Raw genomic sequence first — 115,343 nt, 5'->3', positions numbered from 1 at the left:
ACGGCATGCCCGGGAATTGATTGCGGATTTGGCCGATATAGCTGTCAGCCGTTAATGTTTTACTCAGCCAATTAATTACCGGTTTGGTGATTGCCGCCGCGTTAAAACGATCGGTTAAGCCAATGGCGTAAGCTGCGGCAATACCTCCAGCAGAGCCACCTGCAATAAATAAGTTTGCTTCATCAATAAATCCTTTGGCTATCATGGCATCAACCGCCGAATTATGATCGGCAAAATCTTCTTTTGAGCTATATTTTCCATCGAGTAATAAGGCAAAGTCTTTACCGTAACTGGTTGAGCCTCGGTAATTTACATACACCACCACATATCCTTCACTAGCGTATCGTTGTAGCTCAGCTGTAAAACTGGGTCCGTAGGCAAGGTGTGGGCCACCGTGAATTTCAAGCAATAAAGGGTACTTTTTGGTTTTGTCGAAATCAGGCGGGGTAATGTACCAACCTTGAATATTTTCATTATCAAATGATGACTTAACGTTTAACTCATGGACCTCGCCCAATTGTTTGTGCCCGAGTAAGTCTTCATTTAAAGCGGTTAAGGTTTTGCTTTTTCCTTTGTATAAGTAGGCTAAATCAGCTGGGCGTTGACTACTGCCTTGGGTATAGGCAATTGCTCCATTTTTAGCGAGACTGAAACTACCACTGATATACGGACGACCGATTGAAGTGCCTGATAGTGAATCAACGAGGTCGGTTACTTTGCCTTTGAATGATAATTTTGCCAGTTTGCGCTTACCAAAGTCGTCATATTGAATCACAAAATCACCTTTACCTGACCATTTGTAATCAGCAACGGAGCGGTCAAAGTTATTACTGACATGGGCAATTTTATTACTACTTTTAGTAATGACATTAAGCGTTGAATTTATATAAGGAACAGGTGCATTATCACGGGCAATAAAAGCAATTTGTTTGCCATTTGCTGAGTAAGTCGGGCTAGACTCTCGCCCTGGCAATTGAGTTAACTGGGTATAAGCACCTTGGTTTATATCAACTTCATATAAATCAGATTCAGTAGTGCGGTACTCCCAATCTGCATGTTGATCTGATGAAAAAGCAATTTTGCTATCATTAGGAGACCACGCAAGTGGCCCATAATGCTGGAAATTCCCAGTCGTTAACTGCCGCGCTGTGCCGCCATTAGCGGGTACAACAAATACATGACGATAGGCTGGCTCTAAAAAGCCTGAACCATCCGCTTGATAGCGCGCTTTTTCATAAACCTTTACAGGGTCTGACCAAGATGCTCCTTTTGGTTTTTTAGGTAATTTTACTGACTTCACAAAGTCTGTTTTACCGGCAGCTACATTCATGGTAAATGCGATATTGTTAGCATTATTAGACCAGCTTAAACTGCGAATTGACTTAGGGAGCTGCGTTAATAACGCTAATTTGTCTTGTTCTAACCAATAAACATAAAGTTGATTACTGCCGCTTCGATTAGAAGTAAACGCGATTTTTTTAGAATCAGGTGACCAAGTCGGTTGCCCGTAATTGTGTTCGTCAGCGAGTAGTGGGTAATGCTGATTTTGTTTTACATCGTACAGCCAAATACTGCGTTTTGCAGAATCTTTCATGATGTCATAACCACTTCTTAGATAAATGATTTTCTTACCATCAGGGCTTATTTGTGGATTGTTCACATACTCTAGCTGGAAAATATCTTCGGCAGTGAAGGTGTCATTTGCGTAAAGGTTTACACTGTAGGATGCACATAGCAGCGCCGAGCTTAACGTTAGTAATGCATTTAATTTCATAGTTTTTCATTTTTGTATAATAAAACACCATCCTATGACGCCCCAATTTTTTGGACAAGATAATTGAGATTAATCAGCACGCCATTAAGTTAAATGGCAATACACTAATGGGATTATTTTGGAGTGAAGGGGTGAGTGTTTACTTAAATTAGGAGAATCATATTTGCTTGAAAAAATGCCGCTGAATCGCGGCATTTTTATCAATAAACGTTCTTAGCGCTTGATTATTTGATGGCTTTTTTCACTTCGCGCCAGTCAATAATCTTAAAGTTTTGTGGTTGTAGCGGCATGCGGTTGTAGCCGTCTTGCACTATAAGCATGCCTTCAGGGTAGCCCGGTAAAGCCGTTGCTGTAACGGTTAAGCCGTCTGTTTCACCTGCGCCATCAATGCCTTTATCTAGGTTAGCAATAACATTAAACTTACCTGCAAAGCTTAGGCTAGGCTGTGTATCACCTGAGATTTTGTAAAGCACATAGCTATTATCGCCTTGGCTTGATACCACTAAATAGCGCTCATCATCGCCATGATAAATTTCCATGCCTTCAACATCTGCCACCAGCTGCTCATTAACACTTTGTAGCTTTACTGCTTTGTTACCAGAGGTAGGCTCTGCGCCGATATACCAAATACCTGCATCTTCTTCGCCTGCAAATAGTTGGCCTAGTTTATCATCAGCACTACAGCCTTCAGGTTGGCTTGGTAGGGTAAACTCTCTAACCAGTTCACCGCTTAGGTTATCTTGCTCACCCGTGAGTTTATATTGCTGGAATAAACCTGATTTATCATTAACAAACACGTAATGGCCAGAATCAGACGAATACATACACATACCGTAAATCTCAGGTAGGTTAGTCGCGATTTCTGTTACATGGTTTACTTGGTTTTCTCCATCAACAGTAAATACGCTAATGCTATTAAGCGTACGGTTGCTGGCTGTGATCCAAGTATTGGTCTGGTTGTTTATACCTTGATGTTGACGCACATCAACGTTATTTAAACGCCCTATATTGAGTGATTGTACTTTGTTACCAGCAAGATCATAAACCATCAAGCCACGGCGTTTATCTGTGCCTAAAATTAAGCTGTTTTTAGCGTCTTGCTCATTTATCCAAATTGCCGGGTCATCCGCTGCATCACCAAACGCTGCAACTGGTGTTGTTTGTGCGCTGGCATGAAGGTGAGTCATGGTAACTTTGCTGTTTGAGGCTGTAGTTTGCGCAGTGAAGTTAACGTTTGCTTGAATATAGGCACCTGTTTCATCATCAATTAAAACCAGCTGCGCTTGATTGTCATTAATAAAGCTCGCTGCAACAGACTCAATAGTGTGTTCACCTGACAGTGACCATTGGCTAAGCGTGTCTGTTTGGGCTTGGTAGGCATAAACCATACTATCGTCAGTGGCGCTGAGCCATAAAGTACCGTCTTGTGATACCGATAAAGCTCCAATTTCAGTTTTTAATTCGCCGTATGGCTGTACTAAAGCCACAGGTTGCTTATTGGCATCTGATTCTGCATCAGCATTGATAGCCCACACTCCGAGCTCTGCTTCACCCACATACAGAGTTTTGGTGTCATCATTAACAGCACAGCCTGAAGCCTCAGTGACCGCAGAGAACTCACGTACTGCGATATTTTTAGCTTGGTTAGTGGCTAAATCATAAATAACAGTTTCGCTGATCAGGCCTCGAACATCCGGCACAAACGCTGATACAGTCTCGGTATTGCTGTTTTTAAATAAACACACTGCATCAGGCTGGGCTTGAGGCGGACTAATACGAGTGAGTTCATTTAGCTGCCAAGTTTGGCCATTTTTTATAAGCTTAAAAATGGCTACGTTGTCTTGGCTTTTATCAAGACTGGCGAGTAAAAATTGCTGCGCTGATAATTGTTTTAGTGAAATTGACTCAAAGTTACCGGCTAACAGCACACTGCTTTTCTCGTTATCGGCAAATAATAAGCCTTGGCTTTCGCTCGCCATTAGCCATTGATTATTACCAAGCGCTGCTGCTTGTGAACCTTGCATGTTTTGTTGTGGGCCAAATAACTTAGCCTCAACAGCCGGCTTTGCTATTTCTGTCGTGTTTTGCGTATCGTCATTACTTGTACAACCGCCAAGCGCAGTTACAAGCACAGCACTTGTTAGTACCGCTGAAATTGTATTTAGTTTAAAGTTCATTCTTTTATCCTTTACTTATCTATGTGCTTTTCAGTGCTAAAACGTACTTCACCAAGGTGATTAATCGCGCTTACACTGAGAGTTTCGCCATTGATAGAGACACTTAAAAAACCAGGTGTTGCTTCTGCGTAGCGGGTAAATTCACGCTGTTTTACAAACCGTGCTTCACTGCCACCACCAGAGACAAAGTGAGCCACCTTGCTATTTTTTGGTTGATTGTATTGCAAGTCGTGCTCGTGCCCTGCGATATAAGCGTGCACGTTATGACGCTCCAAAATAGGTTCTAAAATGTCGCGAAGCCCTTGGTTGCGGCCAAAGCGTTTGCCGCTTGAGTAAAGTGGGTGATGGCCTACCACAATTTTCCATTTTGCTTTACTGCCAGCAAGTTGGGTTTCAAGCCAAGTAAGCTGGGTTTTATAGCCTTGTCCTTGGGTTGAACGGTATTTATCACGGTCTTTATATTCAGGCTGAATCGGATTGGTATCTAAAAAAACCATTAACACTTGCTCATTGTTTTCAAGCGCAAATGTTTTACTGTAGTACCTTGCAGGTAACTGCCAGCGCTGGCTTTTTTCTGTGTAGTCAATTTGTGCTTGGGCATTGCCCAAGTAATCGTGATTACCTAACACAACATACCAATCTTCAAATGTGTGCGGGCCATGGTAAATATCTTCATAAGCCGATTGCCAAAGAGGATCATTCACACTTGCCACCCCGTTAGGGTAAAAGTTATCACCGGTCGAGACGATAAAATCGGCATCAGTTTGGTACATGGCTATTTCTAGCTGATGAGCCACTTCTTTTTGATAAAAGTGGCCATTGTGTCCCCAATCACCAATAACCATAAAGTTAAGGCTGTTGGGCAGCGTAGTTAACTTAGCTATTTTTTGTTGTTGATAAAGCGCATCTTTATAAATAATGGGCTCGTCTGCACTAAGCGCTGATGAGCTCAGTAGCGCGGCCATTATGAAAGACAATTTAAACATGTTCTAACTCCAAAAAAGCACGTAATAGCAAGCCATTACGTGCCTAAAATGATTATGCCTGCTATTAAAATGCGTAACGCAACATTAGTTGAATCACTGGGCCTGCTTCTTCAGATTCAAGCTCGTATTCATCAAAGTCACGATTGTTTTGATCATTAAGCGAGTCAAACTTGTTGAAGACTTCATCTTTACTGGCATCAAGTAAGTTTGAACCAACTAGGCGAAGGGTTACGTCATCCCAGCGCTTTTCAACGAAAAGCTCTAAATCAGCACCGTAAGAGGTGGTAACTTCTTCACCCACAAAGCGTCCGTATGCATCACCTTGGTTACGGTAAGTTGCACCAAATGATGCACGCAGTGTTGGTAAATCGTGGATAAAACCTACGTTATAAACATAATCGGATTGGTCGTTAAATTTACGCTTGCCAAAACTGTCTTCAACTTCACTGTCGAGCCAAGAGTAGTTTAAGAAGATACCTGTGTTAGGCATGTTCAATGCGCTCAGTGGTGTTGATAAATCAAACTCAATACCTTGTACTGTGCCGTCGCCGGTATTTTGTGGTTGCAGTACAAATGTGCCTTCACCTTCAGAGCCTTCAACACCGGTACTGGCAATTTCAATAAGGTCGCTAACATCGCGATAGAACAGGTTTACACCAACAACACCACTTTTACCTAAACGGTATTCGTAACCTAAATCGATACCCCAAGAAGATTCTGGCTTAAGGTTTGGGTTACCTAAAAAGTCATTATCGGCGAGCTCTTCTTCAAGTAAGGCCGGTGTCATGTAGTCAAAGTCAGGGCGACGTAAGCTACGTGCAACAGAGGCGCTTACTCGGCCGTTATCACTGACGCTATAACGAAAGTGAGCTGACGGTAAGAAAAAGTCATAATCATTCTCGGCAGTTACGCCCTCGTTGGTATCGGTAATGCTTGAGTCAGTTGACTCCCAGCGCACACCCATCTCCCACGAGAACACATCCGCTTCGTGCTTGATTAGCGCAAATAAATCAAAACGGTCTTCTTCAAGCGTATTAACACCGCCGTCTACTGCTTCAAATTCGTTATTAAATTGCGCTAACGACATTGGCGTCTGGCTAAATTGATCCCAGCCAGTAAGTGTTTGCTCACTTTCATCTTCAGCTTCAAAAATTGCTGTGTCACGCTCTTTACCTTGCACAAAAGCACCAAACTGAACTTCTTTTGAATCACCTACCAGCAAGCTGTGCTGCCATTGTAAAGACCACTCTTTATCATCAATATCAACGGTTTCTTCAGCTTCTTCAAACACCATAGGAAGTTCTGAGGTATCAAGTTCAACTTCTTGCTCGTAAACAGATTCTTCAAAGCTGGCATAGCCTACTTTAAATTTGCTGGTGCCGCCCAGTAGGGGTAATTCATAGCCAGAATTAATGTTGTAGTTGGTTTGATCAATAAACGAAACGTTTGCGTTATCTGACAGTAAATTGCCGCCTTCAACGACAGAGCCAGAGGTTGCAGTGGGGTCGTCGTATTCAAAAGAGCGTTCGTCTTCAGTACGGTCGGTATCAACCCACATGGCGCTAATATCAAACTTGCCGCCGTTATCAAATACCTTTTCAAAGCTGGCATTTAAAGAGGTGTCATCGCCATCACGGGTATCAGATTGATCTTCGCGGTTATCAAAATCGTCTGTTGCGTAATTAGGGTTATTTTCAGGGCTATCGCCATAACGTCTGCTTGATTTTTGTTTTGGGTTATAACGACCTTGTAAATTAGCGCCTAATAGTAAACGGCCACCTGCAAACTCAGTACCGTAAACGCCCGCAAAGCTTTCTTTTAGTTCGCCGTCATCATAACGTAAACCACCAGCGCGAATGTAACCGCCGTCTAAGCTGTAGCCATCGCGAAGTACAATGTTGAGTGTTCCCGCAATTGCATCGGCAGAGCGGTTGGCACTTGATGAACGAATTATTTCTACACGCTCAATTAATTCTGCTGGAATACGGTCTACAAAGAATGAACGGTCAGCACCAGCGCCCGGTACTTCTTCGCCATTGATAAGTACTTTTGTGTAAGCTGGGCTTAAACCGCGCATACGTGCGCCGTCAGATTCCAATACGTCAGATAAAAAAGTAACACTAGGAACACGCTTTAATGCATCACCCGCGGTGAGTGGTTCAAAGCGTTGAAAGTACTCTTGTGAATACTCAAGCGTTGGCGCTAGTTCTTGCGAGCGGTTGCGATAACCAATCTCACCATAGACCACTAGCTCTTCAGAGACCTTTACTTCAGGTTCTCTTGGCGATGTTTGTTCTTCTGCATTCACGCTAACACTAAATTGGCTCAGTGCTAATGCCGCTACAACAGCATTTAACTTAAATTGTTTCATTGATTTGCTCCGGTTGTCCTTGGTTTGGTGAGCAAACTAAAAAAAGTTAATGACGCTAATGTGACAGTTTTACAGTTAATACCTAACAAAACCCCAACTTAGAGCTTTTTAAAGAGATAGTTGAGCTGTTTAAACATGGCTCCAGAGCACTAGAAATGGTTATTACTAAGTTAAATACCTATAAATTTTAATCTCAATGTCATATCAATGAGCCAAAATGACCCTGACGAATAAAGCATGACTGCGCTAGCATGCAGACCAACATAGACTAAAGAAGCCACCCTAATGCGATATAACCTATTTACCAGCCATGCAAAATTAACCAACACTATCATTTTATTATTGGTTATTGCTGTAGCAATATGCGCTTACTTTGGCGAACTTAAGCAATGGCAAGAAATTGCGTGGCTCGATATTGTTGGTGAGGGCGGTATTGTGTTGATGACCCTCAGCTGGATAGTTGCATTACTTATTTCACGCCCGCCAGGCAAAGTAACCACCTTATTGGTGCTAGGTTTGGGTTTGTTTATGTTCTCAGCCACGCTCGATTTACTCGATGAGTGGTTAAAGCAACCTTCACAGTTATGGCTCACCTGGTTTGAATCACTGCCAGCGCCGTTTGGTATGTCGCTTACCAGCGTGGGGCTTTATTATTGGCATCAAGAACAGTTTGTTTTAAATCGCCAATTGCGTCGTCGTGAAGCGCATTTAAGAGAGCATGACAAAGTCTGCCCTGTAACAGGGTTATACCGAGTTAACTACTTACATTCACTTATGCAGCAACGACAAACAGAGCAGCAAGCCGCCACTTTAGGTGTTATTGATATTCGTGACTTTGCAAAGTTTAATGCGCAGTTTGGTTTTAGTGAAGGTGATAGATTATTGCGAGAAATCAGTGATTTATTAGTAATGAACTGCCGGTTAAACGATGTGCTATGTCGCTATGCCGGTGATTGCTTTATTGTGCTTATGCCGGGTACCAGCCAAAGCCAAGCCAAAGAGTTATTAGCGCAAATGAAAGCGGCGCTTAATCATTGTGCGTTTAAAGTCGCAAAAAGCAAAGGTGCCCAGTTTCAGCATATTTTAACTGCCACAATGACAATGGATTTAGCGCAAGATCCAGTGCAGCAAACCAGCCAGTTACATCAACAATTACAACAACAAAAGGCGCTCGTAGGTGCAGCAGTATATTAGCCTAGACGATAAATACCTCAGCGCCGAGGGAATTATCACTGCGCTGGTGGAGCTTGCTCAAGGACGAGGGATCCCGTTGCATAAGTTGCTGCGTGGTACAGGTATTTTTGAGCAAGATTTATATGACCTATCACAGCGTTTTAGTTTATCGCAGCTATTGGCTTTAATTAGCCAGTTTAAAACCTTAATGAAAAGTAACGACAGTAGCTTTTTACTGGGTCATCAACTGGTTAATGATTTTAGCCCAGCAATGCAAAGTGTCCGTTTAAGCCCGACCCTTGGTGCTGCGCTAAAACAATTGCAACATATTCGCGCCACATTAGCCCCTTTATTTTTTACTCGTAAGCATATTTTCCAAAATGACTTCTATCTGTACTTGCAGCCAAGTATCGGTATTGACGAATCGCTAAAAAATTATTGTTTTGAAATATACAGCGCTGCGTTAATGAGCTTACTAAAAAGAATGAGCGATCACTACCCGCACTGTTATTTTGACTTTACCTGTAAACGCCCGCGGCATATTCAAGAGTATGAGCAGCATCTAGGTTTGCGGGTACGGTTTGAACAACCCTATACTCGTTGGCACTTTGATAAACAACTGCTTAAGTGCCCAAACCCAGAGTCGAGCACATTGCGCTGGCAGCAGCGCATAGCGCAAAGTGAGTTACATAAGAATGTATCACAGTCTTTTGTTGAGGCTGTTTGCCAGTGCATTTACCGTGATAAAAACAACAGCCTTGCTAACAGTGCTGAGCATTTTGCCATGAGCTCTGCTACGTTTAAACGTAAGTTAAAACAACACGGTGTCAGTTATTCGCAATTACAAGATGAGCAAAATAAACTTAAAGCACTGCATTTACTTGGTGTGTGCCAGCAAGGCAATGAACAAGTCGCGATGCGATTAGCATTTTATGATATTCCTAATTTTCGCCGCGCTTTTAAGCGTTGGACCGGCATTACGCCGAGTCAGTTAAAAATATAATAGCCAATTTTAGCCACCCTAAGTTAGACTCATGTTATTACAATCTTTTATCGAGTTTTAATATGATTGAGTATCCTGTTGATCAACTCCCTCAGCTTATTGATGAGCTATTACAGTGCGACACCACAGCACGAAAAAACAAATTATTAGCAGATGCTAAAGAAAAACTCTCCACCGAGCATTTATCGTTATTATTCGAAGCCTTGCCAAAAGAGCAGCGCTTGGAAGTCTGGGAGTTACTTGATGAAGACACCCAACACGAAATATTTATCAACCTAGGTGGCGATAGTTGTCGTTGGCTATTACAAACCTTAGATGAAACCCAAGGTTTTAAATTATTAGACGAAGTAAGCGTTGCTGAGTTACTTGAACTGGAAGAGTTTATTCCCGAACGGTTTATTGCATACGCTCGCCAGCAACTCGATGAAGTACAAACCAAGCAATATGAATTAGCACAGCAATTTGATCCTGAGCAATTGGGTCACTGGCTTGATTTTGATGCTTTAAAAGTATCAGAAAAGCTCACCGTAGGTGGCGCACAAAAGATTTTACATAAAGGATTACCGCAATTTACCGAGGTCATTTATTTAGTTAGCCGTAAAGGTAGTTTAATTGGTGAAGTGAGCGTAAACGCGTTATTTAAAGCGGATGACGCAGATTCATTATTAGATTATGCCAACTTAGATGTAGCTTCACTGCACGCAGACGATGACTTATACGAAGCAGCAGAAGTCGTGATCCACAGTGAAAAAATGGCCATGCCGGTGGTCAATGCTGACAATAAACTACTTGGCCGATTAAAAGTATCTTCAGCCTACGAGTTACGCCAAGAAGTGACCGACGAAGCAGCGGCTAAAGCAGGTGGTTTACGTGAGGATGAAGACTTGTTCTCAAGTGTTGCAAAGTCAGCGAAAAACCGCGGTATTTGGTTAGGTATTAACTTAGCAACAGCCTTTTTAGCATCGTGGTTTATTGGCTTGTTTGGTGCCACTATTGAGCAAGTTGTAGCCCTTGCGGTATTAATGCCAGTGGTTGCCTCAATGGGTGGTATAGCGGGTAGTCAAACACTTACCGTAATCGTGCGTGGTTTGGCACTAGGGCAGGTGACCGATTCAAACCGCAAAGCGTTACTGAAAAAAGAGTTACGGGTAGGGGCTGTTAATGGTTGTGTATGGGCCATCGTGATAGGTGTGCTGACTAACCTTTGGTTTAATGACGTTATGCTTAGTATCACTATTACGGTCGCGATACTTTTAAATTTGGTGGCAGCATCATTGTCTGGAGTTATTATTCCGTCAATTTTAGACAAAATGAAAATAGATCCTGCGTTATCGGGGTCGGTTATTTTAACCACGGTTACTGATATTGTGGGTTTTGTTACCTTCTTAGGTTTAGGTAGTTTGCTATTACTTTAATGTATTAAAGTGAATAAAGGTAATGGCCTGTAAAAATTAATATGATATTAAATGATTTGATAAAGCAGTCATTTACATCGAAAATCATGTTTTTCTACTATTTTTGAAAAATTAGCTCTACAGCTTTGTTAACATACGATTAATTCATGTTATTGTAGGAATAATTATACACAGGCACAAAATGTAATGACTAAAGCATACCTTTATTTGCCATTATTTTATTTTTTTATATGTAAAGTTGCATTTGCTTCTGAGCACTTTAGCGATCATGAACAATATTGCTTAACCTTATCTACCGATAATTGTATTGAGCACATTGAAACCGCATTAGAAAGTGAGCCGCAATTTACTAAATCCTGGTATAAGCTTAAATCGCTTCAAATTGATTACCTATACGACACCTTAAATTTTGATGAAATTATCGTTCAAGTTGAGCCATTAATTGATTTAGAATCAACTCCAACGGTATTCAAAACCCAGCTATATTTTTATTACGCCAAAGCAATTTCACGCACAGACAAAGAACAAGCCATAATTTATGCTAACAAGGCCATTGCGAAGCTCGAAAATATGTATAGTGCGTTTGAAAACCCCTTTAGATTGCTTGAGCTTGCAAATTTACATTATGTTTTTGGTGATAAGGAACGCTCGTATAACTTGCTTTTGAATATTGGTAGCCGGTTTGCAAAAAGCAGAGACCCTATTTTTCATTTTGAACTTAATGCCAATAAAGCCAATGTGTTTCATAGCTGGGGAAATTTAGAAAAAGCACTTAAGTTTCGGTTACTAGCACTGGACGCAATTATTAATACCGATCATAAAAGTAAAATAACGTTGGCAATCGGCAATGTTGCCCGTACTCACCAATTACTAGCGAATTATGATTCAGCAATAAAATACTATGGTGACTCGTTTGCATACATGCAATACCCCAAAAACACAGGTACTCATGCGGTTTATACACTAAGAAGTGCTGAGGCGCATTGGCAAAGTAAACGCCACGATAAAGCGGCAGCTATGTTGAATGAGGTAGATAAAACGCAACTTAAACAAGGGCATTTGAATCTCTACATGAAACTAAAAAAAGACTTAAACTAACCAAAAAGCCCACTGCACTTCTTTAAATTAATAAAAAACACCTCTTACACTTTGTTCTTATAGTGTAAGAGGTGTTTTCTCAATTTATTTAAAATCTAGAGTGTTTGCGTTTTTATTAAATGACAAAAACCGTATCAAGCACTGGTAATGACTTTATTTCTACCGTCTGTTTTTGCTCTGTAAAGTGCGGTGTCTGCAGCGCAGACTAATGCTTCACTGGTGCGGTATTGATTATTAAATTCGCACGCAATACCTTGGCTCACACTAATTTTTACACCAGGTGGTAGGCCAATATCATTAAATGTCATTGCATTTATTTGTTGCTGAATACTCTTAGCAACCACGTTAGCACTTTCGCGGTTGCAACGCGGTAATATAATAGCAAACTCTTCACCGCCGTATCGCGCTGCTAAACAATCTCGAGAAGGCGTACAATTTGATATAACCTTGGCTATTTTTTGTAGGCATTTATCGCCTTTAATATGGCCATAAGTGTCGTTAAACTTTTTAAAGTGGTCTACATCGATGAGTATACAGCTCAAAGCTTGTTTACTTTGAATGCTGTCAGCCCAATATTTTTTTAATGACTCATCGAGCGTTAGTCTATTCGCTAAGCCTGTTAAATGATCGGTGGAAGCTTGTATTTTCAATTTATTATACATTGCTTTATGTGAGCTAAGATCGTGTAATACACACACATATAATTTTTGTGCACTGGATATACTATTTGGCATGCTTGACAGTGATAAGTCTGCTTCAATAATACTGCCATCGGCTTTATTTATTTTTACTTCGTTGGGGCCAAAGTTAAGTCGCGTGTCTTTTATGTCTAACCAGTTTAATAATGTATACATGTATTTGTCGCGATCAGTATTATATAAAAAGTCCAGTATACTTTTACCAATCAACCCTTGTTGTGAGTCCCCCAATAACTGAGCAGCTACCGGGTTAACAAACTCAAAACTACCGTGCTGATCAATCACAAAAATGCCTTCGGCAGTGCCATTAAATAATTCGATTAAGGCGCCAAATTGCAGATGAGAAAGTGAAGAACAAAGGCTACTGCCGACTTGATCTTTTTGTGCATGTGTAGACAACATTTGGCTGTTATTATTAGTTTGGTTAGACACGTTAATTCCTTTACGCTTTGCTATACGTTTTTGGTGTCTACTAATTTATGAAAAAAACAGCAAATATACCTTCTGGTAACCTTCTGGTTTTAAGTTGTTGATTTTAATGTTTTTATAAATAGTTCACAGGTTCTTAAAAAAGCTGTGAACTGTATAAACTTAGTGAGTACTAGCGCCTTAATTAAACCTCCTCTTCATTTTCCACTTGAGGATCACGGCTTTTATAGCTCTTTCCGTTGCACTCTACAATGAAAATCATACACACTACACCAGTATTTTTATCTGTATCAGCAATATGTATTGACTGGCCGTTCTCAATCAAAGAGAAACTAAAATCTTGAGCGCAGTCACCTTTAACATTTGTAAACCTTGCCTCTGTAAATGCAAAACCTTGCTCAATTGTTGCATCATCTAACGTGTAAATACCTAGGCTGTTTCTTTCGTTAACTGTTCCACCGCCAGATACTTTTTGACCATTTTTATAATAAGTAAATACGGCTTCATTATTACTATCTAGTTTAATGCTTACCGTAAAGTTATAGATTTTATTCTCGCTCATGTTACTTCCTTTTTAATGTGGTTTATAATGTGAAATCACTAATTCCTAAATCAATAAGTTTGTCTTTTAGTGTGTCTAGTTTACTTGCTTTATTTAAACAGCTGTATGCCTGAATGAGAGGGTAAATTTTATTTATACTTTTACTGTTATGATTTCTTTCATTGCTCGTGTTTATAATTTTATTGCATGCTGCCAGTTTCTCAAGTTTATTGCTAGCAAGTTTTGCTTTTATTATATTTATTTTTACAAAGTTTAAATAGTTTTCAGCTTTGCTGATGTCATTAATTTTCTCTTTAAAATCGGAGCTATTTTCAAGCTTGGCTAAAAGCTCTTTCGCTTCTTCAAAATATTTACGATTAATAAAGTAGTGAACTAGGCTAAGTTGGATGTTGATAATACTTGTGTTTGAAAACCCCTGCTGATTGACATAACCTATAATTTCTTCGAGTCTGTTACTCGTTTTGTTGTTTTCTAATAGCATCAACTGATATGCAAGAGACCGATAGTATTTTCGTATGAAGTTTTTATTTTCTGGATCTTGAGTTATTGCTTGCTCTATTGCATCCGTTGCTTTCACTGCTTTTAAATAGGCGCTATTTTTTTGAGGGAAGTAACTTAAAAGATAGCTTTGTTGCATGTAAGTATTAGTTAATAAGTTTAGTAAGCTAGCATCCTCAGGCTTTATAGCTAATAAGGTATTTAGCTGAGCTATTGCTTGGTCAAGCATATTAAATGCTGCGTTAAAATCACCTAAATTTTCTTCTGCTTTAGCAAGCCAGCTGATGGTGTCGGCTTTATCGCGCAATAAGTTTTTATTGTTTGGCTTTAGTTCAAGGGCTTTGTTTTTAAGGGCGAGTGACTTTGTAAACCGTTGCTTCGCGGCAGTGTAGTTAAATTGCTTTAAATACAATGACCCTAATGAATTATGTGAATATGACAGCTCCATAATGGAGTTAAAGTCATTCTGTGCTAACGAATACATGGTTTCACTATAAGCGTGGTATTTTTTAAATAATGGCTCAGTGGCCGCGTAGTCACTGTTATCATAATTAAGTTGACCCAACCAAAAGGCATTAGCCCCTGCAAGCGTGAGTAGCTCTATGTTGTTTGGTTGGGTTTTTAATAAGGCCTCAAGACGAGTGCGGGCGTTTTCAAAGGCGGTAAAGGCTTCGTCTGTTTTACCGCGGGAATAGGCCACTTCTCCCATGGCCTCAAGGGTTTGTGCATATTGAAAGCGGTTGTTAAAGTCAGCTTGGTTATCGGTGAAATTAAATAATGAGTCGTTATGCTGTTGGTTAGTAAAATATTCCAGCGCTTTATTACTTATACCATCGAGTAAGTCCATGCGTTTTACGCTACGTAGTTTGTCAGCAAATTCACCTACCATAAAGCCGAGCAAACTTTCTGCTTCTAGTCGTTTTTGCTGGGCTACTTGCTCAGCGTGATAGCTGCGTACACTCATCGTAATGGCAATGACACTGATAACAAAAAACACCGCAGTGGTTAATTGTAGTAAGCGTTTATTACGTTTTGCTTTTTTGTTTGAGGCTTTAAGTAGAGCAGCTTCAGAGTTTGCTATTTTAAACAGTGGGCTATTAGCAATACTTTGCGCTTCTTGCAGTGGTTTACCTTGAGCTAATAAAAAGTCAGGGTGCTTTTGCTCGTTTAGCCAGCGCTCAGCAGCGTGTTGCAATCGGCTTTTTATGGCAAGGCTTTCTTGGTGTTCACTTATCCAATCAATAGCGCGCTGCCAATGACGCAGTAATGCTTCGTGGGCTAGGCTAAAGCAGGCTTGCTCATTTTTAAGGTGTGATACAAATAAGCGGCTGTCGACCATCGCTTGTACTAATTGGGTTTGCGCTGGGTTACTTAGCTCATCCCAACGTGCAGCGCGGCTGGTGAGGGTTTCACCATCGGCATTTAAGGTAATTAATCTTGATAATATTAACCCTAGCTCAGCTTGTTGTGGTTTGGGTAATTGCGTAAATACTTGTTCGGCTTTTTGACCTATTGCGCCTTCAATACCGCCTAAGGCTTGGTAGTGTGAAACCAATAACTCATCATTTTCACTGCGTTGTAAATAGAGTTGCTGCAAGGTGTATTGCAACATTGGCAGGGCGTCAGGGTTATTAATGGTGTCGTTACAGAGTATTTCATCCAGCGGTGTTTGGTGCTCAGGATCAAGCTGCCATTTAAGGCCAGCAGCTAAAGCTGGAAGGCGGATCATCTGTTTTAGCTCAGCGCGTGTGGGCGCGAGTAAATCAAAATGAGCCCCATTTGCTTTGCCTGCCATTAAGCTTGATTGGCTTACAATGTGTGGATAGAAGTCATTTCGACAGGCACTAAATATAATCATGCAATCGCTGCTAGCAAACAACTCTATAAGAGTGAGAAATTGACTGCGTTCTTGCTCGCTAAATAACGCCGATGACAGCAATACTTCAAGGCGGTCAATAAACAAAAATAAGTAAGGTTTTAAGTGGTTTGTTTTTTGTTTTAATGCGTGTTTACATTGCTCAATAACTTGCTCTGGTGACGTTATTAATAATTCGCACAACGCATCTGCACTAATATCATTGAGCACAGGGGCATCGTTAACTTCTAAATCTAGTAAAGTCGAAGCTAAATCGAGCAGAAGTCGGCCTTTATTAATATCGGCAAAGTCGAGCTGACAGTATGATTCAACCCGAAAACCATCGTAGCCCACTTCGCTTAGCAATGCAGGCAAGACACCGGCGTTGACTAATGAAGACTTGCCAGAGCCACTTGAGCCAAGCAATAAACAAAACGAACGGCCATAACTTATTTGCGCAGACGTACGCTGTAGTAATGTGGCGATTTGTTTGGTGCGACCAAAAAATACAGTGGCTTGCTCAGGCGAAAAAGCACTTAAACCAACAAATGGTGAGTCGCCTTGCCAAGGGGTGTTACTTGCTTTTTGTTCGTCATCAAGCACAAAGCGAATAGGAGCAATAACGCGATAACCTCGTTTACGAATGGTTTCAATAAACTGAGGACTGCTTGCTTTATCATCAAAGGCTTTACGTAATTGGGTGATAATTTTATGCAGCGGGTTATCGCCTACGTCTACGTTTTGCCAACAGTGGCTAATAATTTCATCGCTAGTAAGTAGCTCACCTTGTTTTTCACATAGCAATAATAGAACGTCCATCGCTTTGGGCTCTAGTTGCTTGACCTTTTCACCTAAACGAAGGGTATTTGTAGCTGGGGTAACTTGCCAGTCACCAACAAAAAAAATAGGGGAACTCATGTATCACTCATTATTATTAGAAACACTATTAGCGTTGATAACTCTATCATGCACTGAGTATTTTGGTTAATACAATACTATGAGATTAACAGCAAGTGAGCGGCTGCTATTACAACTAAAAAAATAGTGAAAAGTCATGTTTTATACTCTTTAAGTAAAGCTTGCTTGACTATTTGCTTGTTCTGTCTATTATTAAGTCAAGTTAACTTTACTTCTAAGGCGGAAAACATGAAAAAGTCAGCACTTACATTTGAACAGCGCAATAAAAAAAATAACCTTAACCTTGCTAAATGGACGTCGGCGTGGGTAATTACACTCGCGATTGCTTCATTTGGCCCACATATTTTATGGCAAGAAGATGCGCTTTTTAGCGTGGTAGCGATTGCTATTAATGTGGTTGTAGGAATAATGATGATCATGGCAAATAAGCGCCAAATTAAAGGAATGGACGAGCTGCAACAGCGGTTACACTTAAATGCCATGGCGATTACGTTAGGCGCAAGCTTAGTTTTTGGTTTGGCTTATTCTGTGGTGCAATCGAGTGGGTTGCTGCAATTTAAGGAAGATATTTCACATTTAGTATTGTTTATGGGGCTGACTTATTTGATCAGTGTACTAGTGATGAATAAGCAATTAAATGATGGAGATGAAGAATGAAAAACCGCTTGAAAGTCTTGCGAGCAGAGCATAACTACACTCAAGCGAAACTCGCCGAATTATTAGATGTGTCGCGCCAAACAATTAATGCGATAGAGAAAGGTAAGTTTGATCCTAGCTTGCCTTTAGCATTCAAAGCCGCTCGTTTATTTAATTTAACAATTGAGGACATCTTTCAAGATGAATAATAAACTACACTTAGTTGATCCTAATTAGCATAATTAAGGTATTGTTGTGATTGTGTATATTTATCGAATAGTACGGAGCAGTTAGATGAAGAAGTTAAGTAGCGTGGTGTGTCTGTTAGCCATTTTATTAGTGGTGTTGCCTGGGCCTTTGTATAAATGGCAGTTAATTGAGTTAGGGACTGCATTTACCGGGATCCGCTATGGTGTGTTTGCTGCAATGGCAGGGGCTGTGCTACTTGTGATTCAAGCTGGCTTTTTTCGAAAGCAAACCAATTGGGCTGTGTTTGGCGTAAGCTGTGTGTTTGCGGCAGTGGCAATTGCTATGCCTCTAAGCATTATGAATAAAGCGAAAAGTGTACCACCAATACATGATATTTCTACCGATGTAATAACACCGCCGGAATTTATTGCTATTGCACCGTTACGCGCTGATGCGCCAAACCCTGTTGAATATGCAGGTGCAGAAACAGCAGCACAACAGTTAAAAGCCTACCCTGAGCTTGCCACACTTAATTATAAAGAAAACACCAAGCATGTGATTCGTGTTTCTATCGATACTGTAAAAAGTTTAGGCTGGGAACTTGTTAATGCTGACGTTGATCAAGGTATTATTGAAGCTACTGATACAACAACGTGGTTTGGCTTTAAAGATGATGTAGTGATAAGAGTCGTTGCACATGGTGACTCAAGTGCGTTAGATATTCGCAGTAAGTCACGCGTAGGCAAAAGCGATTTGGGTAAAAATGCTGAGCGCATTAATCAATTTATTGAACTATTGAACAAAGAGCTTACTGCTAAGTAGATATACTCATTTGCATGCTGCCCTTAGGTAGCATGCGGTTTAATTACAAAAAGGGTGCGACAATTTGTCGCGTGTTCACATTAATAAACACGCTATATACTTTGAGCACCTTAAACCTGTTGTAATTAAAGAATAAAATGAGCAGCAAATTATCACTTTCTAACTCTCACTACCCACTCACTCCTTTAGCACTGTGTATCGCAAGTTTACTTACTCCCTCAGCCTTTGCTGATGATTCAATTGAGCACATTGAAGTGCAGGGCCAACACTTAAATTCACACGCTAATTTAGGCACTGCAGATCAGCTTTTAAATGACTTAGGTGTCGATTTTTCAGCTGCGGGTGGTGTGTCTAACTTACCAATTTTAAATGGAATGATGGGCGATAGAGTCAAAGTGTTAGTGGATGGTGCAGATTTAACTGCTGCGTGTGGTAATCAAATGAACCCGCCTTTGTCTTATATTTCAGCTAACCAGATTACGTCATACCAAGTGGTGGCGGGTGTATCACCCGTAAGTGCGGGCGGTGATAATATTGCAGGTGTTATTCATGTTAATTCTATTGCTCCTCAATATAGTGAAAGCGAAGAAATTAACTGGCATTCAGGGTATGCCTCGGCACAGTATCGCAGTAGCAACAACGCAAAAGCGATTGGACTTGGTGCACGGCTGGCCAGTAATACCTTTAGTTTAAATTATCAAGGCTCTTTTGAAGATGCCAAAAGCTATGAAGATGGTAACGGCGATTTGGTACTAGATACGCTTTATAGAGTGCAAAACCACGCACTCACAGCCGCACTACGTGATAAAAAACAACAGGTTGTTGTGAAGCTAACGCATCAAAAAATACCCTTTCAGGGTTTTCCTAATCAATATATGGATATGACCGATAACACCAGTTATGGCGTTATCGCCCAATATAAACGCACCATCGATAGTGGGGATTTTCAAGCACAAGTGAATTTTAATGATGTGCAGCATGAGATGGGTTTTTTCACCGATGAAAAAACAGGCATGATGCCAATGAATACCGATGCGCAAGATATGAGTTACCAACTTAATTGGCGCTTGGACCTTAATGCCGACAGCACATTGTTATTAGGCCAAGAATATTATGGTTACCGTATTGATGATTGGTGGCCTGCGGTTGAAGGCTCTATGATGATGGGGCCAAACGAATACGTCAATATTAATGACGGCGAGCGTGACCGCTTCACTGGATTTGTAGAGCTGCAACATCAACTTAATAAAAGGTGGTGGGTGTCAGCAGGTGCGCGTATTGAGCATGTTAAAACAAATGCAGGAGAGGTTCAGCCATACAGTAATATGAGTATGAGCGATGACATGGATCCGATGTCAGGTATGAGTGATATGTCGGATATGGGGGGAATGCATGGTATGAACATGACTGATCCAAACCAAGAGGCCGCTAAAACCTTTAATGCCATGGACAGGGCGCGCAGTGACACACTTGTTGATGCCAGCTTATTGTTGCGCTATCAATACAGTGATAATGACGAATTACAACTTGGCCTTGCGCGTAAAAATCGTGCGCCTAATTTATATGAGCGTTATAGCTGGGGTGTAAGTACCATGGCCGCAAGCATGATAGGCTGGTTTGGTGACGGTAACGGTTACATTGGCAACCCAGATCTAGACGCAGAGACTGCACATACTATCAGTGCGCGTTATACTAAATCAGCGCATGACGACACGTGGCAAGTCAGTGCAAATGCATGGTATACCCAAGTAAATGATTATATTGATGTAACCGTTGTAGGCACTACGCAGCGCATGAATATGGCATCCACTGAACGCAATAAACTACAATTTACCAATATGGATGCCACGCTCTATGGTGCGAAGCTTGAAGGTGCAGTACGCATAAGCGACACTAAGCGTGCAGGCACATGGGACTTAACAGGCGCTATTACCGCAACACGCGGTGAGAGAGATGCCTCTAATGAGCCGCTTTATCAAATTATGCCATTAAACAGTAAATTCTCGCTAGCGCAAACCATAGGTAAATGGCAAAACTCACTCACGTGGCAATGGGTCGACAGTAAAACTCGCGTGGATCCACTGCGCCTAGAAAACCAAACCGATAGCTACCATTTGCTTAACATAGAAACAAAGGCAACTTGGGATAACTTAACGGCTAAATTTGCGATTACTAACTTACTTGATGAGTATTATCAACAGCCATTAGGCGGAGTGAGTATTGCAGAATTTAAAGGCGACATGAGCAAAGGTTTTAATCAGTTAGCAGGGCAGGGACGTTCTGTTAATCTTGGAATTAGTTACGCGTTTTAAGTATAAAAGGCACGATAATCAGTTATCGTGCCTTTTATATATGAGCTTTCAATGCAACTTTAGCGAGTACTAAGCATTAATAAAGTTAATTGACAGCAGATACAGTAAACGTTTTTTCATACAATGTGGCTTGGTTTGATCCCATAATAGTTAACTGCCATTTTCCCGGTACGGATGTTTCATCCAATGTGCGCACCGTTGACCATTCTGAAAATGGATTACCCCATAGTGTTTGGTAATAAACGTACTCGTTTTGGTTTGGGTCATCAGGGGTGAAGTACCATTTAGTGAATACCACTAACCCATCTCTTCTTGAGTCGAGTCCCTTTCTATCAAGCGTAAACTCAACACCAAAGCGCTGCTTACTATCCAGTTTATAAACAAAGTTATCGAGTTTTGATAGCTGTTCAACTTCAGAGCGGCCATTGTATTTATCTGATAAAACGAGTTGGAATAAACCAGACCTTTCAATGCTAATTTCAGTTGTATCAAAATCGAGGCCAAACACCGTTTTTAAGGTTGTTTGCAGTGTGCGTAGTTCAGTATCAGAATACTCACCCTCAAGCATCATAATTGCGAGTAGCTCACGTATATCTTCACGTGTATTAGTGTCAACTTTATCGCCGTAAGTGTTTAATAAGGAAAAACATTTATTAATGTCTTTGGTTTCATCGTTAGCAATACAGTGAATCATGGCTAATTTAAACGCATTGATAACACTTTGTTCTTCATCAAACACCGCTTTAAAGTGTTTGGCAGCTTTTGCATAATCAGGCGTAACAAGTTGGCTAACGCTATAGATAAACCCTAAACGTTCTTGTGCATTGATATAGCCTAAATTTGCAGAGCGGGTGTAATAGTCAATGGCTTTATTTATGTCGATTGCTGTATTTTGACCGCGATGATAATAACTCCCCACGTTAAACGTTGCGCGGTCATGATCAAAATCGGCAGCAAGTTTATAATAGTTAAAGCTTTTATCTTTTAATGATGTATCTACACGACTACTGTTAAAGGTATCAGCAAGCAAAATGTGATCGTGCTTTAAGGCTTCTCTTTCTGACTCAGTGTTGCTTTTTACGACTTCTTTTAGCTTGAGTTTTCGCTGTAAAAAATCAGAAACTAGCGCGATTTCTACTTGATCATAGTACCAGTTGTTATGGCCGTGGCCTGAGTATTTAAAAAAGGCTTTTTCAACATCATGACCTAATTTATTTAAGACATAGTAAAAGCGGTTGCTTTGTTCAAAGCCAGAAGTGTCATCTTGTTTACCCGCGATGATAAGGATGGGCGCTTTTAATGACTTAGCTTGGTATACCGGAGAAATATTTTGCAGGTCTTGGCTGTATTCACCCACAGTACGGGTAACAAATTCACGGTAGTCTTCTGTGAGCGCGTAATTACTTGCATTGTAAAGAAGGGGTAGATCATAAATACCAAAACCGGCTATTACGCACTCATAAATATCAGGGTGCTTAATAGCAAGCATAACGGCAGAGTAGCCACCATAACTTGAACCTATAGAACAGGTATGTTTATAGTCATTTTGGCTACGGACATGTGCAACAGCCGCTGAGATATCTTGTTCTATAAGGTTGCCAAATTGACCGACACCGCTTTCTAAAAAGTCTTTACCAAAGCCTGCTGAACCACGAAAGTTAACCTGTAAAATTGAAAAACCACGGGATGCTAAGTATTGTACCTCAGGGTTAAACTCATCACTTTCTCGCACACCGATTGGTCCACCATGGGGCATGACTAACAATACTTTTTTATCATCTTGATTCGGTGTTGTTAAGTACCCTTCAAGCGAGGTGCCGTCATGGGCTTCGAAGTTAAAAAATGTCGTTTTAGCGTATTGAACATTTTCCATCTTAGAGATGGAAAACAGCAGTTCGAGTTTATTGTTTTGGGCATTATACAAATAATACTTGCCAGGCTCAGTTGCAGAATGATTAAACAGTAGATTTAGGGTGCCATCTAACGAGCTACTCATCCAAAAAAACTGCTCACCTTCCAGTGCATTTGCAATACTGTTATGTAAGTTTGAATATTCATCTTCAAAGTAGTGGGTGGTGTATTTGCCATGCTGTATATACGATGCTGAAACCAGTTTACCTTTACTATTGAGTTCAGCTGATTGGATATCGTATTTGGGGTGGGCATAGAGTGTGCCCGTGATAGTTTGGGTGCGTATATCAAATGTGCTTACTTGGCTTTTATCTGAGTTTTTATTCGTGATCACCGCAACGGAGTGTTGATTGATAAACCCGATTGGTAAAAATTGGTAGTCAGCATCAGTAATCGTAAAGAAAGGAAGCCACTTTTCGGTGCCTAGTGTTTTATAAAAAAACGCTAAGCTTTCGGTTTCTAAATCCAGTTTTACAGTAAACAGTTGTTGTTTGTGATCATCGTAAAAGTACGTGTCAGCCCCTTTTAAACCAGCTTCTACAGGGGAGTATACGGCAAAATCATTACTATAAAGGCTTTCAATGGGCACTTTATAGAGTGATGTTTCCCCCTTGGTTTCTTTAGCAAATAGAATGTGTTTCGTGTCATTTATAAGTCGGCTAACTAAATAACCTTTTGCTTCTACTCTTTTTTGAATGAGGGGGGGCTTACTGTCACCTTCGCCTTCAGTGATGTTAGCAATAAGGTTGAAGTCTTTTTTCTTATGGTTATTAATTCTCAGCAATACATGATTGTTATCAAGCCATTCGTAATTATAAAATCGAGACTTTTCTTCTAGTTGTAACATGCTATGCACTTTCAACGTGTGTGTATCGATAATGTTCAGGTTGGTCGTTTTATCTGCTTGTAACTCAATAAAGCTGATCCAGCGCCCATCAGGCGATAAGGAAACTTGGCTTTTATTGGGCGAGTACATTAAATTTTCACTGGAAAATATTTCAGCATGGAGAGGGCAAATAAAGAAAAGTAAAATGAGTAGTTTTTTCATTACTTAATCTCCCGCTTTGCTAGTGTTTGCTCGATAAAAGGGAAAAATAAGTCTTCGCCTGGCCCGCCATAGTTTAACGACCGCCCAGCTAATATTGTGGGATAATTGCTTTCAACAAACTCAATGGCTTGTGAGCTTTTATTTTCTAAGACAATCTGTGAAGCGGTATACCAAAAACCACGGGTCGTGATATTTAAGTGGCCCACATAATTGATTTTGTTGGCGGCAAGGGTAAATTGCCATTGTTCTTTCTCATCATCAAGATCAAGGTAGGAATAGTTATTTAAATTGATGCGAGAAATTGTATATTCCCCAAGCGGGAGATTGGCTAAAATGTAGTTGCTACCGCTGCGAATATCTTGTGCGGTTAGTATGAATGACTTAGGGCCGTCGACATAAATTGCTTTCAAGTCTCTATTGGTTTCAATACCAATAAGTAAGTAGCCTTCATCGATTTTGCTGAGTGTGTCTTTATCTGCTTTTATATTGTCTATTTTAGATGCGCATGCAGTTAGCAATAACATCCCACAGAATAGTAAAATCCGTTTCATTTACTCGTACCTTATTTTTATTATTGCTAACTAAGATACTCAAAATAAAGCGGTTTGTTAAGTGTTTAATATACTGTTTATAACAATAATTTAACTTTAAGACTGTTGTTCATCTTCAAGCGCTAACTTTTCACGATCAGCTTTTGACACATAGGCAGGTTTATTACTTTTATGTAATTTAGCGTTTGCGCGCTTATCTTTCTTTTGAAATTTAGTAACGATTTTCTTTCTGCGGTTCATTTTTGGCTGCTGCTAATGCTTAAAATTGGTGGCGTAGTATACAGCGTTATTGTATTTATAAGCTAATTAAATATCTCACTGAGTGAAATAATAACTTCGTCGGTACAACGCTGGCTTAATGTGTCTCTACAGCGTTACAATTGCGGTGTCTTCTTTCCCTTTCATTTTATAGGAATTTGCTTTGAAAAAGTTTGCTTTAGCGAGTCTTGCATTAATGGCCGCAAGTAGCCATGCGAATATTGACCAAATTAGTCAGGATGCTGCAAAGTACGCAGTAGAAACCTATCAAGACACCCAAATTCATACCTTGGCTAATTTAGTTTCTTACCCAACGGTTAATAAAGAAGGGGTTTCAACATTAACAAACCCTGATTTTATTGGCTTTAAAGCGTTATTAAAAATGAAAGCGGCTGCACTTGGCTTTGACTACCAAGACTTAGGGCACACAGTGCTAATAGGCATGGGTGAACAAAACGATAAAGTAACCATTGTAACTCATGGTGACGTGCAACCGGCTGATGCGAGTAAGTGGCAACAAAGCCCGTTTAAAATAGACAGCACCTCAGAGCCGGGTAAATTAATCGCACGTGGAACAGAGGATGACAAAGGCGCTATAGCTACAGCACTTTATGCAATGAAAGCTATAAAAGATCAAAATATTGAGCTTGAGAACCGTATAGAGTTAATGGTTTATTTAGCCGAAGAGTCGGATTGGGAACCGCTTGAAGAGTTTATGAAAACTTATCAGCAACCTAAATACGCGGTCACCATTGATGCATCCTATCCTGTGGTTGTCGCTGAAAAAGGCTGGAGTTTAGTTGCGCCCACCTTTACAGGTACATCACCTCAATCAGGTGTATATGTGAGTGACCTAAAAGGTGGCGCATTTGTTAGCCAAATTCCAGAGGATGCCAGTGTTGTGTTACATAACGCAACCGATGCAGATATTGAAACCCTTAATACTAATATTGCTACACTCAAGGATGTTAAAGTAGCGGTTACTGAGGTTAATCAAGGCATTAAAGTATCAGTAAAAGGCACGTCAGCGCATTCATCTGAGCCTGAGGCTGGGTTTAATGCCATTGCTCACTTGGCAGAGGTATTTAAAGGTATCGAGCTTGAGAACAACAGTGACGGTCAAGCCATAGAGTTTATCAACCAGCTTATTGGCCTTGATTTATATGGTAATAACTTTGGCGAAATTGCGTATAGCCATGACTTTATGGGCCCGATGACGGTCTCACCAACATTATTAAAACGCGATGGTAATGATATTACTTTATCTGTAAATATGCGCCGCCCTGTTGGTAAAGATGAAGCGAAATTGCAACAGCAAATAGATAAAGCTCTGGCAAATTGGCAAGCGAGTAATCAAGTGCAATTAAAGAACACTGATATCGTGATAGGTACACCAATGTTGCTTGATAGCGCGCCGCATGCTCAAGCATTACTAGATATATTTAAACATTTTACCGGTGACGAAGATGCAGGCTTTGTATCAATTGGTGGCGGTACGAACGCGAAGTTATTTGAAAATGCCGTATCGTTTGGCCCATCTATGCCAGGTAAAAAATACACAGGCCATTCAGAGCATGAGTTCATTACGGTTGAGCAGCTTAAGTTAAACCTCAAAATGTATACCGCGATGATGATCAGGTTGGGCAATATGTAATTTACTTAAACTCTCAATAATAAATCTATCGCTAGCTACTATTTTTAAAGCGAATTGCATTGAGCACATTAGTACACCTCTTAACCAAAGAGCTGGTTAAGAGGTGAAAAAGCCTAAAGAGGCAAATGTTTTTTGAGATTGATTATTTAAAGTTCAATTTAAAGTCTAGCTGAGTAGATAGCCCTTCTTGCTTAACGGGTTTTCCTGCTACTGTTTTAGGGCTATATGTCCATTTACCCAAAGCCTCTAGCGAGGTCTCTGCAAAACCTTTATGTGAACACTCAATAATCTCTGTATCAGCCACTGCGCCTTCTTCATCAACTGAAAATCTTAGTTGGCACCAACCTTCAACCCCAAAACGCGCTAATTCAATAGGATACTTAGGATGGATCCTAATAATAGGCTGTGCATCTTTTGAGTTGTCTGGCGAATCTGCGAAGACAGGAAGGACAAACATACTCATTATAATAATTAACAAAAACTTCATTTTAAGCTCCATTTAATCGGTTAACAAAGTTTAACTTTGTTAACATACCATACTAAATAATTGCGTTTATAAGTAGAGTTGAGCTGTGAAAAGTTATAAACCATGCCTATAACATTAAAGTTATCGCTTATGTATTAGGTTTTTTAAATAGGCTGTGCAGTAAAGCAGGAAGACCCAAATAATTGAGGCAACAACCATTTAATGAAAGTTTATCCATCTTTAGAATGCAACAAATGTATAAACTTTGAATTAAAATTTACAAGGTGGATTTTCAATTATCGTTTGAGAAGTCACTTGGCCAAATAAGGCTTGTGTATTGTCGTCACCAGGCAGTGTATCGGCAAACGCTAATAAGTCAGCAGGCTCACTTGTAATTGTTTCATATAAAACGAGTGAAGTGAGTAGTTTACCGAGCTGTTTTGCATGGTTTCCATCTGAGCTATGAACGTCTAATCCCGGAGACAGCTTTAACGCTTTATTCCACGTTAATCCAACAGGAGCAACGCAACTGTATTGATTTTCAGCAATGCCAGTGTGAATACCATGCACGTAAACGGCATCATCCGGCCTATTTTTAAGTGGGTGCTCTGGGAAAAGAATTGGTGTGGCTCCTATCGCTTTAGCACGCTTAATCCAAGTAACTGTCGCATCAATAGGGTATAAAACAGAGTGGCTTTGAGAGTATTTTTGCCCTTGTAAAATAACATGTGTCCATTGGTTATTTTGCAGTGTTTCAATAATGCTGGTGTTGTTCACTATACTATCGAGAAATGCTCCCCCACGAGTTTCAATATTTACGGTTTTATCGGCATCTGCATGAGTAAATATTTTAGTTAGTAAAACCTCAATGCCCGCGACATGACTGTTACCTAATATTAAAATGTTATAAACCTCTGACTCTTGATTGTTGGGAATAGCTAAATTGTCCGTTGATTGGTCAGTTTGAACAGGGGGAGTGGTAACTGGTGTTGCGCTTTGTGATGTGTTTGTTGAGCCTCCGCCACCACATGCAATTAGCATGAGCACTACAGCATAAATCATAAAATTTTTGTTCATCATTCCCTCGTATTTATTGGTCTCAAGTGCAAAATAGGACTTAATTTGAGTTGGTCACCTTGTATGCACTTTTATTTAGTATAAAAAGCACACAATATATACAAGGGTAACCACTTTCTATAAATAAAAGGTACAACAACCCATCTTTATGTCAATGGAATGTTTTTTTTGAATAGACTATTTTAAGCATGGTGTGTATACCCAAGCCACCTCAAGATGCAGAATTCAGCGTTTCACAGGGGCTTAATATCAAGGCGTTACTTTGCAAGAATGGCCATCCCTTTTAAGAAGTAACAACGCTGAGAGTAAGTTCCTGTGAAACGCCCAACGGGTTGGTTTAAAAGCGATTTATACTGCGTTATTAATTTTAACAATAGAACCACTATTATTTGCAATCAATGCCTTGCCTAAATCGCTTTTAATTCCAACTGAAACTCGCATCTTGAGGTGGTTTGGGTATAGGAGTATGGGTTACAAGTGAGTGAGAACGAATATAACTTAGTCGTTTAAGGTGGTTAACTAGTATTTGCTAATAGAGAAGGTTGTTCTTATAAATTTCTTAACAATTGTGCCGTAAAATGGTAAAAAGATTTTATAAGGATAATAAATATAAAAACTGGATAGCAGTCATAATGGAATTTTTAAATTTAGCGCTTACCTTTCCCACGGCTATTTTTACAGCCTTTCTTTTAGTTGTCGTACTTTTTTGGCTAATAACCTTACTCGGTTTTGCTGATATTGATATGTTTGAGGCAGATATTGATATAGATGCCGACGCTGCGCAAAGCTCAAGTATGCCGTCATGGTTTAATATGGGTTTTGGTGGTGTGCCAATCACAGTATCGATGAGTTTAATTGTCATGATCAGCTGGCTTGTGAGTATATATGCCCATAAGTTTTTTGCTTATATGCTAGGAGATGGCGTCTTATTTTATGTTTCGGGTTTAATAATGGTCGTTATTTGCATGGTAGTGAGCATGCCAGTTGCAGCGATTATTTCAAAACCACTGCAACGCTTTTTTACCAGTGCAGAAACATCATCAAGTGCCGACTTACTCGGTTTAGAATGCATTGTAGTTACAGGAAAAGTGACCCCCACATTTGGTCAGGCTCGCGTGCAGTTTCAGGGAACTGAGCAACTCATTCAAGTTCGCAGCAGCGATGATGAACAATTTACCTCAGGTGACACAGCCGTGTTGCTTGAACACCTCAAAGAGCAACACTGTTACACCATAACGAGCAAGCCGTGGTAATCGGCTTAGTAATGCTTGTAACTTATAAAAATCGGTAATCACGTTAGGACATAACATGGAATTTTTAGATAACCTCATCCCTATACTTACGTTTGTAGGTATAGCAATAGCGATCGTTTTTGCTATCTTGCTTATTGTCGGCAAGTTTTATCGTAAAGTTGAGCAAGGGCAAGCGCTGATCATTAACAAAATGAAAAACGAGCCAGATGTCACCACAACGGGTGGCATTGTGTATCCGGTGATCCATAAAATGGAAATCATGGATATTTCGACCAAGCGCATGGTGCTTGAACGCAAAGACAAAGGCGGCTTAATTTGTAAAGACAATATCCGTGCTGACATTGCCATTACTTTCTACATTCGTGTAAATGAAAACAAAGAAGACATTTTACGTGTTGCAAAACATGTGGGTTGTGCCCGTGCATCAGAGCACGACACACTGCAAGAACTGTTTGAGGCTAAATTTTCTGAAGCACTTAAAACCGTTGGTAAACGTATGGATTTTGTTGAGTTATTTACTCATCGAAATGAATTTCGTGACAACATAAAAGAAGTGATAGGCCAAGACTTATCTGGTTATACTCTTGAAGATGTTGCGATTGATTACCTTGAGCAAACTTCAATAGATAAATTAGATTCACAAAATATTTTAGATGCTGAAGGTATTCGTCGCATTACTGAAATGACGGCTTTGCAAAATGTATCGACCAACCAATTAAAGTGTGATGAGCGCGCTAAAATTGAGATTCAAAACCAAGAGGCCACCGAGAAAACACTCGAAATTGAGCGTCAAAAGCAAGATGCCATGTCACGTCAAGTGCGTGAAATTGAAACTGTTAAAGCCCGTGAATTTGCAGAAGCTGAAAAAGTGCGCCAAGAAGAGCGCCTCAAATCAGAGCAAGCACGTTTACAAGCCGATGAAGCAATTGGAATCGCCGAACAAAACAAGCAACGTGAACTTGATATAGCAGAGCAAAACCGTTTACGTGTGCTCGGTATTGAAGAAGAAAAGGTATCGCGCTCGCGTGAAATTGAAGTGATCGAGCGTGAAAGAGAAACCGAAATTTTACGCATCAATAAAGAAAAGGCCTTAGAGGTTGAGCGTAAAGAAATTGCTGATGTAGTGCGCGACCGTGTGATTGTTGAAAAATCAGTGGCCGAAGAAGAAGAACGTATTAAAGATGTACAAGTATTGGCTGGTGCGGAACGTGAAAAAGAAGCAATCATTATTCGTGCTAAAGCCGAAGCTGAAGAAGCACTGGTAAAAGATATTGAAGCGGCCAAAGCGCAAGAGCAAGCGGCAGAGTACAAAGCCCGTGAGCTTGAAACAATGGCTAATGCTGAACTGAGAATTGCAAACCAACAGGCTGAGTCTAAAAAGATTTTAGCGCAAGCACAGCAAGTTGAAACCGCTGCTATTGGCCTTGCAGAAGCTGACGTAATTAAAGCGAAGGCAGAGGCAAATGCAATACAAGGTGAAACAGATGCGCGTGTACTGCAACAAAAACTTGAAGCGCAAGCACAAGGTGACCGTGAAATTGGCTTAACACAAGCTCAAGTTCAATCCGCGATGGCTGATGCAAACGAAAAACAAGGTGAAGTAGAAGCAATTAACCTTGAGCGTAAAATGCGAGCAGAGGCAAAAGGCCTTGAAGAGAAGCTACAAGCGCTTAATGCAATGGATCAAGATGCCCGTGATTACGAAAGCTTTACCCTGCAACTAAACCAACAAAAAGAGCTAGTACTAGCTAAAATTTCGGCAAGTAAAGACATTGCTGAGCATCAAGCTCATATTATGGCAAAAGCATTGGGTGATGCTGATATTAATATCATGGGCGGTGACGGCCAGTTCTTTAACCAGTTTATGAGTGCAATCAGTTTAGGTAAATCAATTGACGGCCTCGTTGATGAAAGCCAAACAGTGCAAACGGTGTTTAAAGATCACTTAAACGGCGACCGTAATTTAATAGAAGACCTAAAAGGTGTATTAGCTGGGGCAAATGGCTCAGCTGAAACACTCAAGAACTTTAACATGAGTAAATTACTTAAGCAGTTAAGTAATACAACGGCAGCTGAAAAAAGCCAATTACTGAGCATGTTAGGTGGTAATTTAGGTGGCGGCTTAGATGATAAAATTAAACTAGATCCCAAAGACTAGTTTTGCCAATGCTAAGAGCCGTAACAGCAAATGTTGCGGCTTGCTTTTATTAAATATCAGGAAAGGTTTTCATGACGGACGTAACTCAACAAGCGCTAGAGCAAGGCTCGTACGATTTAATTAAGCGCCGCTTATCTAATTTTGGCACTGATTTAAAAACCCAAATAGACACAGTAAATAAGCAACGTATTGAAGAGTTTGGCAGCACAGAGTTACAAGTCAAAGGGCGCGTACGCGTTCGTACTGAACAAAACTGCACCCCCCGCGATATTGTTATTGTGGGTGATAAAGTTATTTTTGCTTATAACGTACAGTTAGGGTTAAAAAAAGAAACCGCAATTAGTGATGTGTTTAGCGTACAAAAGTTGGTTGAACAAGATGACCACTTCGAAATAGAACCTTACCCTGATACCACACGATTTTTAACCGACAGCCGTTTTATCCGCGATTTTGAAGAGCTGTATACCTATTACAAACAAACCAGCCTACAGCACTTATATCAGCAAAATGGCAAGCTGTTTGCGTTATTCCAAATTGGTGACAAGTTATCTGATGTGCGCGTGTTTCGCTGGGAAATTCACCCAGATAACACCATTAATTACATTGATAACCGCGGTGAGCGAGATATTCAACACGCTCATGACTACGATTTTGAATGGCTCAATACGGATCGCAACGATCACATTGAAGGGCGTTTTGCCCACATAAACATTGCCGACCAACTGTTTGTTGAAACCACTGGCGGCACACTCACCATAAAAATTGAAAACAGCACAGACACAGGCGAAGGCATTTACCAAGAAGCGGTGGATGATAAAAATCAATCCCTTGCTGACAGTGATGTTGATTATGCGCTGGTGGGGGATTTGATACTCCTTAAAATACTGCCATACCGAGAAAAAGCATGGCGTTATTTTATTTATAACACCCGTACGCAACAGGTTATGCGCCAAGATGCTATTGGCAGTGCATGTGTTACTTTACCTGAAGATCACGGGATTATTTTTCCCGGTGGTTATTATTTACAGTCAGGCCAAGCGCGCTCTTTTGAAGAACAAATAGATGATTTAGAGTTTCATCGTCATGTTAAATCACCGAACGGTGAAGACGTTTTGTATGTGTTTTACGAACCAAGTGAAGGACGCTATGCGCTGTTTGCCTACAACATTATTGATAAAAACCTACAAAACCCGATTTACTGCCACGGCTACGCTATTTACAACGATGGTTTAACACTGACCTTTAAAGCAGATAAAGACGAAGCGGAGCGCGTACACCCAATACAAATTTGGCAAAGCCCGTTTGTCTCCAGTGAGTTTGCCGCTAATACGCCGCCTTTAACCAGTTTTTTTGGCAAAATAGGCAACCCTGATTTAGTTCGCGGTATTTCTGATTTATACAGTGTGTGCAAAGCCATTAGCGAGCAAAGCCCAAGCCTTAATCATTATGAAGATATGATAGCGCTGAGCCGTAACATTTTTGACCGCTACCATTGGCTTAACGAGAGCGAATTTGCAGAGATTGCAACAAGCTTGCACAGTATTTTTGAAACCGCCGAGCAAGTGCTTGACGAGTTTGAAAAAGTCACTGAAATTCAAAATAAAGCAAAACAATCACTGGTCGATATTAATAAGCAGTACACAGAGGTCACCCGTGATGTACGCCCAGACAGCTTTAAAGCCGCGCCCGAGTTTGTGCAAGCTATTGATGCACTCAAAATATTAAAAGGGCAAATAATTAGCCTTGAAGATATTAAGTACATTGATCTCGACGCCCTCAACAATCTACAAAAGCAAGTGGATGAAAAGCTCAGCGAAGTAAGCCAAGCTACAGCAGCATTTTTACAGCAAGACAGTGCCTTGCAACCTTACCATGATAAATTAGGCGAGCTTGAAGCACTGAGCACAAAAAGCGAAAGTGTCAGCGAGCTCAAAACCTATATTGCAGCACTGGATGAGCAAAGTGTAGAGCTTGATTTGCTTAACCACACCATGCTTGATTTAGATATTGATGACAGCCGCGTGCGCACGCAAATATTAGAAGATATTAGCGCTGTGTATGCACTGGTTAATCGCGCAAAAGCCAGTATTGAAATACGCCAAAAAAGCTTAGGCAGTGTTGAGGCAAAAGCGGAGTTTGCAGCACGGTTTAAGCTGTTTTCGCAAAGCATTACCAACGCCCTTAATAACGCAAAAACCCCCGAAGCCTGTGACGACCAATTATCAAGGCTACTTATCCAGCTTGAAGAGCTTGAGTCTCAATTTAGTGAGTTTGATGAATACCTAAGCGAAATTATTGCCAAGCGTGATGACGTTTACGAAAGCTTTGAAGCACACAAACAAAGCCTGATTGATGCCCGCCAGCGCCGCGCTCTTAATTTAGCCAATGCTGCAGAGCGTATTTTACAAGGTGTAAATCGCCGCGCTCAAAGCTTTACTGAGCTTGATAAACTCAATACCTACTTTGCCGCCGATCCGATGATCAGCAAGCTACGCGCATTAACCGACGAGCTTAAAGAATTAGGCGATGAAATACGCGCTGATGATATTCAATCTAAACTCAAAGCGAGTAAAGATCAGGGCATACGTTCACTGCGTGACAAGCAAGATATTTACACCGATGGCGGTAATACGGTCAGCATTGGTAAGCATGCATTTAGTGTAAACAAGCAACTGCTTGATTTAACGCTGTTGCCGCGTAATGAGCAATTAATGCTGCACCTAACAGGCACTGATTATTTTGAAGCCATTGAAGATGAGCAAAGCCTTGCCACACTTGAGCAAAGTAAGCATTTATGGCAACAAGCCCTAGTATCTGAGAATGACGCAGTTTATCGCGGTGAGTACCTTGCGGCGCAGCTATTATTGGCATGTGAAAATAGCGAACACTCGCTTACTTTTGGCCAGTTACACGATGCGCAAACGGATGGTAGCTTGTTAAGTTTAGTACAAAAATTTGCTGAACCACGCTACCAAGAGGGTTATGAAAAGGGCATACATGATCACGATGCCTGCGCTATTTTAAGCACCTTACTGACACAAAAAAGTACCCTAGATTTACTTATTTACCCTGCCAGTTGCCGTATCATTGCGCAGTTATTTAGTGCGCAATTAAGTACAGAGCAGTTAAGCAATTTTTATCATCAGGCAAGTAATGCCATATTGATGGATAAACACTTTACAGCAACACAATTTATCACCAATTTAACTGATCAAATAAGTAAGCAAGTCAGTCATTTCTTGCCGCAAGTTGCATTACTTTGCCAGCGCTTCACTGATTTTTCATGCGATTTAACCGCCGGTTATTTGATCCAACAATTAGCGCAACAAAAAGCACCAGATAAGTTTAGCTTTGTAGTGTCGCAACAGGCTAAAAAGCTTGCAGAACAGTTTACTAGTGAGGCAAAGGTAAAAGGCTTTAGTGGCGAATTAGAAAGCGCGCGCAAAAATGTAAACAGCACCGATGAGCGTGCTTTGCTGTATTTAAGTTGGTTAAACGCGTATTGCTTACATTATCCAGAGATAAGCTCTGTTGTGCAGGCTGAAGCCGCTAATTATTTACATTTAAGTGCCAGTACAGGGCTAACTTACCAAGTGCTAGATGTAACCCCAGCAACGCACGTTGAAAACCTTATGGGGCAACATAAGCGGGTAAAAGAGCAGGTTCTTAATCTTGATTACGCTGAATTTTATGCTCGTACACGGGACTATATCACCGAGCAAGTGCCTGCATTTGAGCAATATCACCGCCTGCGTACTGACATACTTGCAGAGCAAAAAGAGCGCCTACAACTCGATGAATTTAAAGCCCGGCCTTTAAGTTCATTTGTGCGTAATCAGCTTATTAATAAAGTGTACTTCCCAATTATTGGAGATAACTTAGCTAAACAAATTGGCTCTGCGGGTAAAAATAAACGCAGTGATTTAATGGGCATGTTATTGCTTATATCACCACCCGGCTACGGTAAAACAACGCTAGTTGAATACGTGGCAAATCGACTGGGGCTGACCTTTGTAAAAGTAAACTGCCCATCAATAGGCCACGACCAAGTCTCACTTGACCCAGCGCAAGCGATTAATGCAACCGCAGAAAAAGAGATTGCTAAAATCAACCAAAGCTTTGAAATGGGCAATAACGTGATGCTCTATTTGGATGATATACAGCACACTAATCCTGAGTTTTTACAAAAGTTTATTTCATTGTGTGATGGTTCACGCCGTATCGATGGGGTGTGGAACGGTAAAAGTAAAACCTACGATTTACGCGGTAAAAAGTTTGCTGTGGTTATGGCGGGTAACCCGTACACGGAATCTGGCGAGAGTTTTAAAATACCCGACATGTTAGCCAACCGCGCCGATATATATAACTTAGGTGATACCTTAGCAGGGTGCGAACAAGAGTTTGCTATGAGCTTTATTGAAAATGCGCTGACCTCAAACTCAGTACTTGCGCCGCTTGCTAATCGCAATATGGAAGATTTATACAAGCTTGTACGTATTTGCGAGGGCGAAGACATCTCATTAAATGAGCTTGAACATGGTTACTCTCAAGCGGAGGCAAACGAAATTAAAGCGGTGTTAACCCGTTTAATGACCATTCGTAACACAGTACTAAAAGTAAACGCTCAGTACATCGCTTCAGCTGCACAAGATAACAACTACCGCACTGAGCCGCCTTTTAAACTGCAAGGTAGCTACCGCAATATGAACAAAATGGCAGAGAAGGTTGTCGCTGCCATGAACGATGAAGAGCTTGAAAACTTAATTCGCGATCACTATCGCGGCGAGGCGCAAACTCTCAGTAAAGGCTCAGAAGAAAACTTACTTAAATTAGGTGAACTGCGCGGTACACTCAGTGATGAAGAGCAGCAGCGCTTTGCACAAATCAAACAAGACTTTGTGCGATTAAATAAGCTTGATGGCGCAGGCAGCCCCGTAATGATGGCAGTTGAGCAAATGAGTTACTTGCATGAATCACTGCAAAGTATTGCCAGCAAATTGAGCAAAACTAACCTCAGTCACGATTACAGCGAATTATTGCAAACACTTGGGCTCAATGTGCAAGGGACAGATAACAACCATGCGATACAAGCGCTTGCTCAAGCTGTTGAAAGCGGCCTTGGGCAAACACCGTACAAAGACGTGCTTAAACAGCTAGCAGACAACACGGCTGAAAATAACACCCAAGCACAACTAAATGCGTTAGTTAAAGCAACAACTGAAAATAATACTAATGACACGTTAAATACTTTAGCTGCACAGCTAGGTGAAAGTATTGGTTCAATAAACAATAAAAGTGAATTAACAGCGCTAACGAAAGGCATTGCTGCAAATAACACGAATCAAACATTAGCTATGCTGGGGCAGCAGTTAGCAGAATATTTAGCCCCTTTAGATAATAAAGAGCAGCTGCAAACCTTGATAGAGACCATAGCGAGTAATAATACATCTTCGCATATTGATGCACTAAGTGAGCAGCTCCAACACTGTATTAAAAATAATAATATGCAACACGGTGTGCAACAGCTTATTGCTGCGTTAAATAGCCAAACCGAGCAATTAAATACTAAAGCCGAGCTTGCAGAGCTTACCCAAGCGATAACCAACACTAACCCTAATACAGCTATTTTAGCATTACAGCAGGCGATACTTGCTGGTAGTGAGGTACAAATACAAACACTGAGTGAGCAATTGCTTAGCGCATTGACTACACTGGATCACAGTGAAAAATTAGCTCAGATATTAACTGCGCTAAAAAGTACTAATAGCAACGAGCAAACTCAGCACTTAGTAAGTCAGTTTCTGAGTGAATTAAAGACTGCGAATAATCGTGATGTGCTTGAGCTTATCGCACAGCAAAACGTAGATAATACGCAACAAAACGCTTTGCAACACAGCGAACAAAAACAAGCCTTAGAGGCATTGATAAGTGCAATAAAAAATCAGCCTAGGCAAGTGGTTACGCAGGTAAGTGAAAAAGATCAGCAAGATGGTTCTATGCCAACACTGTTATAAAAAACATCAGTTGTTTGTGAATTTAAAGGAGAAAAAGAAATGGAAATCAACGCACCAGAATTATATGACTCAATGGGCGAGGCAAAAATTGCCGCTATTTACGTTAACGATGGACAGGAAGTTATCACTAATCAAGCATTGTTTGATGTAGAGCTTGAAAAAGCCGTGTTAGAGGTTGTGACACCACAAGCAGGCGTTATTCATAACTTTAAAGCTAAAGTAGGTGACATTGTAAGCTCAGAACAAGTCATTATGCATCTACGCGAAAAACGCCACGGCGAGCACACCGCAGATAAAAAATTACCGATGGAAGAAGAGCTCGCATTATTAAGAGAAGAAAACGAGCGACTCAAAAAACTGCTAGCACAGCAGCAACTAACAGCAGCGGGTTAATTTTCATTGGGCAACCACCAGCGCTCATAACGTATAAGTCTCACTTGCCAATAAGCCATGAGTGGATAGTGGATTAATATTATTTGAGGTCGAAATTTGACCCGCAGGTTTATAGTTTCGATTGTGTATTTATCGTTTTTTATGTCCACCTCCCAAGTTAAAATGTGGGGAAGGTACTCTTTGATAAAATGGTTATATTTGGAAAGTCACTATGAAGTATCTCTTTATTGCGCTTTTAACTTTTAGCTTTTCAAGCCTTGCTTGTATGCCTTCGGTGAATATAGATATTGCAGAAGTACTTGTGGAAGTGCCAAATCCAGTTTTTGAAGAAGGAACGGTTATTAATGCGAAGACAGGAAAGGTTACTGCTAAGATATCTTTTAACAAAAAAGGGAAAGTTGTTAAAATTGAAAATTTGGTTTTGACGCCTTCTTCTTTGCCTTTAGCGCCAATTGAAGAAGCTCTAAATTCATCAAAACGACACTTTTCCTCCCAGGAGGCTACATCACATGATATTACAATTGATTTTCCAATTGAGTTTAGAGAGAAAATAAAATTCCGTTTTAATTTAAGCCCGCCAATTATTGAGAAATAGAATATTTTAAATATAAAAACACATCAAAAATAACGTCAAATGCTTGCCTAGCGTTTATTTTTTGCTTTATTTTAGCCAAGTATTACCCGTAATGCTAAGGGCGTTTAGTCTATGTGGAGTTTGAGTACATAATAAAAAATCAGAGTGTTACATTGGTACTTTGATGTTACAGTATGACCTCATTGGTGATACGACTTTTTCGATAAATAACGTCTTTAATTTGGGGGAAAGATGGTAACGAAAATTAGTTTTCATTCCTTAGTATAAACCACAATTCTAGTCCCCTTAATGCAGTATTAGGTTTAAATTATGCTCAGTATTTTACTTATGATAGGTGCTATACAATTCGGCGAGGTAAAAGCTTGCAGTGATCCTTCTATAACGGCATTAGATACCTTCCAAACTAAAGTGGAGTATTTAGGTAAGACATCACAACTTTTTGCCGAAGACCGTTTAAAAGTTAGAGCCTCATTGCCGTCTGCTTGCTCGTATGTAAATTCAGAATCTGAAGTTAAATTTGATGTTACAAGTGAAGGTCAGATTACGAATTATAAAGTTTTGTTTGAACAACCTGTAAGAATTCATTCCCGTGTAATCAAAAGGGCAATACTAAAGACCCCAGTTAATAAAAGTGCGTGGGGCACAAGCGGAAATAGGGTAAGGGTTATGTATGTTCAATACAAAAATAAAACCGAACAAACGCATCAAAACTGATCCCGTAAGGAAAAGCCAGGGTTCGCCCAGCAATCAGTTGTGTTTTTAAAATCAGCTAGCTAATGGAGCTAACTTAGCACATCAACAAAAGTACCTTGAAAAGGTATATTTTCATTTGAATACGTGTAAAATTCCTTTCGGTAAATTTTAGGTGGCTTTATATAATCACCTTATCTCAATCTCATAACTTAATGGAAAGTCATTCATGTGGAAGTATCTAGTTTTATTGTTTTTACTAACAGGGTGTGCAGTACAGTATGAGGTTCCAACCTCTGGCGATACTGCAAATGTTAGAATTGGTACGCGTGTTGGCAATGACCACACATGGGTCTATGGGTACAGTAATGCACAGTGTGATGATAAAAAAACGTGGTTAAGATTAATTGGTGAGCCAATGGCGTCGTGGGCTGAATCTTCTAAGCGATTAGGTATGCCTTTGTGGGATTACCCAAATGGGGCTGCCCATGAGATTTTAGTTCCTGCTAATAAAGCGCAATTTATTATGGCCGTTCAAAATCACTACACATTTAAATGTGGTACTTTCATTTCGCATACATTTGATAAAAATAAAGATTATGAAATTATTATTGGCGACCAACATCGCTGCTCAGCAAGTATTTATGAAATAGTACCCACGTCAGAACAAGCCGCAGATTTTAAAAGGGCGCTAATAAAAACAGTGAGCATGGTTGATGGTGTATCCCAAGCATGTAAGGATAAGTTTTAATATAAGCTTACTGTAGCAAAAAATTTTAAGCTAGTAATATCAGCCCGTAATGATACTAAATCATTTTGAGGGATTAAACCTGACGCTAACGGCGTTCAAAACTTTTGATTTACGACTGCATGGATGCAGGAGCAATTGACGAGAACAACTAAGTAACGTAATTTTTGCCTTGTTATCTACGAGGTTTTTTTACCTCAAAATTGACTCATTAATTAAGCGAATTGGTATAAGTAGCGTATTTGCCTAGGCATTAAAAAGCCAAGCAAAATAGCTTGGCTTAAAATAATTAATAGTTAACTAATGTATTAATTTAACTGTGTAGACAGTGATATCTCAGCATTCATCAGTTTTGAGATAGGGCAACCCTCTTTGGTTTGTACGCACAGTTCGTCAAACTTCAATTGCGAAATACCCTCAATTTTAGCCTCAACATTAAGCGCAATGTGGCTCACTTCAAAGCCATCATCAACCTCATCTAGGCTAACGGTTGCGGTAGTTTTGATGTCATCGGCTATATAATCCGCTTCAGTGAGTGCCAGTGATAACGCCATGCTGTAACAGGCACTGTGGGCTGCTGCAACCAGCTCCTCTGGGTTAGTGCCTGATCTTCCTTCAAAGCGAGTGTTGAACCCATATGGCTGGCTCTCAAGTGCACCACTTTCGCTACTTATTGAACCCTTACCTGATTTAATATCCCCAGACCAATTGGCTGATGCTGATTTTTTAATCGTCATAATGTCTCCTTGGGTTTGTTGTGTAAAGTTTGCAATAACATTGCAAGCTCTTCATGCTTATACCGACTAATCGGTATTAACACGATACTCGAGTAGGGTTTTGCAATATTAACACCAAGGTTTATTTTGCGTTTCGCCGGCACCGCTCTGAACAGTAAATTACGTTTTCCCAGTCTCGTTGCCATTTTTTGCGCCAGGTAAAATCACGTTTGCAGACGGGGCAGGTTTTTTGCGGTAAATGTAATTTCTTATGCGCCATGTTTACGCTTCTTTTAGTGTTTTTTGGTCGCGGTGTAATGCTTACATGAGCTTTTAGGTAACGGTAACTCTACTGCCATTATCTATTTTTAAGTATCAATAATGGCAGTATAATTTTGCTAAATTAAGATATTACTTCTCTGCAGAGTATGGATCTTCGGCTAATAAATAGGCTCTTAAATCAGCTTTTTGCGGCTGTGCATTCAACCATTCCCTGAGTTCTTTTGCTTTTTCATAAGTTTCATTGCTAAATTTATCAGCATATATGTCACTAAAGTTTTGTTTGGTACTTTGCTCGCGAATTTGGTTTTGCCATTGTTGTGTTACTACTGCGTTCAGTGTACCAGCTAAGCCTTCTTCTTTTAGTAATTCCCACTCACCCGCATCTAACCAGATACCACCTACCGGTGCGCTGTAATCTATACGGTGGTCAGTTGATGATGAAATACGAAATTTCCGCATAATGACACCTGATACCGGGCAAATTAATGCTTTTTTAGTGTCTGTAGCGTCGGCTTCGAATGAGATGTTTTCAGCAAACGCAAAGTTTGGATTACGTTCTTTCCAAGCTGCAAAGTCTTCGATTAGTATCCAGTGGCCATTACAGTGCGTGCATGTATGCGAACGAAATTGACCTTCAATAAAACTAGGTTTAAGTAACCCTTTACCACAACTTGTACAATTCATAGTGTCCCTTAATTTATATTGTAACTTGAAGAGCTTATATGCTTAAAATTATTATAAGCAGCTAAAAAGCATCTCATAATTTAGTTTTTATTTGCGTTCAAGTTTGATTGCGACAACGGCCGCACTAAGAAGTTTTATGTTACCGTATTTTAAGAGGTGATAACAAAGCTTTGTTATGTTTAGTCAACTAGTTGAATTTAAAATAAGCCGGCTTGTTTTATTACACCGCTGCGAGCAATAAATTACGTTGTCCCAGTCCCGTTGCCATTTTTTGCGCCAGGTAAAGTCACGGTTGCAAACGGGGCAGGTTTTTTGCGGTAAATGTAATTTCTTATGCGCCATTGTTACGCTTCTTTTTAGTGTTTTTTGGTCGCGGTGTAATGCTTACATGAGCTTTGAGTATCGCTGGGATGGCCTGTTGTACATCGCGCCGTTCACGGTATTGCCACAGCCTATCGCGCGCTTCTTTTGAGGCTTTTGTTAAATCCACCATAGGTTCAGGGTAGTCTTCGCCTATTTTAAAGTCGTTAAATAATGCTTCCATGGGCGTTTGTTGCCATGGTTCATGTAAGTATTCTATGGGCAGTTTTTCAAGTTCTGGGCACCACTTTTTTATAAACTCTCCGTTAGGGTCTTGATCTTCAGACTGCTTGATCGGATTGTAATGGCGAATGGTGTTGATACCGGTTACTGAGGCTTGCATTTGAATTTGCGGATAGTGAATGCCTGGCTCAAAGTCTAAAAAGTAATTAGCTAAGGGGAAGCTTGCTTGCTGCCAGCTAATGTTTAAGTGGTGGGTCACAAAGCTTACTAACATGGCGCGCATTCTAAAATTAATGTAACCGGTGTGTTTTAAGCAGCGCATGCAGGCGTCAATAATCGGCACACCTGTTTGCCCCTGAGCCCAACGCTTTATATCGCCAGCAACTTTATCGTCATCGCGGTAGGGAAACTGATGATACCCTGCGTTAAGCGCTTTAAACTCCATTGAACATTCGCTTTCAAACTTTTGCATAAAATGGCAATGCCAATGTAAGCGCGAAACAAACGCCGCTAGTGGGCGCTTCCAGCCTCGTTTGTCAGGGTGTTTTGAGTCATATGCGTCAATTGCTTTTTGGTACACTTGCCTAAGGCTAATATTGCCCCACGCTAAGTAAGGCGAGAGCCTTGAGCAATGGGTTTGGCTTAAACTGGGGCTTGAAATGCCTTTTTGATAGCCTTTGCCTCTACTTTCAAAAAAGCTTTGCATGACTTGCTGCGCTTCCAACGCACCGCCTATTTGAAAGTGCGGGTTTTGCTTTGTGTAGGCATCGGGTAATGCAGGGGCTTGGTAATCGTTTAATGCCACCGCATTGACGTTTTTCCAGTTTGGAATAGCGATGGGGCTGTGCATGTATTGATGCCAATGTTCGTTCCAGCCTTTACGGCTTTTAGCCCCGCGTATAACCCCTCCGGTAGGAAATTCAAGCCAGTTTATTGCATGGTGTTTACACCATTTTTTCACTGCTTTGTCGCGATCAAATGTATTATTTAAGCCAATTTCTTGATGGCTCACTAAGCTAACAATTTCAAACTGGTTGTTTAATGAATCGAGTAGCTCATCCATTGGACTGTTAAACAGATAAACGCGGGCATTAAAGCGCGCGAGTTGTTTATTCATTTCAACTAACGATTGATAAACAAAACGCCAATGACGCTCGTTATAATGAGAATCATCAAGGAGCAGCGGCTCAAAATTATACATAAGCAGGGTCGGCAGTGCGCTGTCAAACGCGTACTTAAGTGGCTGATGATCAGATAAACGTAAATCTCGTTTAAACCAGACTATATTAACCTTTTCGCGCATTATTAACTGCTTAATGGCCAATCTGCAGCATCGGCTGAGTCTATGCTATACACATCATCACCCCGCCAGCGCTTAATAAAGGTATTTTCAGGATCATAGGTGTTAGTTTGTTTAACTAAATTAAAATGCCTGCCAGAGCGAGGATCAGCGCCAACCCCAGCAAGGTATTGCCAGTTGCCCCAGTTCGCTGCTACATCGTAATCAATAAGTTGTTGCTCAAAGTAAGCCGCACCAAAACGCCAATCTAATTTGAGCTCGTTGACTAAACAGCTGGCAACAAGTTGGCGTCCGCGATTAGACATATAGCCCGTTTGATTAAGCTGTTTCATACACGCATTAACAATTGGGTAGGGGGTTGTGCCCATGCACCATTGTTTAAAGCGACCTGAATAAAAACTGGTGAGTGGTTTGTTTGCGCTTATGCCGCTAAATGCAAATAATTGATGATCATAGCGCACACTATAAAGCTGAAAGTATTCACGCCAAAGTAGCTCAAAGTAAATCCAGTAAGTTGAATCGTTCGCGCCGTGTTGTTGCTCATACTCTTGCAGTGCGTGCATGATTTGTCGCACCGACACATTACCGTTGGCAAGCCAAGACGAGAACTTAGTTGAATTTGCCATGCCATCAAGGGCATTGCGTGTCAGTTTGTATTCGCTTGGAGCTGAACTTGAAAAGTACTGTTCAACGTGGTGCTGAGCGGCCACTTCGCCTGCATCAAACTCACAGTTGACCTGTTCAACCTTAGGTAAAGATTTAGGCCAAGGTACTGGGGCAATTAATGGCGCAGGGAAATGGCTCGGTCTCTGAACAGGCGATTTTATCGAGAGGTTTGATGATTCTACCTTTTTACGAAATTTACTGAATGTTGAAGGCAATTCACTTAGTTCAAAGGGCAGTTGATGCATGTCATACAAGGTAAATGTATTACTTTGTTTAAGTGTAATCTCGCTGTATTTATCAGTAATTGCAGTGAGGGATTGCCGTTCGTATAAGCCAATTTGGTCGCTGCAGTAAATTACTCGAGTATTGTGATGAGAGTAATAATGATCAATCACGTCCAGCGGCGCTTGAAAGTAAACCACCAAGTGTTGGCCACGTGCATTCAGCTGACTGTTTAATTGGTGCAGCGATTTAACCAAAAACGCCCATCGTTGCTCGCCCAATGTTTGGCAGTTAAAACGGTTGCTTTTAAACCACTCAGGGTCAATACAATAAATAAAGCTAATTGATGAGCTTTGCTCGCATGCACGCCGTAGTAGCGCGTTGTCAGATAACCGTAGGTCATGAGTGAACCAATATACAGAGTGTGTCATATAATAAACTTGCCATTGGGGTTTTATTAATCCATTTTGTTTCAATACGTGACAAACGGTAAACGCGTTTAATACGTGTGACTTTTTATTTTTATCAACATTAAAGCGAGCGATACGTGTTTGTAGATTTAACTCAACCCCTCGAAAAACTAACTATCTATAGTCAATTAGTCGGCGGCATTACGCCAAGGCCGATTGCGTGGGTAAGTACGCTTAGTAGTGATGGAGTGGCAAATATTGCGCCTTATTCATTTTTTACTGTAGCAAGCGTTAACCCTCCGGTATTGAGTGTTACGCAGGTTAATCCCAGAGCAATGCGCAACAAAGACACCCTTAGCAATCTACTCGACACCAAAGAGTGCGTTGTGAATATTGTCAGTGAACAGCAAGTGGAGCAAATGAACCAAAGCTGTGTAAACTACTCACCTGAAGTCAGTGAATTTGATGCGGCACTTATTGAATCAATAGCAAGTCGGCTGGTTAAACCCGTCAGTGTAAAAGCATCAAAAGTTCGCTATGAATGCACCCTCCGCGAGGTGATTACAGTCAGTGAGCAATCTGCTGGTGGGAAAATGATGTTACTTGATGTTGTTGGGGTTTATATTGACGATGAAGCACTGGTTGATGGTTATATTGACTCAGGAGCTTTAAAGAGCGTAGGTAAACTGGGCGGAGATGAGTTTACTAAAACAACGGACATGTTTAGTTTAAAGCGGCCAACTTTATAACGCTGACATCAAGCTTAAGAGGAATAATGCTTTTCAAAATGTTAAGCGAATCAGTGTTAACGTGCACTGGCAGATTGGATTAACAGTCGCTACCTGATAGTCGCAAAAGTGTCATTTCCGAACGTTCGTAACGCCGTTAACTTGATGGTTTTGTCAGCAATACATTGCACACGCTTCATATAGCCATTCTTAGTTAAAACTTGAGAGCCCGATGGGTAACTATTAATAAGCAGATCACCACTTGCTAGTTGCCATGATGATTCGGGCATACCAACTAAGCTATATAGCTTTTCAATTTCAAAATCCGAGTTGATAAAATGAATATCACCATAATTCCATGATAAATGGGATAAGCCTGATGTAACAACTAAACCGAAAGGCATTTCAAAAATATCTTTGACATTCATACGTTGGATGAGAGTGACCTTATCGTTTTCATCAATTAAAAGTAACTCACCACCGAACTCACCATTATTACTACCTGTGATGGCTTTTTTCCCCAAGTTTATAACTACATGTGGCTGTATTATTTGATGTTCAATAGCCGTTTTTTGATCCGAGTAAGGTGAGCTTCTAGGAAAAGATTTTTTGTACTTACCAGTCGCTCTATCCAAAAGTTCCAGCTTCCACATTATTTGTTTTGAATCATTTTGGGCAGTTTCAAAAAATTCTTTTACGCCAACTTCCGTAACCTCGCTTTTAACAGTGCCTTTAAATACTGTCTTATTTGGATATTTAGTAGTTTCATAAGAACCGCAATTTATCTTTTCGAAGATATTCGCAAATGAATTGAAAGATAATAGGAGTGCAATAATGGTAAAGTATTTCAAAATTTTTCCTTGTATTGCTAAAATTTTAGTATTTATGCGACATGCTGTTTGTGCTGTAGTGTCGCTTTTTGGACTGAGGCGCTACCTGCTCGGTGTGGCAGTGTGGGTGTTTTTTATGCTATCGACTATACCTATATAAAGGCTTTTTACTGCCTAACTGATAGCTAGCCAATTCCATTGGCGTGTCTATCGTATCTAAGCTATCCCTGCGTTACTCCGCGTTTATTATGTCCCTAATTAAACCTAATATTTAATTGTTAAGCAATGATATTTTAACCACGCACAGTCGTTATTAGCCTGAGCAGTTAAGCAGGTTAACTCATTGATTTGATGCTGCCTATGGCTGCTAACTCGTTCGCGCTATTTCGTTTGTCGCGACAGTTAAATTCAGCACACGCCTAAATCGTAAGATATTCAATTTATTCGTTAAAAGTGCCCGGTCTGATATGCGCGCCGACCTGTTAAATCTGTCGTATAGCAATAATCGCTATACGACAGGTAAGTTGTTCTTAAGCTTAGTATGCTTGTTTTTAATTAATAACAGTTTTAATCGTGCTAGTGCCATCTTCGTCGGTAAATTTAAACACGAAGTCTTTTTTTGCATCATTATTAATATCGAGCAGTAGGATGTCGTGATTTTTTTCAGGTAATTTATGCTTTATTTTCTTGCGCTTGGCGCTCAATAAATCGGTGGTTTCACCATAATAGACTGACAGCGTTTTACTGCCGCTTTTATAGATGGCATCAAGCTTGTTATCACCATTTATATCACCGAGCAGTAATGGCTTGAGTGATGAGTTGTTAGACATTGAAAGTGGCATTTCTACTTCAAAATCGGCATTTGGGTCTTCACTGAATTGACCGCTTGTGAGTTGTTTATGCACAGAGAACTCTACATCTACCTCTGTATCACCACCGCCCATTGCCATTGATGCAATGGTGCCAAGACCAAAATCGATATTAAATAGCTGTAAATCCATCAGGCCATCGTTATCAAAATCTTCATCAAACTTTATATCGCCTATCATACTGGTTTTAGGTAGTTTGAACGCTTTTTGTGCAAAGCCGCCAGCGGCTAACCCCATGTGAAGTTGACGGTGAACGGTTGCACTCATTGCATCCATACCATCAACGTCGGGTACTCTTTTGGTAATAAGATCAACAAAACCGTCGTTATTTATATCAAGCAGTGATTCAATTTCGAGAGTTTCGCCATCCGGTGTTTTGCCAAGTTGCATGTTGAAGTCTAAATATGAGGTGTTTTGTGCAAAACCAGTTTCATTGGCCAATAATACTTGGGCGTTCTTTTCGTTTGAAAATACTAAGTCAGTCAGGCCATCTTGGTTTAAATCGATGACCTGTGGGGCAATACTTATATCAATATCTAATTTAAATCGGCTGGATCTAAAGTCACCCTTAAATTGAGCTTGTTTAGTGAAAGTATGCGCGTTAAATTTTCCTTGTTTGTCCTGAATGTACAAGGTATTTGTTTCAATATCTGGCAAAAGAATATCGCTTAAACCATCTTTGTTGGCATCAATTATAAAGTTCACTTTGGTAAATTTATCACTGTCTAAGCGGTTTAAAACGGACTCATATTTAAATAATAATACGCTCTTATCTTTTTCACTAAGGTAGACTCCATCTGTGGTCAAGATTAATGCTTGAGGGTGTTGTTTGTTGGCAAGTATCGCCGTGTCAAAGCCCAAAGAGTGTTGTGGCAGTGTGAGCATATAATTAAGATTATTTGCTAAATCTACTTGCGCCAACTGTTGTAACTCATCGTTGTAGGCAAATGCCATTGAGGTATCTGTGGTTATTAATTCATTGTTTGTTTTAATAGCAAGTTGTTGGCTTGCAAGTACAAGCGGTGATGCTAAGAGGATTGACGTGGCTAAAAATGTTTTGAGCATATTTAATTCCATTTAATTTTAATCGTTAGTAATTTTTGTAAATGTATTATTAACAGATAAGCTGATTTTACAATCTTAGTTTTGTAAGCAAGTGTAATATATTACATTCGAGCTTCAGTTAAATGTGTGAAAAATGAATATGTAGAAGTCCCCATTATGGCTATGGTAAAGTTGCTGTTACAACGATAATTTAAATGGACTTTCTATGAAGTTTGTACTTCCTGCTTTGTTATTACTACTAAGCTTTATAGCGTTAGCTGGCCAAAAAACAGCATTGCCTGTTGAGTCGTTTGCATCGCTCAAAGCCTTTAGCCAATTGAAGCTTTCCCCCAATGGCGAAAACCTTGCTTTTGTTCGTAACGTCAATGGTGAATTGGTGTTAATGGTTTATGACCGTAAAAAGAAAGATTTCAAAACAATCATTCGCTCTGATAATCACACTATTTTCTTTGATTGGTACACTTGGGCTAACGATGAGGTTTTATTACTAGGAGCGCGTTACATAAAGCGTGAGTTTGGCGGGCCAAAGTACTCTTCTACACGCATGTATGCCTACAATATAAAAGAGAAAGAAAACGTAAGGCTTGCTATAAAGCCTAACTCTAATCGTGATGAGCGCCAGCCTCAGTTTGGCGATCAAGTAATTAGTTTTTTACCCGAACGAAAAGACACTATTTTAGTTCAGGGTGATTACGATATAGCAAACACGCCTGCGGTGTATGAGCTTAATTTAAATACCTTCCGCAAGAAAAAAGTGCAGCGCGCTCGAAGCCAAGTAACCAGCTGGATTGCTGATAGACAAGGCAATGTGCGCATTGCAATGAAAATGGATGAAGATCAATTTGAATATATTTTATATACCGAAAACAGAGCAAAGCGTAAAACGTTATTTAGTTTTAGCGCATTTAGTAAAGAGAGTGTGAGTATTTTAGGGTTTGATAAAAACCCTAACGTTATTTATTACACTGCGCTGAAAGATGGCCGTGACGCTTTGTATAAAATGGATTTAACCACCAATAAAAAAGAGTTAATTTTTAGTGATGATAATTACGACTTTGATGGCTCTATTTTCTATTCGTCACTGACGAATAATGTGGCTGGATTTACCCATTCTCAACTTGAGGATGGTGTACGCTATTGGGATGAAGACTTAAATAAACTGCACAGCTCTCTTCGCTCAGTGTTACCCAGCGAAAAATTTGATTTGGATATTATCGATACCAGTCATGATCAGCGCCAATATGTCATTTACTTAACTGGTGATGAAAGTGCCGGCACTTACATGTTAGGTAACCGCGATAGTGGCGAGCTGGTGGTATTTGCCAATGCCTATCCAGATATTGATAGCACTGTTTACACTGATAAAAAACACATTAGTTACAAAGCCAGAGATGGATTGACGATTGAGGGCTACTTAAGCTTACCTGTGGGTTATAAAGCGGGAGATAAGTTGCCGACCATCGTGTTTCCGCATGGTGGGCCTATGGCGCGTGATTATGCCGGGTTTGATTACTGGACAGCACTGTTAACTTACAATGGATATGCTGTGTTGCAACCTAATTTTAGAGGCTCAAGTGGTTATGGGCATGACTTTATGATGGCCTCAGTGCAAGGATTTGGTAAAGAAATGCAAGACGACCTTCAAGATGCCGCGCTTTGGTTGGTAGACGAAGGGATTGCTGATAAAGACAAAATTTGTATCGGTGGCGCAAGTTATGGTGGTTATGCAGCATTGATGGCAGTCGTTAAGCACCCTGAAACATTTAAATGCGCAGCAAGTTTTGCGGGTGTCACAGATTTGGAATACCTTGTTTCAAAAGCACGCTATTTCACTAATAAAGAAATTGTGCGCAAGCAATTTGGTACCGACGATGATGAGCTGGAAAGATATTCCCCTGTTAATTTTGCAAAACAGATAAATCGCCCAGTGCTATTGTTGCATGGCTCAGATGACAACATCGTTTCTGTGTATCATAGCCGTGAAATGGAAGACGAGCTCAGTGATGAAGGGAAAGACGTGACCTACATTGAACTTGAAGATGGCGATCACTATTTGTCACACCAGCCTTACCGAATTAAAACATTGCAGGCGTTTCTAGATTTTTTTGATAAACACTTAAAAAATTAGCATAAAGGCGACCTCGGTCGCCTTTTTCATTAGTAAGCTAATTCAGCATGGCTTTATTATTAGTTCTAGGCATTCGGTAAGCGCCAGGCACTAATGGCCCCTGCTAAACCAAGCAGGCTGTAGAATAAAATTAGTTCAGCGGTTGATAAATAAGCATTGAGCAGGCCTACGCTACCCAAGATTAATAACACTAGCCCGATCACCGTATTGCTTACAGCAACATAGTCGGTACGTTTGTTACCTTGTGCCATATCAACCAAGTAAGTTTTACGGCCAAGCCTGACACCTTGATGAGCAACCGTCAGGAAAAAGTAACACAGGGGTAATAGCCAAAACTCATCTAACATCGATGGGCTAAAATGAGCGATGGCGTACACTAAAAATCCGTTTAACGTGACTAAAAGGGCAGCAAACACCAACACCCGTTGACTGGATAAGTCACTTAGCCTTCCCCAAATAGGTGCCGAAACTAGGCTTGCAAGCCCCGATAAAGCCATAAAAGTGGCAAGCAATGAAAAGTCGAATGCTTGTTCGCTGGCCAGTACGATATAAAAGGGCGCGCTCAAAGCTGAGCAAAGCAGCAATGCGCGAGTAAAAACAAAATGAGCAAATTGTTTATCTTCATACAATATTGTTAATTTAGATAAAGCATGTACTAACCCATTTTTAGCGCCTTCAGTTGCACCTGCATACTCTTTAATTTGACTATACGATAGCGCGGCAAATAACCACATAACAACAGCGAGCATAAGGGCAATGTACACGCCATTTTCAAACCCTAAAGTTTGTAAATACCATAAGCCAAGGCCAAAAGTAAGAGTCGCAAAGCCTGCAAAACTGGCTGCAAGGCCACTTATATTGCCTCTTTGCTGTTTTGGGATCACCTTACCGAGTACATCTTTAGAGGCAATTGAATTAAAGCCACGAGCAAGGCTAAATACTATAAGGCAGGCAATAATTGCGTATCCTGCAGCATTCCCAGTTAAGGTTAAAGCACTGATGAGCATAGCAACAATACAAAGCGCTTGAACAAGTGCACCAGCAACCCAGACCCACTTTCTGACTTTGCATTGCCTAATTAAGTTGGCAATGGCAAGTTGCGGCAGCATGGAGCCAGATTCTCTTATTGGCACAAGCCAAGCGATAAAGCTGCTAGGTACATTTAAACTTTGTAATAGCCAAGGCAGCGTGACTTTAGGGTTGAGTAAAGCGTCAGCAAACTTACTAAACAACTGACTGACCAAGAGTGTAATAAAGTTGCCAGGTACAACTTTACAGGCATTTTCGTCAATGGCTTTACATGCTCTGGCGTCTTCGGTGTTACTGAGTCTTTGGTAAACTTCTTCTTTACTGAGCTTTTTCATACAAAATTTTATTTACGCAATATGAAATGAATAGGGCGATTTAGCAGTAAAGATGATTTTAAAAATCATCTTTACTGTGGCGCTCTGCAAGCTGGTTTTCATCAGGGCCCCAAGTACGGTTTACGCGAATGCCTCGTTTTACTGCTGGGCGGCGCTCTATTTGTTTAGCCCAGCGAAGTACGTGAGTATATGACTCAACCTCTAAAAATTCGGCTGCATCGTATAAATTACCTAATACTAAGTTGCCATACCAAGGCCAGATAGCAATATCCGCAATTGAGTATTCACTGCCTGCCATGTAGTCGTGATCGCTTAAGTGACGATTTAGCACATCTAGTTGGCGCTTCACTTCCATTGTAAAGCGGTCAATTGGGTATTGCATTTTATAAGGTGCATACGCATAGAAGTGACCGAACCCACCCCCTAAATACGGTGCAGATCCCATTTGCCAAAATAACCAGTTGCGACATTCTGTTTTACTCGTGTGGTCGTGAGGTACAAGCACATCAAACTTTTCAGCTAAGTATTGTAAAATTGCACCTGACTCAAAAACGCGCGTAACAGGAGAGGTACTGTGGTCCATCAATGCTGGTATTTTAGAGTTAGGGTTAGCGCTGACGAAGCCAGATGAGAATTGATCACCATCACCTATCTTTATTAAATAAGCGTCGTACTCAGCCTCATTAAAGCCACGCTCTAGAAGTTCTTCGAGCATTATTGTTACTTTTTGGCCGTTAGGAGTGGCTAACGAGTATAGTTGCAAAGGGTGTTCACCTATGGGTAAATCTTGCTGGTGAGTTGCGCCAGCAACCGGGCGGTTTGTTTTAGCCCACTCGCCACCATTGTTTGCATCCCATTGCCATACTTGAGGCGGGGTATATTCGTTATCACTCATAAGAATCCTTAATCGTTGCTAATAAATTTTAGGTATTAGTTCTATTACGCGTTACTTATCCTAAATGATCAACTTGACCAAATAAAGCAGAGTTAAAGTAACCAGCACATGATTTAGCTTTAAGTTTAGATAACAAAGTTATTTAATCTACATCGGATTAACATGAGTAAAACAAGCTGTTGTCACGTAAATACATGTTATTAAGATGCAAAAACTTCGTCTTGAGTATTCAGGTTACGACTGTAATAAATCAGTATTGCACTTTGATGTTGTCCATTTAGAATTAAATTTTGATTTTTCAACTAGTAGGCGTTTATTATCCGTTGTAATTTAATACAACGGGGCAGTGTATCTGTGCAAATCAGCGAAGATGTATCAAGTGATATTACTCACAACCAGCTGAAAGTGGCAACGTTCAATTTATTTAATTACCTTGAGCCACCTAATGCTTTTTATGAGTTTGAGCGAATTTATACTGCACAGCAATGGGCTAAAAAACAATGTTGGATTACTGATTATTTAAAGCAATACCAACCTGATGTAATTGGTTTTCAAGAGGTGTTTAGTATTGAATCACTCAAAACCCTTTTATACGAAGCGGGTTATACCTATTTTGCTACAGTGGATGAACCGCAGATAATTGATGATTTTATTTATAAACGGCCGGTTGTTGCCATTGCCTCCCGTTACCCTATTATCCAGACGTGTGGCGTGCAATATGACGATGCACTTTTACCTACATTGGGCTTAAATGCTGATTTTAAATACAGCCGTAAAGTGCTTCGTGCAACCATTGATTTACCACACTTAGGTGAAACTGATTGCTATGTGGTTCATTTAAAATCGAAACGTTCAACCATCGACATTGCAGAGAATAATGATGTTACGCCAGAAAAACGTATTATTGAGCATTTACGTGCACAAATTGTAGGAGGCTGGGGAGCAACGGTGCAACGTGGCAGCGAAGCTACATTGTTAATGTCAGAAATAATCACTCGACGGGAGAGTTCACAAAATCCAGTTATTTTAATGGGGGATTTTAATAATAGCCTTACTGATGGCGTGTTGAGTAATTTACTGACTAACAGTTTACGGTTTGCATCAGTCATTGACTCAAAAGCTTTTCTTGCAAAATACTGTCTTTATGATGCATGGGATTTGTATGTTAACTCTTTGACTAATAATGCTTTAGTTCAAGTAGGTGATTCTAGGGTTGATGAATCGCAACCAACACGCACACCCACACACTATTTTGGCGCAAACAGCTCGGTGCTCGATTATGTTTTATTATCATGCGAATTTGATGCAAGCTACGATGATAGTTTTTATGACGTCGCAGCATACAATACATACGATAGGCATTTAATAAATCCAGATTTCGATATTGATGATCAAAGCACTGATCATGCTGTTGTGATGGTTACTTTTGCTCTAAGAAGCTAGTTGGAATGACATTAATGGCGCCCATGGTTTAGTAGAGACGTTCTCTTTATTTTATAAAACCTTAATTGAGCGCCTTTAAACCCTAGCCTCCAGCGATTTTGACCTTAAACTTTAAGGCTTCTAAAATGGCTTTTAGTTTTTCACGGTCATCACCTTGCACTTCAATCACACCATCTTTGACAGCACCGCCTTGACCCATTTTACTTTTGATGGTTTTCGCTAACTTTTTAAGGTCATGTTGTTCATTATCAATACCAACCACGAGCATAACGCCTTTGCCTTTACGGCCTTTGGTTTGACGCTCGATACGTAAAGCACCGTCTTTAAATACCTTAGAGGCAATTTCTTTACTTTCTTTAGGTTGGTTAATACGACCTGTTTCTGTTGAATAAACGAGATTGTTATCACTCATGCTAAACCTGTTATGAAAAAATAGACATCTATGACGTGTATGATAACAAATTTCAGCTAACCTGCTTTTATTTTTGGCGTATATGGACGTATAGGTTTATATTAACAATTAGAACGGATTACGTTTTCAATATGGAGTAAACAATGAGTTTAAGTAAAGCACTATCGAGTGACGGAAAAATATTAACAATTCAAATAAAAGGTAAATTCGATTTTAATTTAGTGCAATTGTTTCGCCAAGCCTATGCTGACATTGGTAATAGCACCGCTAAAGTGGTGATTGATTTACGCGAAACAGATTATATGGATAGTTCGGCTTTAGGTATGCTATTGAATATGAAAAAAACATTGGGTAGTTCTGTAGACTCAATCCGTATTAGTAACTGCCAACCACAATTAAAGAAAATATTACAAATATCACGGTTTGATAAAAAGTTTGATATTGACTAATGCGCATCCTCGTTGTTGATGATCAAAAGCTTAATCGGGATTTGCTCAAGATCATGCTTGAGCAACAACATTATGATGTAGTAACAGCTTGTAATGGTATTGAAGCACTTGAGGTGCTCGATAGTAGCCCAGTTGATATCGTGCTATTAGATGTAATCATGCCAGAAATGGATGGCTACGAAACAGCCCCCAAAATAAAGCAGCGCAGCAAAGATGTATACCTTCCTATAATATTCATTACTTCTTTAGATGATAAAAAAAGCTTTGAGCGTTGTTTGGCAGTCGGCGGTGATGACTTCATTCATAAACCTTTTGATAAAACAACTTTAACAGCAAAAATAAAAGCCCACAGTAGAACTCGCCAGCTCAGCCTTGAAGCACAAAAACAAAATAGATTATTGGAATACCACAATAATCAAACAGAGCGTGAACACGATATAGTTGAGCACATTTTTAATAATGCGCTTGAAAACCAACATGACTTTCCCGATAACATCGATTTTCATTTATCGCCTGCTTCTATGTTTAATGGGGATGTGTTCTTAGTTGCGCAAAGTCCAATTGGTAGCTTGTATTGTATGTTGGGAGACTTTACCGGGCATGGGCTCGCGGCTGCTGTTGGAGCTTTGCCAACCTCTAAAGTGTTTTACACTATGGTTAATAAAGGGATGGTGGTCAGCGATATAGCTAATGAGATAAATACATTATTGGTTAAATTGCTGCCAGGTAATATGTTTTGTGCCGCCACTATTATTGAACTTAGCAGCTCTGGGAAAAGTGTTTCTGCTTGGTTGGGTGGGTTACCTGATGCCTATGTGATAAATCAACAAGGTAAAGTGCTTAAAACCTTAGAGTCACAACATATGGCGCTGGGTATCTTAGAAACGTATGAGTTTGAACGTGAGCTCATTCATTTTGAAGTAGACAGCACGATGAGAGTTGTATTAGCCACAGATGGAATTATTGAAACAACAAATGATCAAGAAGAGTATTTTGGTGAGCAGCGCTTTATAGACTTACTGGCCGAGAAACCGTGTATTTCTTGCGATGACATTATTCACCATGTCACTCATTTTGCGCAAGGTGAAAAGCAACAAGATGATTTAAGTATTGTGTTATTTAATTGTCTGCAAGTACCTCAACAAGAAGGCGAGCAAGAAAGTTATTCACCGCTTCCATTTAACATGTCGTTAAGTCTGAATTCGACGCAAATAAAAAACACTGATCCGGTTCTTGAAATCGTAGATGTATTAACTCGAATAAGCGGCTTGAGAGCACATCGCTCAGATATTTTTTTGCTTTTGTCTGAGGCCTACAATAATGCGGTTGATCATGGATTACTCGGCTTAGATTCTGATATAAAAAACCAAGAAGATGGCTTTTTAGAGTTTTACCAACAACGCGAAGCAGCTCTAAACAGTTTGCAAGGTGCGATGATCATCGTAGATATGCGCTATTGCCCGAAAAGCTTATGTCTTTATTTTACTATTTGTGATTCGGGAAATGGCCATAAAAGTACTTCTGACGACGGATTGAGCTTATCGAGAGAACATGGTCGTGGTATTTCTTTACTAGAAGAAATAGCAGAGCAGGTGACTTATAACGCCTCCGGAAACCAAATAGAAATGTGTTATAAACTAACTTAGGTACAAAGCTGGCCTACAAATAAACGGCATGTTACTATTTTGCTTTATTTGGATGTTTGGACGGCTAGATGGTTTCTTCTTATTTATCTCATGCACAACTTAATGTGCCGCAACAGTTAGTGTCTTTGGAGCTTGCAAAGCTAGAAGACTTTTTGGTTACTAGCCAACCTCCTGCCGTTCGCTGGCAGTATCAAATACCTGAACTTGGCGAAGGTGGGGCATGTAGTTTATTTGGTCACCTACAGGATGAACCATTTAAGCTAACCGATTATCTAGCTGAAGATACTCAAACTGAGCAAAGACTGGCCCAGTTACAAGGCATAGTTGATTACGTGGTTGAGAAAACGGGTGTTGACTGGTTCGGAATATATCAAAATACTCAAACCGAAGAGGGAGCGCAATTACTTAAACTTGCTTATTTTGGCGCGCCCAGCCGGCCACTTTTTCCGTTAACAGAGCAATTTGCCAGTGGTAGTAATAATGTGCAAGTTGCTATGAGTAGTAAAGGGCGGGTGATAAATAACGTTGAACAGTTTTTAGCTAGCGGTGGTGAATATTACACATGTGATCCTAAAGTGAAATCAGAAGCCTGTTTACCGCTTTTTGACGCGCAAAATAATTGTGTAGGGATTGTCGATGGTGAAGCGTTTAACAATGATTTTTTCACTGAGCAAACACTAGCACTATTAATTGCATGCTGTATTAAAATTCCTCACTTTTTAGTGTAAATAACACTAGTCATTCTAGTGACCTTTTATGTTAAGCTAAGTGCAACAGCTAACCCCTAAATAACGATAAGAGATAGTCAATGTTCTCAGTACTAAAACCATTACCAACAGATCCTATTCTTGGCCTTATGGCGGCCTATAAGCAAGATACTAACCCAAATAAGATTGACTTAGGGGTTGGTGTTTATAAAGACGAGCAAGGTAATACACCAGTATTAACGGCCGTCAAAAAAGCAGAAGCATTTCGTTTAGAAAATGAGACGAGTAAATCGTACATTGGTTTGGCTGGCAACTTAGATTACTGCCAAAAAATGGAAAGCCTTTTATTAGGCGAGCACCAAGCACTACTTGCAAATCGCGTACGTACAGCGCAAGCGCCAGGTGGAACCGGTGCATTACGTGTTGCTGCTGAATTTGTTGCACGTTGTAACCCTGAAGCAACTATTTGGGTTACTAACCCTACTTGGGCTAATCATATTAGTTTATTTGAAGCTGCAGGTTTGACTGTAAAAGAATACCCTTACTACGATTACGAAAATAAAGACTTACTGTTTAATGAAATGATGGATACGCTTAAGCAAGTACCAAAAGGTGATGTGGTACTTGTGCATGCTTGCTGTCATAACCCAAGTGGTATGGACTTAAACGAAGCGCAATGGAAAGCTGTTGCAGAACTTGCGAAAGAAGTAGGCTTTACGCCACTTGTTGATATTGCATACCAAGGTTTTGGTGCAAGTCTTGAGCAAGATGCAAATGGCTTACGTATTTTGGCTGATGCAGTAGATGAGTTGATTATCTGTTCTTCATGTTCTAAAAACTTTGGTTTATACCGTGAGCGTATTGGCGCATGTTCAATTATCGCTAAAGATAGCAAATCTGCTGATATCTCAAACTCAGTTATGCTAAGTGTTGTTCGTAGCATTTACTCAATGCCGCCAGCGCACGGTGCAGACATTGTTAATACTATCTTAGGTAGCACTGAGCTTATTCAAGAGTGGCACAGCGAGCTAGATGAAATGCGTAACCGCATTAATGGTCTTCGTACGTTGATCAAAGACAGCTTAGCGGCAAAAGATATTGCACAAGACTTCTCATTTATTGACCGTCAGAATGGTATGTTCTCATTCTTAGGTATTAATAAAGAGCAAATAGACCGCTTACAAAAAGAGTATGGTATTTATATCGTTGGCTCTAGCCGTGTTAACGTTGCAGGCATTAGCCAAGCAAATATTGACTACTTTGCTAACGCTGTGGCTGACGTTTGTAAGTAATACCATGTAGGTAATACAATAAAAAAACCGCACTTCATAATATGAAGTGCGGTTTTTTTATCTATACCCAAGCGACCTCAAGATGCGAGTGTCGTTGGAATTAAAATCAATAACGCAGTATAAATCGCTTTTAAACCAACCCGTAGAGCGTTTCACAAAGACTTAGTCCCATCGTTGTTCCTTCTTCAAAGGGACTGCCATGCTTGCAAAGTAACGCTTTGATATTCAGCCCCTGTGAAATGCTGAATTCTGCCTCTAGATAGTGTTTGGGTATAATAAATTATGCGTCGATTAAATCTTCAACACCTACAATCAACCAAGGTGAATCATCGCTAGTTGCCCGCTCTAAATGCCAAATCTCTAAAATTGCATGCTCTTCTTTATCGCCTAAATCACGATACTTACCTTTAAAGCGAACACTTACTTGCCACTTTTGTGCGTCAGTGTAAGCGCGTACGAGCTCTGCATCAATAAACATAACTTCTGTTGCTACGCTCTCAATCGCTTCACGTTCAGCTTTAAACTCTTCAACAAGCTCTGGACTTAGGTATTCAGCCATTGTGCTAAAGTCAGCATTGTTCCATGCTGTTTGTAGGGTGTGGTAATGGTTACGAGCACCTTGAAGAAAGCCACTAGTGTCAAAGTTAGGTGGAAGGTTAAATGGTACATTGTTTGTTTGGGCAAAGCCTGTTGAGCTGACTTGAGCAGCCGTGTTTTGCTTCATTTGTGGAGCATTTTGCCCTGCGTGAGCATGAGCCAGAGTCGGAGAATTTTTACGGCGTATAAAACCTATTACTATTTTAAAAATAATAAACGCAATCGCTGCAAGTAATAACATTTCAAATAGTTGCATACCTTCAAAGTCACCGCCTAGCATCGCGGCAATCAAACCGCCCGCTAATAACCCACCAAAAATACCGGCCATGATCCCTTTTTTGTTTGATTTAGGTTTTGTGGCGGGGGCAATTGTCTTAGTATCGGTTTGTTGTTTTTGTGCTGTTTGTTGAGTTTCTGGGGTTTTACCACGTTTTTTACTACCAAACTTTTTACGTGCTTCTACATCAAAGCTTGTAGTAAATAACAGTGTCAGTAAAGACAAAATAACAATCAGGTTTTTCATGAATATCCTCAAAAAATTTAGAAAGCAGATTCTAAATCAGTTCATTGATTGGATAAATAGGTACAAGAAGAAACGGTATATAAATTAAACGGATAGCGTGCGTTTGTTGATATTTAATACATTTGTAGAGTGATAAATGCGCTACTGCTACTTTAACAAAAGCGGCAGTAGCAGATGAAGTTGGGTGTAAGGTTACTTAATGTAACCAACGGATGGCATTATTCACGCGGTTTGTATATTGGTCAACAGGCGCACCCAGGCTGGCTACTAAAATTGTATCGGCATCAGGGCCACGATCGATGCGACCAGCGAAGCGTTGATCACTAAAATCATTTTCGCCAATACCAAAGGGTTGCTCACGTGAAGGCACAATAAATACCGTCATTGGCCCGTGCTCTGACTCAAATACTAAGTGTAAACCACGTTGTCCTTTGAAGTCACAAAACATTAAGTAAGTCACTTTACCGGGTAACTCATCTAGTTTTCCACCAAGCTCAGCAAACTTTTCGTTTACTGTTTGCAAGCTTATTTCGGTACTTTTTTCTAATGAGCCAATTTCATGGTATATGTGTGTCAGTGCATGTTCTCCTGCACCATACGCGACGTTATGTTCGTTACTGGTAAAGAAGAAGGCACCAATAGCAACAAATAATGATGCCGCCATAGCCAGTGGAGCACCACCAAGTTTAAACCGTGATTGTGCGTTAATAACATTATCTGCAGCGGCTACATTTTCGTGGGTTACGTTGTCAGGCGCGCTGTGCTCATCATTATACTCAGGCGTATTAGCTAAAATACGATCAGCAAGTCCTTCAGGCACAGGAATATCCAATGCTTGAGTTAATGAATCATCAAGTTCTTGCATTTGCTCGATGAACTGTTGATGTTCAGGATCTTGTTTTGCAAAATCAGCAATATCCTGATCCTCGTTATGAGGTTGTGCGATTACTCGGCGACGAAACTCGAGATCATCCATTATTTTGATGCCCCTTTAAGTTGTTCATCATCACGGCTTAATGCCTCTTTCAGTTGGTTTCTGGCACGGAAGAGGCGAGTCATAACCGTGTTTTTATTTAAATCTAATATATTAGCTATTTCTTCTCCTGAGCAGCCCATTACCACTTGAAGAAGTAATGGCTCTTTATATTCATCAGGTAGCTTAGCTATTTGACGTTGAACGATTGTTTGTTCTACTTCATCATCTAGCGTTACGCTTTTTTCATCGACCAGCGTATCGTTTTCTACATCGCTGTAATCAAATTGTTTTCGTTCAAAACGTCGTGCATTCTCTCGACGTAAAATCGTTAATAGCCATGGCTTAGCTGCTTTTTGATCTAATAATGAGTCAAGCGCACGCCAAGCACGTAAAAACGTTTCTTGAACAAGGTCTTCAGCAATATTAGGGTCGCGACATAACCAGTAGGCAAAGCGATATAATTCGCTATGATAAACGTGAACAAGTTTTTCATAGCGTGCTTTTTTCTCTGTCATATCAACTAAGACCTGACTTTTAGAATTATTATTTCCCGGCATAATTACTTTTTTAAATTAAGGGATAGTTAGCTTGCATATTTACTATGCAAGCTGTTGAGTATACTAATAAAGTCCTTTTAAGATATTTTTTTGGTTATTTTTTGCTGAGTGAGTATGTAGCTCTAACGCTTTGATTATCACACTTAGGTCAACTGTTTCATTATTTGAACTATAGAGCGCTGCTCTTAGTTTAGCAATTTGCTCACTAAGTTGCTGATCATTTACTTGATGAATTAAAGCATCAATAGCGTTATTTGGTTGCTTTGTCACCTTTATAGCGTATCGATTAAGTGCCTGATGAAACGCAGATAGATCATTGTCTTTGCTCTTGGTTTTTAACTCACTCAGTGAAGGAGCTGCCACTGTTGATACATGCTGCGGGAGTGTAGCTGGTTTGTGAGCGGTTTTGTTACGCCACCAAAGTAACAATGTGATTAGCCACAGCAAGTAACCAATAACACAAACAATGATTAGCCATAGTGGAGTCGAACTCACTGTAACTGTGCTGACATTGGTTGGTTTTTCGTTTAACTGTGCTGTGCTCTCAGTTTGTTGTGGTATTGCAGGAACTGCAGTAGGCGAATGGTTGCTTGCTGTAACAGTAATTGTGCGTGCAGGTAAAGTTGCGTAACTAATCCGCTTAATTTTAGTGTTATACCAAGGTACGCTAACTTCAGGCAAAGTATAGGTGCCCGGTGTTTGCGGCAACAATGCATAAGATGCTGTTTGTTGGGAAATAACACGGCCATCACGTACGAGGTGATTGTTTTCTTTTTCATCTGGGTAGCTACGTATCCCTTGCACTTCGGCCAGTTCAATATCAGGGAGCTGCTCTTTAGTTATACCCAGTGCGGTAAGTGTTAAAGTGCGTGTGATTGGAGTGCCGACTTCAACAGTATCGCTATCAGGCTGCCATTGTTCATCTAAATTAACTAATTCACTTGGTAACCAGGCACCTTGGTAGTCACTTGGAATAGGCTTAATCTCAACCGTGGTACTGTCACCCATCGCTGAGACTTCTAACTGGCGATAGTTTTGACGGATACGACCTTGAAAAACCGGTGCATCTATCGTGTAAACACCACTTTTTTGGGGTTGAACTAAGTACTCTCGAGTAATTACCAAATAGCGCTTACCATCAACCAACTCATATTCTTCTTGCTGTTTACCTATTTGACTTAACTGTGCGTCTGGCATGCTTGGCGCAGTTAAATTACCATCGAGTAATTCTTTCGCAAGGTAGAGTTTAACGGTATATAAACCAGCTTCTTGCACAAACAAAGAATCTGATGAAATTGATGACTTTATAAAAATATCATTGTTTTGTTCAGTTTCTTTACTTCGCTCGGCTACTTTTAATGCGATAGGCTGGGAGTTGATCCCTGCGACATTAAACGAAGGGATCGTGTAATTGCCAGCATCACGGGTCATAAGCTTAACAGACCAATTAGTTTGCTTTGAGATACTGCCATTAACAATATTTGTTCGTGTACTCACGCTCATTGGGCCAACAACGAAGTCTTTTAGCAGCGCTGAAGTGTCGGGCTGATCGTTCTTTATTGTGTCATCAGCACTGATCGTGAGCATAAAAAATTCACCTGCTAGAACAGGGTTTTTATCAACACTGGCTTGTAGTTGGGTCATAGCCCACAGGGGCATAGCGCTGATAAGCAATAAACAGCAAAATAATCGCATTACCATGATTTTTCGACTCCTTGTGGACGACGTTGATAGTTTCGTTTTTGTGCTTCTAATTGCATTTTGTTACGTAACAAAATAGCAGGATCGTCGGGTACTTTACGCAGCAATTGGTTTAGTTGCTGGGCTTTTTCTTTTTCTTCGTTTGTCAGCTGAGCGCTTTGGGCCTGCATTGCCTGTTGCTTTGCAGCTTCTTCAGCCTGTTTTTGTTGCTCTGGGCTCAGTTGCGGTTGAGCTTGCTCATTTTGTTCAGGCTGCTCTTCATTAGGTGTTTGTTGTGAATCATTTGATTCACTTTGCTGTGCTTGCTCAGGCTCGGCTTGCATGTCAGGTTTATTTTGCTCATCACTTTGCCCAGCAGAAGGTTCACCGTCTTTTGACTTATCTTGCTCGTCAGATTGCTCGCCTTGTTTATCGTTTTGTTGTGATTGTGAATCTTGCTTGGATTGTTCACCTTGCTGTGATTCGTCTTGATTTTGCTGATCTTGACCTTGCTCGTTTTGCTGCTGTTGATTATCGCCTTGATCACCATCCTGTGAATCTTGGTTTTGTTGTTGCTGGTTTTTTAACTGCTCTACTAAAGCTTGATTTTCTTTCGCCTTGGCAAAATCGGGTTGTAATACTTGCGCTTGTTTATAGGCTTCAACCGCTTCATCTAATTTGCCTGCTTTAGCCAAAGCATTACCATAGTTATATAGGCCTGTTGCGCTGCTATCTTGGCTAAATGCGCCTAATGCGCCCTCAAAGTTACCTTGCTGATACAATGCAGCCCCTTTAAGTTGGTTTGAATCAGCAGCGGTTGCTGCTTGTTCGTATTCGCCTTGCTGATAGGCTTCTAATGCACGTTGGTCTTGGTTTTTAAATAAGCTGGGAAGCTCAACGGCATATACGGTGTCTGTTGGCAGAAAACTGAGCAATGCAAATACGCCTACCAGAGCACTCTTTCTGAATATCCAAAGCATCATGGGTAGCAACATAACAAGCCCATAAATGCCCGCATCGATTCGCCAAAGCGCTTTGCTTTGTTTCTCATCTTTTAGGGTTTCAGTATTAGCACTGGGAGCAAATACTGAAATATCACGATCGCTTGGTTGATAAAGCGCGAACTTACCGCCGCTATTATTAGCAATACTAGACAACCGAGCAACGTTAAGCGTAGGGACAACAATCTGCCCATAGTTGTCTTTAATAAAGCCACCTTCAGGTAACTTTATTGGCGCGCCTTGCTCTGTGCCGACACCGTAAACGTTTAACCGATAGCGATTAGCTGCGGTAAATTGATTAATGTCAGATTGCTCATTTTGCTCAATACCATCGGTTATTAAAATGATATCGCCTTCTAAATAACCTGCTTGGGTCAATAACTCTTTTGCTTCATCTAAGCCTGCCAGCACGTTTGAACCTTTATCAGGCATGATATCAGGGCTTAGACTCGGGATTAGATTTTCAAGGGTGGTTGCGTCATTGGTAAGTGGTGAAATAGTGTAAGCAGTGCCTGCATAAGCGACGAGTGCCGTGTCACCTTCTTTAAATAATTCCACCATATCAAGGGCCTTAAAACGCGCTTGAACAAGCCTATTAGGAGTAATGTCGGTACTGTACATAGATAACGACATATCCATCACAATCACGCGGGCGTTTTTACTTTGAAATACAGGCACCTGCTTTTCTTCAAAGCTTGGCCCTGCGCTGAAAATCACAGCTAAAATACAAAATAGCGCAACGAACCACATAGGCTGCTCTGTGGTTTGGTTTTTTTTGTTCATCACAAACTGAGCTAGGTGAGGAGCTATTAACTCACCTTGGCCAGTTTTTTTATGTTTAATTAATGCCACCATAAAGATTGCAGCAACAGGAATTAGTAGCCATAAAACAGTGGGGCGAATAAATTCAAAGTCCATTAGACCTCCTGCCTAAAAGCGCGGCCAGTGATCAGCATAATGCGAAGGCTGATAATCAATAACGCGACTAATAATGGTATATAAAAGAGTGAATTCTGTGGTCTAAAAGTTTGTTCATCAGCGCTAATGGGCTCGAGTTTATCGAGCTCTTGGTAAATTTGTTGCAGGCCTGCCACATCTTTGGCACGAAAGTACAATCCACCAGTCTGCTCTGCAATGCGTGTAAGTAAACCCTCATCTAAGCTGCTACCACTGCTTCCCATATTAAATAAACTAAAGCCACGGGGATTATCGGAGCCAACGCCAATGGTGTAGACTTTTATCCCTTCTTCGCGTGCTAGTAGCAGTGCTTCGTCAGGGTCTAAGTTCCCGGCGGTGTTTTGGCCGTCGGTCAGTAGTACAACAATTCGGTTACTTTCGTCTTTATTAGCAAAGCGTTTAACAGATAGACCTAACGCATCACCAATGGCCGTTGCGCGACCAACTAAACCAATTTGCGCCTCGGATAGCATTTGGCTCACGGTTTTAACATCTCGCGTAAGAGGGGTTTGTAAAAAGGCGGTATCACCAAATAAAATAAGCCCTAATCTATCACCTTGTCGTTGCTCTATAAACTCACTTAATACAGCTTTAACCATGGTTAAGCGGTCTACATATTGACCTTGGTAAGCCATATCTTGCTCTTTCATTGAGCCTGACAAATCCACCGCGAGCATAATGTCACGCCCTTCATTCGGCAAGGTGATTGGATCATCAAGCCATGTTGGATTTGCAACGGCGCAGACTAAAAGTGCCCAAATCAGCCATTCAGTAAGGCTAATACCACGGGCATGCTTTACAGCTCCTTGGCTTGTTAAGTTATGTTTTGCAAAACCAGGTATACGCAATCGAGCCTGAGACTCATCTGTAGCAGGTTGTAAAAATCGAATTAAAAAAGGCAGTGGTAACAAAAGGAACAGCCATGGCAAAGTAAACTCAAACATTTAGCGACTCCTTTAGCTTAAACTGTTTAATACCCGCTTTTAATTTCACTGCTAATTCAGGCTGTGCAGTATTTGCTTGATATAAAGTCAATATTTCTTGTTCACTAAATTGCTGTTCGGTGAGTTTATTTAATGTCTTACACCAGTTTTTGGTTGATGAACTTGCATGTTCAGCACTGTAATAATGTAAAACAAGGCGTTTTATCAGTATATGTAACGCCGCACTGTCGTTTGACATAGTATCACTTTGTGCAATGGCGTAACGTTTTGCTTTTTTAAACTGGCTGTTACGGTATAACTTTATTACTAATAAAATAGCGGCTACTACTGTAACTGCGATAATAACCCACCAAATAGGGGCGAGTGGCCACCAAGCAACTTGGTCTGGCACAATGACATCGTGAAGGCCATCTAAAGGAGATGCTTGCATATTACTTTCTCACTAATTGCAGCTCGAGTGGGGAGGCTGCATCAAATGATATTAAATTTAAGCCTGACTTAGTCAGTCTATCCATTCGTGTTGTAAAGGCCAGCTCAGCTGTTTTTGCAAAGCTATCGCGAAAGCCTTTGTCCATTAATGGCAACGCAAATTCGCTGCCATTGGCACTTACTGTTACTGTTTGTTTAAATGCTGGAAGTTGATGTTCAAACGGATCGCTAATGTGGCAACCAATCAGCTCACAATGGCGACTCAGTATTTCAAGTTGCTTAAAGCTGGCATCGTCTAATGCGCTAAAATCTGAAATTAAATAAACTAGGCTGCCGGGTTTTGCTAAATGGTTAAGACGTTTTAAATTATCGCTAAAGTTACTTTTTGCTGGTTGATCAATATGAGTAAGTGCTTGTTGGTGGCTATCACATAGGTTATGACATAGCTTTAATACTGCTTTTTCACGGGCGCTAGGTTTTAGCTCTAGATGCCCGTGCTGATTAAACACAATGCCGCCAATACGGTCGCCACGTTGGCAAGCTGACCACGCAACTAACGCACTAATATGCGCAGCTTGTATTGATTTTAATAATAACTTTGAGCCAAACAGCATTGAGTTAGAAAAATCAGTAAAAACAAATACCGGTCGCTCTTTTTCTTCTTGAAACAGCTTAGTGTGGGTTTCGCCAGTACGTGCCGTAACTCGCCAATCAATTGAGCGAATATCATCACCTTGTTGATAATGGCGTACCTCGGCAAATTCCATACCGCGGCCTTTATGCGGTGCAAGGTATTGCCCCGCTAGGCTGTTCTTAATTTTTACTTTTGGTGCAAGCTCTAACAGCCGAGCCTTCGCTTTGTAATACATTAGCTCTTTTAGCGCTAAATTTACGCCATGGCTATGGCTGGTTTTGAGCCAGTTTTGATTATCTAATTCACTTTGCATAATTTAGGGTACGGCAACGAGTTCTAAAATACGGCTGATCACTTGATCTTTTGTTACGCCATCAGCTTGAGCTTCATAACTTAAAATAATACGGTGACGTAATACATTATGTAATACAGCTTGAATATCATCAGGTGCTACAAAGTCACGGCTATGCAGCCAAGCATGTGCGCGCGCACATTTATCAAGAGCAATTGTTGCACGTGGGCTTGCGCCATATTCAATCCAGCGCCCTAGTTGTTCATCAAGCTGCGCACCTTCACGGGTCGCAATAATTAATTGTACTAAATATTGCTCAAGGGGCTCAGCAAGGTATAGCCCTAAAATTTCTTTACGGGCGGCAAATAAATCAGCTTGGCTTATTTGTTGTGCTGGCACTTGGTGTTCGCTTAATGCCTCACCACGGGTAAGACGTAAAATATCACGCTCATGCTCAGCTCCAGGGTAGTTAATGCTTAAGTGTAATAAAAAGCGATCTAGTTGGGCTTCTGGCAACGGGTATGTGCCTTCTTGCTCTAGCGGGTTTTGTGTTGCCATCACCATAAACAAATCAGATAGTGGGTAGGTATTTTTGCCTACGGTAACTTGGCGTTCAGCCATGGCTTCTAATAATGCTGATTGTACTTTTGCTGGTGCACGGTTTATTTCGTCAGCTAATATTAGGTTATGAAACAATGGGCCTTTCTCGAACACAAACTCACTGGTTTGTTGACGATAAATATCGGTACCGGTTACATCGGCTGGCAATAAGTCTGGGGTAAATTGTACGCGTTGAAATGAGCCTTCAACACCTTTTGCTAATGCATTAACGGCACGCGTTTTTGCCAATCCTGGTGGGCCCTCTACTAATAGGTGGCCATCGGCTAAAATGGCAATTAGCAATGCTTGAGTTAATTCTGGCTGACCAATAATTTGGCTATCTAAGTAAGTTTTTAGTTGTGAAAAAGCGTTAGCGGCCATAATAAAAAGAGTATCCTCGTTAGCACGGGTTTAAAAAAGCTTAATAAGTAATATGGGCTAGGATGTCATAACCCAAGTGTTAGACTGTCATTTTCAAAATAGTTCGTTATTTTTTAACGATTTTTACCCTAACATATAAATAAAGGATAATTTTGTAAACAGCTCAAAAAAAGCCTATGGTTGGTAACTAATTATACTATTTTCAAATTCTCTATTGGCTTTAGTACACGGGTTGTTTAGAATCGAGGAAAATAAACAGGTCAGACCTGTCAGCGGGAGAGCATAAATGTCTGAGCAAAACATACTTAAAACAGCAAAGGGCGATCGTATCGCCATCGTTAGTGGCTTACGTACACCGTTCGCAAAACAAGCAACTGCATTTCACCACGTTCCAGCTTTGGATATGGGTAAGCTAGTAGTTAATGAAATGCTAGAGCGATTAAATTTTGATAAGTCAGAAATTGATCAACTTGTATTTGGCCAGGTTGTTCAAATGCCTGAAGCGCCAAACATTGCCCGCGAAATTGTATTAGGTACTGGTATGCCGGTATCTGTTGATGCTTATTCAGTATCACGTGCTTGTGCGACTAGTTTTCAGGCTATTGCGAATGTTGCTGAGTCAATTATGGCAGGCTCTGTACAAGTTGGTGTTGCTGGTGGTGCTGATTCTTCATCAGTATTACCGATTGGGGTTAGCAAAAAACTAGCTGGCAGCTTAGTTGATTTAAACAAAGCACGTACTTTCAGCCAGCGCTTAAAAATATTCTCAAAACTGCGTTTAAAAGATTTAATGCCAGTACCGCCAGCGGTAGCCGAATACTCAACGGGCCTTTCAATGGGCCAAACTGCTGAGCAAATGGCGAAAACCCATAATATTAGCCGTGCTGATCAGGATGCGTTGGCGCATCGTTCACATAGCCTTGCCAGCCAATCATGGGCTGAGGGTAAATTAGCTGACGAAGTAATGACAGCGCATTTGCCACCGTATAAAAGCTTTATCGAACAAGACAACAATATTCGCCACAACTCAACAGTTGAAGGTTATGCTAAATTAAAACCAGCATTTGACCGTCAACACGGTTCAGTAACCGCAGCAAACTCTACACCATTAACCGATGGTGCAGCAGCTGTATTGATGATGAGCGAAAGCAAAGCAAAAGCGTTAGGCTACAATATCTTGGGTTATGTACGTAGCTTTGCTTTTTCAGCTATTGGTGTGCATGAAGACATGCTAATGGGACCAGCCCATTCAACACCTATCGCCCTTGATAGAGCGGGTATTACACTGGCAGACCTTGATTTAATTGAAATGCATGAAGCATTTGCAGCGCAAACACTCGCTAACATGAAAATGTTTGCCTCAGACAAGTTTGCGCAAGAAAAACTTGGCCGCAGTAAAGCCATTGGTGAAATTAACATGGATAAGTTTAACGTGATGGGCGGATCGCTTGCATATGGGCACCCATTTGCAGCAACCGGCGCACGACTTATCACTCAAAGCTTACACGAACTTAACCGCCGTGGCGGTGGTTTAGCCCTAACTACAGCCTGTGCGGCGGGTGGTTTAGGTGCAGCCTTTGTATTGGAGAGTGCGTAATGACAGATTCAGTATTTAGTTTAGAAATTGAAGACGGCTTAGCCGTTGTTACTATTGATGTGCCGGGTGAAAAAATGAACACCCTGCGCGATACCTTTGCCGATGATTTAAAAGCATTGCTTGATGATGCGAAGCAACAAGCAGTAAAAGGTATGGTATTTATCAGCGGTAAAAGCGATAACTTTATTGCCGGTGCTGATGTAAAAATGCTCGATAACGTTGAAAAACGCGAAGATGCACTGGCAATCAGCGAGCTGTGCCATCGCGCCTTTTTTGATATGAAAAAGCTACCCTTCCCAACGGTCAGTGCTATACATGGTGCGGCATTAGGTGGTGGTTTAGAGTTTGCCCTAGCGTGTGATTATCGTGTGTGTTCAAACAGCGATATTACTAAATTAGGCCTGCCTGAAGTACAACTTGGTTTATTACCAGGTGGCGGTGGCACACAACGTTTACCAAAATTAGTTGGCCTGCAAAAAGCGCTTGAGTGGATGCTAACTGGTAAGCAGGTTCGCGCTAAACAAGCTAAAAAAGCGGGTTTAGCTGATGACTGTGTACCACAGACAGTTTTACTACGTGTGGCGAAAGAATTTGCTTTAAAAGGCAAAGCAAAAGCGCCAAAACCAAAGCTTGACCGTATTAGCCAATTGCTTGAGTCAAACCCATTTGGCCGTAATATCATCTTTAAGAAAGCCCAAGAAAACGTACTGAAGAAAACTGGCGGCCATTACCCAGCACCGTTGGCAATCATCAAAGCGGTGCGTGCAAGTGTTGAGCTTGATGAATTAAAAGCCTACAAAACAGAAGCCGAAGGTTTTGCTACCTTGGTAATGAGTGATGAGTCAAAATCACTGCGTGGGATCTTTTTTGCGACTACTGAAATGAAAAAAGAGTGGCGCAACGATGATGCCCCAGCCATTGAAAAAGCCGCTGTATTAGGCGGTGGTTTAATGGGCGCGGGCATTACCCATGTGAGTGCTGTAAAAGCGGGTGTGCCAGTACGTATTAAAGATGTAGCAGAGCAGGGCATTAGTAATGCCATGAACTATAGCTACAAAATTTTAGATAAAAAGCAAAAGCGCCGTATTTTATCTAAAGCTGATTTACAGCAAACCATGAGCAAAATAACCAGTACGACCAATTACAGTGGTTTTAAGCATATTGATATTGTTATTGAAGCGGTATTTGAAGATTTAAGTTTAAAGCAAGGTATGGTCGCTGATGTAGAGCGTGAGTGCCAAGACAACACTATTTTTGCCAGTAACACGTCGTCGCTACCTATTTCACAAATAGCAGCACAAGCAGCGCGTCCTGAAAATGTGATTGGCTTACATTATTTCTCACCAGTTGAAAAAATGCCATTGGTAGAGATAATCCCACATGAAGGTACGTCAGAAGAAACCATTGCTCGAGTAGTAAACTTTGCCCGTAAGCAAGGTAAAACACCGATTGTTGTTAAAGACATGGCAGGGTTTTATGTAAACCGTATTTTAGCGCCTTATGTAAACGAAGCAGCTAATTTACTGCTAGCGGGTGAGCCAATTGATAAAATTGATGCTGCACTTGTTGAGTTTGGTTTCCCTGTTGGGCCGTTGGCGTTATTGGATGAAGTGGGTATTGATATCGGCTCTAAAATAGCCCCAATTCTTGAAAAAGAATTGGGTGAACGTTTTAAAGCCCCTGATGCATTTAGCCGTTTAATTGATGCAAAACGTTTAGGCCGTAAAACAGGCCGTGGTTTTTATATCTACGATAAAAAAGCCAAAAAAGTGGATGAGTCAATTTACGAGTTATTAGGTGTAAGCCCATCGCCGCGCTTAAATAAAAGCGAAATCGCAAAGCGTTGTGTAGCCCAAATGCTTAATGAAGCAGTGCGTTGTTTAGATGATGGCATTATTGCAAGCCCTCGTGACGGCGACATTGGTGCTATTTTTGGTATTGGCTTCCCACCATTCTTAGGCGGCCCATTCAGTTACATGGATAAACTGGGCGCGAGTAAAGTGAGCTCAGAAATGGCGACGTTTGCTAACTACAACCCTGTATTCACACCATGTGATACATTGGTTGATATGACAGATAAAGGCGCGAGTTTTTATCAGATTAAGCCTGCGACCTCAGTAAATGAAGAGCAAAACGTAACGGAAGATACAGCAGTTGAAGAAGTGGTTGTTGAAGACGTTGAAATGGCTGAAACACCTAAGACTGAAGAGGTAGAAACAGACGAAAAGCCAAAAGACGAAAAAACGTCTTAGGGTTATTTATCTAAAGAAAAAACGCACCTGAGGTGCGTTTTTTTATGTTTAAAATACAGATGAGGTGATTGAGACGACATATCAAAATAGAAAATTGCACTGAGGTTTACACTCAGCACAATACTCGTTTTTACAGGTGGACTTCGATAGCTTTTCGGTCTTTTTCTGGCATATTAGAAACAACCAGATCAAAAGAATTGTCTATCATTCGTTCAATTTCACCCTTTGGAATTGAACCATCAAGAATAACAGTATTCCATAACCGTTTATTCATATGGTAGCCAGGTATCACTGAAGGAAAAATATCACGTAAAGCTTGTGCCTCATCCGGGTCGCATTTTAAGTTCATCCACCAAACAGGGTTGCCATCTTCATCTGTTTGTCCTTCATTACCAACGGATAATGTGGCAAACATTTTATGATTTACTTTGTATACGTCAACTTCTTGGCCAAAAGGTTGGGTAACCATAACCAAGGGTTTTTTAGTTAAATACTCATGTGCTGTGTGTTGATCCATGATCCAGTCCTTGAAGTCATTTTAAGATAAATTAACAATAGCAGCTTTTTCTTAGTTTAGTCATGAAAAAGCGATTAATAGGTATAATTTATTATAAACAACAAAAGCAAAGGGTTTAAGACGTATTTATTGTTGCAGAAAAATAACTTCGTGGTATGTTTCTGTGGATTAATAAATTATAGGAATACACCAATGCCTAAGGCAAGTGAAGTTAAAAAGGGTACTGCTATTGAGTTCAATAACCGCGTATTAGTGGTTAAAGATATTACTCGTTCAGTGCCTCAGGGACGTGCTGGCGGGAGCTTATATCGTATGCGTTTGTATGATGTAGTAACTGGCGGTAAAGTTGACGAAACATTCAAAGATAGCGATATGCTTAAATTGGCAGATTTAATTCGTCGTGAATCTATGTTTTCTTACATTGACGGTGACGAGTATGTGTTTATGGATAACGAAGACTACACACCGTACAATTTAAATAAAGACGCAATCAGTGAAGAAATTTTATTCGTAAATGAAGAAACTCAAGGTGTTCACGTTATCGTTATTGATGGTGCACCCGTAGGTTTAGATTTACCATCAAGCGTTGAGTTGGTTGTGGAAGAAACAGATCCTTCAATTAAGGGCGCGTCTGCGAGTGCTCGCTCAAAGCCTGCAAAATTATCAACAGGTTTGACAATTCAAGTACCAGAGCATATTTCTACGGGCGATCGCATTCGTATTAATACTGCAGAGCAAAAGTTTATGGGTCGTGCTGATAAATAAATTAGCCGTTCGATAAATGTTTAAAAAGCCGACTCAATGTCGGTTTTTTAGTTTTAAAAATACCCGTTATTTATGAACTGTACTTTTAATCAGCGAAGGGATTGGGTAAACTGCGCGCTCACTTATTGACCACCGCTAAGAGGCCGCTTTGTATTTTCTGATCAGTATCGTGTTTATCGCCATAATGTATTTAGACGTGAATAAAAAAGGCATGCCTGTTAAACGTTGGGTTGTACTGGCAGGGTTACTAGGGCCCATAGCATGGTATCTGTTTAACGTTCACTATCGTAGAGCCTTACTTCGCACTGTTGGCGCTAATGCGTGTGTATGGCGGCCTTAAGCTTGATGAATTAAACTCGGTTGTGAGTCGCTGTACTGCTTTTTCAAAAATGCAGTGAACTCAGTTTTCGATAGTGGTTTTGAGTAATGATAGCCTTGCATAGTTTCACAGTTAAGTTGCTCTAAAATCGTTATTTGTTTGGCTTGTTCTACCCCTTCAGCAACAACATGCAAGTCAAGGTTGTGAGCGATTGTGACGATTGAATCAACCATATTGCGACCACGCTCTGTTTCCATATCATCAATAAAAGCTTTATCTACTTTTAACGTGTTAAGAGGGAATTGCTTTAAGTAAGCTAACGAAGAATACCCAGTACCAAAATCATCCATTGCTAAATGAATACCTCGTGCACTTAAAGAGCGCATAATTGAAATGGCGTCTTGTGGGTCATCCATTACCGTACCTTCCGTTATTTCAAGTTCTAAGAAATACGAAGGAAGCTCATTTTTTTGCAAAATGATATCAATACGCGTGGTTAAATCAGGCAAACTAAATTGTTTTGCAGAGAGGTTAACCGCCACTCGGCCATTAAATAAGCCAGCGTCGAGCCACTCCTTTACATCTCGACAGGCTTTGTTTAGTACAACTTCACCAATTTCAATTATTTGTCCGGTTTCTTCTGCGATGGGTATGAAAACGCCAGGGCTAATAATGCCTTTTTTAGGCGTAATAAAACGAACAAGTGCTTCCATACCGGTAAATTTACCTGTGCGTATATTCATTTTAGGTTGGTAATACACTTCAAAGTGATCTTCTTTTAAACCAAAACGCATCAGGTTTTCGATTTGTAAGCGTTTTACAGCTTGGCGATTCATGGTGTCATTAAAGAATAAGTAGCTATTGCCTTTCTTTTTAGCATGATACATCGCGGTATCAGCATTTTTGAGGAGTAGTTCAGGGGTGTTGCCATCCTCAGGGTAAAGCACAATGCCTAAGCTTGATGTGATAACTAATTCGTGTCCTGCCATTTTAAAAGGCGTAGCGATGGCCGCTAAAAACTGTTTAGCCATACGTGTGATGGTGTGAATATCGTTAGTTCCTGACATCACCAATGCAAACTCATCACCGCCTAATCGGTAAAATACATCTTTCTCTCGAGTTAGTTTGTTTAATCGCATTGCTAGCTTGGCGAGCAGACTGTCACCTAATTGGTGCCCTAATGAATCATTTATTTTCTTAAAGTTGTCTAAGTCAAAGACCAGTAAAGCATGATGGTCATCTTTTTTAGCTAACTTTTTGAGGTCAGTAAAAAATAAGTTTCGATTGGGCAGGCCCGTTGTTCGGTCTCTATTTGATAAGTTATGTAGTTGAGATTCAGCTTTTTTGCGCTCTGTTAAATCAGAATACACAACAACGTAGTTGCAAACTTGGTTGTACTCATTTTTAATTTCGTCGATAGAAATCTCAAATGGCAGCATTTTGCGCTCACTGTTACGTAATTTTACTTCTTGTTGCCAGTGCTCAGTGCGTCTTACTGTATCTTTTATTTCTTCTATATAGCTATCTTCATAGCCCACAAGAGAGAATGATTTATTCAGATAATGCTCTCGAGTGCCGCCAAATTGACTTAAAAAACTGGGGTTTAGATCTACAAGATTAAAATTTCTATCATAGATTGCTAGCGCATCAGTGAGTGATTCTACACATTTAGCGAATAAGTTAAGGCGTGCTTCTGTGGACTTTAAGCGAGTAATATCGCGAACTGTTCCCGTCATTCTTAAGGGTTTTAAGTTGGCGTCTTTTTCAATTATTTTTCCGCGGTCGAGCACCCAACGCCATCGGTCAAAGCTATCTTTTATACGATAGCTGGCTTCAAAAAAGGCGCTTTGTTCGGCAAAGTGTTGTTTTAAAAGTAGCTCTACACTGGGTAAGTCATTTGGGTGGATGAGTGATTTATTGGGAGGGAAATTTTTCTGCGTGTCACTGTTCATCATATATTTGTCGTTTATTCGCAGCATTTCTCCCGTTTTAACGTTCCAATCCCAAAGCGTATCACCACTGCCTTCAACAGTACTTTTTAAACGGTGTTCTGAAAGTCGCAATTGTTTACGTGAGCGGCGTAGTCTGTGTATGGTAAATAGCAGGTACGGCAAAACCAGTGCAACAAATGCACTGGGTATATAAAGTTGTAAGGTTTTTTGATCAAACATTTGATCGGTATTAGCTAGAGCACTAAAGCTTAAAGCAAAGCTTACAAGTAATGTTAGGTTGAGCGTTATTTTTATTATCATTATGCACTTCTTTTATTTGCACCTGATAATCTAATTGAACGCCTTGGTTGTGTCAAAGGGAATGCGAGGAAACTGAATCTTTTGCAAGTTTCTTGGCCTTAGGATGACTTAGTAGTTCATATCTTGCGCGATCATCGTTAAAGGTTTCGCGCATATACGCTTTAATTTCATCTATCGTGAGTGCTTCCAGTGCGCTTAGCAGTTTTTTCTGCATATTAAATGTATGATCTTGATTCCCTATTGCCAACCACAAACGCTGTGAACGAAGCCGTAAATTTTTGTCTTTTTCAGCAATATGCGTTTTGAGGCCGTGCTTTTGAAGTTGCCATTGTTCTTCGTCCAGCTGGTTTAGATTTTCAACAGCACCAGTTATAAAATCATTATGGCGCTCAAGCAAAGTATAGGGGCAATACTCTGGTGATTGCACATAAAATGCAATGCCAGCACGTGTATTAAAAGGTGCATACCCCGCGCCAACGAGATAGCCTAATTGTTGCTTCGTACGTAGCTCATTAAAGTAATCTTGATTGATGAGATGATTTAGCGCCATCATTTTTATTTTTTCATCTACATCATCACTCATTGCTTGATAATAAATGACCATTGCATTGTCGCTGCAGTTTAATTCAAGCTCTACACGAGTCACTTTATCTAGTAAGCACAATGGACGGGTTAAATCTTCAATTGTTGCTGACTTAGCAAGGTGGTTAGCAACTTCTTTTTGAAACTCAATCGCATCATTTTCTTGCCAGTTTCCGTGTAAAAATGATTCTACATGGAGCGCATTAAAAAACTCTTTTCTAAAGCCGTTGAATTGATGAAAGCTAGTATCTTTAAGTGCATTAGCAAGCTGGTCTGGCTGCGGGTTCCACGGCATCACTTTAGCCCCTAATACACTAAAAAGCTCACCTACAGGCTTATTATGATTGCTATTTCGCCAATGGCGCACTAATTGCTTTTTATACTCTGCAAAGCGCTTAGCACATATATCAACGTTAAATAGCGCATCTAGTAGTTCATCGACTAAGGTTAGCTGACTAGAAGATAAACCGGCAGTATGAAGCGTTAAACCACCTTGGTGTGATGTTAAATGATAGCTGAGCCCTGCTAATTCAGCAGGATAAAACTGTTCAGCTACGCTATCCATAAATAAGTCTGCGAATAAGCGAGTAAGTGCAATGTGCTTAATATCTTTTACTGCAAAATCAGAGTCCATCGCCAAATAAAAATGACCTTTGGCAACCCTAAACGTGTTGTCTTGCTTGAACCAAAAATCAAATCCCGGCTCTTTTACCAATAAAGTGGGTTGTGTTTTAGGGTACTCTACATCTAACAAGGTCACGTCTTTTGTTAAATAAGGGTTTGCTGTGGGTAATAGCATTTGTGGCAAAGGCGTATTAATTTCAGCCAGTGCATCAAGCCAGCAGTTTGATAGTTCTTCAACACGGTATGGAGTATGGTACCACTTTGTTTTATGCTCAGGCTCTACATCTGGGTGAATCAGTACTAAGCGCATGTTACGTGGGGTAAGCCATTGCATCGCCATATCATGTGCACGCTCATTAAACCCCTCCATCAAATAATCGCCTTGCACGTAATTAGCTTCATCGTAGTGCTGCATATTAATACTTAAGTTACTGACCCAATCTATTAATCGCGCTTTTTCTTGATTATCAAAAGCAATTTTCAGTAAGTTTTTCTTATCTTGATAAAGTCTAGGAAGCTTGTCAGTATTTTGATTGATAAGACAAATATACTCGAAGACCATTTCAACAATGTCTTCATAGTATTCAATACCCTCATCGGTCAACGCCATACTAATATTAAAGTCTTTAAAGTTACTGCCATTTATACCGCCACCGGCAGATAATGCATTGATCCAACCTTGTTCTTTTAAAATAGAGTAAAGCGAGCCTTCCCCTTCATAGCCAAGTAAATGGGCAATAAAGCTCACCGTTTTATGGCGATAAAATTCGTCTATGTTCGGCATAGCAAAACTCACAATCAACTTTTGCATATGCTTATGTGGCTCAATGTGCAGTACTTTACAAAGATCTTGTTGACGATAGAGGTCAGCTTCAATAGTGGGCTTTTCTTTGCCAGTGCCTTTTATGTCACAAAATAATTCAGTAACCCAATGCTCCATGGTGGCGATATCAGCATCAGAACACAGCACTAAACTCATCCATTGTGCTTGGTAATAGGTGTTAAAGAACTGACGTAACTCATCGCTAATACATGTTTGACGATCGGCCAATGTTTGCTGGTTGCCAACTGAAAATTTAGCGAATGGGTGATCTGGGTTTACGGTTTCTTTGTGGGCTTGGTAAATCCGACGGCTATCATCTTTTATTTTTAATTTGAACTCAGCATCTATAGCGTTGCGCTCTTTTTCTGTTTCAGTGGGACTTAATAAAGGCGCAATAAAAAAGCGGCTAAATTGTTCAAGTGCATGTTCAAATTCTTGGTTGTTTATATCAAAGAAATAGCAGGTATGTTCAGTCCCAGTCCATGCATTGGTATTACCGCCTGCTTGAGAAACAAAGTTACTAAAACGGTTAGACTCTGGATATTGGTCAGTGCCTAAAAAAAGCATGTGTTCTAAAAAGTGAGCAAGGCCTTGTCTATCAAGTGGATCATCAAAATGGCCCGCATTGACAGCCATAGATGCAGCCGCCTTCGTTGAGTCTTTATCTTGCACCAACAATACTTTTAGACCATTGTCCAGTGTTAGGGCGTGGTATGTTCTGTTATCATTGCGGCTGATATTCAAATGATGCTCCTGAAACGTCGCGTTTACCTATTTTCAATATGTGATATCTTCAGAGATTTTTTACAATGCTTTTAATTCTGAATATCAAGCGAGATAGATGTTACTTTGTTTTAATATAGCGGACAAATTGGCAAACTGGCTACTGTTTTATATTCTTTAATCGGTTGATTTTTTATGAAAACAATTCTAATAATGCGCCACGGCGAAGCTACACCGATGCAAGCTGACGACACAAGCAGAAACCTGACGTTAGTTGGCCAGCAACAAGCCGAAAAAATGGGCATATGGTTGCACGCAACTCATAAACCAACGGCCCTGTTAGTTAGCCCTTATGTTCGTGCTCAACAAACTGCGCAAGGTGTTAAAAAAAACAACGCGTTTACGTTTGAACAAACATGTAGCGACATAACCCCCGATGGCAACCCTCAAATTGCCGCAGATTACCTCGAAACATTAATTGCTATGCACCCTAAGTGTGACACATGGTTGATTGTGGCCCATATGCCTATAGTGAGTTATTTAGTTGATCAGCTAAGCCCTGGAAATATGCCAATTTTTAACACAGGTGGGGTTGCTGTTATTAGCTATGACGATACGACTCAAAAGAGCCACTATGTGAGTATTCACGCACCTGCTAACATAATTATTTAGATGTATTAAGGTGAATGCTTCAGCCTTAAAATGCATTAATTAATTTCAATTTAAAAAATGACCTATCAGGCCTATTTTTTGCTAAATTAACGCAAACTAATTGATAGAGAGTGATAATGACTATTGAACGTATTCAAACCAGTGCGCGTATGAGTCGCATTGTTAAACATAACGGCACAGTGTACTTATGTGGGCAAGTGTGTGCAGATGCAGAGCAAGGTATTAAAGAGCAAACACAAACAATGCTGGATAAAGTAGAAGCGCTGCTAGATGAAGCTGGAAGCTCTAAAGAGCACATGCTTAGTGCGACTATTTATGTAAAGAGTATGGAATACTTTGCTGATATGAATGCAGTATGGGATGCATGGGTACCTGAGGGGCATGCGCCAGCGCGTGCGTGTGTGGAAGCTAAAATGGCTCGAGAGGCATTGTTAGTGGAAGTATCAGTCGTCGCTGCAATTAAATAATCCCTTATAGCGGCTTGATAGAAAAAGTATAAACTCAACAGGTCGCTTAATAAACTTGCAGTAGATTAAAACTTAACTCTCAGGATACACAATGAGTGCAAATCCAGTCTTATTAATAACCGGCGCCAGCCGAGGGATAGGGGCTGCAACCGCAATTTATTTTGCCCGCCACGGCTACGATATCTGCCTAAACTATAAAACAAATGATAAACAAGCTAAAAAAGTAGCGCAAGAGATTCAGAGTCTGGGTGTGAAGGTTGCGATGCTGCAAGCTGATGTATCTAAAGAAGCTGAAGTAGTTGCTATGTTTTATAAGATAGATGAGCTATTTGGTAAGGTCGATGTTCTTATTAATAACGTGGGTATTTTAAAGCCACAAATGCGCTTACTTGATATGGATGCTGCACGGATCAACGAGGTTTTGAGTACTAATGTAACCAGTGCTTTTTTATGCTCTCGCGAGGCGGTTAAACGTATGAATGCAGGTGGCAGTATTGTTAATATTTCATCAGCTGCATCACGCACAGGCTCTCCAAACGAATATATTGACTATGCAGCATCAAAAGGAGCCATGGATACTTTAACGATTGGCCTTGCTAAAGAGGTTGCGAAGCAAAATATTCGTGTGAACGGCGTGCGGCCCGGACTTATTTATACTGACATGCACCGTGATGGCGGAGAAGCTAATCGGGTAGATAGGCTCAAACAAAAGCTACCTTTAGAACGTGGTGGAAAGCCCGAGGAAGTGGCCGCTGCCATTTATTTTTTAGCCTCTGAGCAAGCCTCTTTTACAACCGGAAGTTTTATTGATGTTGCGGGCGGGCTATGAAGCTACAGTAATACAGCTAACCAAAAGGTAAAACTAAATACACTTAATACGGTTGAGATAACCACAGTACTTGCCAGCGTAGCTTGATGCTGTTTTATTTGGCAAGCAATCAAATATGCATTTACGCCCAAAGGGGATGCGCTTAGTAATACCAGCACATTCAACAAAGCAGGCTCGAGTTGAAATACTGTTTTTCCAACTAACAATACTAGGCTGGGCAAAATGAATAGCTTTAGTATTGAAGCAATAATGGCACCACGCCAATTTTCAGCAACTTTATAAAATGCTAAATTAGCCCCAAGCACAAACAAAGCACATGGTAGTGCGGGTTGCCCAAGTAATAATAACCCAGATTTAACATCGTCAAACAAAGCAAAACCACTTAAATTAACGGCGATTCCACAGCTAATACTTAACACAACTGGGTTTAGTAGCATGTTTTTGGTGAATTTTGGCCATGAAAACGCCGTGTTATTTCCTTTTGCGCTAATCAAAAATGTTAATGTAAAAAGTAGCGCGCTATGAAAGGTGATTATCATAAACACAATCCCCATCATTTGCTCACCAAGAGCGGCTATAATAATAGGTAAACCGACTAGCACGGTGTTTGAGTAACTACTGCCTAAAGCAAAAACGCTGTTTCGCTCGTAGCCGCGATTTTTAGATAAATAAAAGCGGTCAATTACAAGAGCGAATGAAAAAATAAATAACACGGGGATATAAAAACTTAAAAACCCATTTAAACTAACGCTCCCCTGTAAATTAGCGTTCGACATATTTAGAAATAAAAATGCTGGGACACTAATGTAAAAGGTAAATTTACTTAGCCCAGCAACATGGGATTCAGATAAAAAAGTACTGCGGCTAGATAGGTACCCACATAAAACAATAAAGACCAATGGAAAAATAATCGAAAAAATATGCACTTTATTTTGGCCTTTAACAGCAAATGTTTACCAAGGGTTAACGCCTGAACTCATCGCTTTGTGGTAGATTAATTAGTATTAATACCGCGCCTTTACCACCGTACTCAAGTGGTGCTTGGTGCATTGCAATCACATCAGGGTGCTGAACTAAATACTGTGGTACTTTGTGTCTAAGTATATGCCCACCAATGCCATGAACTACACAGGCGCAATAATAATGCTTTTTCTTGCACTCATGAATTAAGGCTGCCAGTTCATCTTTTGCAATTTCTTTATTTAGACCGTGCAAGTCTAGGGTTAAATCAGGAATAAAATCTCCACGGCGCAACTGTTTAGCTAAAAAACGGTCTTGGCCATCTTGCACATAATTTACCGTACCGTTTGTATCTATATCTGGAACGTATTCGTCCGAGAAGAAAAATTCTGACTGTTGTTGCTTTTTTTGCTGGGCAAATTGCTTCGCTTGTGACACTTTAGGTTTATTAGCAAAACGGTGAGTGTCTTGTTTAAAAACACGCGCACCAGAAATGCTTTGACGAAATAAGTCTATATCGTCAGTGCTAATTGGGCTGTTTGAGTGAGAATCTTTTTTCATTGCCGCAGTCTAAACAAAAAAATGCTAAAAATCGAGTAAATAGCGTTACAATAGGGCAATCATGGGGCCTTAATTGTGCCTCGATTGAGTTAATATTTTGAAAGTATAAGCAGGCAGATAACACACATGAGCGAATTACTAATAGAAGAAGCAACCTTAGATGAAGCTGTTGCAGAACTTTCAACATTACACGATTGGTTACGTTGGACAACAAGCCAATTTGCCAGCAGTGGTATTTTCTTTGGTCACGGGACTGATAATGCATGGGATGAAGCGGTTAGCTTATTACTTCCAGCGCTGAGCTTACCTGTTGATGCGCCAAAAGAATTGATGCATGCAAGGTTAACCAGTACTGAAAAAAATCGGTTGGCAGGGTTAATTTCAGACCGAATTAATGATTTCACACCAGTGCCTTACTTAACCAATATTGCCTGGTTTGCCAATATGCCATTTTATGTAGATGAGCGTGTATTGATCCCTCGTTCGCCATTTGCAGAACTAATTAATAATCGTTTTACGCCATGGTTAGAGCAGCCAGAATCAGTAGGGCGAATTTTAGATTTATGTACCGGCTCTGGTTGTATTGCAATTGCGTTGGCGCAAGCATTTGACACTGCCCAAGTCGATGCGGTTGATATTTCGTATGAAGCACTTGAAGTGGCAGATATCAATATTACTGATTACATGCTAAACGACCGTGTATTACCAATTCAATCAGATGTATTTAGTGGTGTTCCTGGGCAAAAATACGATCTCATTGTAGCTAACCCACCGTATGTTGACGCCGAGGATATGGCTGACTTACCACGTGAATTCCATCATGAGCCAGAACTTGGCCTTGCATCAGGGCATGATGGCTTAGACGTTACTCGCACAATTTTAAGTGAAGCAGCGGAGCATCTAACTGATAACGGTTTGTTATTTGTCGAAGTAGGTAACTCTATGGTACACATGGATGCACTTTATCCTGGTGCACCGTTTGAATGGATTGAATTCGAACAAGGCGGCCTAGGTGTGTTTGTGATCAGTAAAAAACAATTGGTTGATTACTTTGTTGACTGAATAGGCAAGATTTAAAGCCGAGCCTTAGGCTCGGTTCTCAGTAGTCATTAGGAATGAGGAAAACAATGGCAGGTAATAGCATAGGACAACTGTTTAAAGTGTCCACCTTTGGTGAAAGCCATGGCGTCGCGTTAGGCGGCGTTGTGGATGGTACGCCCGCAGGTCTTGAAATCACAGAGGCCGATTTACAAATAGATTTGGACCGTCGTAAGCCGGGGCAAAGTCGTTATACCACCCAGCGCCGAGAAGATGATCAAATTAAGATTCTTTCAGGTGTATTTGAAGGTAAAACCACAGGAACCAGCATTGGTTTACTGATTGAAAATACCGATCAGCGCTCAAAAGATTACGGTAAAATTAAAGACGTTTTTCGTCCTGGCCACGGTGATTACACTTATTGGCACAAATACGGTCTGCGCGATTATCGTGGTGGCGGTCGTTCATCGGCACGTGAAACTGCAATTCGTGTGGCTGCTGGCAGTATTGCTAAAAAATACTTAAAGCAATTTCATGGTATTGAAGTGCGAGCATGTCTAAGTCAGCTTGGTCCGATTAAAGCTGAGAATTATGATTGGGATGAAGTAGAAAACAACCTGTTCTTCTTTCCTGACGCCAGCAAAATTGAAGCATTAGACGAGTACATGCGTGACCTTAAAAAGCAAGGTGATTCAGTCGGCGCTAAAGTCAAAGTAGTTGCTAAAAACGTACCTGTTGGGTTAGGTGAGCCGGTTTTTGATAGACTTGATGCAGAGCTTGCACATTCACTCATGAGCATCAATGCCGTTAAGGGCGTTGAGGTTGGAGATGGCTTCGATGTGGTTGAACAAAAAGGCTCTGAGCACCGTGATGAACTAACACCTGAAGGTTTCACATCAAATCACGCAGGTGGTGTTTTGGCAGGTATATCTACTGGGCAAGACATTATTGCTTCAATAGCGCTTAAACCAACCTCAAGTATTACGATACCGGGTAACAGTATTAATACTGAAAACGAAGCTGTTGAGATGATAACTAAAGGTCGTCACGACCCTTGTGTTGGTATTCGTGCAATCCCGATAGCAGAAGCAATGATGGCGATTACGTTAATGGATCATTTACTGCGCCAGCGCGGTCAAAATCCTCATGTTAACCATGAGCATGGGCCAATTAACGGCACTATTTAATTAATATTAAGATGTAAAAACCACCCGCAATGGGTGGTTTTTTTGTGCTGTTAGGTTTTGTTTTATTTACCTGGGAATTGATGTATGTGAACATCGCGTTGTGGGAAAGGAATTGTGATATTTTCTTTATCAAAAGCAATTTTAACACGTTCGAATAAACCAAAATAAACAGGCCAATAGTTCTCGGAGTCAACCCATGCCCAAACTAGCATACCAATGTGGCTATCGCCGTGTTGGCTTACATGTACAACGGGCTGCTTTGCATCGTCTTTTAGCACAAGTTCGTACTCATTTAATACACCCATTAATACTTCTCTTGCTCTGAGTACGTCATCGTCATAGCTTATACCAAATTCGATGTCGATACGGCGTGTTGGCTCTGAAAACTTATTTTTAACACAGCCGTTAGACAGCGTACCATTTGGAATAATAATCTTCTCATTATCGTATGTAAGCAGTACCGTGACGAATATTTGGATTTCAGTGACTTTACCCATGTAGCCTTGTGCTTCAATGACGTCGCCTACTTTAAATGGTTTAAAAAATAGAATAAGTACACCACCTGCAAAATTAGCGAGGCTGCCTTGTAAAGCCATACCAATCGCTAAACCTGCGGCACCGAGCATGGCAATAAATGATGTGGTTTCTATGCCTATCATTGATGCCACTGAGATCAATAACAGCACCTTTAAAATAACGGAAATAAATGACACTAAAAAGTGGGTCAGTCCGGCTTCCAGTTTTACACGATTCATTGAAGTTTCGGTCATAGTTGAAACTCGGCCAATAAACCACCAACCTATTATTAATACAAATATGGCCAGAAGAAACTTGGGTCCATAAAGCATAATCATCTCTATGGCTTGGTTATAGATCCTTTCAATTGAAATATCTTCCATTTAACTCTCCGTTAAGTATGCATTAGCGTTTAGATAATAGCTTAGTATTGATAACTTAAAGGATAAATAACAGCAGAAAATTCAGAAATGTAAGTATAAAAGTGAGCAACGAGTGTTGCTCACGTAGGTTGTTTAGGTATTTCGCTTATTTGTTTGAATACGTACTAATTTGATCATGTTTTCTTTTACTTCAACCACTTCAATAGGATAGCCAGAGATACGTAAACTTAAGTTAGCATCAGGGATATCTTCTAGGTATTCAATTATTAAGCCGCTGAGTGTTTTAGGTCCATCCAAAGGAAATTCCCACTCCATTTCTTTATTAAGATCGCGCACATTGGCACCACCATCAACTAAAAATGAGCCATCTTCCTGAGGCACTACTTCTTCACTTGGAGTACGTGTTTGGGTTGTCGTAAAGTCACCAACAACTTCTTCAAGAATATCTTCAAGTGTTACTAAACCTTGTATATCGCCATATTCATCAACTACCAAGCCAATCCGCTCTTTTGATTGCTGGAACTTAAACAACTGAGTATTTAGCGATGTACCTTCTGGAATAAAATATATCTCACGTACAGCACGCAACAGTGATGGCTTATCGAATTGTTCTTTAGTTAACAGGCGTAATGCATCACGTGAATGTATAAAGCCTACAGCGTCGTCTATTTGGTCACGATATAAAAGTACGCGGGTATGCTGAGCATGGGTGAGTTGCTTGCTTATTAGTTTCCAGTCATCATTGATATCAATCGCAACTATTTCGTTGCGCGGGATCATAATATCTTCAACGGTGACTTGTTCTAAATCTAAAATAGAGGTTAGCATGCTTTGGTGACGAGCAGGAATAAGCGCGCCAGATTCGTTTAGTACTGTTTTTAATTCTTCTTTACTCATGCTGTGCTCATCTATTTGCGCAGCACTAATGCCAAACAAGCGTAACATACCGTTAGTCATCCAATTAACAACAACAACAAACGGGAACAGAATTTTAAGTAACCCCTTTAGCACTATAGAGCTTGGAAAAGCGACTTTTTCAGGGTAGAGAGCAGCCAGAGTTTTTGGCGTAACTTCTGCAAAAATAAGTACCACAAGGGTAAGTACACCTGTAGCAATAGCAATACCTAAATCACCGTACAAGCGAATACCAATGATAGTCGCAACCTGAGCGGCAGCGATATTAACGAGGTTATTACCAATTAGGATCAAGCCGATGAGTCTGTCAGGACGGCTCAAGAGCTTATTAACGCGTTTGGCAGCGCGGTGGTTTTCTTTAGCAAGGTGGCGCAGACGAATTCTGTTTATTGACATAATGCCCGTTTCAGAGCCAGAAAAGTATGCAGAACATAAAATTAGAATACCGAGTATTATAAATAAAACACTCGTCGATATGCTGTCCAAAGAAGGATCCTTTTATTATAAATCAGTGCGTATTAAGCGGTAGTGAGCAGCCTGAGTCAAGTTAAAACTTATTCAGAATTACTTCTTGTATAAAACGGCTACCAAAATAGGCGAGCGTTAAGATAAATGCCGCGACCATTATTGCCAATACAATTGGTTTGCCACGCCAGCCTTTAACTATATGCCCAATAGTCACAATAGCAAATATGGCCCATGCAACTAATGATAAAATAGTCTTATGAATAAATTCACTATCAAACATACCATCTAAAAATACAAATCCAGATAGCAAGGCAGCTGTAAGTAGGCTAGTTCCTAACGTAAGCAAGTGATAAAGTTGGCGTTCAACCACCATCAATGGAGGTAAATGGCTATGTACAATAGCTAAGTCTTTGCGTTTTAATCGTTTATCAATAAAGTAAAATTGTACGCCATATAATGTGGCAATAATAAGAACGCAGTAAGCAAGGAGTGACAACGAGATATGCGTTACTAAGGCAATTTCTACATCAATACTTTGCAACAAAATATGATGAGGAATAAAAAGGCTAGAAAACGTTAGAATAGCTGCAAATCCGTATACAACAGGCAGTAAAAGTGTTGCAGGAAACTTGAGCGACACAGTTGTCACCGATACAACAATGACCCAGCATGTCAGCAATGCAACGTTTACAATACTGAGATCTTGGCCATCAGCCCTAAATACCGAATTAACTAACAATAACATGTGGGCTAAAATCGCAACTGTACTGAGTACAATAGTGAGTTTTTGGCTTGGACCTTGTTGATGGAACAAACGAGACAACACATGCGAAGTCGCTAATACGTAAAATAAACTGGCAATAATAGTTAAACTAATAATCAGCATAATGCTTTGGCCACTCAATCTGAGTCAAATAATCCTTGTTAAGTTAGTCCCATTGTATTTTATAGTAAGGAAAAAACCTAGGCTTTGTAAAAAGAAACTCAAACTGCATACTTGAATACTGTATTGTGCGCCTAGATTTACGGTATACTGTTTTTAATTAAAATTTAAATTAATACTGATAAGCATGAATTTTGGCTCATAGCTTGAGCTGTATAATTCACATGCTATTGGTATCATGTTTTATCGGACCCTTTATATGTTTGAGAATCTCCAAGAACGATTAGGTAAAACCTTAAAAAATATTAGCGGCCGCGGGCGCTTAACTGAAGACAATATAAAAGACACGCTGCGTGAAGTACGCATGGCTTTTTTAGAGGCTGACGTTGCGTTACCTGTTGTTCGTGAGTTTGTAAAACAAGTAAAAGAACGTGCAGTTGGTGTTGAAGTCACCAAAAGCTTAAGCCCAGGCCAAGTTTTCGTAAAAATAGTACGAGAAGAACTTGAAAAAGCCATGGGTGAAGCGAATGAAGAGCTAAGCCTTAACGCGCAACCGCCAGCGGTCGTAATGATGGCAGGCTTACAAGGTGCAGGTAAAACCACCAGTGTTGGTAAGCTGGCGAAGTTTTTAAAAGAGCGCAAGAAAAAGTCTGTGCTGGTAGTGAGTGCCGATGTGTACCGTCCTGCGGCGATTAAACAGCTTGAAACCTTAGCGACTGAAGTTGATGTAGATTTTTTCCCAAGTGATATTTCTCAAAAACCAGTCGATATTGCCAATGCGGCAATTTCTCATGCAAAAAAGAAATTCATTGATGTGGTATTAGTCGATACCGCGGGTCGTTTGCATGTTGATAATGACATGATGGATGAAATTAAAGCGCTACACAGTGCAATTAACCCAATTGAGACTTTATTCGTTGTTGATGCGATGACAGGTCAAGATGCGGCTAATACTGCTAAAGCATTTGATGAAGCATTACCGCTGACAGGTGTGATCTTAACCAAAACAGATGGTGATGCACGTGGTGGTGCTGCTTTATCTATTCGCCATATTACCGGTAAGCCAATTAAGTTTATGGGTGTGGGCGAGCGCACTGATGCACTTGAGCCTTTCCATCCTGACCGTATCGCGTCACGTATTTTAGGGATGGGTGACGTACTTTCATTAATCGAAGAAGTCGAAATGAAAGTCGATAAGGAACAAGCAGCCAAGGTTGCTGAAAAAGTATTTAAGGGCAACGGCTTTACCTTGGATGATTTTGCAGAGCAATTAAAGCAGATGAAAAACATGGGTGGCATGATGTCGATGCTTGATAAGCTACCGGGTATGTCAAACTTACCTGACGCTGTAAAAGGCCAAATGGGTGATAAAACCTTTATTCAAATGGAAGCAATCATTAGCTCAATGACCAAACAAGAGCGTGCGCGTCCAGAAATCATCAAAGGCTCGCGTAAAAAACGTATTGCTGCGGGTTCTGGTACGCAAGTACAAGAAATAAATAAACTACTAAAACAGTTTACCCAAATGCAAAAAATGATGAAAAAGATGAAAGGTAAAGGCGGCATGCAAAAAATGATGCGCGGTATGAAAGGCATGATGCCACCGGGTATGATGGGCGGCGGCGGACCTAAATTTTAATATCGCAATCAATTTTGTATATTAAACAGTCAAAATAATTTTAAAAAGAGGCAAAACGCCTCTTTTTTTGTGGATAATTTATGCATTCAATTGCTTACGATACCTTATTTGACGCACAGATCAGTGTTTAATCTACTTAACTGGGATTTTAGATCACTTCTTACTTGCATTGTTGCTAAAAACTCGTACAATTCCCCAGCTCCCCATACTGGGGAGTAAATCTTATTAATGAAAACAGTCAATCTATTTAGAGGACGGTATGGTAACTATTCGTTTGCAACGTGGTGGCGCTAAAAAACGCCCTTTCTATCAAATTGTGGTTGCGGATAGCCGTTTCTCGCGTGACGGTCGCTTCATCGAGAAAGTAGGTTTCTTTAACCCAATTGCTTCAGGTCAGGAAGAAAAAGTTCGTCTAGATTTATCTCGTGTTGATCACTGGGTAGGTCAAGGCGCAGGTCTTTCAGATCGTGTAGCTAAGTTAGTTAAAGACGCTCGTAAAGCGGCTTAATAGGCGTAAGTGTAACCATGAGTCAAGAGAACACCTCATCAATAATTGTCGTAGGAAAGCTCGGTGCCCCGTATGGTATAAAGGGCTGGCTTAAGGTACATTCATTTACTGATGATCCCCAAGGGATCTTCGATTTCAGCCCGTGGTTGATAGGGCAGCAAGGTAAATGGCAATCCTTAGAAGTGGTCGACTGGCGTCGCCACAACAAAGGCTTTATCGCTAAGTTTGCGCAAGTAAACGACAGAGACCAAGCAATGGCTTATACCAATGTTGAAATCTCTGTGGATTCAGCGCAGCTACCAGAATTACCGCAAGGTGAATTCTATTGGCGAGATCTCATTGGCATGTCGGTTGTAACTGATAAAGGTTATAACTTAGGCACTGTTGATGACCTGATGGAGACAGGCTCAAATGACGTATTAGTTGTGAAAGCAAATAATAAAGATGCATTTGGCCAAGCTGAGCGTTTAATTCCATTTTTAACTGATTCAGTTATTAAAGAAGTTAAACACGAAGCGAGAGAAATTACCGTAGACTGGGATCCTGGCTTTTAATGAGTCAAACTAGTTCGTTGTGGGTAGGGGTTATCAGCCTTTTCCCGGACATGTTTGATGCCATTACACAGCAAGGTGTAACAGGTCGCGCAGTAAAAAGTGGTTTAATCGACTTTAACTGCTGGAATCCGCGAGACTATGCAACTGATAAGCATAGAACCGTTGATGACCGTCCTTACGGGGGCGGACCCGGTATGTTAATGATGGTTGAACCATTGAAACAAGCCATTCTTGACGCAAAAAAAGCGGCAGGTGATGGTGCAAAAGTAATTTATATGTCCCCGCAAGGGCGCAAATTAGATCAGCAAGGGGCGAGCGAACTCGCAAACTCCGAAAAGCTGATTTTGATTGCCGGTCGCTATGAAGGTATAGACGAGAGAATAATAGAGTCATACGTTGACGAAGAATGGTCAATTGGTGATTTTATTTTGAGTGGTGGTGAACTACCTGCCATGACATTAATCGACGCAGTAGCGCGTTTAGTGCCAGGCGTGTTAGGACATAACCAGTCAGCAGAGCAAGATTCATTTTCGGATGGCTTGCTAGATTGTCCTCACTATACACGGCCAGAAACATTGGACGACAAACAGGTTCCTGCTGTATTACTCAGTGGAAACCACCAAGAGATAGCTAAATGGCGGCAAATGCAGTCACTAGGCAGAACTTGGCTACGACGTCCTGACTTGTTGCATAACCTAGCTCTGACTGAGGAGCAAGCGGTATTACTCGCAAAATTTCAGCAAGAGTACCAAAAAGCTTGTGGCTAGAAGACAGTTACACCTAGGAAAGTGAGAAACATAATGGCAAAAGTAAACCAAAATATTATTAAAGCGCTTGAAAATGAGCAGCTTAAAACAGACGTACCAGCATTCGGCCCTGGTGATACAGTAGTTGTACAGGTACGTGTAAAAGAAGGTGCTAAAGAGCGTCTACAGGCCTTTGAAGGTGTTGTAATCGCTAAGCGTAATCGTGGTCTTCACTCAGCATTCACAGTTCGTAAAATCTCGAGCGGTGAAGGTGTTGAGCGTGTATTCCAAACGCACAGCCCTCTTATCGATAGCGTAGCAGTTAAGCGTCGCGGTGCAGTTCGCCGTGCTAAGCTTTACTATCTACGTGAGCGTTCTGGTAAATCTGCACGTATTAGAGAAAAACTTAACTAATACGCGCTGTTTATCAACGCAGATAAAACAGGTTGTAGCCCTCGGGTTACAACCTGTTTTGGTTTCTAAGGGCGCTAATTTTCAACAGTGGCTTTTCACATACCTCTTCCTTACTGCATTTAACGATGAGCTTCGTTATACTTAACCTGCAACTATTAACTTCTTTTCCCTCTTTATTAAAAATGATGACCCAATGACCGATATGACAGTGGTTACCCACGATGGTAACTTTCATGCTGATGATGTATTCAGTATTGCAGTACTTAAAACTATTTTCCCAACACTAACGCTAGTTAGAACACGAGACAAACAACTCATTAGCCAAGCTAATATTGTCATTGATGTAGGTAACGAGTATGACCCTGATACAGGGCGTTTTGATCACCATCAACGTGGTGGTGCGGGTGCTCGAAAAAATGGGATTCCTTTTTCATCGTTTGGACTAGTGTGGAAAAAATATGGGCTGCAGCTTTGCCAAGGTAAGCAGGATGTCGCCGACTCGGTAGATGCTGGGTTAGTATCAACAATTGACGCAATAGATTGCGGCTATGTTGAAGGGGTTGAGCAAGGTATAAGCTTGAGTCAGACAATCTCGATGTTTAATCCTACATGGCAAGAAGGCGGGAATTTTGATGAGTGCTTTAATGAAGCAGTAGCATTTGCGCAGCGTTTATTAACGCGCTTTATTGCTAGTGCCAGTGGTAGCGCAGACGCTAAAAAAATAGTCGCGAAAGCAATTGCTGATGCAGATGATCCCCGTGTAATTGTTCTTAAACAATATACACCGTGGAAAAAAACGGTTCACAGTCTGTCAGATCAAGCTTTATATATGATTTACCCATCTCATTCGGGTAAGTGGATCATCCAAACTGTGCCAGTAGAGCCTGGCTCATTTGAAGATAGGAAGCCGTTACCCAAAGAGTGGGCTGGTTTATCAGGCGAAGAACTTCAAACTGTCACAGGGATTGAGGATGCTAATTTTTGCCATAATGGGTTATTCATCGCGGGTACTGACTCATTTACAAGCGTAATGAATATGGCGTCTCTTGCGCTGAAAAACTAAGTACCGATATATATCCAAATCACCTCAAGATACAGAACTCAGCGTTTAGGGGCCTAATATCAAGGCATTACTTTGCAAGAATGGTGGCTTAGGTATAAGGCCGCGCTGAGTCATTTGTGCGGCTTATTCCTTATTGCTTTTTCAAGCATTTATGTACCAAACTTTCTTTGTTTTCGCTTTTAACGACTGAGCGATCCTGTTAGTATTTATCGTATTGATTAGTTTACTTTAATGTAATTTTAAGTTTACATTTTGGCGTTTTGTAGGTGGTGGAATACGTGGCAGAAAAAGAAGAGTTAAATCAGCTTAGAGCAGAGATTGATGAGTGCGATGCGCAATTAGTTGCTCTACTTGCTCGTCGCAATAAAATTACCGGGCGCATCGGTGCTATCAAACAGCAAACCGGTGCACCTCTACACGCCCCAGAACGTGAAGCAACTCTCCTCGCCGCACGACGCCAAGAAGCAATAAACCAAGGCGTCAACCCCGAGCTCGTTGAAGACATCCTTAGACGCATGATGCGTGAAGCTTATCAAAATCAGCAAGCCAAACTAGCGTGCGCTGCACCTGAGTTATCACCCATTGTTATTGTCGGGGGAGCAGGTGCAATGGGCCAGCTGTTTGCAAATCAATTTAAACGCTCCGGCTATGAAGTAAAAATACTTGATAAATCGCAACAGCACCAAGCAAATGAAATACTAAAGGGGGCGAAGTTGGTGATGGTAAGTGTGCCTATTAACGCACTCGAGTCCGTAGTCAACTCGTTACCTAAGTTGGATAATGATTGTTTGCTAGTTGATATAACATCCGTAAAGCAATCACCATTAAAGGTATTGAAAAAAGCACACAGTGGGCCTGTAGTCGGTTTGCACCCGATGTTTGGACCGGATATCTCACATTGGGTAAAACAGACCGTTGTGGTATGTGAAGGGCGTAATCATGAAGTTGCTCGAGGGCTTTTATCTCAGTTGCAAGTATGGGGCTGTCAGCTTGTTGAGCTCGATGCGAAAAAGCACGATGAAGCAATGCAAATTATCCAAGTAATGCGTCACTTAACTACGTTTGTGTATGGTCAGTTTTTAGCGAAACAAGGGCATACTCTAGAAGAGCTTAGGAGTTGTTCATCACCAATTTATCAATTGGAGCTGATGATGGTAGGGCGTTTATTTGCGCAATCGCCAGAGCTTTATTCAGATATTATGCTTGCCCAGTTTGATAATGTTGAACAGTTGCTCGCGCAATACCAAGATACTTTTGCAACTACCCTGGATAAACTAAGGGCCGGCGATAAAGACGCACTTATAGCTGCATTTGGTGAAGCAAAGGCGTATTTTTCAGACTCTACAGCCCACTTTTTAACGCAAAGTCGAAGTTTATTAAATAAAGCAAATGATGCAAAGGTACTTGATTAAATCACGTTTTAAAAAAGGGCCTCGAGGCCCTTTTTTTGTTTTAGCCATCAACGCTCACTGCTTGAAGTGATTCACTTTGGTAGCAGCCTAAAACACGAACATATTGCGTGTGCTGTTTAAGTTGTTCTAAAGCATTTTGTACGTGACCGTCTACTAAGTTTGCTTCTAAATCAACATAGAACACTTCTTCCCAAGGGTTACCTGGTACAGGGCGTGACTCTAACTTCACTAGATTAATGTTGTGCTCTTTGAAAATCATCAGCGCATCTGCCAGTGAACCCGCTTGTTGCTTAGTCGCCATAATTAAACTGGTTTTAGTTGGGATCTGCTTTGAGACTTGTAACGGTTGGCGTGCAACAACAATAAAGCGGCTGTGGTTTTCTTGCTGATTAGCAAGTCCTGATTTCAGTACCTCTAGTCCAACGTGCTTGCCAGCTTGTGCTGAACCAATGGCTGCACTGTTTGGCGTTTCAAGCGCAGATTGAAGTGCGCTCGATGTTGAGTCACACGTCTCATGTTGTATCTCGCCTAGCCCTTGTAAAAAGCGGCTACATTGTGCGAAAGGCTGAGGATGGGCGAAAATTTTACTTAATTGACTCAGTTCGGTATCAGGAGAGGCCAATAAGCAATGCTCTACACTGTGAGTGACTTCGCCAACAATAGAAACTTGCGCGTGCTGGAGTAAATCAAACACTTCATTGATACTACCAGAGCTGGTATTTTCGATTGGGAGCAAACCGAAATCCGCTTGGCCGCTTTCAACTTTCCCTGTTATTTGTTCGAAACTAATGCAACCGAGTTCTACTAACTTACCTGGGCGGCGGCTAAAGTATTTATGGCATGCCAGTTGACTGTATGTTCCTTGGCCTCCAAGGTAGGCCACGCGATGAGTTTCATTCATTGCACCAGGATTTAGGTTTTTTTGCAGCATTGCTTGCTGATTTAACACTGAGTCTTCCAAAATAGTTTGAAAAACATTATTAACATAATAGGCATCTAATCCGAGTGATTTACCATAGCCTATCAGTTTCTCGAGCAAGGCTTGCTCTCTTGCCTCATCACGGATTGGTTTATTGTTTGCTATTTTATATTCTACAACGCCATGGCTAATACGACGTCGCTTGGCAAGTAATACAAGCAGGTCTGAATCAATTTCATTGATGTCATGTCTGAGTGTGTTTAATACATCATTTGTCATTTGGGTTCCTCATTCCAAAAGCTACCAATAGGGTAGTAAAAACAAAAAAGCCTCCCAGTTGGGAGGCTTTTGCTATTCGGTTGATTAAATCTCGCAAACAGGTAAGCCTCTTTCATCTAATAAAGAAAAAGAAGCTAATAAACGTAAATGTGAAACGCGAGAAATGTATATTCATTCCTTAAATGTATGTAGACTGATCATTAAAGTCAACACTCTATTGTGTTTAATAACGCTTTCGTACTGCTTTATTCTCAGATTTAAGTTTTTTTGTGAATATTTACAAAAAATTTATAAATCTAAATAGGGATCTGGTATATTTCTGAGTGTAGATTCAAATAATAACAATTATTAATAAATAAGGTTGGATTGTGGTGTATAGACGCCCACCATCACGTTTTGGTGTTAACTCATTAAGTATGAAACTTTCGCTGCTTATATCAGCGATTTGTTTAATTGCTGGTATTTGTGCAGCTGCATTGATGCTCAAATCTGAAGAAAAACAGCTGGTATTTGAAGAGCATGAAGTATTAAAGCTTTCAAGTAATCGGTTAAATCAGCAATTTAATAATTTAGTGAAAACTAAAATTAATATTGCCGAGCAAGCAAATAGAGTTGTAATCAATCAGCTTTTTTATAGCTCGTCACAGTTGGCAGATAACCAAGATGCGGTGTTAAGTTTTGAAGCTGATGGCAGTATTCGTAGCTCTTCTAACGATGGCTTTTCCGCCGCGTTTTTACCTCAAAAAAATTACTCACCATTTTATAAAAAATTACTTCATGACTCTGAGTCGCTTTGGAAAATACTTTCACCTACGCTTATCGAAGACTTCTCAAACTTCTATTTAATCACCAAAGATAACTTTATCCGCATTGCACCATCAAATTGGGCGTTAAGTGTTGCCGGTGATCATCAATTCACTAAAGACAGTAATTTTAACTACGCACAAGAAGCGCAAAACCCCACACGCGAAGCGGTCTGGTCTAATGTATATTACGATGAGATTTCGCATAAATGGGTCATCAGCATTCTTGTGCCTATTTATATTAATAATGAATTTCTCGGTGTGACTGGGAGTGATTTAGTGTTAGATACGTTGATCTCTCAACTCCCTATTGGTGATAACGATCAGCACCTCTTTGTGTTTGACGGCCAAGGTCAATTGCTTGCACACCCTAAGTTGACTAAAAATAAGTACGAAGACTACGGACAACGCGGCAAGCGGCTAAATAGTAACGATTTTGTTAATGCAGACTTGCAAGAGCTTATTAGCCAAACAATTAAAATGAAGTTACCAAAAAATGCGGATTCTTTTATTCAAGATGGTGAAACGCACATCATAAATATCCGTAAAGTAGAGCATTTAGATTGGTATATCGGAATATATAAGAAACGTTCTTCGGCATTATCTGCGTTACAAGAGCTAAAGGTGAAGTTTTTTGGGCTGTTTATTCTATACGCCATTCTTGTTGCTTTATTGCTTCATCAAGCACTGTATCAGCTGGTGCTCAGACGTATACATTCATTAGTTCATGCAGTAACCAGCTTTGGTAAAGGTCATTTGCAAATCGAATTTCCGAAAGAAAATAAAGATGAAATAGGCACGCTTAATGGTTCTTTCCGTGACATGGCCGTTGAAATTCGTAAGCTTATTGATGGTCTAAATCAGCGCATTACGGAAAAAGAAATTGCAGAAAAAGCCGCAAATCGACTTTCTAAGGCTGTATCCTTTTCTGGTACAGGGGTTGTGATCACCGATCATAATTTTGTGATTGAATACGTAAACCCGAAGATGCTGGAAATGTCCGGTTTTGAGGAAAGCCACTTTTTGAATTCAGCCTTGCTGAGTATTGTGGCTGAAGAAATGGCGATATTAGTCGATGATATTGATATTGATCTTCGTAGCCGTAATTACTGGCGGGGTGATACCTTAATTCAAGGACTAAACAAACCACCAATTTGGGTATCTTTGAGTATTTCACCTATACGTGAAGACAGTGGAGAGATCACTAGTTACGTTGCATCTGCGCAAGATATTTCGTTTGTTAAAGAAAGCCAAAGAAAAATGGAACAACTGGCTTACTTTGATACTTTAACCGGGCTGGCAAACCGTACATTTTTTAGAATGCAGTTACGTAAATCTATGGCGCTTGCTGAGCGTGGTCATTATGCATTTGCATTGTTTTATTTTGATTTAGATGAATTCAAACGTATTAATGACACATTAGGGCATGATGCGGGTGATCAACTTCTGGTTGAAGTAGCTAATAGATTGAAGAAACGCCTGCGTGCTGAAGATACTATATCGCGATTGGGCGGTGATGAGTTTGCCGTATTGCTCAGTGGGATTGAACACCAAGATCATGCAACAGAAGTGGCTAACACGATTCAAAAAACCCTCAACGAACCTATTATGTTGGGCAACAATGAAGTGATCATCAGTGCCAGTATTGGTATTACTATGGCGCCGTATGATAGCCAAGAAGAAGACCAATTACTGAAACATGCAGATTTAGCCATGTATGAAGCTAAAGCAAAAGGACGCAACACTTACCACTTTTATAGCCAAGAGTTAGATGCAGCTGCAAATGAGCGTTTATTTATTGAAAATGAATTACGTAGTGCTATTAAAGAACGTCAGTTTGTTTTGTATTATCAGCCACAAGTTGATTGCAGAACAAATCAAGTGGTTGGCTACGAAGCTCTGATACGCTGGTTCCATCCAACAGAAGGTATGATCCCACCGACCAAGTTTATTCCTATTGCAGAGGCAACAGGTTTGATTGTTGAGCTTGGTGCTTGGGTACTTGAGGAGTCGTTTGAATTTGCAGCAAGGCTTGCAGCACAAGGTCGTGAAAATAACATTTCGATCAATTTATCGGCTCGTCAGTTTAAAGACTCTAAACTAGTGCCTTTGCTGGCATCGATGATTCAAAAAACGAATGTAGCTGCAAAGAGCTTACATTTAGAATTAACAGAAAGCATGTTAATGGGGAATGTTGAGGCTGCAATAACACAGTTACACCAGTTAAAAGATCTGGGCGTGTCTATTTCTATTGATGATTTTGGTACGGGTTACTCGTCGTTAAGTTACTTGAAACGTTTCCCTGTTGATATCCTTAAGGTTGATCGCTCCTTTGTACAAGATATACCTGAAGATTCTAACGATATGGAAATTACTGCGGCGATTATAGCCATGGCACAAAAGCTAAAACTTGATGTAGTCGCTGAAGGGGTTGAAACCATTGAGCAGGTCGAGTTTTTACAAAATAATAACTGCTTTATTGTGCAAGGCTATTTCTATAGTCCACCTATCCCAGAGCGAGAGTTGCCTAAGTTATTTGATAGGCTTAGTAATCTGAGTAAAAGGCACTAGTTTAACTTGTTTGGTTAACTAAATAAGTGCTAATACCCTTGTTAATCTGAGCACCAGCTAACAGCTTAATGTTAGCCAGAGCCTTTGCGCTGTATTGCACAAGTACAATAAATAAAAACAGCATCTAAGTGCCGTTTTTATTTAACTGCTAAGCTGATTGATTACAGCTAACCAATTGCTGGGATAAGTCCTGCCATTTGCATTCCTTGCGCGCTGATAATAAGCACTCCACACAGTGCAGCAAGCACTAGTCCAACATTTCCACCGATCACAGTGTAACCTATATGCGCTTGCTGGCGTTGTTTATACACCATAGCGACAGGTAAAAATACCGCTAATACAACCAGTGCAATAGCTGCGTAACCTAACGCCATTATAAAACCCTGAGGATAAAAAAGTGCAAATCCTAGAGGAGGAATAAACGTAATAAGAGCCGTTTTAATGCGATCTTTACTTTTATCACCTTTTTTAAATGTATCGGCAAAAAAATCAAACAACCCTAAGCTCACGCCCAAAAATGAAGTGGCTAATGCTAAATCAGCAAATATATTAACAGCAGAAGCGACGGCAGAATTGTTAGCAATATTAGCCATGCTCGCAACAAAACCTGGCAGCCCAGTACTTGTTAGCAGCTCACTTTGGCTCATGATCCCTTGGCTAATAAGTTGCCAAAAGATATAAATAGCGAGCGGTAATGAAGCACCTGCGATCATCACACGGCGCAGTGTTTTTATATCGAGCCCCACATACTTAACAATCGAAGGAATAGAGCCATGAAAACCGAATGAGGTAAATACAACTGGAATAGCGGATAAAATGAGGCCTTGCTCAATTGGCATTTCAAGTAAATGCTTTCCATGTACATAAGGCGTAAGCATGTAAAATAAACTGGCAAGTACAACAATTTTAACGGTAAATAAAATTCTATTAAGTTTATCTACTTTACTTGTTCCTAGTGTAACAACAGTACCAATGATTAATGCAATAATGACAGAGCCAACTTGTGGAGCGATATTAAGGTTAAGGCCAGTATTAATCTTTTCTTGTAATTGCGCGCCGCCACCCGCTATATACGCAGCACAGAGTGCATAAAACAAGAACATCACCGAAAAGTTGGCAAGATACTGTCCGCGTTTGCCAAGCCATGACTTTGCTAACGTGTTTAACGTGGCTTCACGTTCTGCATGTTGATGTAATTCAAGCATAAGCAGGGCGGTGTAGGTCATTAACATCCATGTTGTTATAATTAATATAAGTGCAGTACTAAACCCAAGTCCTGCACTTGCTATTGGCAGCGCGAGCATTCCTGCGCCTATCGTGGTACCTGCAACAATTAACATGCTGCCTATTGTTTTATTTTTAAGCACTCTTTTGCCCCTGAAACTTCGTGAGAGGCAAGCAAGATATAACTAGTTGGCGCAAACTTAAATAGTTTTGTCATAAATCAAAGAAAATAAATGTAACCTATGATTTACATGGGCAATACAGATTAAATAATTTAACCGATCATTGAGTGCAAAGTGTTGACTAATTAACCAAATCTGGTACTAATGGTGCTTGCTTATGCAGCTTTATTAATTCAACAAACAAAGAAAATTTAATGCAACTAACTAACCGAGTCTTAACACCGCTTTGCTCATGGCTGATTTCATCAGTGATGCGCTCGTGCATGGATTGCGGTAAAGTATAGTCCTTATATTTAACCGCGGTATAACGCGGTTAGAACCTTTTCCCTCCTGTCGTTGTACCGCTTCCTAAAAGGAATTGTCGGGTGAACGTAAAAGTTTCGTATTTTTTAATGGTGTTGGTCTGGTCAACAACACCACTGGGTATCGTATTTAGTAGCGCAACGGTAGATCCAACTTTAGCCGTGTTATTACGCATGCTGATTGGGCTTGTTTTGGCTGCGTTTGTGGTCGCAATAGCCAATATAAGAATACCTTGGCATAGACGTGCATGCTTTTTATATGGCTATTCAAGTATGGGAATTTATGGCGGTATGTTATTGAGTTATATGGCTGCTCAAACTGTTCCGTCAGGATTAATCTCACTAATATTTGGTTTGGCTCCCATTCTATCAGGGTTGCTTGCGCAGCGTTTACTGAATGAGCCTAAGTTTAGTTTAATAAAAAGTTTAGCGTTGCTCTGTGCGTTATTTGGCTTGTACTTGGTGAGTAAAGAACACATTCAGGGCTCGATGTTACAAATGCAAGGGTTGGTCTATGTAGCTTTAGCTGTGTGCTTCTTTAGCCTTAGCGGTGTAATGATAAAGCGCATACGTATAGCAATACACCCAATGGCAACCACGTTTGGCTCTTTAATTTTTGTGACTCCGCTATTTTTTATTACTTGGTGGTTTTTTGGCGGTCAGCTCGATAGCCAAGCATGGTCAGCTAAATCTATTTGGTCAATCGTTTACTTGGGTGTTTTTGGCTCGTTAGTCGGGGCATTGGCGTATTTTCATGTGCTGCAAAAGTTGACAGCAAGCACGGTTGCGCTGACCACTTTAATTACACCTAGCTTTGCAATCGCGCTAGGGGCATGGTTAAACGATGAACCTATTAGCATACAGCTTAGCGTTGGCGCAGGAATTATTTTGATTAGCTTAGCAATATTTCAATTTGGCGAGGGGTGGTTTTATAAAAAAGGTAAGCTAAATAAGCTTACCTCATAAAAGTTTGATAATTACATTTTCGCGATTTGAATAACCAAGCGACGGTTTTTATCACGGCCTAAAATGTTGTCATTGGTTGCGACATGGCGCTTTTCACCAAAGCCCTGTGTTTCAACCTTTGACTCATCAACCCCTAGACTGACCATATAATCTTTTATTGCCTTTGCGCGCTTTTTGGAAAGTTCAAGATTATTCCAGCGGCCACCGTAGCTGTCAGTATATGAATCAATTGATATAGATGAGATGCTCGTATCATGCTGTAAGTATTCAGCTATTTTATCTAATCGCTTTTGTGATGACTTAGTTAGCTTGCTCGTATTTGGTTGATAATTCATTATCGTGAATGAAATATCCTCGAAATTATAAGGTAATAACTCATCACGGCATTGTAAAAAAGCCCAATAAGCTTGTTTAAAATTAATACTTGAAAGGCCTACGGCAATTTTATCGGCACTATTTTGCCAGTCTTCATAATAAAAAGTGGGATGGTAGCCTTTTTCAAGCTCAGTAAGCATTTCCCATGCGGTTTGGTTACCCAGTTCACCATCAAACTTACGTAGTAGTTTCATGTTAGCAAGGTCACGAGCTGGACGGCCTGCTCGCCAAGTAGGAGGCACAGCCTTGAGACCTGCCACACTGTAACTATCAGGTCTTACAACCATATCTAGATTGAATAGCACATCTTTATTCTTACTGGCATTTGCACTAAAGATAGCTTCGCCATAGTAGGGAACTTCATGATTTAATTGACATTGTAGTCTTGTTGTCTTTACGACATGCCATTGAGATGTATCAGCATTGGCGCTGTATTGTCGCATTGCAGCTGTTGCTACGCAGCTTGAAAATAGGGCAATTGTTGTGATACCAACAGAGAGTAATGATAATTTCACAGTAGTAGACTCCAACAATAAATTACTTTGCAATTACGCCTGTCAATACTTTGGCTACTCAGCAAGCTTAACAGTTACCCAAAGCCTTGTATTAAGTATGAACATGAATATAAAAGTATCAAGCAATTTATGTGCCCATAATTTTATCCTTTAATTAATACTTAAACCCCCTAGCCTAGTGGGCATCAACTTTGTCATAATAGAAGGCTTACATTCATAAACCAAGAAGACTATGGCAAATACTGAACAAACACTTTTCGCAAAACGTTTCCGTGGCTTTTTCCCTGTTGTGATAGATGTTGAAACAGCGGGCTTTAACAAAGAAACTGATGCGCTACTAGAAATTGCTGTATCTATTTTAAAGATGGATGACGAAGGGTTGTTGAGTATAGATCACACCGTGCATTTTCATGTTGAGCCCTTCGAAGGGGCTAATATTGAGCAAGCCGCAATTGAATTTAATGGAATTGATCCACATTCACCTCTTCGTGGTGCGGTGCCAGAAGATGAAGCAATAAAAGAAGTTTGTAAGGCGGTGCGCAAAGCTCAAAAAGCGGCAGGGTGTCAGCGATCAGTTGTGGTTGCCCATAATGCGGCGTTTGACCATGGCTTTTTGAATGCAGCTATTGAGCGAAATAATATCAAGCGCACGCCGTTTCATCCTTTTGTTAGCTTTGATACTACCTCGCTTGCAGGCTTAGCACTCGGGCAAACTGTTTTAGCAAAAGCGTGTCGTGCAGCAGGAATTGAGTTTGATAACAAACAAGCTCACTCTGCATTGTACGACACTGAACGTACCGCTGAGCTTTATTGCTTAATAGTTAATCGTTGGCAGCAGCTTGGTGGATGGCCACTCGCTGAAGAGGCAAAAGAAGGTAGTGAAGAAACTACATCAGAAGACTCAGCCGTTAAAACGACTGAGTAATCTTTCCTTCGCTCATCTTTACTAAATGAGGTGGGTAAATACGCGAAAAGTTTTTCGAATCTTTAGCTATTTTGAGCTCTACGCCAGGGTGCATGAGCTCATTAACCTTAACCCTACTAATAGACAACAGTTGTGTAATTTTTTGCTTAATTAGGTGCTTTTTGCGTTTAGTATTAGCAACTTTAATGTTTATTTGTTCTTCACTGGCCGTAATTTTATCGAGCAGTAATTGCCTTTTGTCAGGGAATGGGATTTTAATGGCTTTTTTTCGAGCTTGTTTAAGCGCTGCCGATTTTGTAGTTAACAGCTTTTCAAAGTCACTAACCTGCACTTGCTTTTGACGCAAGTCATGCCAGTTTTGAGCCAGATAAATACGTGTTTTAGTGCCTGATGGCGCACCTAACTCACCTGTTTCAATTCGCATCGCATTTAAAACACTTCCGCCTATTATTTTTCCGCGTGGGTTATTTGCTTTGCCAACTCTAATCAAGCGACGTGCGCTTAAATCACAATGCAATGCTTGGCGTTCAATAAATAAATCTTGTTCACCTTCGACCGAGCAATATTGTGCGTATCCAATTGAAATTGTTCTGGCTGCTTTGATTTTACAACTAAATGCTTCATTATCTTCACGTTTTCTACCAATAGCACCTTGCATTACGGTCACCGCACTTGCACTTTCAATAGTACCAGATTCAACAAACCCTAATACAGTAACGTCACCGCTTGCACGGACTTGCATGCCATCTTTAATATCACCGCTAATAATAACACTGCCGTCAAAATCAACATGACCCGTACCAATATCTACGTTATCGAAGCACAGTACATCATCAACACGCATACCTCGTGGGAGTGCCACCGGTACACCTTTACAATCTGCGATCAGAATGTTTGAATTATCAGGGTCTAATTTAGTACCTTCAAAAGGCTGCAATGGTAAATCTTTGCCAGGGCAAGCAGGTATTGAGTCACCGAACACAGTATAACCATCTTCGCCATTGGTTGCTGCGACTCGTTGCATCAGCGGCGTACCCGGCTTCACTGTTATAATTGCACCTAAGTTGCGCATATCGACCTTGCCGCCTCCTTTCGCTTGCGGGCTTAGAACTCTGTCTTGTGCCGTTGAGCATAAACGTACAAACTTAGCATCTGCACCTTCTTTAGGGCGACGGCCATGAGCAACAATTGCTGAATATGAAACACCGGGCGACTTTTCGAATTGTTGACCCAAAAACGAATCAAGCGCGCGAGCACTTACACCTTGTACAACACCCGCTTCTAACAGTGCGTCACGAGCTTTATCCACAGACATTATCTCACCACCACGCGCTGTGGTAAGGGTTGCTTCTGCAACCATATTTTTTTCGTCAATTTTTATACTGATCGAGGCGTCAACAGCCTTTGCTATGTGAAGAGAGTCATTACCTAATCCATTACTAGGAGAAAATAACTTTCCTATATTTGCAGTAATTACTTCGTAATCAGCGAATTGAGATTGTTCAAATAATTCTATTAATTGTGAGCCTGTGACAGGAAAGCCACTCTTTTTAGGGTGCTCGGCAATAGACACAAAACCAGATTGTGTATCATGGGTAAACAGCGACATTTATGACTTCCTATAAAACTATGCCTGTTTTTATTATCATTCACCACCAAGGTGTAATACTAAATGGCGATTATGTATGCTATTTGAGCACAAGAAAGGCGTTATGTTAAGTAAATGTTCTAATTATTTTTCCTAAAATAAAAACTTATTTACAAATTTACCTGTAATTAATTATAAATAAAGCACTTTTACTAAAATAAAGTTGTTAAGAGTCTTGAGTATCGCCGCATTAGTCAGTTATACTGCTTGCACACTCTGAATGAGTTTACTAATTCAGGGGCTGATTAGGATTCGACGGAATTCAAGAAGCCCGAGGTGCATGTCGAGGTGCGGTTTGCCTCGTAAAAAAGCCGCAATTTAAAGTAATCGCAAACGACGATAACTACTCTCTAGCAGCTTAGGCTGGCTAGCGCTCCTTCCATGTATTCTTGTGGACTGGATTCTGGAGTGTCACCCTAACACCTGATCGCGACGGAAACCCTGGCCGGGGTTGAAGCGTTAAAACTAAGCGGCCTCGCCTTTATCTACCGTGTTTGTCCGGGATTTAAAGGTTAATTAAATGACAATACTAAACATGTAGTACCGACGGTCGAGGCTTTTCGGACGGGGGTTCAAATCCCCCCAGCTCCACCAATATCGGTTTTTAAATTCGTTTGTTTAAAAACCCAAAAAAACCCGCAACTTGAGTAATCAAGTTGCGGGTTTTTTTATGGGATTTTGAGGACCTAGGGTGCAGTTGTAGTAAATAAAAAGGCGACGTTTAATATCGTCTTATTATGTCTTTGGTAAGGCGTTAGTATTTAAAAAGACCCAGTTTTTCGACAATGCCTTTTTCTAGCTCATTTAACTGCTTTATTGTTCCGTCAAGTTGCTCAGCCTCTTGAGCCAATGATTTTGCACCATGATTTATTTTTTCCATTGTAGATAAAATACCTTCAGTGGTGCACGTTTGCTGTTCTGAACTTGCGGCAATTCGCTCGTTCATGAGGTTGATTTCGTCGACTTGCTCTGCAATATTATGAAAAACATGTTGGCTTTGTTCATTAGCTTGAATTACTTGGCTGCTAACGTGTTTACTTTTTTGTGATGCTTGTACGCACTCACTGGCGTTGGTTTGCAATGCGCTAATGATGCTCTCAATTTCAGAGGTTGAATGGTACGTTTTACTTGCCAGTGCGCGTACTTCGTCTGCAACCACTGCAAATCCGCGACCAGATTCACCCGCTCTTGCAGCTTCTATAGCGGCATTGAGGGCAAGTAAATTAGTTTGTTCGGCTATATTTTTTATTACATCAAGGACTTGGCTTATTTCACTGCTTCTGCTGTCAAGTTGTTCAACTACACTCGATGTATGATCTAACTGATTTTCAAGCTCGTGGATCAGTGTGCTGTTGTTACTCATGCTTAATTGGCCGTCTTGGCACAGGGTTTGTACTTTTGTGGTTTGGTCGGCAGTTTGTGTTGCGCCAAATGCAATTTCTTTTGTGGCTTCACTTAGCTGACTAAGGGATGAAGTAGCAGCATCAGTTAGTGCATATTCTTGCTCGGCTTCGTATTTAGATCTCACTGTGGCTTCGTTTACAGAGCCTGCAATAATCTCTAATTCAGTGGCTGTTTTACCAAGGCTGGCAATAATTTGTTGTACTTCATTTATAAAGCGATTAAACCCTGCAACTAAGTAACCAATTTCGTCACTCGATTGATAGTTAATACGCTGAGTTAAATCACCACCGCCACGCACTAGTTCATCAACTAGTTGGTTTACACCAACAATAGGTTTAATAATGATAAAGCGACACACGTAAATAATTGTTACACCGAGTAGTAAAAATGAAATCGCTAAAGTAATTACCATGGTTTGAACTGCATTGAAAATACCTTTATTGAGTTCATTTTGGCTGTATTTTATGTTTATTGTGCCAATTTTTTGTTCTGAAACAGATAGGGGTAATTGATGAGCGATCACGTTTTTTGCACTGACAAGTTGCCCCACGTTGCCTAAAAGCTTATTACGATGATCAACCACTTCAATATGCTGAATATTATGGTTTTTTGCAAAAGCATTAATAATTTGTGCAATCAGAGGCTTATCGTAGGAGAAAACAGGCTCAGCTAAAATAACGGTTAATTGTTGATCCAATGCGGTGATGTTTTCTTGCCATTGCGCTGTTTCACTATTTTTTAGTAAGTAGTAGTTAACACTCACAACAAAGCCAAATATGATAACGAGACAAATGCTCAGCGCGACAGTTATTTTGTATTGTAATGATTTCATTGTGTAGTTGTACTCTCATTAAGTGGGTCAAACCAAAGCTCTGTGCGAGACAGGGGAGTCATTGAGCTTAAATTAGGGTTGCTTAGAGGGATAATAATACGTTGTTTTAAATTGGCTTTTTGCAAAACCATTTGTACTTGGCTATCGCTAAAAAACATGCTGTTAAAGCTACCATCTTCAATCATTTGATTTAGCGATTGCGTCAGTTTTTGCGCAAGTTGCGCGTTTTCTTTGGCAACAAAGAAATACAATGGTGCGGTGTATTTTAATAACACATAGGGATCTACGGTTAGATTTAGCTCTTGGTGATTAACTATTTCATCCCAGGGCTCATTTACACCACGAGGAAAGTAATCGAAACGACCACCTTCAAGCATAGGGAATAGATTTGGGTACTTTAATGTGGTGACTACATTTAGGCCATTTTCTTTTAAGATGGTGGTATCAGGCCACGTTTTTCCTTGGCCAGCACGAAACCTTTTTAAATCAGCTATGCTACTTACGTGCTTAAACAGCTCTGCATTTTGTTGAGTTACGATTGCTAAGCGCATCCCTAGCAGTCCTCTAAAAAGTGGGATGTATACTGCTTGGTAATCTTGCTCCAGTGATTGTGAAGTCATGCTCCACATTACATCGAGCTGGCCTATCTTGACATCATTTAAAATGCGGGCATTTGATATGTCTTTATCACTTTCATAAGGATGAACGTAGTCTAAGTTGGCCTTATTTAGCGCCTCTTTAAGTAGTTTATGCGGCAATGATGTATCGCCAGAATAGCTTTGCAATTTAATGGGTTCTGCAACGTTTAAAAAACTCACGCAGAGCAAAAAAGTTGAGAGTAAATAATACATAATTACCGTGTTGTTATAATTGTGTGAATTACAAACTACGGTTGTTTTGGTGGCAGCTCAACTGTTTGTTTTATGCATACGTATTCAGTATTTTGGCAAGCTAAAAAACTACTTGGTGATCATTATTGCGATATCTGTTTTGTAATCATGCTGAAGTAGACTAATACGAACCGTTTTACCTTCGATAGAGTAAAATAAAGTTGAATTACTTGCGTAACTGCGATTTAAATCAGGTTCGCCAAGTTGTTGGTTATAAAATGTGACAATATCAGGAATAGGCTGCGCAGAGTAACCTGTTTGTACCATTGGGTATTTATTATCAACATGCATTGTTAATTTGTAGTCTGCTGGAACGGGCACTAAGCTTAAGTTTGCGGCGCTTGGCCATACTGTAAATGCCAGAGCAGCACACATGAAAGTTATTATGTTTCTCACAATTTTTCCTTATTAATTAGATTTTCGCTCGCTATCAAGTGAGGCTACATACGATTAAATTTTATTACGTATTAAATCGCGGACAATAAACCGTGCAGGGTGAATTGCTTGGCTAACTCGCTCACTCATAGGACTGGGCTCGCCACTTAAATGGCTAACTAAGTGCTCTGCTACTAAAGGTGCGCTGCATAAACCGCGGGCACCAAAGCCGGTTAATATATGTAAGCCCTGTTGAGTCTTATTTAGAGGCTGATATTGATACCGCTTACCTTGGCGCAGGTTTGCAAATGCTTTAGTGTAATCAACTTGCTCTGCCCATTCTCCCGCCATAGGGAGATGATCAATAAAACTGCACCTTACTGCCGCTTTGGCGTCGCTGATATTACCTAAGCTTGTTGCAAATTCGCAGTGACTATAAAAATTGAGCAGTTGTTCTCGGTTTGTTTTATTATCTTGCTCGGTAACGTCGCGGCTTTTTGAGTTTTTTTCAAAGGTTGCACCCATACAATGATGCCCTAAATAGGCGGGAGTAAAGTAGCCTTTGTGGCACAAAACCGTTTTAAGCTTATCAGAGGCTGGGCTTGCCTGTACATGCGATACTTGGCCGCGTACACCAACAATTGGCAATGCTGCTGTTTGAGCAAAACGATCGCTGTGTTCGCCCGCACAGATAATCACATCTGAAAAAGGACCGTATTGTTTTTCCCTACTTTTTAATAACCACCCATTGGGTGTTTTTTCAAGTGCATCGATATCACAGTTAAGGTGGCTGTTAATGTTTGCCAATGCCGCTGCTTGGTTAAAAAGCGCCTTTACAAGCTGTGGTGGATTAACCCAACCAGCTAAAGGGAAGTGTATTCCAGCATACCCGGCTTCAATCCCCGCGATATCATTTGCTTGTTCGGCCGTCACAGTATGCATCAACTCTTTTGGCCATAGCTGTTTCGTTTCAATATTTTGATGGCGCTCAGCTAATGGTTGCTTTATGGCATGTTGCAACACACCACACCACTGATGGTCGTAACTATAGCCATTATCAGTTAACTGTTGATACAAACGTTTGGCATATAAAAAACTGTGCGCAAAGAACTCGCTGTGAGGTGAGTTTTTTGCTTGTAAATGTGGATAAACGGCACCTTGTACATTATGGGATGCGCCCATTGCCAATTGTTCATCCTGGCAAAATAGCTGACTGTTTACACCTCGTTTAGCTAAGCTATACATTATAGCGCTGCTAGCAATACCGCCGCCGATGATGGCAACATTGGTCAACGCACTGGCATCGTTTGCATAGTAGGGAGGGGCTGAATGCGATTTGTTTGACTGCTCCAGTGTGCCTGTCAGCATTTCTCGTTTGCGGCCAAAGCCTTTGGCTTTTTTCATTTCAAAGCCTGCCTCAGCTAACCCCCTTCGGACAAAGCCTGCGGCTGTAAACGTTGCTAAAGTGGCGTTTGAGCGAGAAATATCAACCATTAGTTCAAATAGTTGTTGTTGCCACATATCAGGGTTTTTACTCGGTGCAAAACCATCTAGATACCATGCATCGACTACTCCTGCATGTGAATAACTCATGTTATTTATAGAGTCTTGTACATCACCAAAGTATAAATCAAGAATTATGCGGCCATTATCAAACTCTAGGCGGTGGCATCCGGCTAAATTAATGGGGTAGTGCGTAAGTAACTGGTTACTATAATGGGCTAAGTCAGGCCATGCTTGCAGTGCTTGGGCAAGGTCTGCGCGTTTTAAAGGGTATTTTTCAAACGAGATGAAATGTAAGCGGTTTACCGTTTTACCCTGTTTTGTGGGAACTTTATTTTGCTCAGGTTGCCTATTAGCAAAATGAGCGTTAAATTGCAGCCACGTATTGAGAAAGTTTAGCCCTGTGCCAAAACCTGTTTCAGCAATAACAAAATGTGGCCGGTCATGATTTTGTAATCGGGCTGGGATATTATTTTGTTGGTAAAACACGTAATCGGATTCAGCTAATCCATTGTCGTTAGAAAAATAGACGTCGTCGAAGTTATCCGCAACAGGAGTGCCTTGGCTATTAAAGTGAATATCAGCGTGTTTTATCATGGCCTGCAATTAATTAATGTGTACTTTTTTTAATTATTTTACGTGTTTTCTTTGAAATAGTCTGGCGTTATTTATAAGCTATGCATTCAGAGTACATGTGTACGCTAGAAAGCTGACCACTTAGTTATAAAATTCAGCGTAAAATAGATCACAATTTAGTATCAAGCTAAGGTAATTACCCATGAGAAGAGCCGTTATTACGGGCATCGGTGTTGTATCAAGCATCGGCAACAACAAAGAAGAAGTATTAGAATCGTTAAAAACTGGTAAAAGCGGTATTGCTTTTAACCAAGAGTTTGCAGATTACAAGTTACGCAGTAATGTATCTGGTAAAATTGATATTGACGTTAAAGAGTTTGTTGATCGTAAAGCTATGCGCTTTATGGGCGATGCAGCTGCTTATTCATATATCTCAATGGCACAAGCAATCGAAGATGCTGGCCTAAATGAAGAGCAAGTTTCAAATGAGCGCACAGGTCTTTTAGTGGGTTCAGGTGGTGGTTCATCAAAATGGCAAGTAGAAGCGGCTGACATTTTGCGTGAAAGAGGCGTTAAACGTGTTGGCCCATACATGGTACCGCGTACTATGGCGAGCACGACTTCTGCTTGCTTAGCCACACCGTTCAAAATTAAAGGTGTAAACTATTCAATCAGTTCTGCGTGTGCAACTTCAGCGCACTGTATTGGCCATGCTGTTGAGCAAATCCAACTTGGAAAACAAGATGTAATTTTTGCCGGTGGTGGTGAAGAGTTGCATTGGACCCTAGCGATGGAATTTGATGCGATGGGTGCACTTTCTACTAAATATAACGAAACGCCAGAGCAAGCATCTCGCACGTACGATGCAAACCGTGATGGTTTTGTTATTTCTGGCGGCGGCGGTATTGTTGTTGTAGAAGAGCTAGAGCATGCCCTTGCTCGTGGCGCGCACATTTATGCTGAAATCACAGGTTACGGTGCGACTTCTGACGGTTATGACATGGTTGCTCCATCAGGCGAGGGCGCGGTACGTTGTATGCGCCAAGCAATGCAAGATGTTGACGGCGGTATTGATTACTTAAATACTCATGGTACATCTACTCCAGTTGGCGATGTAAAAGAGTTAGGCGCTATTCAAGAAGTATTTGGCGGCAATTCACCGATGATCAGCGCAACAAAAGCAATGACAGGCCACGCACTTGGTGCAGCTGGTGTACATGAAGCTATTTTCTCTTTACTAATGCTTGAGCACGGTTTTGTTGCTCCTTCAATAAATATTGATGAATTAGATGAGCAAGCTGCTGGCTTAAATATTGTAACCGAGCGTAAAGACGTTGAGCTAAACACAGTTATGTCTAATAGCTTTGGTTTTGGTGGAACGAATGCCACACTCGTAATGAGTAAATACAAAGGTTAAATTAACCTAAACTATTTTCGAAGCCGAGCAAAATGCTCGGCTTTTTCGTTTGTGTAACAAGGTAGTTGTTCGTTACAATATTACTTCTTACTGGTAACCGAGCTCATGAATGAAAATACTTGCTGATCAAAACATGCCTTTAGTTGAACAATATTTCGCTGAGCTAGGAAGTGTAGAACGTTTTGATGGCCGTTCTTTAAAGAGTGAACAGCTAATTGATGTTGATGTGCTTTTAACGCGCTCTGTTACACACGTTAATGAGTCGCTATTAGAAAAAGCTAATAAACTTAAGTTTGTTGGCACCGCTACAATAGGTGTTGATCATATTGATACCGATTTACTTAATCAACGAGGCATTACATTTACCAGTGCCCCAGGTTGTAATGCGGTGGCAGTTGCTGAATATGTATTAAGCAGTATGTTTGCTTTGATGCAAGAAAATGCATGCACACTTGAAGGCAAAACGATTGGTATTGTTGGTGTAGGCAGTATTGGCAGTTGTTTACGTGAAAAGCTTTCTGCATTAAATGTCACTGTTTTACTGTGCGATCCACCTAAGCATGATGCAGGTCAATTAGACGAACACTGTGATTTGGATACACTTCTTGCACAATCAGACATTGTGACTTTTCATGTGCCATTAGTAAAAGCCGGTGAGCATAGTACGCTTCATTTAATGGATAAAGCGCGTTTGAAGGCCCTAAAAAGTGGTATTATTTTGATTAATGCCAGCCGCGGTGATGTTATTGATAACCAAGCTTTACTTGAGGTTATGCAAGATGGTGCAAACCTGGATTTAGTTATAGATGTTTGGGAAAACGAACCCACAATTTTAACTGAATTACTTGATTATGTGCGCTTTGCCAGTGTTCACATAGCAGGCCATACCCTAGAGGGTAAAGCACGCGGTACACAAATGCTGTATCAAGCATTGTGTAATTTAGAAGGACTTACAGCAAATAAGTCTTTGGCTGATTTTTTACCTAAACCCAGTGTTACAGATGTCTCATTGCAAGACACATTTAGCATTGATGATCTTGGCCAGTTGATACACCTAGTTTATGACGTGCGTCGTGACGATGGCATTTTGCGTCGTCATTTAGCACAAAAAGGTTTTGATAGCTTACGAAAGAACTACCCAATTAGACGTGAACTTAACACTGTAAATATTAGTGGAGCGAGAGCAAATATGTCGATGCTCTCAGCGCTTGGGTTTAACATTTTAAACAGTGGCCATGACGGCGGCTGTTCTTAGAGGAATAAATATGTCACAGAAATATAATGTTGCCGTATTAGGCGCTACAGGCCTAGTGGGTCGTCAGATAATTGAAACTTTAGAAGATCGCAAGTTTCCTGTTGATCAACTATTTTTATTAGCAAGTAGTCGTAGCGCAGGCGAAGATATTAAGTTTCGTGGTGAAAATATTGAAGTGCAAGATGTAGAAGGCTTTGATTTTAGCCAAGCTCACATAGGATTATTCTCAGCTGGTGGCAGTGTGTCTGAAAAGTATGCGCCAATCGCAGCAGATGCAGGCTGTGTGGTCATTGATAATACATCACACTTTAGAAATGACTTTGAAGTGCCATTAGTTGTGCCAGAAGTAAACGCAGCGAGTCTAGCCGATTTTAGAAACCGCAATATAATTGCCAATCCAAATTGTTCGACAATTCAAATGATGGTCGCGTTAAAACCTATTTATGATGCTTATGGTATTGACCGAATCAATGTATCTACATATCAAGCGGTATCTGGTGCAGGTAAAGAAGCGGTTGATGAGTTAGCTAAACAAACTGCGAACTTAATGAATGCACGTCCAATGGAAAATGAACTATTCCCTAAGCAAATTGCGTTTAATGTTATCCCACAAATTGATACATTCGAAGAAAATGGGTACACACGTGAAGAAATGAAAATGGTAAACGAAACCCATAAAATTTTGGGTGATACTACTATCGCGGTTAACCCAACGTGTGTAAGAGTGCCGGTATTTTTTGGACATTCAGAAGCCATCAATATAGAAACACGTATGCCATATGATTTTGAGCACATCAAACAATTGCTAAATGATGCTCCTGGGCTTGAGCTAATTGAAGATGCAGGGGATTATCCAACACCCGTTTCAGATGCAAGTGGAAACGATACGGTTTATGTTGGCCGTTTACGCCAAGATATTTCACATCCACATGGACTTAATATGTGGGTTGTTAGTGACAATACTCGCAAGGGCGCAGCGACTAACAGCGTACAAATAGCTGAAGAGCTAATTGCTAATTACCTCTAGTCACACTTTTTAAAGCGGCATATTTGCCGCTTTTAACTTTTAACTGCCAAATAATTGCCGCATCATGGCTAAAAGCGTATAAACTTAACTACAACAATAAAAATCTCTGCCAGCGTAAAAAGTTTAAGCTATTTAGTATCAAAGTCTTGTAATGGAAATTACAATGTAACTGGTTTATAGTTTGCGAATGGAATAAAGCTTGCAGGAAAATCTAATTAACTATTTATGTGCGCTATTTCTGTAAGTAATAGCCAATGTTTAAGCGCTAGTTAATAGTGCTGCGTTAACATTTAAACATTAAAGGATCAGCATGCGCGGTTTAGCAATACTTCTTTTATTAGCGTCTGCATTGGTGGTAACACCAGTCTACAGCCAAGATGGTGGCCAGCTTAAGGGCCCTAAAGGCGTTGACTATGGCGTTCAAGGTCGATCTATAGGCCCAATTAGACCAACAGACACGCTGTGGCGTATTGCTGCAAAGGTGCGCCAAGATAATTCTGTTAGTATTTATCAAGTCATGCAAGCTTTGTATGAAAAAAACCCTAACTCATTTTTAGATCAAAACCTCAACCATATGCGTGATGGCGCATACCTGAAAATCCCTACACTTGCTGAAATCCGTAGCGTTAACCCTGAGCTTGCAAAACAACGCTCGGAGCAAGATGATGAACTGTGGGAAAAGAAAAAAAACGGCACATTAACTAACAGTGAAATTGTTGCATCGCAAAAAAAAGTAACACAAGCACGCAAGGTTGATGTTGATGAGGCAAAGCAAGAGTTAAAAAATGAAATAAACTCGATAAAAACAGAACAAGGCACACAACTTGTCGAACTACAGGACCAATTTAAATCCTCAGTTAAAAATGTTGAAGAGATTTTAGTTGAAAATAATAAGCTCAAAGCACAGCTGACAGGCATTTCAAAAGAACTAGAAAATGTGCGAAACCAGCTAGGCCAAGATAGTGAGATCCAACAACAGCTTAAAGAACTTATAGATAAACAAAATGAGATCATAGAGCAGCAAAAAGCAAAAAAGCTAGAGGAGGAGAGTGAGTTTGATTTTGGCGCGCTGCTAGAAAACCCATTTGTCCTCATTCTATTGATGACAATACCCGCATTGTTAATCATTTTTGCAGTGGTTATGTTTTTGCGTAAACGCGCAAACCAAAAAGAAGAAACCAGTGATGATGAAGAGTTTTTGCCACAAAGCCCTGTGCAAAGCGATGAACCAGATTTAGGCCCTTCACTTGACCCAATTATTCCAGACCCAGTAGAAGACGAACTAAATGATTTGAGTGTGCAGCTCGATGACGACCTTGATGATGACATGCTGCCGGATAACGACGATATTATATTCGATGATAATATTGACGATTCATTTGAAGAGGGCGACAGCTTATTAGGCCAAGACGAACTTGATGGTTTACTTGGTGATGACATCGTTTTTGATGATGAACAAACCAAAGATGAAGATGATGAAGTTGATGTGTTTTTACAACAAGACTTCGATCAAACAGATGACAGCTTATCTGATGACATCGACTCAGCGGATAACGATGGCGATATATTAAGTGCAAGTGACCTAGACGACTTATTTGCAAATGACGACGATTCACCTGCTGATGGAGCACAGTTAGAAAGCGCTGAAAAAGAGTCAGCCGAACTAAGCGAAGAAGATGATGACTTTGATATCGACTCGCTTATCGATGATGCTGCACAAAGCAATGCTGAA

Annotated in this window: 94 protein-coding genes and 1 other RNA gene (1 of these 95 running past the window's edge); 47 read left to right on the top strand and 48 right to left on the bottom strand. The window is 40.5% G+C overall.

Annotated features, from left to right (window positions below):
• The 4 genes from ACHUE3_RS14895 to ACHUE3_RS14880 form a co-directional block, all read right to left on the bottom strand.
• Window positions 1–1,774, bottom strand: partial view of a S9 family peptidase gene (locus ACHUE3_RS14895; protein WP_394193157.1) — the 5' portion only. 266 nt of this gene lie to the left of the window's left edge; only the first 1,774 of its 2,040 coding nucleotides appear in the window; its start codon is at window positions 1,772–1,774; the stop codon falls past the left edge of the window.
• 224 nt (window positions 1,775–1,998) lie between these two features.
• Window positions 1,999–3,951: a phytase gene (locus tag ACHUE3_RS14890; RefSeq protein ID WP_394193156.1), complete on the bottom strand. Its 1,953-nt coding sequence runs from the start codon at window positions 3,949–3,951 to the stop codon at window positions 1,999–2,001.
• 11 nt (window positions 3,952–3,962) lie between these two features.
• On the bottom strand, window positions 3,963–4,937 hold the full coding sequence (locus tag ACHUE3_RS14885; protein WP_394193155.1) for a metallophosphoesterase: 975 nt from the start codon (window positions 4,935–4,937) through the stop codon (window positions 3,963–3,965).
• 64 nt (window positions 4,938–5,001) lie between these two features.
• Window positions 5,002–7,308 carry a TonB-dependent receptor plug domain-containing protein gene (locus tag ACHUE3_RS14880; RefSeq protein WP_394193154.1) on the bottom strand — a complete coding sequence of 769 codons (2,307 nt, stop codon included), beginning with the start codon at window positions 7,306–7,308 and terminating at the stop codon, window positions 5,002–5,004.
• A gap of 285 nt (window positions 7,309–7,593) precedes the next feature.
• On the opposite strand from ACHUE3_RS14880, the gene ACHUE3_RS14875 reads away from it, so the two are divergent.
• From ACHUE3_RS14875 to ACHUE3_RS14860, 4 genes are all read left to right on the top strand, one after another.
• Window positions 7,594–8,502 (top strand): GGDEF domain-containing protein, encoded by a 909-nt coding sequence (locus tag ACHUE3_RS14875; protein WP_394193153.1) that lies wholly within the window; start codon window positions 7,594–7,596, stop codon window positions 8,500–8,502.
• On the top strand, window positions 8,486–9,484 hold the full coding sequence (locus tag ACHUE3_RS14870; RefSeq protein ID WP_394193152.1) for an AraC family transcriptional regulator ligand-binding domain-containing protein: 999 nt from the start codon (window positions 8,486–8,488) through the stop codon (window positions 9,482–9,484). Before ACHUE3_RS14875 ends, ACHUE3_RS14870 begins: the two co-directional genes overlap by 17 nt.
• A gap of 62 nt (window positions 9,485–9,546) precedes the next feature.
• Window positions 9,547–10,899: a magnesium transporter gene (locus ACHUE3_RS14865; RefSeq protein WP_394193151.1), complete on the top strand. Its 1,353-nt coding sequence runs from the start codon at window positions 9,547–9,549 to the stop codon at window positions 10,897–10,899.
• A 186-nt stretch (window positions 10,900–11,085) separates the two neighbouring features.
• Window positions 11,086–11,997, top strand: a complete 912-nt coding sequence (locus ACHUE3_RS14860) for a tetratricopeptide repeat protein (RefSeq protein WP_394193150.1) — start codon at window positions 11,086–11,088, stop codon at window positions 11,995–11,997.
• 134 nt (window positions 11,998–12,131) lie between these two features.
• Here ACHUE3_RS14860 and ACHUE3_RS14855 read toward each other — a convergent pair whose 3' ends face one another.
• The 3 genes from ACHUE3_RS14855 to ACHUE3_RS14845 all read right to left on the bottom strand — a co-directional run bounded on the left by ACHUE3_RS14855 (window position 12,132) and on the right by ACHUE3_RS14845 (window position 16,957).
• Entirely contained in the window at window positions 12,132–13,127 is a 996-nt protein-coding gene (locus ACHUE3_RS14855) for a sensor domain-containing diguanylate cyclase (RefSeq protein ID WP_394193149.1), read from the bottom strand.
• 181 nt (window positions 13,128–13,308) lie between these two features.
• Window positions 13,309–13,686, bottom strand: coding sequence for a DP-EP family protein (locus ACHUE3_RS14850; RefSeq protein WP_058560005.1), 378 nt, complete (start codon window positions 13,684–13,686; stop codon window positions 13,309–13,311).
• A gap of 22 nt (window positions 13,687–13,708) precedes the next feature.
• Entirely contained in the window at window positions 13,709–16,957 is a 3,249-nt protein-coding gene (locus ACHUE3_RS14845) for an nSTAND1 domain-containing NTPase (protein ID WP_394193148.1), read from the bottom strand.
• A 228-nt stretch (window positions 16,958–17,185) separates the two neighbouring features.
• Here ACHUE3_RS14845 and ACHUE3_RS14840 point away from each other — a divergent pair, with 228 nt between their 5' ends.
• The 4 genes from ACHUE3_RS14840 to ACHUE3_RS14825 all read left to right on the top strand — a co-directional run bounded on the left by ACHUE3_RS14840 (window position 17,186) and on the right by ACHUE3_RS14825 (window position 20,916).
• Window positions 17,186–17,614: a hypothetical protein gene (locus ACHUE3_RS14840; protein ID WP_058560003.1), complete on the top strand. Its 429-nt coding sequence runs from the start codon at window positions 17,186–17,188 to the stop codon at window positions 17,612–17,614.
• Complete coding sequence (locus ACHUE3_RS14835) at window positions 17,611–17,802, top strand: helix-turn-helix transcriptional regulator (RefSeq protein ID WP_394193147.1); 192 nt, start codon at window positions 17,611–17,613, stop codon at window positions 17,800–17,802. Before ACHUE3_RS14840 ends, ACHUE3_RS14835 begins: the two co-directional genes overlap by 4 nt.
• Before the next feature lie 85 nt (window positions 17,803–17,887).
• On the top strand, window positions 17,888–18,604 hold the full coding sequence (locus ACHUE3_RS14830) for a DUF1499 domain-containing protein (RefSeq protein ID WP_394193146.1): 717 nt from the start codon (window positions 17,888–17,890) through the stop codon (window positions 18,602–18,604).
• A gap of 137 nt (window positions 18,605–18,741) precedes the next feature.
• Window positions 18,742–20,916, top strand: coding sequence for a TonB-dependent receptor plug domain-containing protein (locus tag ACHUE3_RS14825; protein WP_394193145.1), 2,175 nt, complete (start codon window positions 18,742–18,744; stop codon window positions 20,914–20,916).
• A gap of 85 nt (window positions 20,917–21,001) precedes the next feature.
• Here the strand turns inward: ACHUE3_RS14825 and ACHUE3_RS14820 are convergent, their stop codons facing one another.
• From ACHUE3_RS14820 to ACHUE3_RS14810, 3 genes are all read right to left on the bottom strand, one after another.
• The gene (locus ACHUE3_RS14820) at window positions 21,002–23,875 is read right to left on the bottom strand and encodes a prolyl oligopeptidase family serine peptidase (RefSeq protein ID WP_394193144.1); all 2,874 of its coding nucleotides are present in this window, start codon (window positions 23,873–23,875) and stop codon (window positions 21,002–21,004) included.
• Complete coding sequence (locus tag ACHUE3_RS14815) at window positions 23,875–24,426, bottom strand: hypothetical protein (RefSeq protein ID WP_394193143.1); 552 nt, start codon at window positions 24,424–24,426, stop codon at window positions 23,875–23,877. The genes ACHUE3_RS14820 and ACHUE3_RS14815 overlap by 1 nt, the downstream gene beginning before the upstream one ends.
• Before the next feature lie 96 nt (window positions 24,427–24,522).
• Complete coding sequence (locus tag ACHUE3_RS14810; protein ID WP_394193142.1) at window positions 24,523–24,666, bottom strand: DUF2986 domain-containing protein; 144 nt, start codon at window positions 24,664–24,666, stop codon at window positions 24,523–24,525.
• Window positions 24,667–24,847: 181 nt separating this feature from the next.
• On the opposite strand from ACHUE3_RS14810, the gene ACHUE3_RS14805 reads away from it, so the two are divergent.
• Window positions 24,848–26,338 carry a dipeptidase gene (locus ACHUE3_RS14805; RefSeq protein WP_394193141.1) on the top strand — a complete coding sequence of 497 codons (1,491 nt, stop codon included), beginning with the start codon at window positions 24,848–24,850 and terminating at the stop codon, window positions 26,336–26,338.
• Between the two features lie 142 nt (window positions 26,339–26,480).
• Here the strand turns inward: ACHUE3_RS14805 and ACHUE3_RS14800 are convergent, their stop codons facing one another.
• Window positions 26,481–26,825 (bottom strand): energy transducer TonB, encoded by a 345-nt coding sequence (locus tag ACHUE3_RS14800; RefSeq protein ID WP_394193140.1) that lies wholly within the window; start codon window positions 26,823–26,825, stop codon window positions 26,481–26,483.
• A gap of 249 nt (window positions 26,826–27,074) precedes the next feature.
• Window positions 27,075–27,881 (bottom strand): hypothetical protein, encoded by an 807-nt coding sequence (locus ACHUE3_RS14795; RefSeq protein WP_394193139.1) that lies wholly within the window; start codon window positions 27,879–27,881, stop codon window positions 27,075–27,077.
• Between the two features lie 632 nt (window positions 27,882–28,513).
• Between ACHUE3_RS14795 and ACHUE3_RS14790 the strand changes: the two genes are divergently transcribed.
• The 7 genes from ACHUE3_RS14790 (at window position 28,514) to ACHUE3_RS14760 (ending at window position 39,735) form a co-directional block, all read left to right on the top strand.
• Window positions 28,514–29,134 carry a DUF1449 domain-containing protein gene (locus tag ACHUE3_RS14790; RefSeq protein WP_394193138.1) on the top strand — a complete coding sequence of 207 codons (621 nt, stop codon included), beginning with the start codon at window positions 28,514–28,516 and terminating at the stop codon, window positions 29,132–29,134.
• 55 nt (window positions 29,135–29,189) lie between these two features.
• Entirely contained in the window at window positions 29,190–31,292 is a 2,103-nt protein-coding gene (locus ACHUE3_RS14785) for a hypothetical protein (protein ID WP_394193137.1), read from the top strand.
• Between the two features lie 71 nt (window positions 31,293–31,363).
• Window positions 31,364–37,306: a DNA repair ATPase gene (locus tag ACHUE3_RS14780; RefSeq protein WP_394193136.1), complete on the top strand. Its 5,943-nt coding sequence runs from the start codon at window positions 31,364–31,366 to the stop codon at window positions 37,304–37,306.
• Window positions 37,307–37,345: 39 nt separating this feature from the next.
• Window positions 37,346–37,699 carry a biotin/lipoyl-containing protein gene (locus ACHUE3_RS14775; RefSeq protein ID WP_394193135.1) on the top strand — a complete coding sequence of 118 codons (354 nt, stop codon included), beginning with the start codon at window positions 37,346–37,348 and terminating at the stop codon, window positions 37,697–37,699.
• A gap of 211 nt (window positions 37,700–37,910) precedes the next feature.
• On the top strand, window positions 37,911–38,294 hold the full coding sequence (locus ACHUE3_RS14770) for a hypothetical protein (protein WP_394193134.1): 384 nt from the start codon (window positions 37,911–37,913) through the stop codon (window positions 38,292–38,294).
• A 309-nt stretch (window positions 38,295–38,603) separates the two neighbouring features.
• The gene (locus ACHUE3_RS14765; protein WP_394193133.1) at window positions 38,604–39,008 is read left to right on the top strand and encodes a hypothetical protein; all 405 of its coding nucleotides are present in this window, start codon (window positions 38,604–38,606) and stop codon (window positions 39,006–39,008) included.
• Window positions 39,009–39,213: 205 nt separating this feature from the next.
• Window positions 39,214–39,735 carry a hypothetical protein gene (locus ACHUE3_RS14760; RefSeq protein ID WP_394193132.1) on the top strand — a complete coding sequence of 174 codons (522 nt, stop codon included), beginning with the start codon at window positions 39,214–39,216 and terminating at the stop codon, window positions 39,733–39,735.
• 305 nt (window positions 39,736–40,040) lie between these two features.
• On the opposite strand, the gene ACHUE3_RS14755 is transcribed toward ACHUE3_RS14760, so the two are convergent.
• From ACHUE3_RS14755 to ACHUE3_RS14730, 6 genes are all read right to left on the bottom strand, one after another.
• Window positions 40,041–40,469 carry an OsmC family protein gene (locus ACHUE3_RS14755; protein WP_394193131.1) on the bottom strand — a complete coding sequence of 143 codons (429 nt, stop codon included), beginning with the start codon at window positions 40,467–40,469 and terminating at the stop codon, window positions 40,041–40,043.
• A 121-nt stretch (window positions 40,470–40,590) separates the two neighbouring features.
• Window positions 40,591–40,728 carry a DUF2256 domain-containing protein gene (locus ACHUE3_RS14750; RefSeq protein WP_394193130.1) on the bottom strand — a complete coding sequence of 46 codons (138 nt, stop codon included), beginning with the start codon at window positions 40,726–40,728 and terminating at the stop codon, window positions 40,591–40,593.
• 131 nt (window positions 40,729–40,859) lie between these two features.
• Window positions 40,860–41,414 (bottom strand): TFIIB-type zinc ribbon-containing protein, encoded by a 555-nt coding sequence (locus tag ACHUE3_RS14745; protein WP_394193129.1) that lies wholly within the window; start codon window positions 41,412–41,414, stop codon window positions 40,860–40,862.
• 183 nt (window positions 41,415–41,597) lie between these two features.
• On the bottom strand, window positions 41,598–41,756 hold the full coding sequence (locus ACHUE3_RS14740; protein WP_394193128.1) for a DUF2256 domain-containing protein: 159 nt from the start codon (window positions 41,754–41,756) through the stop codon (window positions 41,598–41,600).
• The gene (locus tag ACHUE3_RS14735) at window positions 41,746–43,260 is read right to left on the bottom strand and encodes a cryptochrome/deoxyribodipyrimidine photo-lyase family protein (RefSeq protein ID WP_394193127.1); all 1,515 of its coding nucleotides are present in this window, start codon (window positions 43,258–43,260) and stop codon (window positions 41,746–41,748) included. The genes ACHUE3_RS14740 and ACHUE3_RS14735 overlap by 11 nt, the downstream gene beginning before the upstream one ends.
• Before the next feature lie 2 nt (window positions 43,261–43,262).
• Window positions 43,263–44,576: a DASH family cryptochrome gene (locus tag ACHUE3_RS14730; protein ID WP_394193126.1), complete on the bottom strand. Its 1,314-nt coding sequence runs from the start codon at window positions 44,574–44,576 to the stop codon at window positions 43,263–43,265.
• A 116-nt stretch (window positions 44,577–44,692) separates the two neighbouring features.
• Between ACHUE3_RS14730 and ACHUE3_RS14725 the strand changes: the two genes are divergently transcribed.
• A complete protein-coding gene (locus ACHUE3_RS14725; protein ID WP_394193125.1) occupies window positions 44,693–45,304 on the top strand; it encodes a flavin reductase family protein in 612 nt (203 codons plus the stop codon).
• A gap of 89 nt (window positions 45,305–45,393) precedes the next feature.
• On the opposite strand, the gene ACHUE3_RS14720 is transcribed toward ACHUE3_RS14725, so the two are convergent.
• Together ACHUE3_RS14720 and ACHUE3_RS14715 are read right to left on the bottom strand one after the other, a co-directional pair.
• Window positions 45,394–46,134, bottom strand: a complete 741-nt coding sequence (locus ACHUE3_RS14720) for a hypothetical protein (RefSeq protein ID WP_394193124.1) — start codon at window positions 46,132–46,134, stop codon at window positions 45,394–45,396.
• Between the two features lie 530 nt (window positions 46,135–46,664).
• Complete coding sequence (locus tag ACHUE3_RS14715) at window positions 46,665–48,047, bottom strand: FG-GAP repeat domain-containing protein (RefSeq protein WP_394193123.1); 1,383 nt, start codon at window positions 48,045–48,047, stop codon at window positions 46,665–46,667.
• A 205-nt stretch (window positions 48,048–48,252) separates the two neighbouring features.
• Between ACHUE3_RS14715 and ACHUE3_RS14710 the strand changes: the two genes are divergently transcribed.
• A complete protein-coding gene (locus tag ACHUE3_RS14710; protein WP_394193122.1) occupies window positions 48,253–50,175 on the top strand; it encodes an alpha/beta hydrolase family protein in 1,923 nt (640 codons plus the stop codon).
• A gap of 65 nt (window positions 50,176–50,240) precedes the next feature.
• On the opposite strand, the gene ACHUE3_RS14705 is transcribed toward ACHUE3_RS14710, so the two are convergent.
• Together ACHUE3_RS14705 and yghU are read right to left on the bottom strand one after the other, a co-directional pair.
• Complete coding sequence (locus tag ACHUE3_RS14705) at window positions 50,241–51,539, bottom strand: MFS transporter (RefSeq protein ID WP_394193121.1); 1,299 nt, start codon at window positions 51,537–51,539, stop codon at window positions 50,241–50,243.
• Window positions 51,540–51,597: 58 nt separating this feature from the next.
• Entirely contained in the window at window positions 51,598–52,434 is an 837-nt protein-coding gene (yghU, locus tag ACHUE3_RS14700) for a glutathione-dependent disulfide-bond oxidoreductase (protein ID WP_394193120.1), read from the bottom strand.
• Window positions 52,435–52,794: 360 nt separating this feature from the next.
• Here yghU and ACHUE3_RS14695 point away from each other — a divergent pair, with 360 nt between their 5' ends.
• Window positions 52,795–53,877: an endonuclease/exonuclease/phosphatase family protein gene (locus tag ACHUE3_RS14695; protein ID WP_394193162.1), complete on the top strand. Its 1,083-nt coding sequence runs from the start codon at window positions 52,795–52,797 to the stop codon at window positions 53,875–53,877.
• Window positions 53,878–53,959: 82 nt separating this feature from the next.
• On the opposite strand, the gene ACHUE3_RS14690 is transcribed toward ACHUE3_RS14695, so the two are convergent.
• Window positions 53,960–54,289 carry an SUI1 family translation initiation factor gene (locus ACHUE3_RS14690; RefSeq protein ID WP_394193119.1) on the bottom strand — a complete coding sequence of 110 codons (330 nt, stop codon included), beginning with the start codon at window positions 54,287–54,289 and terminating at the stop codon, window positions 53,960–53,962.
• 143 nt (window positions 54,290–54,432) lie between these two features.
• Between ACHUE3_RS14690 and ACHUE3_RS14685 the strand changes: the two genes are divergently transcribed.
• The 4 genes from ACHUE3_RS14685 to ACHUE3_RS14670 all read left to right on the top strand — a co-directional run bounded on the left by ACHUE3_RS14685 (window position 54,433) and on the right by ACHUE3_RS14670 (window position 58,383).
• Window positions 54,433–54,738: an STAS domain-containing protein gene (locus ACHUE3_RS14685; protein ID WP_394193118.1), complete on the top strand. Its 306-nt coding sequence runs from the start codon at window positions 54,433–54,435 to the stop codon at window positions 54,736–54,738.
• Window positions 54,738–56,384, top strand: a complete 1,647-nt coding sequence (locus tag ACHUE3_RS14680; RefSeq protein ID WP_394193117.1) for an ATP-binding SpoIIE family protein phosphatase — start codon at window positions 54,738–54,740, stop codon at window positions 56,382–56,384. Before ACHUE3_RS14685 ends, ACHUE3_RS14680 begins: the two co-directional genes overlap by 1 nt.
• 68 nt (window positions 56,385–56,452) lie before the next feature.
• Window positions 56,453–57,112, top strand: a complete 660-nt coding sequence (locus ACHUE3_RS14675; RefSeq protein WP_394193116.1) for a GAF domain-containing protein — start codon at window positions 56,453–56,455, stop codon at window positions 57,110–57,112.
• Between the two features lie 80 nt (window positions 57,113–57,192).
• Window positions 57,193–58,383: an amino acid aminotransferase gene (locus ACHUE3_RS14670; RefSeq protein WP_394193115.1), complete on the top strand. Its 1,191-nt coding sequence runs from the start codon at window positions 57,193–57,195 to the stop codon at window positions 58,381–58,383.
• 280 nt (window positions 58,384–58,663) lie between these two features.
• Here the strand turns inward: ACHUE3_RS14670 and ACHUE3_RS14665 are convergent, their stop codons facing one another.
• From ACHUE3_RS14665 to ACHUE3_RS14625, 9 genes are all read right to left on the bottom strand, one after another.
• Window positions 58,664–59,503, bottom strand: a complete 840-nt coding sequence (locus ACHUE3_RS14665) for a Tim44 domain-containing protein (RefSeq protein WP_394193114.1) — start codon at window positions 59,501–59,503, stop codon at window positions 58,664–58,666.
• 196 nt (window positions 59,504–59,699) lie between these two features.
• On the bottom strand, window positions 59,700–60,479 hold the full coding sequence (locus ACHUE3_RS14660; protein WP_394193113.1) for a DUF3379 family protein: 780 nt from the start codon (window positions 60,477–60,479) through the stop codon (window positions 59,700–59,702).
• Window positions 60,479–61,036 (bottom strand): sigma-70 family RNA polymerase sigma factor, encoded by a 558-nt coding sequence (locus ACHUE3_RS14655; RefSeq protein ID WP_394193112.1) that lies wholly within the window; start codon window positions 61,034–61,036, stop codon window positions 60,479–60,481. Before ACHUE3_RS14655 ends, ACHUE3_RS14660 begins: the two co-directional genes overlap by 1 nt.
• 63 nt (window positions 61,037–61,099) lie before the next feature.
• Window positions 61,100–62,737: a BatD family protein gene (locus ACHUE3_RS14650; protein ID WP_394193111.1), complete on the bottom strand. Its 1,638-nt coding sequence runs from the start codon at window positions 62,735–62,737 to the stop codon at window positions 61,100–61,102.
• Window positions 62,731–64,635: a vWA domain-containing protein gene (locus ACHUE3_RS14645; protein ID WP_394193110.1), complete on the bottom strand. Its 1,905-nt coding sequence runs from the start codon at window positions 64,633–64,635 to the stop codon at window positions 62,731–62,733. The genes ACHUE3_RS14650 and ACHUE3_RS14645 overlap by 7 nt, the downstream gene beginning before the upstream one ends.
• A complete protein-coding gene (locus ACHUE3_RS14640; protein WP_394193109.1) occupies window positions 64,635–65,618 on the bottom strand; it encodes a vWA domain-containing protein in 984 nt (327 codons plus the stop codon). The genes ACHUE3_RS14645 and ACHUE3_RS14640 overlap by 1 nt, the downstream gene beginning before the upstream one ends.
• Entirely contained in the window at window positions 65,611–66,048 is a 438-nt protein-coding gene (locus ACHUE3_RS14635; RefSeq protein WP_394193108.1) for a DUF4381 domain-containing protein, read from the bottom strand. Before ACHUE3_RS14635 ends, ACHUE3_RS14640 begins: the two co-directional genes overlap by 8 nt.
• Window position 66,049: 1 nt before the next feature.
• Window positions 66,050–66,994 carry a DUF58 domain-containing protein gene (locus ACHUE3_RS14630; protein ID WP_394193107.1) on the bottom strand — a complete coding sequence of 315 codons (945 nt, stop codon included), beginning with the start codon at window positions 66,992–66,994 and terminating at the stop codon, window positions 66,050–66,052.
• Between the two features lie 3 nt (window positions 66,995–66,997).
• Complete coding sequence (locus ACHUE3_RS14625; protein ID WP_394193106.1) at window positions 66,998–67,954, bottom strand: AAA family ATPase; 957 nt, start codon at window positions 67,952–67,954, stop codon at window positions 66,998–67,000.
• Between the two features lie 286 nt (window positions 67,955–68,240).
• On the opposite strand from ACHUE3_RS14625, the gene fadI reads away from it, so the two are divergent.
• The gene (gene fadI, locus ACHUE3_RS14620) at window positions 68,241–69,551 is read left to right on the top strand and encodes an acetyl-CoA C-acyltransferase FadI (protein ID WP_394193105.1); all 1,311 of its coding nucleotides are present in this window, start codon (window positions 68,241–68,243) and stop codon (window positions 69,549–69,551) included.
• On the top strand, window positions 69,551–71,803 hold the full coding sequence (gene fadJ / locus ACHUE3_RS14615; RefSeq protein ID WP_394193104.1) for a fatty acid oxidation complex subunit alpha FadJ: 2,253 nt from the start codon (window positions 69,551–69,553) through the stop codon (window positions 71,801–71,803). Before fadI ends, fadJ begins: the two co-directional genes overlap by 1 nt.
• Before the next feature lie 130 nt (window positions 71,804–71,933).
• On the opposite strand, the gene ACHUE3_RS14610 is transcribed toward fadJ, so the two are convergent.
• Window positions 71,934–72,320 carry an MmcQ/YjbR family DNA-binding protein gene (locus ACHUE3_RS14610; protein ID WP_394193103.1) on the bottom strand — a complete coding sequence of 129 codons (387 nt, stop codon included), beginning with the start codon at window positions 72,318–72,320 and terminating at the stop codon, window positions 71,934–71,936.
• Between the two features lie 192 nt (window positions 72,321–72,512).
• Between ACHUE3_RS14610 and efpL the strand changes: the two genes are divergently transcribed.
• Together efpL and ACHUE3_RS14600 are read left to right on the top strand one after the other, a co-directional pair.
• Window positions 72,513–73,085: an elongation factor P-like protein EfpL gene (efpL, locus tag ACHUE3_RS14605; RefSeq protein ID WP_394193102.1), complete on the top strand. Its 573-nt coding sequence runs from the start codon at window positions 72,513–72,515 to the stop codon at window positions 73,083–73,085.
• Window positions 73,086–73,233: 148 nt separating this feature from the next.
• Window positions 73,234–73,425: a hypothetical protein gene (locus ACHUE3_RS14600; RefSeq protein ID WP_394193163.1), complete on the top strand. Its 192-nt coding sequence runs from the start codon at window positions 73,234–73,236 to the stop codon at window positions 73,423–73,425.
• Here the strand turns inward: ACHUE3_RS14600 and ACHUE3_RS14595 are convergent.
• Together ACHUE3_RS14595 and ACHUE3_RS14590 are read right to left on the bottom strand one after the other, a co-directional pair.
• The gene (locus ACHUE3_RS14595) at window positions 73,422–75,656 is read right to left on the bottom strand and encodes a putative bifunctional diguanylate cyclase/phosphodiesterase (protein ID WP_394193101.1); all 2,235 of its coding nucleotides are present in this window, start codon (window positions 75,654–75,656) and stop codon (window positions 73,422–73,424) included. The genes ACHUE3_RS14600 and ACHUE3_RS14595 overlap by 4 nt on opposite strands.
• Window positions 75,657–75,708: 52 nt before the next feature.
• A complete protein-coding gene (locus ACHUE3_RS14590; RefSeq protein ID WP_394193100.1) occupies window positions 75,709–78,429 on the bottom strand; it encodes an insulinase family protein in 2,721 nt (906 codons plus the stop codon).
• Between the two features lie 174 nt (window positions 78,430–78,603).
• Here ACHUE3_RS14590 and sixA point away from each other — a divergent pair, with 174 nt between their 5' ends.
• The 3 genes from sixA (at window position 78,604) to ACHUE3_RS14575 (ending at window position 80,376) form a co-directional block, all read left to right on the top strand.
• Complete coding sequence (gene sixA, locus ACHUE3_RS14585) at window positions 78,604–79,080, top strand: phosphohistidine phosphatase SixA (protein ID WP_394193099.1); 477 nt, start codon at window positions 78,604–78,606, stop codon at window positions 79,078–79,080.
• 116 nt (window positions 79,081–79,196) lie between these two features.
• On the top strand, window positions 79,197–79,547 hold the full coding sequence (locus ACHUE3_RS14580; protein WP_394193098.1) for a RidA family protein: 351 nt from the start codon (window positions 79,197–79,199) through the stop codon (window positions 79,545–79,547).
• A 91-nt stretch (window positions 79,548–79,638) separates the two neighbouring features.
• Entirely contained in the window at window positions 79,639–80,376 is a 738-nt protein-coding gene (locus ACHUE3_RS14575) for an SDR family oxidoreductase (protein ID WP_394193097.1), read from the top strand.
• Between the two features lie 2 nt (window positions 80,377–80,378).
• Here ACHUE3_RS14575 and ACHUE3_RS14570 read toward each other — a convergent pair whose 3' ends face one another.
• Together ACHUE3_RS14570 and smrB are read right to left on the bottom strand one after the other, a co-directional pair.
• Window positions 80,379–81,302, bottom strand: a complete 924-nt coding sequence (locus tag ACHUE3_RS14570; RefSeq protein WP_394193096.1) for an AEC family transporter — start codon at window positions 81,300–81,302, stop codon at window positions 80,379–80,381.
• Between the two features lie 37 nt (window positions 81,303–81,339).
• Window positions 81,340–81,897, bottom strand: a complete 558-nt coding sequence (gene smrB / locus ACHUE3_RS14565) for an endonuclease SmrB (RefSeq protein WP_394193095.1) — start codon at window positions 81,895–81,897, stop codon at window positions 81,340–81,342.
• A 126-nt stretch (window positions 81,898–82,023) separates the two neighbouring features.
• Between smrB and prmB the strand changes: the two genes are divergently transcribed.
• On the top strand, window positions 82,024–82,959 hold the full coding sequence (prmB, locus tag ACHUE3_RS14560; RefSeq protein ID WP_394193094.1) for a 50S ribosomal protein L3 N(5)-glutamine methyltransferase: 936 nt from the start codon (window positions 82,024–82,026) through the stop codon (window positions 82,957–82,959).
• A 65-nt stretch (window positions 82,960–83,024) separates the two neighbouring features.
• The gene (gene aroC / locus ACHUE3_RS14555) at window positions 83,025–84,122 is read left to right on the top strand and encodes a chorismate synthase (RefSeq protein ID WP_394193093.1); all 1,098 of its coding nucleotides are present in this window, start codon (window positions 83,025–83,027) and stop codon (window positions 84,120–84,122) included.
• A 62-nt stretch (window positions 84,123–84,184) separates the two neighbouring features.
• On the opposite strand, the gene ACHUE3_RS14550 is transcribed toward aroC, so the two are convergent.
• The 3 genes from ACHUE3_RS14550 to ACHUE3_RS14540 form a co-directional block, all read right to left on the bottom strand.
• On the bottom strand, window positions 84,185–85,021 hold the full coding sequence (locus ACHUE3_RS14550) for a mechanosensitive ion channel family protein (RefSeq protein WP_394193092.1): 837 nt from the start codon (window positions 85,019–85,021) through the stop codon (window positions 84,185–84,187).
• 132 nt (window positions 85,022–85,153) lie between these two features.
• Window positions 85,154–86,422 (bottom strand): HlyC/CorC family transporter, encoded by a 1,269-nt coding sequence (locus ACHUE3_RS14545; protein ID WP_394193091.1) that lies wholly within the window; start codon window positions 86,420–86,422, stop codon window positions 85,154–85,156.
• A 61-nt stretch (window positions 86,423–86,483) separates the two neighbouring features.
• Window positions 86,484–87,290 carry a cytochrome C assembly family protein gene (locus ACHUE3_RS14540; protein ID WP_394193090.1) on the bottom strand — a complete coding sequence of 269 codons (807 nt, stop codon included), beginning with the start codon at window positions 87,288–87,290 and terminating at the stop codon, window positions 86,484–86,486.
• 256 nt (window positions 87,291–87,546) lie between these two features.
• Between ACHUE3_RS14540 and ffh the strand changes: the two genes are divergently transcribed.
• The 7 genes from ffh to tyrA all read left to right on the top strand — a co-directional run bounded on the left by ffh (window position 87,547) and on the right by tyrA (window position 93,623).
• A complete protein-coding gene (ffh, locus tag ACHUE3_RS14535) occupies window positions 87,547–88,926 on the top strand; it encodes a signal recognition particle protein (RefSeq protein WP_394193089.1) in 1,380 nt (459 codons plus the stop codon).
• Between the two features lie 259 nt (window positions 88,927–89,185).
• Window positions 89,186–89,434 (top strand): 30S ribosomal protein S16, encoded by a 249-nt coding sequence (gene rpsP / locus ACHUE3_RS14530; RefSeq protein WP_058561214.1) that lies wholly within the window; start codon window positions 89,186–89,188, stop codon window positions 89,432–89,434.
• A 17-nt stretch (window positions 89,435–89,451) separates the two neighbouring features.
• Window positions 89,452–89,988, top strand: a complete 537-nt coding sequence (rimM, locus tag ACHUE3_RS14525) for a ribosome maturation factor RimM (protein ID WP_135473944.1) — start codon at window positions 89,452–89,454, stop codon at window positions 89,986–89,988.
• Window positions 89,988–90,755: a tRNA (guanosine(37)-N1)-methyltransferase TrmD gene (gene trmD, locus ACHUE3_RS14520; RefSeq protein WP_087530755.1), complete on the top strand. Its 768-nt coding sequence runs from the start codon at window positions 89,988–89,990 to the stop codon at window positions 90,753–90,755. Before rimM ends, trmD begins: the two co-directional genes overlap by 1 nt.
• A gap of 33 nt (window positions 90,756–90,788) precedes the next feature.
• The gene (gene rplS, locus ACHUE3_RS14515; RefSeq protein ID WP_087530754.1) at window positions 90,789–91,148 is read left to right on the top strand and encodes a 50S ribosomal protein L19; all 360 of its coding nucleotides are present in this window, start codon (window positions 90,789–90,791) and stop codon (window positions 91,146–91,148) included.
• A gap of 193 nt (window positions 91,149–91,341) precedes the next feature.
• Entirely contained in the window at window positions 91,342–92,211 is an 870-nt protein-coding gene (locus ACHUE3_RS14510) for an MYG1 family protein (protein ID WP_394193088.1), read from the top strand.
• 278 nt (window positions 92,212–92,489) lie between these two features.
• Entirely contained in the window at window positions 92,490–93,623 is a 1,134-nt protein-coding gene (gene tyrA, locus ACHUE3_RS14505; protein ID WP_394193087.1) for a bifunctional chorismate mutase/prephenate dehydrogenase, read from the top strand.
• A 40-nt stretch (window positions 93,624–93,663) separates the two neighbouring features.
• Here tyrA and ACHUE3_RS14500 read toward each other — a convergent pair whose 3' ends face one another.
• Complete coding sequence (locus tag ACHUE3_RS14500; protein ID WP_394193086.1) at window positions 93,664–94,821, bottom strand: chorismate mutase; 1,158 nt, start codon at window positions 94,819–94,821, stop codon at window positions 93,664–93,666.
• A 368-nt stretch (window positions 94,822–95,189) separates the two neighbouring features.
• Between ACHUE3_RS14500 and ACHUE3_RS14495 the strand changes: the two genes are divergently transcribed.
• The gene (locus ACHUE3_RS14495; protein WP_394193085.1) at window positions 95,190–98,195 is read left to right on the top strand and encodes a bifunctional diguanylate cyclase/phosphodiesterase; all 3,006 of its coding nucleotides are present in this window, start codon (window positions 95,190–95,192) and stop codon (window positions 98,193–98,195) included.
• Window positions 98,196–98,362: 167 nt separating this feature from the next.
• Here ACHUE3_RS14495 and ACHUE3_RS14490 read toward each other — a convergent pair whose 3' ends face one another.
• Window positions 98,363–99,562 carry an aromatic amino acid transport family protein gene (locus ACHUE3_RS14490; RefSeq protein WP_394193084.1) on the bottom strand — a complete coding sequence of 400 codons (1,200 nt, stop codon included), beginning with the start codon at window positions 99,560–99,562 and terminating at the stop codon, window positions 98,363–98,365.
• 404 nt (window positions 99,563–99,966) lie between these two features.
• Between ACHUE3_RS14490 and ACHUE3_RS14485 the strand changes: the two genes are divergently transcribed.
• Window positions 99,967–100,869: a DMT family transporter gene (locus ACHUE3_RS14485; protein ID WP_394193083.1), complete on the top strand. Its 903-nt coding sequence runs from the start codon at window positions 99,967–99,969 to the stop codon at window positions 100,867–100,869.
• Window positions 100,870–100,880: 11 nt separating this feature from the next.
• Here the strand turns inward: ACHUE3_RS14485 and ACHUE3_RS14480 are convergent, their stop codons facing one another.
• Window positions 100,881–101,759: a flagellar protein MotY gene (locus ACHUE3_RS14480; RefSeq protein WP_394193082.1), complete on the bottom strand. Its 879-nt coding sequence runs from the start codon at window positions 101,757–101,759 to the stop codon at window positions 100,881–100,883.
• Window positions 101,760–101,991: 232 nt separating this feature from the next.
• Between ACHUE3_RS14480 and rnt the strand changes: the two genes are divergently transcribed.
• A complete protein-coding gene (gene rnt, locus ACHUE3_RS14475) occupies window positions 101,992–102,684 on the top strand; it encodes a ribonuclease T (RefSeq protein ID WP_394193081.1) in 693 nt (230 codons plus the stop codon).
• Here the strand turns inward: rnt and ACHUE3_RS14470 are convergent.
• On the bottom strand, window positions 102,668–104,293 hold the full coding sequence (locus ACHUE3_RS14470) for a DUF342 domain-containing protein (protein WP_394193080.1): 1,626 nt from the start codon (window positions 104,291–104,293) through the stop codon (window positions 102,668–102,670). The genes rnt and ACHUE3_RS14470 overlap by 17 nt on opposite strands.
• 276 nt (window positions 104,294–104,569) lie before the next feature.
• On the opposite strand from ACHUE3_RS14470, the gene ssrA reads away from it, so the two are divergent.
• Window positions 104,570–104,926: a transfer-messenger RNA gene (ssrA, locus tag ACHUE3_RS14465) on the top strand.
• 160 nt (window positions 104,927–105,086) lie between these two features.
• Here ssrA and ACHUE3_RS14460 read toward each other — a convergent pair.
• The 4 genes from ACHUE3_RS14460 to mnmC form a co-directional block, all read right to left on the bottom strand.
• Complete coding sequence (locus ACHUE3_RS14460; RefSeq protein WP_394193079.1) at window positions 105,087–106,568, bottom strand: methyl-accepting chemotaxis protein; 1,482 nt, start codon at window positions 106,566–106,568, stop codon at window positions 105,087–105,089.
• Window positions 106,565–107,386: a hypothetical protein gene (locus ACHUE3_RS14455; protein ID WP_394193078.1), complete on the bottom strand. Its 822-nt coding sequence runs from the start codon at window positions 107,384–107,386 to the stop codon at window positions 106,565–106,567. The genes ACHUE3_RS14460 and ACHUE3_RS14455 overlap by 4 nt, the downstream gene beginning before the upstream one ends.
• A gap of 141 nt (window positions 107,387–107,527) precedes the next feature.
• The gene (locus tag ACHUE3_RS14450; protein WP_394193077.1) at window positions 107,528–107,854 is read right to left on the bottom strand and encodes a hypothetical protein; all 327 of its coding nucleotides are present in this window, start codon (window positions 107,852–107,854) and stop codon (window positions 107,528–107,530) included.
• 54 nt (window positions 107,855–107,908) lie between these two features.
• Window positions 107,909–109,933: a bifunctional tRNA (5-methylaminomethyl-2-thiouridine)(34)-methyltransferase MnmC2/FAD-dependent 5-carboxymethylaminomethyl-2-thiouridine(34) oxidoreductase MnmC1 gene (mnmC, locus tag ACHUE3_RS14445; protein WP_394193076.1), complete on the bottom strand. Its 2,025-nt coding sequence runs from the start codon at window positions 109,931–109,933 to the stop codon at window positions 107,909–107,911.
• A gap of 181 nt (window positions 109,934–110,114) precedes the next feature.
• Here mnmC and fabB point away from each other — a divergent pair, with 181 nt between their 5' ends.
• The 4 genes from fabB to ACHUE3_RS14425 form a co-directional block, all read left to right on the top strand.
• The gene (fabB, locus tag ACHUE3_RS14440) at window positions 110,115–111,329 is read left to right on the top strand and encodes a beta-ketoacyl-ACP synthase I (protein WP_394193075.1); all 1,215 of its coding nucleotides are present in this window, start codon (window positions 110,115–110,117) and stop codon (window positions 111,327–111,329) included.
• A gap of 109 nt (window positions 111,330–111,438) precedes the next feature.
• A complete protein-coding gene (locus ACHUE3_RS14435) occupies window positions 111,439–112,584 on the top strand; it encodes a 4-phosphoerythronate dehydrogenase (protein ID WP_394193074.1) in 1,146 nt (381 codons plus the stop codon).
• Window positions 112,585–112,594: 10 nt separating this feature from the next.
• A complete protein-coding gene (locus ACHUE3_RS14430) occupies window positions 112,595–113,611 on the top strand; it encodes an aspartate-semialdehyde dehydrogenase (RefSeq protein ID WP_394193073.1) in 1,017 nt (338 codons plus the stop codon).
• Window positions 113,612–113,921: 310 nt separating this feature from the next.
• Window positions 113,922–115,343, top strand: a 1,422-nt coding sequence (locus tag ACHUE3_RS14425; protein WP_394193072.1) for a FimV/HubP family polar landmark protein, incomplete at its 3' end; no start/stop codon positions are given.

This window comes from Pseudoalteromonas atlantica (assembly GCF_043641955.1).
In the GTDB taxonomy this organism is placed as follows: Bacteria; Pseudomonadota; Gammaproteobacteria; order Enterobacterales; family Alteromonadaceae; genus Pseudoalteromonas; species Pseudoalteromonas atlantica_A.
This window is presented reverse-complemented; position numbering and strand designations above follow the sequence as displayed.

Coding starts and splice junctions, on each gene's coding strand:
- ACHUE3_RS14680 (WP_394193117.1), top strand. CDS start 54,738: ATGCGCATCCTCGTTGTTGATGATCAAAAGCTTAATCGGGATTTGCTC.
- ffh (WP_394193089.1), top strand. CDS start 87,547: ATGTTTGAGAATCTCCAAGAACGATTAGGTAAAACCTTAAAAAATATT.
- ACHUE3_RS14540 (WP_394193090.1), bottom strand. CDS start 87,290: ATGCTGATTATTAGTTTAACTATTATTGCCAGTTTATTTTACGTATTA.
- ACHUE3_RS14780 (WP_394193136.1), top strand. CDS start 31,364: ATGACGGACGTAACTCAACAAGCGCTAGAGCAAGGCTCGTACGATTTA.
- ACHUE3_RS14580 (WP_394193098.1), top strand. CDS start 79,197: ATGACTATTGAACGTATTCAAACCAGTGCGCGTATGAGTCGCATTGTT.
- ACHUE3_RS14675 (WP_394193116.1), top strand. CDS start 56,453: ATGGTTTCTTCTTATTTATCTCATGCACAACTTAATGTGCCGCAACAG.
- ACHUE3_RS14705 (WP_394193121.1), bottom strand. CDS start 51,539: ATGAAAAAGCTCAGTAAAGAAGAAGTTTACCAAAGACTCAGTAACACC.
- ACHUE3_RS14835 (WP_394193147.1), top strand. CDS start 17,611: ATGAAAAACCGCTTGAAAGTCTTGCGAGCAGAGCATAACTACACTCAA.
- ACHUE3_RS14510 (WP_394193088.1), top strand. CDS start 91,342: ATGACCGATATGACAGTGGTTACCCACGATGGTAACTTTCATGCTGAT.
- rplS (WP_087530754.1), top strand. CDS start 90,789: ATGGCAAAAGTAAACCAAAATATTATTAAAGCGCTTGAAAATGAGCAG.
- ACHUE3_RS14690 (WP_394193119.1), bottom strand. CDS start 54,289: ATGAGTGATAACAATCTCGTTTATTCAACAGAAACAGGTCGTATTAAC.
- mnmC (WP_394193076.1), bottom strand. CDS start 109,933: ATGATAAAACACGCTGATATTCACTTTAATAGCCAAGGCACTCCTGTT.
- rimM (WP_135473944.1), top strand. CDS start 89,452: ATGAGTCAAGAGAACACCTCATCAATAATTGTCGTAGGAAAGCTCGGT.
- ACHUE3_RS14815 (WP_394193143.1), bottom strand. CDS start 24,426: ATGAAACGGATTTTACTATTCTGTGGGATGTTATTGCTAACTGCATGC.
- ACHUE3_RS14730 (WP_394193126.1), bottom strand. CDS start 44,576: ATGACACACTCTGTATATTGGTTCACTCATGACCTACGGTTATCTGAC.
- rnt (WP_394193081.1), top strand. CDS start 101,992: ATGGCAAATACTGAACAAACACTTTTCGCAAAACGTTTCCGTGGCTTT.
- ACHUE3_RS14670 (WP_394193115.1), top strand. CDS start 57,193: ATGTTCTCAGTACTAAAACCATTACCAACAGATCCTATTCTTGGCCTT.
- ACHUE3_RS14840 (WP_058560003.1), top strand. CDS start 17,186: ATGAAAAAGTCAGCACTTACATTTGAACAGCGCAATAAAAAAAATAAC.
- ACHUE3_RS14760 (WP_394193132.1), top strand. CDS start 39,214: ATGTGGAAGTATCTAGTTTTATTGTTTTTACTAACAGGGTGTGCAGTA.
- ACHUE3_RS14785 (WP_394193137.1), top strand. CDS start 29,190: ATGGAATTTTTAGATAACCTCATCCCTATACTTACGTTTGTAGGTATA.
- ACHUE3_RS14825 (WP_394193145.1), top strand. CDS start 18,742: ATGAGCAGCAAATTATCACTTTCTAACTCTCACTACCCACTCACTCCT.
- ACHUE3_RS14575 (WP_394193097.1), top strand. CDS start 79,639: ATGAGTGCAAATCCAGTCTTATTAATAACCGGCGCCAGCCGAGGGATA.
- sixA (WP_394193099.1), top strand. CDS start 78,604: ATGAAAACAATTCTAATAATGCGCCACGGCGAAGCTACACCGATGCAA.
- ACHUE3_RS14860 (WP_394193150.1), top strand. CDS start 11,086: ATGACTAAAGCATACCTTTATTTGCCATTATTTTATTTTTTTATATGT.
- fadJ (WP_394193104.1), top strand. CDS start 69,551: ATGACAGATTCAGTATTTAGTTTAGAAATTGAAGACGGCTTAGCCGTT.
- ACHUE3_RS14755 (WP_394193131.1), bottom strand. CDS start 40,469: ATGACGATTAAAAAATCAGCATCAGCCAATTGGTCTGGGGATATTAAA.
- ACHUE3_RS14685 (WP_394193118.1), top strand. CDS start 54,433: ATGAGTTTAAGTAAAGCACTATCGAGTGACGGAAAAATATTAACAATT.
- ACHUE3_RS14770 (WP_394193134.1), top strand. CDS start 37,911: ATGAAGTATCTCTTTATTGCGCTTTTAACTTTTAGCTTTTCAAGCCTT.
- ACHUE3_RS14625 (WP_394193106.1), bottom strand. CDS start 67,954: ATGGCCGCTAACGCTTTTTCACAACTAAAAACTTACTTAGATAGCCAA.
- efpL (WP_394193102.1), top strand. CDS start 72,513: ATGCCTAAGGCAAGTGAAGTTAAAAAGGGTACTGCTATTGAGTTCAAT.
- rpsP (WP_058561214.1), top strand. CDS start 89,186: ATGGTAACTATTCGTTTGCAACGTGGTGGCGCTAAAAAACGCCCTTTC.
- ACHUE3_RS14435 (WP_394193074.1), top strand. CDS start 111,439: ATGAAAATACTTGCTGATCAAAACATGCCTTTAGTTGAACAATATTTC.
- ACHUE3_RS14640 (WP_394193109.1), bottom strand. CDS start 65,618: ATGTTTGAGTTTACTTTGCCATGGCTGTTCCTTTTGTTACCACTGCCT.
- ACHUE3_RS14630 (WP_394193107.1), bottom strand. CDS start 66,994: ATGCAAAGTGAATTAGATAATCAAAACTGGCTCAAAACCAGCCATAGC.
- ACHUE3_RS14735 (WP_394193127.1), bottom strand. CDS start 43,260: ATGCGCGAAAAGGTTAATATAGTCTGGTTTAAACGAGATTTACGTTTA.
- ACHUE3_RS14460 (WP_394193079.1), bottom strand. CDS start 106,568: ATGAAATCATTACAATACAAAATAACTGTCGCGCTGAGCATTTGTCTC.
- ACHUE3_RS14610 (WP_394193103.1), bottom strand. CDS start 72,320: ATGGATCAACACACAGCACATGAGTATTTAACTAAAAAACCCTTGGTT.
- ACHUE3_RS14810 (WP_394193142.1), bottom strand. CDS start 24,666: ATGAACCGCAGAAAGAAAATCGTTACTAAATTTCAAAAGAAAGATAAG.
- ACHUE3_RS14745 (WP_394193129.1), bottom strand. CDS start 41,414: ATGAATTGTACAAGTTGTGGTAAAGGGTTACTTAAACCTAGTTTTATT.
- ACHUE3_RS14740 (WP_394193128.1), bottom strand. CDS start 41,756: ATGGCGCATAAGAAATTACATTTACCGCAAAAAACCTGCCCCGTTTGC.
- ACHUE3_RS14765 (WP_394193133.1), top strand. CDS start 38,604: ATGCTCAGTATTTTACTTATGATAGGTGCTATACAATTCGGCGAGGTA.
- ACHUE3_RS14665 (WP_394193114.1), bottom strand. CDS start 59,503: ATGAAAAACCTGATTGTTATTTTGTCTTTACTGACACTGTTATTTACT.
- ACHUE3_RS14880 (WP_394193154.1), bottom strand. CDS start 7,308: ATGAAACAATTTAAGTTAAATGCTGTTGTAGCGGCATTAGCACTGAGC.
- smrB (WP_394193095.1), bottom strand. CDS start 81,897: ATGAAAAAAGATTCTCACTCAAACAGCCCAATTAGCACTGACGATATA.
- ACHUE3_RS14795 (WP_394193139.1), bottom strand. CDS start 27,881: ATGAACAAAAATTTTATGATTTATGCTGTAGTGCTCATGCTAATTGCA.
- ACHUE3_RS14470 (WP_394193080.1), bottom strand. CDS start 104,293: ATGTCGCTGTTTACCCATGATACACAATCTGGTTTTGTGTCTATTGCC.
- ACHUE3_RS14750 (WP_394193130.1), bottom strand. CDS start 40,728: ATGGCGCATAAGAAATTACATTTACCGCAAAAAACCTGCCCCGTCTGC.
- yghU (WP_394193120.1), bottom strand. CDS start 52,434: ATGAGTGATAACGAATATACCCCGCCTCAAGTATGGCAATGGGATGCA.
- ACHUE3_RS14875 (WP_394193153.1), top strand. CDS start 7,594: ATGCGATATAACCTATTTACCAGCCATGCAAAATTAACCAACACTATC.
- ACHUE3_RS14800 (WP_394193140.1), bottom strand. CDS start 26,825: ATGAAGTTTTTGTTAATTATTATAATGAGTATGTTTGTCCTTCCTGTC.
- ACHUE3_RS14595 (WP_394193101.1), bottom strand. CDS start 75,656: ATGATAATAAAAATAACGCTCAACCTAACATTACTTGTAAGCTTTGCT.
- ACHUE3_RS14775 (WP_394193135.1), top strand. CDS start 37,346: ATGGAAATCAACGCACCAGAATTATATGACTCAATGGGCGAGGCAAAA.
- ACHUE3_RS14845 (WP_394193148.1), bottom strand. CDS start 16,957: ATGAGTTCCCCTATTTTTTTTGTTGGTGACTGGCAAGTTACCCCAGCT.
- ACHUE3_RS14650 (WP_394193111.1), bottom strand. CDS start 62,737: ATGGTAATGCGATTATTTTGCTGTTTATTGCTTATCAGCGCTATGCCC.
- ACHUE3_RS14850 (WP_058560005.1), bottom strand. CDS start 13,686: ATGAGCGAGAATAAAATCTATAACTTTACGGTAAGCATTAAACTAGAT.
- fabB (WP_394193075.1), top strand. CDS start 110,115: ATGAGAAGAGCCGTTATTACGGGCATCGGTGTTGTATCAAGCATCGGC.
- ACHUE3_RS14715 (WP_394193123.1), bottom strand. CDS start 48,047: ATGCTCAAAACATTTTTAGCCACGTCAATCCTCTTAGCATCACCGCTT.
- ACHUE3_RS14660 (WP_394193113.1), bottom strand. CDS start 60,479: ATGGATGATCTCGAGTTTCGTCGCCGAGTAATCGCACAACCTCATAAC.
- trmD (WP_087530755.1), top strand. CDS start 89,988: ATGAGTCAAACTAGTTCGTTGTGGGTAGGGGTTATCAGCCTTTTCCCG.
- prmB (WP_394193094.1), top strand. CDS start 82,024: ATGAGCGAATTACTAATAGAAGAAGCAACCTTAGATGAAGCTGTTGCA.
- ACHUE3_RS14655 (WP_394193112.1), bottom strand. CDS start 61,036: ATGCCGGGAAATAATAATTCTAAAAGTCAGGTCTTAGTTGATATGACA.
- ACHUE3_RS14865 (WP_394193151.1), top strand. CDS start 9,547: ATGATTGAGTATCCTGTTGATCAACTCCCTCAGCTTATTGATGAGCTA.
- fadI (WP_394193105.1), top strand. CDS start 68,241: ATGTCTGAGCAAAACATACTTAAAACAGCAAAGGGCGATCGTATCGCC.
- ACHUE3_RS14890 (WP_394193156.1), bottom strand. CDS start 3,951: ATGAACTTTAAACTAAATACAATTTCAGCGGTACTAACAAGTGCTGTG.
- ACHUE3_RS14885 (WP_394193155.1), bottom strand. CDS start 4,937: ATGTTTAAATTGTCTTTCATAATGGCCGCGCTACTGAGCTCATCAGCG.
- ACHUE3_RS14430 (WP_394193073.1), top strand. CDS start 112,595: ATGTCACAGAAATATAATGTTGCCGTATTAGGCGCTACAGGCCTAGTG.
- ACHUE3_RS14550 (WP_394193092.1), bottom strand. CDS start 85,021: ATGGAAGATATTTCAATTGAAAGGATCTATAACCAAGCCATAGAGATG.
- ACHUE3_RS14635 (WP_394193108.1), bottom strand. CDS start 66,048: ATGCAAGCATCTCCTTTAGATGGCCTTCACGATGTCATTGTGCCAGAC.
- ACHUE3_RS14830 (WP_394193146.1), top strand. CDS start 17,888: ATGAAGAAGTTAAGTAGCGTGGTGTGTCTGTTAGCCATTTTATTAGTG.
- aroC (WP_394193093.1), top strand. CDS start 83,025: ATGGCAGGTAATAGCATAGGACAACTGTTTAAAGTGTCCACCTTTGGT.
- ACHUE3_RS14820 (WP_394193144.1), bottom strand. CDS start 23,875: ATGAAAAAACTACTCATTTTACTTTTCTTTATTTGCCCTCTCCATGCT.
- ACHUE3_RS14500 (WP_394193086.1), bottom strand. CDS start 94,821: ATGACAAATGATGTATTAAACACACTCAGACATGACATCAATGAAATT.
- ACHUE3_RS14790 (WP_394193138.1), top strand. CDS start 28,514: ATGGAATTTTTAAATTTAGCGCTTACCTTTCCCACGGCTATTTTTACA.
- ACHUE3_RS14645 (WP_394193110.1), bottom strand. CDS start 64,635: ATGGACTTTGAATTTATTCGCCCCACTGTTTTATGGCTACTAATTCCT.
- ACHUE3_RS14710 (WP_394193122.1), top strand. CDS start 48,253: ATGAAGTTTGTACTTCCTGCTTTGTTATTACTACTAAGCTTTATAGCG.